The organism is Variovorax sp. LG9.2, from assembly GCF_035018885.1.
Classification (GTDB): domain Bacteria; phylum Pseudomonadota; class Gammaproteobacteria; order Burkholderiales; family Burkholderiaceae_C; genus Variovorax.
Genome location: NZ_JASJXB010000006.1, coordinates 170,176 through 257,191 on the forward strand (window position 1 = coordinate 170,176; position 87,016 = coordinate 257,191).

Genomic DNA, 87,016 nt, shown 5'->3' on the forward strand with positions numbered 1-87,016 from the left:
CTCGCTGTTCACGCCACCCTGTACCGCGATCATCACGAGACGGCCGTCTTCGGCCATGCACTCGATCTCGCGCGCGACGTAGCTGCCGGCGACCATGTCGAGCACGACATCGACGCCCTTACCGCCCGTGATCGTCTTCACCTCCGCCACGAAATCGGTGGTCTTGTAGTTGATGGCGTGATCCGCGCCCAGCTTCCGGCAGGCAGCACACTTTTCATCGCTGCCAGCCGTGACGATTACGGTTGCACCAAACGCCTTGGCAATTTGAATCGCCGTGACGCCAATGCCGCTCGAACCGCCCTGGATCAACAACGTTTCGCCCTTTTGCAGCCGCCCGCGGTCGAACACATTGCTCCACACGGTGAAGAAGGTTTCAGGCAAAGACGCAGCGTCTACTTCGCTCCAGCCCTTGGGCACCGGAAGGCATTGCGCTATCGGCGCCACACAATATTCAGCGTAGCCACCGCCCGCTACGAGTGCGCAAACGGCATCGCCGATAGCAAAGCCTGCCTCGGCCATCGCTTCGGGATCGCCTGAGAGGATGCGCCCCGCCAATTCGAGGCCCGGCAGATCGGACGCACCGGGCGGCACTGGATAGTGGCCCGTACGTTGCAACACGTCGGGCCGGTTGACGCCGCTCGCGACCACGCGAATCAGCAGTTCGCCCGCGCCGGCCACCGGCTCCGGACGTTCCACCACGCGCAGCACCTCGGGAGCACCGTACGAACTGATTTCAATGGCTTTCATGATCTTTCCAGGCTGCAGCGCCTGCCTCGTGGACAGGCGCGGGCTCCCGTGAGAAGGCAGCGGTAGTGGCTCCAAAGCCAACACAGCTGCGCCCTTCTCACTCTTGCGATTCGCGAGGTGCTTGCTCGGCGACAGGCGCCGGCTGGTCATTGCGCGAGTCGCTACGCGGCTCATTGCGCTGCTCGTTGTTGAAACGCGGCTGACGCTCACCACGGTCACCACCGCGGTCACCACGGTCTGAGCGCTCGCGGCGCTCGCCACCACGGTCTTCACGCGGCGCGCGTTCCTGGAACTCCATGCCAGCCGGACGCTCCGTCAGTGCCTTCATCGACAGCTTGACGCGACCCTTTTCGTCGGTCTCCAACACCCTGACCTTGACGATCTGGCCTTCGGTCAAGTAGTCCTGCACCCGCTCGACGCGTTCGTGCGCGATCTGGCTGATATGCAGCAAGCCATCCTTGCCCGGGAGCAGGTTGATGAGCGCGCCGAAGTCCAGAATTTTGGTGACTGGGCCTTCGTAGATCTTGCCGATTTCGACTTCGGCGGTGATCTGTTCGATGCGCTTCTTCGCTTCTTCGGCCTTGGCCGGATCGGTCGAAGCGATCGTGATGGTGCCGTCTTCGTCGATGCTGATCTGCGTGCCGGTTTCTTCCTGCAGGCCGCGGATGACAGCGCCGCCCTTGCCGATCACATCGCGGATTTTTTCCGGGTTGATCTTGAGGGTCATGAGACGCGGTGCAAAGCTAGAAATTTCGGTCTTGGCTTCGCCCATCGCTTCCTGCATCTTGCCCAGGATGTGCATGCGCGCTTCCTTGGCTTGCGCCAGCGCAACCTGCATGATTTCCTTGGTGATGCCCTGGATCTTGATGTCCATCTGCAACGCGGTAATGCCGTTGGTCGTGCCGGCCACCTTGAAGTCCATGTCGCCCAGATGATCTTCATCGCCCAGGATGTCGGTCAGCACCGCGAAGCGGTTGTCTTCCTTGATCAGGCCCATGGCGATGCCGGCGACGTGCGCCTTCATCGGCACGCCGGCATCCATCATCGACAGGCAGCCGCCGCAGACCGAGGCCATCGACGACGAACCGTTCGATTCCGTAATTTCCGAGACCACGCGAATGGTGTACGGAAATTCTTCCTTGGTCGGCAGCATCGCGGCGAGCGCACGCTTGGCCAAACGGCCGTGACCGATTTCGCGGCGCTTGGTCGAACCCATGCGGCCGGTTTCGCCGGTGGCAAAGGGAGGCATGTTGTAGTGGAACAGGAAGCGGTCTTCGTACTCGCCGGCCAGCGCGTCGATGCGCTGTGCATCGCGTTCGGTGCCCAGCGTCGTGATGACCAGCGCCTGCGTCTCACCACGGGTGAACAAGGCCGAGCCGTGCGTGCGCGGCAGCACTGAGTTACGAATTTCGATCGGGCGCACGGTGCGCGTGTCGCGACCGTCGATGCGGGGTTCACCCGACAGGATTTGGCTGCGAACGATCTTCGATTCGATAGAAAACAACAAGTCGTTGACCTTGCCGGCATCGAACGGTTCGCCGCTCGCCTTCAGCGATGCCATGACACTGGCGTTCGCTTCGCGCAGCGCTTGCGTACGCGCTTGCTTGCTGCGGATCTGATAGACCGCGCGTAGTTTTTCTTCGGCCAGACCCTTGACCTTCGAGACGAAGGCTTCGTCCTCGGCGGGTGCCGTCCAGTCCCACATCGGCTTACCGGCGTCACGCACCAGTTCGTGAATCGCATTGATTGCGATGTTGGCCTGCTCGTGCCCGAACACCACGCCACCGAGCATGATTTCCTCGGACAGTTGCTTGGCTTCCGACTCGACCATCAGCACAGCGGCTTCGGTGCCGGCGACGACCAGATCCATCAGCGAATCCTTGCGTGCTGTCTGACCCGGGTTCAGCACGTACTGGCCGTTGATGTAGCCGACACGTGCGGCGCCGATCGGTCCGCTGAAAGGAATACCGGAAATCGACAGCGCGGCGCTGACGCCGATCATGGCAGCGATATCGGCATCGACTTCGGGGTTGAGCGACAGCGTGTGGATCACCACGTGCACTTCGTTCAAGAAGCCTTCAGGGAACAGCGGACGGATCGGACGATCTATCAGGCGGCTGGTCAGCGTTTCGTGTTCGCTGGGCTTGGCTTCGCGTTTGAAGAAGCTGCCGGGGATCTTGCCCGCGGCATAGGTCTTCTCGATGTAGTCGACGGTCAGCGGGAAGAAGTCCTGGCCGGGCTTGGCCGACTTGGAAGCGACCACGGTGGCCAGGATGACGGTGCCTTCGATATCGACGATGACGGCGCCACCGGCCTGGCGGGCGATCTCACCGGTTTCCAGAATGACGTTCTTGCCGCCCCATTGGAACGACTTGGTGACTTTGTTGAAGAGGCTCATGTTTTGCTCCTGTTTTTGCTGACGAACCCACACGGGCCCGCCGGGAGGGAGCGCTTCTCAGAACACGATGCCATTCCAGTGAAGCTCGGATCGAACTTCAGTGGAATGACACAGCTTCGCTCTGTTTCGGCACTCCTGAATCGATTCGCGAAGTAAAAAACGCCTGAGCTAGCGGGCTAACTCAGGCGTTTTTGCATGCGACTCGGCTTATTTGCGCAGACCCAGCTTAGCGATCAGCGCGGTGTAACGTGCGGCATCCTTCGACTTCAAATAGTCAAGGAGCTTGCGGCGACGGCTCACCATGCGCAGAAGACCACGGCGACCATGATGGTCTTTGGCGTGCGTCTTGAAGTGGGGTGTGAGCTCGTTGATACGGGCGGTCAGGAGTGCGACTTGCACTTCTGGACTTCCGGTGTCGTTGGCGGCGCGGGCGTTGTCTTTGACGACTTCGGCCTTGATGGAGGCTGCGATCATTTGATATTTCCTTGTTCCGATTCCGACAAGCCCAAAGGCATGCCCGGAGTGTTTGACTTGCGGTGTGCGCTGGAACTGCACGCACCGTGCGCCTTGCGGCATGCAAAGCCGTGTGATTATAGCTCGCCCCCAGGGCGCGCTCACTCCGTGTATTGCTTCCACCCCCTGACCGGGGGCAACACCGGCGGCCTGGCGGAGCCAGTTCCGCGGTGTTTCACCAACGGGCGCCAGGCCTGCGGCCGGCGCCAGACGGCTGCTTCGATGCCTGCTCTACTTTTGGGCGGCCAGCCAGGTTTTTAGTCGGTCTACCCCTTGAACCAGGCGGGCGGGATCTTTGGACGCAAAGCACCAGCGGAGCCAGCCTTGGGCTTCGGGGGCAAAGGCGCTGCCGGGCGCCAGGCCCAGGCCGGCTTCTACGACGAGGCGCTTGGCGACTTGCAGGGAGTCGCCAAAGCCTTCGAGTTGGAAGAACGCGTACATGCCGCCCTTGGCCGCGGCGACGTTGACGCCGGGCACCGCCGCCAGCAACGGCACCAGCGTGTCGCGGCACAGCTTCAGGTGCGCCACCACCCGTGGCGTGATGTCGTTGCCGTGCTCGATGGCTGCGACGCCGGCGCGCTGGGTGAAGACACTGGCGCACGAAGTGTTGAATTCGATCAGCTTGCCCATGCCGTCCACCATTTCGGGCGGCATCACCAGCCAGCCAAGGCGCCAACCGGTCATGAGAAAGCTCTTGGAAAAACTGTGCGCCACCACGAGTCGGTCGTCGGGCACCGAGATGTCGAGAAAACTAGGGGCGCAGCCATTCGGCGTCGGTTCGTAGTAGAGGCGCTCGTACACCTCGTCGGCAAGGATCCATGTGCCTGTCTCGCGGCAACGATCGAGAACGGCCTGCTGCTCGGAACGGCTCATGGTCCAGCCGGTCGGGTTGTTGGGCGCATTGACAATCAGCAGCTTGGTCTTTGATGTGATGGCTGTGCGAAGCTTGTCGAGATCGAGCGTCCACTCGCCTTGCACCGGCACCAGCGGCACGCAGACAACGTTGGCGCCGAGGATGGCAGGCTGCGCCGTCAGATTCGGCCAGACCGGCGTCACTGCGACCACCTCATCGCCTGCATCGACGAGTGCCTGCACCGCCAGCATCAGCGCGTTGACGCCGCCGGACGTGATCGCGATGCGCGACACATCCACCGCGGGGTGCATCGCGCTGGTGTAGCGAGCAACCGCCGCGCGCAATTCGGGCAACCCGAGGTTGTGCGCATAAAACGTTTCACCGCCGTTGATTGAGTCGATCGCCGCCTGACGGATCACCTCCGGCGTGACTTCGTCGCTCTCGCCGAACCAGAAGGCCAGCACGTCGTCGCGGCCGAGTCCGGCGTTGGCGACTTCGCGGATCTTGGAGGCTTCGAGGTTCTGGATTGCTTTGCGCATGTGTTGATTCCTGCCCTGTGGAGATTCGTTGACTGCCGGTGATCGATCGCTTGATTTCAGCGTTCAGGCCGCTGCATTTTGCAGGTGGTCGGCAACTCGGCGCGCGCAGCGTCGATGTTCTTCACGACGCGAAAACCGTAGCCCGAGCCTTCGACATCGAACGGGACGCCCGGCGCGCCCAGACGGTCCATCATGCCGACGACCAGCGACTGCTGGAACTGATGGTCGCTCGCGCGCATGCGACCGCTGCGACCCGCAAGGCTGACGTTGGCCTGCTCCAGTTTCTGCGCGACCGGCATGGCCTCAACGCTCCCGGCCTGTTCGACGGCCTTGGCCAGCGCTTCGATCATCAGTTGCATCCGCATATGCACATAGTCATCGGTCGGATTCGGAAAGCGCTGCCTGAACGCACGGTAGAACGTTGCCGACTCCGGTGTCGGCACATTCGGCAGCCAGTCCGCAACGGCGAGCACGCGGCCGACGCCCGCATCCCCGATGGCGGCCGGCGCACCGAGTGCGTTGCCATAGAACGTGTAGAACTTGCCCTCGTAGCCGACCTCGCGCGCCGCCTTCACCAGCAAGGTGAGGTCATTTCCCCAATTGCCTGTAATCACCGCTTGTGCCCCACTCGACTTGATCTTCACCGCATAGGGCGCGAAGTCTTTCACGCGGCCCATCGGGTGCAGTTCATCGCCGACGATCTGCACATCGGGGCGCTGGACACCCAGTTGTCGCCGGCTCTCGCGCAACACGGCCTGGCCAAAGCTGTAGTCCTGCCCGATCAAGTAGACACGCTTGACGTCCTGATCGTCTTTCACCACGTCCATCAGGGCTGCAACGCGCATGTCGGCGTGCGCATCGAAACGAAAGTGCCAGAAGCTGCAGCGCTCGTTGGTCAGCACCGGATCGACCGCCGAATAGTTGAGGAACAGGACGCGTTTCGAAGGATCGCGCTCGTTGTTCTTGTCGATGGCATCGACCAGCGCTGCCGCAGTGGCAGACGAGTTGCCCTGCATCACAATGCGAGCGCCGTTGTCCATGGCCGCGCGCAACGCCGACAGTGCTTCTTCGTTCTGGCCCTTGCTGTCGTAGCGATCGAGTTGGAGCATTCGTGCACCGCCCGGCAGCGGGATGCCACCGCGTGCGTTAACGCGTTCGACAGCCCACAGCAGGTTGCGAGAGACGGCTTCGCCGGTGTTTGCGAACGGGCCGCTGAGGCTCTCGATCAATGCGATACGAATCGGTGCCGGAGACTGCGCGCGAACCAGCGAAACAGCCGACAGCAATGTCGACGCGCACAGCGCCAGCGTGCTGAATTTCAAGGCCTTGCGACGCCAAATAAAGCGGGAGTTCATTGTCTTGAAACGCGTGGCGCGGTGCCTGGATAAAGTGGCAAGCGGCACTCTTGAATTGAAAGGCCGCGCAGTGTACGGGACACACGTTTCTTGCCCCCGCCGTTCACACCACCCGTGGCTTTTCTCCCAGTGCGCCTGTCCAGCTGTGCCCGTCGCCCTGTCAACGTCGAATAAGACAAACTGGAAAATTGCGCCCTGCTTTTACAGCTCGGAAAATCGTTGCCTGTGAACAACGTCACAGAGCTTCAAATCAAGTGATCTCGGGGTCTTAGCCCCTCACTAAACGCGTCAGTGACTTTTTGTTTCCGACCTTTTTTGTTTCCGAACTCACAATTAGTGCGAAGAACATCACGAAAGTTGATGTTTTTACAGACTTTTCTCTTACATCGGCGCGAGCACGTTCAGCGGGCCTTCAGGTTTGCAACGGTTTGCGACTATCGGGATGACGATGGAAACGCACTTGAAATTGGTCAATGGCAATACGCCCTCAGACACCCTCCTGGTGTTCTTGCCGGGAGCTTTTTTGCAACCCGACGCGTTCGAGCGTGAGGGGTTTGTCAGCGCTGTCCAGGAACGCAATCTGGCGGCGGACGTTTTGTTGGTCGACGCCAACGTTTCGTACTACTACGACCAGACGTTCATCGAGCGCCTGCATACCGACGTGCTCGCGCCACAACGCGCTGCCGGATACAAATCGCTCTGGCTGGTCGGAATCTCGATCGGCGGTTTCGGCGCGTTGATTCATGAGCTGGCCCGCCCCGGTGCCGTCGAAGGCATCGTGGCGCTGGCGCCATACCTCGGCCGACGCCCGCTGGGTGCGGAGATTCATAAAGCCGGTGGTCTGCGCGCTTGGAAAGCCCCGACAGGCCCCGCGCCCGACGAGGAAGTCGACCGCCAACTCTGGCCTTGGCTGCAGCAATATGCCAGCGCGAAATCTGCCGAAAAGCTGCCGCCGCTCTACCTCGGCTTCGGCTTGGCGGACCGCTTCGCTTCAAACCACCGGCTGCTGGCCGATGCGCTGCCGCAAGACCGCGTGTTCACGACGGAAGGCGGACACGACTGGCCGCAATGGTCGCAACTCTGGCGCAAGGTGCTGGATGTGTTGCCGCTGCCTTCCAGCGTCGGTGCCGACGTCGGCGCTCGACCTGTACCCCGCGGCGTTCCGGCCCACGCTACGTGGTCAGCGACGCCATTGGCCATCGCGGCTTGACGTCGAAGGCGTAGCGCTCGCTCGCCTCTTCCAGCCCCGACTGCAGCCGCATGGCCGCAGCCATGGCAATCATCGCGCCGTTGTCCGTGCACAGATGCAACTCCGGGTAGTGCACCCGCACACCGCGCTTCGCGCACGCCGCATTCAGCTGCTCGCGCAATGCGTGGTTGGCACCTACGCCACCTGCCACCACCAGCCTGTCGAGTCCGCTTTGGTCCAGTGCAGCCATTGATTTCTTCAGCAGCACTTCGACGATCGCAGCCTGTGTCGACGCCGCGAGATCGGCCTTGCGCGCTTCCAGTTCGCCTCCCAGCTTTTTCGCTTGGGTCATTACGGCGGTCTTCAGCCCCGCGAAAGAGAAATCGAGGTCGCCACTGTGCAGCAGTGGCCGCGGCAGCTTGAACGCCATCGGATCGCCCTGCTCTGCCAGCTTGGCCAACCACGGGCCACCGGGATAGGGCAAACCCATCAGCTTGGCGCTCTTGTCGAACGCCTCGCCCGCCGCATCGTCGATGGTTTCGCCGAGCAGTTGGTAGCGACCCACTCCGTCGACCCGCATCAGTTGCGTGTGACCGCCCGACACGAGCAGTGCAACGAAAGGAAATTCGGGCGGATCGGCGCTCAGGAACGGTGAGAGCAAATGCCCCTCGAGGTGATGGACGCCGAGCACCGGCTTGCCCAGCGCCGCGCCCAACGCACAGGCCACGCCCGCTCCGACCAGCAGCGCGCCCGCCAGCCCCGGCCCCCGGGTGTAGGCGACGACATCGATCTCTGCGAGCGAGCGCCCGGCCTCGGCCATGACGCCCTGCGTCAGCGGCAGCACGCGCCGGATATGGTCACGACTCGCCAGCTCGGGGACCACGCCGCCGTAGGCCTGGTGCATGGCGATCTGGCTGTGCAACGCATGCGCCTGCAACATCGGCAGTGCCGTGCCCTGCGATTCGACCAGCGCCACGCCGGTTTCGTCGCATGATGATTCGATTCCCAATAAAAGCATCCAGCGAGTTTAGGGTGGTCCCCATATCGGGGCACGGATGTTGCTGGATGCCCGTCAGTTCCTATTGCCCCACACATGAATTCAGGATTGAGCTTTCTGGTCGCAGCCAGGCGATGCGAAATCGATGAGCTAGAGCAGCTGGCGCGTACCAGCGAACTGGTCAGCACCATCGGCCGGCTGGTTCACGCGCTGCAGCGCGAGCGCGGGCTTTCCAACGTGCTGCTCGCCTCGCAAGGACGTCGCTTCGCGGCGCAACGCAGCGCCCAGATCGGTGAATGCGGACGCTTCGAACGCGAGGTTCGGGTCGCGTTCGACTTCCTCGAGAGCGAAGGCCGGCGTGCGGGCAGTGGCACTCGCCTGTTCAGCCGCATCGCCTGGGTGCTGCCCGGGCTGGACGCCCTTCCCACGCTGCGTCGCCGCGTCGGTGCGCTGGAAACCAGTGCTGCAGAAGCGACAGCGGCCTTCGCGAAGCTGATTGCCGGCCTGCTGGCCGTGGTGTTCGAGGCGGCCGACGGCGCCACCGACCCAGAAATTTCGCGCCTGTTGGCGGCGATGTTCAACTTCATGCAGGGCAAGGAGTTCGCCGGCCAGGAGCGCGCCTGCGGTGCCGCGGCTTTTGCGACGGAACAGAACGATCCGCTGCGCCAGCAGCAGTGGCTTCAGCTCATCGCCGCGCAGGAGCGCTGCTTTCACGTGTTCGCCGACTTTGCCGGGCCGGCAATGAGCCAGCTCTGGCGCGAGCGCGAACCGGACGCCGAACTCGCCGAACTTGAACGTTTGCGCCGAATCGCATGCGCCGCGCCCGCCGGCGTGCCGCTCGACCCCGAACTCAGCGCGGTCTGGTTCGACTGCTGCTCACTGCGCATCGACGCCATGAAGGATGTCGAAGATCGGCTGGCCGCGGATTTGCGCGACCTGTGCTGCGACAAGACGCTGCAGGCACGCGGAGAAGCCGAGTCGTACGAGGTCCTGCTCGAGCAACTGGCCGGAGAGCCTGACACAGCAGCCACCGCTTTTTTCGACGAACCGGGCGCCGAGCCTGGCCCGCAAGTAGCCGGTGGCGGACTCACTTCCGCCGCAGCGCCGTACGGCCATCAGCTCGAACGCTCGATTCTCGAGATGATGCAGGAGCAGGCGCAACGCCTCCAGGCCATGAGCGACGAACTCGACGCCGTGCGTACCGCCCTGAACGAACGCAAGCTCGTCGAGCGCGCCAAAGGCTTGTTGATGGCGCATCGTCGACTGACTGAGCCCGAGGCGCACCAGATGCTTCGGCAAACCGCGATGAACCAGAACCGGCGGGTGGTCGATGTCGCCGAATCAGTGCTTTCGATGGCCGACTACCTGCCCATCGGCAGCTGAAATGGTGCATTGCACAAACGAAGTGCGAAATTGCAATTTCGGATGAAATCTTCTCCGAAACCAATCTCAGCCTAGCTTCAATGCTATCGATTGAGTAGCAATCACAGTGGCCGCAATGCTGGCACGCTGCTTGCACTCAGCTCTCGCATAGACCAACGACGGTCTTCAGGCAGGCGACATCCAATGGCGGGTGTCGCCGACCCAACGGACAAAGGCGTCCTTATCTGCATGCGCTCGCTTTCGAGCGGCACATGCGCGGTGAGGACGCCTTTTTTGTTTTTCGCTTTGCCGTTTGTCTTTGTCTTTTGGCCTTGTTCATCCTTTTCATTTTTTCGGAGTTCGCCCCTCAATGACCGATCTGCTTAAAACGAAGCTCAGTCGCCGCAAGATCTTGCAAGCCGCCGCCCTCGGCGCGGTCGGCCTCGACCCGGCTTTGCGTGCCGCCGTCTGGGCGCAAGGCTCCGACAAACCCGAGAAAGAAGAAGTCAAGATCGGCTTTATCCCGCTGACCGACTGCGCCAGCGTCGTGATGGCATCGGTGCTCGGCATCGACAAGAAGTACGGCGTGAAGATCGTGCCGAGCAAAGAGGCCAGCTGGGCCGGCGTGCGCGACAAGCTGGTCAATGGCGATCTGGACTTCGCCCACGTGCTCTACGGCCTGGTCTACGGCGTGCACCTGGGAATCGCCGGCCCCAAGAAGGACATGGCCGTGTTGATGACGCTCAACAACAACGGACAGGCCATCTCCCTGAGCAAGAAGCTGGCTGACAAGGGCGCGGTCGACGGCCCGTCGCTCGCCAAGATGATGGCCAGCGAAAAGCGCGAATACGTCTTCGCGCAAACCTTTCCAACGGGCACCCATGCGATGTGGCTCAACTACTGGCTAGCGGCCAACGGCATCAGCCCGATCCAGGACGTCAAGTCGATCGTCGTTCCGCCTCCGCAGATGGTGGCCAACATGCGCATCGGCAACATGGATGGCTTCTGCGTGGGCGAGCCCTGGAACCAGCGCGCCATCATGGACGGCATCGGCGTCACGGCCATCACGACGCAAGACATCTGGAAAGACCATCCGGAAAAGGTGCTCGGCACCACCGCCGAGTTCACCAAAAAATACCCCAACACCTGCCGCGCCGTAACGGCCGCGATTCTGGAAGCGGGCCGCTGGATCGACACCGGTCTGCAGAACAAAAACAAGATGGCCGAAACCATCGCCGAAAAGAGCTACGTCAACACCAGCGTCGACGCCATCAACCAGCGCATCCTCGGCCGCTACACCAACGGCATGGGCAAGAGCTGGGACGACCCGAACTACATGAAGTTCTACAACGACGGCGCGGTCAATTTTCCGTACCTGTCGGACGGCATGTGGTTCATGACACAGCACAAGCGCTGGGGTTTGTTGAAAGAGCATCCGGATTACCTCAAGGTCGCGACGGAGATCAACCGCATCGACCTCTACAAGCAGGCCGCCACGGCCAGCAAGACGCCGGTGCCCAAAGACACGATGCGCACCAGCAAGTTGATGGACGGCATCGTCTGGGATGGCAAAAACCCGAAGGCCTACGCCGACGGCTTCAAGGTTCACGCTTAAGGAGCACAGCATGGTCAGCGCCGTCTTTCACTCTCCGCTCGACGCTTCCGCCGCAGTCCCGCTGCCGGCGAATGCGGCCGTCGCAACAAGCCCGGTGCGTGCGCCCGCTGCGACCCCCAGTGGCTCGGCATCGGGCGTGCGCAAGCCGCTCGACCTGCGCAAGTTCTGGATGCGCGTGCTGCCGCCGCTCGCGGGCTTCGGCATCCTAGTGCTGATCTGGGAACTGATCGCCGTACGAAGTGCCGGCACCTTTCCCGCACCGTGGGAAACCTGGCTGCAAGCGGTCAAGGTTTTCAGCGATCCGTTCTACAGCAACGGACCCAACGACCAGGGCGTGGGCTGGAACGTTCTCGCATCGCTGCAACGTGTCGCGGTGGGCTTCGGCCTGGCGGCGGCGGTCGGCATTCCGGCGGGCTTCGCGATCGGCCGCTTCGAGTTCCTGGCGCGCATGTTCAACCCGCTGATCAGCCTGCTGCGGCCGGTGTCACCGCTGGCCTGGTTGCCGATCGGCCTGCTGGTGTTCAAGGGTGCCAATCCTGCGGCCATCTGGACCATCTTCATCTGCTCGATCTGGCCGATGGTGATCAACACCGCCGTCGGCGTGCAGCGCGTGCCGCAGGACTACATGAACGTCGCCAAGGTCTTGAACCTGAGCGAATGGAAGATCATCACCAAGATCCTGTTCCCCGCCGTGCTGCCCTACATGCTGACCGGCGTGCGCCTGGCCGTCGGCACCGCCTGGCTGGTGATCGTCGCCGCCGAGATGCTGACCGGCGGCGTCGGCATCGGCTTCTGGGTCTGGGACGAGTGGAACAACCTGAACGTGATGAACATCATCATCGCGATCTTCGTGATCGGCATCGTCGGCATGCTGCTCGAATACGCGCTCATCAAGATCGCGACCGCTTTCACGTTCGAAGAGGTGAAGTCATGAACGACGACAAGAAGTTCATCGATATCAGCGATGTCGAACAAACCTTCAAGACCGCCAAAGGCAGCTTCCAGGCGCTGCGTGACATCAACCTCACCGTGGCGAAGGGCGAATTCGTCGCACTCATCGGTCACTCGGGGTGCGGCAAGTCGACGCTGCTGAACCTGATCGCGGGTCTCACCATGCCGACGCACGGCACGCTGCTGTGCGCCAACCGGGAGATCGCCGGCCCCGGCCCCGAGCGCGCGGTGGTGTTCCAGAACCATTCGCTGCTGCCCTGGCTCACCTGCTACGAGAACATCTACCTCGGCGTCGAACGCGTGTTTGCGCCGACCGAAAATAAGGCGCAGTTGAAGGTCCGCACGGATGCGGCACTGGCGCTGGTTGGATTGACGCCGGCAACGAACAAGCGCCCTGGCGAAATCTCCGGCGGCATGAAGCAACGCGTCGGCATCGCCCGCGCGCTGGCGATGGAGCCCAAGGTGTTGCTGATGGACGAGCCCTTCGGCGCACTCGACGCGCTGACCCGCGCACGGCTCCAGGACGAACTGCTCTCCATCGTGCACAAGACGCAGAGCACCGTCGTCATGGTCACGCACGATGTGGACGAAGCGGTGCTGCTGTCGGACAAGATCGTCATGATGACCAACGGCCCTTCGGCCACGATCGGCGAGGTGCTCAAGGTCAATCTCGAACGGCCGCGCAATCGCGTCGAGCTGGCGGAAGACCGGCACTACGTGCAGTACCGCAAGGCTGTCATCGACTTCCTCTACACGCGGCAAGGCCACGTCGAAAAAGCGGCCTGATATGACATCCGCTCCAAACCTCGTGCCCAAGACCTTCATCCGCGTGATCGAGTATTGGGTGCCCAGCGAAGAAAGCGGCGTGCTCGAATTTGGCGGTGGATTGTTCGGTACGGCCACGCGCTTCGAAGCCGCCAGCCGCAACCTGTGTTTCGGCCGCGGCGAAGGCTTGCCGGGCCAGGCGTGGGAGGCCGGTCATCCGATCGTTTTGAAAGAGTTCGAAGGCTCGTACTTTCGTCGCGCCGTGCCCGCCAAGGCCGAAGGACTGACCTGCGGCATCGCGTTGCCGATCTTCAAGGGGCAGCAACTGAGTGCCGTGGTCGTGATCTTCTGCGGCGACGACGCAGAACATGCCGGCGCGATCGAACTCTGGGCCAACGATCCGGCAGAGTCGAAAGACATGGACCTGGTCGACGGTTACTACGGCACCACCGGCGACACCTTCGAATTCATTTCGCGCGCTACCAGCTTTCGTCGCGGAAACGGATTGCCCGGCATGGCGTGGGACAAACAAACGCCGGTGTTCCTGCCCGACCTGGGCAAAGCATCTGGATTTTTGCGGGCCGATGGCGCCATCAAGGTCGGCATCAACCGTGGCTTTGCGACGCCCTGCTCGACCATCGATGGCACCAATTACGTGATGGCCTTTTTGTCGGCGCTGGCCACGCCGATCGCACGGCGCGTCGAGATCTGGGAGCCGGACGTGACCGGCACGCAGCTGTTGCGGAGCTTCGGCTTCTCGGAAGCCGAAGGCATGCTCGGCGAATCCGAGATCGTGGCCGCCAGCGAAGAGGCGTCGAACGCGCTCGGCCGAGCCTTTGCGACAGGTGTGCCCGCGGTGGCCGCGCCGATGATCGCGATCCCGATTGCGCCCGAAGGCAACATCACCGCGGTGATGGCTCTGTATTTCTGATCACGACTCGACCCGGAGGGATGAACCCATGAAAAAGATGAATCTCGTGCTGGTCGGCAATGGCATGGCCGGCGTGCGCGCGGTCGAAGAGCTGATCAAGTTGGCACCCGATCTGTACGACATCACAGTGTTCGGCTCGGAGCCGCACCCCAACTACAACCGCATCCTGCTGTCTCCCGTGCTGGCCGGCGAACAGACGGTCGACCAGATCATCCTGAACTCGTGGGAGTGGTACACCGAGAACAACATCACGCTGCATGCCGGCAAGACAGTGACCGAGGTCGACCGCGTGAAGCGCATCGTGCGCGCGGTCGCTGCCGACGGCAGCGTGATCGAGGCGCCCTACGACCGGCTGCTGCTGTGCACCGGCTCCAATCCGTTCATCCTGCCGGTGCCGGGCAAGGACTTGAAGGGCGTGATCGCTTACCGCGACATCGCAGACACCAACACGATGATCGAGACGGCCAAGACGCATAAGCATGCGGTCGTCATCGGTGGCGGCTTGCTCGGCCTCGAAGCCGCCAACGGTCTGATGCTGCGCGGCATGAGCGTGACCGTGGTGCACGTCAATGCGTGGTTGATGGAGCGCCAATTGGACGACGTGGCGGGCGGGTTGCTGCGCAAGTCGCTGGAAGCGCGTGGCCTTCAATTTCGTTTAAGCGCGCAGACGCAGGAGTTGATCGGCGACGAGAACGAAGGAAAAGAAGGCCGCGTCAAGGCCGTCAAGTTCAAGGACGGCACCGAAGTACCGGCCGATCTGGTCGTCATGGCAGTCGGCATCCGCCCCAACACCGCATTGGCAGAATCGATGCGACTGCACTGCAACCGCGGCATCGTCGTCAACGACACGATGCAGACGGTGACCGATGCCCGTATCTATTCGGTCGGTGAATGTGCCGCGCACCGCGGCATCGCTTACGGACTGGTCGCGCCGCTGTTCGAGCAGGCCAAGGTCGCGGCCAACCATCTGGCGCAGTTCGGCATCGGCCGCTACATGGGCTCGCTGACCTCGACCAAGCTGAAGGTCACGGGCATCGACCTGTTCAGCGCCGGCTCGTTCATGGGTGGCGAAGGCACCGAAGAAATCGTGATGAGCGACCCGTTCGGCGGCGTCTACAAGAAGCTCGTCATCAAGGACGATAAGCTGGTGGGCGCTTGCCTTTACGGCGACACGGTCGATGGCAGCTGGTACTTCAAACTGCTGCGCGACGGCCGCAGCGTGAGCGACATCCGCGAGAAGCTGATGTTCGGTGAGTCGAACATCGGCGATACCGGCCACGAAGGCCACAGCAGCGCCGGGGCGATGCCCGACGAGGCCGAGGTCTGCGGCTGCAACGGCGTGAGCAAGGGCGCGATCTGCAAGGCGATCAAGGACAAGGGACTCTTCACGCTGGACGAGGTGAAGAAGCACACCAAGGCGAGCGCATCGTGCGGTTCGTGCACCGGACTGGTCGAACAGATCCTGATGTTCACCGCCGGGGGCGACTACTCGGCTGCACCCAAGAAAAAGGCGATGTGCGGTTGCACCGACACCAGCCATCAGGACGTGCGCGAGGCCATCCGCGCCCAAAAATATCTGTCGCATGTCGAGGTGTACGAAGGCCTCGGCTGGCGCACGCCCAACGGCTGCGCGAGCTGCCGGCCGGCCGTCAACTACTACCTGATCAGCAGCTGGCCGAAAGAAGCGAAGGACGATCCGCAAAGCCGCTTCATCAACGAGCGCAGCCACGCGAATATCCAGAAGGACGGAACCTATTCGGTGATCCCACGCATGTGGGGTGGCCACACGACGCCAGACGAGCTGCGTCGCATCGCCGACGCAGCCGACAAGTACAAGATCCCGACGGTCAAGGTCACGGGCGGCCAGCGCATCGATCTGCTCGGCGTAAAGAAAGAAGACCTGGCCGGCGTGTGGAAAGACATCGGCATGCCGAGCGGCTTTGCCTATGCGAAATCGCTGCGCACGGTGAAGACCTGCGTGGGCAGTGAATGGTGCCGCTTCGGCACGCAGGACTCGACGCAGATGGGCAAGGACATCGAGCACGCGCTGTGGGCAATGTATTCACCGCACAAGGTCAAGATCGCGGTGAGCGGCTGCCCGCGCAACTGCGCCGAAGCCGGCATCAAGGACGTCGGCGTGATCGGCGTCGACTCGGGCTGGGAGATCTATGTCGGCGGCAACGGCGGCATCAAGACCGAGGTCGCGCACTTCCTGGTCAAGGTCAAGACGAGCGAAGAAGTGATGGAGTTCACCGGCGCCTTCCTGCAGCTCTATCGCGAGGAAGGCTGGTACCTGGAGCGCACGGTGCACTACATCAGCCGCGTCGGGCTCGACCGCGTGAAAAAGCGGATTCTCGAAGACGTCGCCGGTCGCAAGGCGCTCTGGGAAAAGCTTCAGTTCGCGCTCGATGGCGAGCCCGATCCGTGGTTCGAGTCGAGCCGGGCGGCGGTCGACGTGCGGCAGTTCGTGCCGGTCGCCGGGGCGGATACGGCGCCGCCGGCGAGCGCTGCGGCACCTGTCGCGCAGCCCGCTTGATGTCCGACGCACCGAAGGAGAGCAACCCATGAGCGAATGGAAATTCATCTGCCGCGTCGACGAGATTCCTGTGCTGGGATCGCGTCGCGTGGTGCGGCCGGTCGGTGTGGCGGTCGCGGTCTTTCGCAACAGCCAGGACGAGGTCTTCGCGCTGCTCGACCGCTGTCCGCACAAGGGCGGTCCGCTGTCGCAAGGCATCGTGTTCGGCACCAGCGTGGCGTGTCCACTGCATAACTGGACGATCGGCCTGGACAATGGCTGTGCGCGTCAGCCCGACGAAGGATGCGTGCCGAAATTCGCGTGCAAGGTCGAAGGCGGGCAGGTGATGCTCGATGCGCAAGAGTTGGCGACGCATGCGCTGGATTTGACTGCGCCGCGTGCGGGCCCGGAGGCCGCAACGGCCGGCGCTATCGGTGACGGGACGTTCGATGTTCAGACGCCGCACAGCGCTTGAATGTTGCCTCGACACGCAAAGAGGCGGCAAGAGCCAGGAATGAAAGAAACAAGGTCAACCTGCCCCTACTGCGGCGTCGGCTGCGGCGTGATCATCGAGTCCGATGGCGCGCAGATCACGGGTGTGCGTGGCGATCCGGACCACCCCGCCAACTTCGGCCGGCTGTGCACCAAGGGCTCGACATTGCACCTTACTGCGACAGCGGAAGTGACGCGCCAGACCCGGTTGTTGCAGCCGATGCAACGCCTCGTGCGCGGGCAAGCTGCAACACCGATCACCTGGGAGGCGGCGCTCGACACCGCAGCCGACAAGTTCGCCCAGGTCATTCGCGACCAGGGTTCCGATGCGGTGGGCTTCTATGTCTCGGGCCAGTTGCTGACCGAGGACTACTACGTCTTCAACAAGCTGGCCAAGGGCCTGATCGGCACCAACAACATCGACACCAACTCGCGCCTTTGCATGAGCAGCGCGGTGGCCGGGTACAAACAGACGCTCGGCTCCGATGCGCCGCCCGCCTGCTACGACGACTTCAACGACGCGCAGTGTTTGTTCATCGTCGGCAGCAACACGGCATGGGCGCATCCCATCCTGTTCCGCCGCATCGAGGATGCCAAGCGCGCCAACCCGGCGATGAAGATCGTCGTGGTCGATCCGCGCCGTACCGACACCTGCGAGATCGCCGATCTGCACCTGGCGATCCAGCCGGGCACCGACGTCATGTTGTTCCACGGCATGCTGCACCTGATGTTGTGGGAAGGCTGGACAAAGCCCGACTACATCGCTGCGCACACCAACGGCTTCGACGCGCTCAAGGCCACCGCGCGCGACTGCACGCCCGACAAGGTGGCGCAAATTTGCGGCATCGACAAGACCGCCTTGCTCGAAGCGACGCGCCTCTTCGCGACCTCGACCGCGACCCTCAGCCTGTACTGCCAAGGGCTGAATCAATCGTCTTCAGGCACCGCGAAGAACGCGACGCTCATCAACCTGCACCTGGCTTCTGCGCAGATCGGCCGGCCCGGTGCCGGGCCGTTCTCGTTGACCGGACAACCCAATGCAATGGGCGGGCGCGAAGTCGGCGGCATGGCCAATCTGCTGAGCGGGCACCGCGATCTTGCTAACGCAGCACACCGGGCTGAAGTCACTGCGCTGTGGGGCCTGAGCGAGGGCAACGAAGTGCCCGCCAGGCCCGGCAAGACCGCCATTGAAATGTTCGAGGCCGCAGCCGATGGCGAGATCAAGGCGCTGTGGATCTCTTGTACCAACCCGGCCCAGTCGATGCCCGACCAGGCAACCGTCCGGCGTGCGCTCGAACGCGCCGAGTTCGTTGTCGTGCAGGAAGCCTTTGCGACCACCGCCACCTGCGCTTATGCCGACCTGCTGTTGCCTGCGACCACCTGGGGTGAGAAGACCGGCACGGTGACCAACAGCGAGCGCCGCATCTCTCGCGTGCGCGTCGCAGTGCCGGCGCCCGGCGAAGCGCGTCACGATTGGTCGGCGGTGGTCGACTTCGCGCAACGGCTCGAAGTGCGGCTGCCCAGGCGCTCCACCACCACGCTGTTCCCCTACCCGCTGCAGCACTCGCTGGCAGGCGACGATGCCGGCGCCGAAGCGATCTGGAACGAGCATCGCGAATCGACGCGCGGTCGCGACCTCGACATCACCGGCCTCGACTGGAAGATGCTCGATGCGCTAGGGCCGCAGCAATGGCCGTTGCCTGAAGGCCGATCGGTCGGTCGCGTGCGGCTGTACGAAGACGGCATCTATCCGACGCCCGACGGCAAGGCGCGCTTCGTCGACACGCCTTACAAGCCGGTAGCCGAACAACGCGAGGCGCGCTTTCCGTTCTCGCTGAACACCGGGCGGCTGCGCGATCAATGGCATGGCATGAGCCGCACCGGCACGCTCGGTCGACTTTTCGGCCACGTGCCGGAACCCGTGGTGCAGATGAACGCGCAAGACATGGCGCGGCGTCAGCTGAAGGACGGTGATCTGGTGCAGCTCACTTCGCGGCGCGGCGCGCTCGTGTTGCCGGCACAAGCCAGCGCCGAGGTCGGTCTGAGCCAGTCGTTCGTGGCGATGCATTGGGGCCAGGAATACCTTAGCGGTCGATCGCCAACCGGTGAGCGATTGGCCGGCATCAACGCGCTGACCAGCCCGGCCTATTGCCCCGACTCGAAGCAGCCTGAACTCAAGCACGCGGCCATCCGCATCGCCAAGGCCGAGCTGCCGTGGACACTGCTCGCGATCGCCTGGCTGCCCGACGATCGCGCGCTAGAGACCGAACGTGCGCTGCGCGACCTCATGGCGAGCTTTGCCTTTGCGAGCTGCGTGCCGTTCGGTGCCGGCGGTGCGTTGACGTCGGGTACGGCCGAGCGCACCGGGGTCCTGTTCCGCGCGGCCGACCTCGAAGCCGCACCCGATGCGGTGCTTGAGCAAATCGAAGACTTGCTCGCATTGCCGAGCCCCGACACCTTGCGCTACGCCGACGCCCGCCATGGCCAGCGCCGCACCGTGCGTCTGGTACGCACCGGAGCCAACAATGAAGACGCCAGGCTCGAAGGTTTCTTGCTGGCCGGCGACACCCGGGCCGAGGCATGGATCAAGACCTTGCTGCAAGACCAGTTGCCGGCGCAAGCCTTCGGTCGCCAGTTGCTGCGGCCGGGCTCGACCCCGCCGGTCGAAGTGGCGTCGCGTGGCAAGGTCGTCTGCAGCTGCTTCGGCGTGACCGAAACTGCCATTGGCGACAAGCTGCGGCATTGCGCGGGTACCGATGCCGAACGACTGGCGTCGCTGCAGGGGGCGCTGCAATGCGGCACCAACTGCGGCTCATGCCTGCCCGAGTTGAAGCGCATGGTGCGTGCCACCACGCCCGACACTGCAGAAGCCGTGCCGTGAGCCTGTCCATCGCTCAGTCCCTCAATAACCGCATAAACCCCTTCGAGTTTCGGCATAAGCCTTGCGGGACAATGGGCGCACCCATGGGAATCAGCCACTACATCAAGGAAATCGGCCGCGGCGCGCGAGGCGCCAAGCCACTCACGCGCGAGCAGGCGACCGATCTGTTCGGACAGGTGCTGGACGGCACCGTGACCGACCTCGAAGTCGGCGCCTTCTGCCTCGCGATGCGCATCAAAGGCGAGACGCCGGAAGAGATGGCCGGCTTTCTCGACGCCACGCATGCACGGCTCGATCTTTTCCCCGCGAGCGACCTGCCGCTCATCGTGCTGCCCAGCTACAACGGCGCGCGCAAGTTACCGGTGCTGACGCCGCTGCTCGCGCTGCTGCTGGCGCGCGAAGGTTTGCCGGTGCTGCTGCATGGTGCGGCCACCGAATCGACACGCGTGCTCACATCGAACGTGCTTGCGGCGCTGGGCACGAATCCGATCACGGTCGTAGGAAAGATCGGCGAGGGAGAGATTGCATTCGCACCGACCGAACTCCTGAGCACCGGCCTCAAACGACTGCTCGACGTGCGTCGCGTCGTCGGGTTGCGCAACCCGGCACACAGCGTCGTCAAGCTGATGCAGCCGACAGCGGGCTCGTGCATCGTGATCGCCAGCTACACCCATCCGGAATATGCGCAGTCGATGGCCTCGACCTTCGAGCTGACCGGCACGAGCGCCCTGCTGTCGCGCGGACTCGAAGGCGAAAGCGTGGCCGATCCGCGCCGCACTGCGCAGGTCGACGGCTTCATCAGGGGCCAGCGCATCGCAATGCAGGAGCAACAGGCTGGCACGCTGAGCGAGGTGGAAGGTCTGCCGAAGGAGATCGACATCGACACCACGGCGGACTACACGCGGCGTGTGTTGGCAGGCACGCTGCCTTTGCCCATGGCAATCGCCCGGCAGGTCGAACACATCAAGCAACTGGCTCAACAACTGGCGAACAGCCCATGAACTCACTTTCCCATTCGTATCGAGGCAGTTGCACCCTGGTCGGCGCCGGCCCGGGCGATCCCGATTTGCTCACGCTGAAAGCGGTCAAGGCGATCCACGCGGCGACGGTGTTGTTCGTCGATGACCTCGTCAACGACGCGATCCTGAGCTATGCGCGGCCCGGTGCCCGCATCGTCCATGTCGGCAAACGCGGCGGTTGCAAGAGCACGCCCCAAGCCTTCATCGAAAAGCTCATGATCACGGCGGTGCGCGAAGGCGAAGCCGTCGTGCGCCTGAAGGGTGGCGACCCGTTCATCTTCGGCCGGGGCGGTGAAGAGGTCCAGCACCTCCGTGAAGCGGGCATCGAATGCACGGTGGTCAACGGCATCACCGCCGGCCTCGCAGCTGCGACGTCGTTGGGCGTGCCGCTGACCCATCGCGATCACGCGCAAGGCGTGGTGTTCGTCACCGGCCATGCCAAGACCGGCGCCGGTGCTGCGGACGACCCGACCGACTGGCGGGCGCTGGCTGCGATGGCGCACAACGCGCGCCTCACGCTGGTGATCTACATGGGCGTGGCGGGCGCTGCGCACATCCAACGGCAATTGCTCGAAGGCCTGCCGGGCGAGACGCCCGTTGCGGTCGTTCAGCACGCCAGTTTGCCCCAGCAACGGCACATCGTGACGACGTTGAGCGGGCTGCACACAGGTATCGCCGACGCCGGCCTCGCGAGCCCGTCGGTTATCGTCGTCGGCAATGTATTGCAAGGCATCGCAGCGGCGGCAGTCGCTTTGCCGGAGCGCGACAAATTCGGCACCTGACCGCCTGAACTAGGCTGTTCGCAGGGTCGGTCCGGCGTCGAGACAGAAGTCGGCCAACTAAAATCCCGGCCACTCATACAACAATGCCAAGAGGGTAGGGATGCTCGAAAAACTGAACGAATTCACCGCAAGCCACGGGCAACTGCAGCGCGGCAGGGGCCTTGTTACAGGCACCGTTGCACTGAGCCTGGGCATCCTTTGCTTTCTGGGCGTGCTGGCTTTTCACTTCCCGCAGTACCTCACGACGCCCGAGCTTCGCAAAAGCTACAACGTCGACGTGATGCGCTTCATCCTGCTGGCGGCGATGGTCATCTCAGGTGGGATGGCGCTGGTGAACATCATCTTCAATCGCTCGCGCTGGCTGTCGTCGGGCGCCTTCTTGTTGATCGTCGCGGCCGCACTGCTGGGCGGCAACAAGGTGCCGGTCGACAGCAACTTTCCGGATCACACGCCCTACATCGGGCTCGACTGGTTCATCCTCGATTTGCTCGGCTCCTCCTTGATCTTCATTTTCATCGAGAAGTTATTCGCACATCGCAAGGACCAGCCGATCTTTCGTGAAGAGTGGCAGACCGACTTTCACCACTTCGTGGTGAACCATATGATCGTTGGCTTCGTGCTGCTCGCAACCAACCTGCTGGTGCACAAGCTGTTCGGCTGGGCTGCCAACGACGGCCTTCGCGGCTGGATCGCCAACCTGCCCTTCTGGGCTGGCGTGCTGCTGATCGTGCTGGTGGCCGACCTGGTCCAGTACTGGACGCACCGCAGCTATCACGAGGTGCCGCTGCTATGGCGTCTGCACGCGGTGCATCACAGCGTGAAGAGCATGGACTGGATGGCGGGCTCGCGGCAACACATCCTCGAGTTGTTGATCACACGCACGCTGGTGCTGGCACCGATCTACGTGCTGGGCTTCTCAAAAGAAGTGATCGACGCATACATCGTCATCGTCGGCTTCCAGGCGGTGTTCAACCATTGCAACGTGAGCGTGCGCCTGGGGCCACTGCGCTACCTCATCGTCACGCCCAATTTTCATCACTGGCATCACGCCCAGGACGATGAGGCCATCGACAAGAACTACGCGGCGCACTATGCGTTTCTCGACTACTTCTTCGGTACCGCCGTGAAGAGCACCAAGCTGTGGCCGGAGCAATATGGCGTGGTGGGCGACTACGTGCCGAACGGCTTCTTCAAGCAGCTGAAGTTCCCGTTCGTGTGGAAGGGATGATGGGCCCCGCTCGATGGATTGCGGTCGGTGCAGCCGCTCTTCTCCTTTCCGCCTGCGCGTCGCAGATCGACCTGCCCACCAAAGAAGCCGGCCTGCGCGTGCGCATGCAGAACTCGGCCATCGCGCCAGGCAACGGAGGCGAGCTGATCAAGGCGGATGCGCTGCAACCCGGCGACATCCTCCTGACCTCGGTTGCCACAGTCAATTCGTTCGGTATCCGGCTCGGCACCTTTTCGCCGGTGAGTCATGCGGTGCTGTATCTCGGTGACGGCGTCGTGGCCGAAGCTGTCGGCACGGGCGTACGAGAGCGCGGCCTCGACGCGCTGGTCGACGACGAGCAGATGGTTGTCGCCTTTCGCCTGCCAGGCGTCACCGGTGTGCACGTCGACAAGCTGCGCGCCTGGTCGCATTCGCAGGTCGGCACGCGCTACAACACTGTCGGCGTGATGCTCGACGCGCCTTTCGTGCTGAACCGCCGGGTGTGCGAGCTACCGTTGATTCCGGGTGCCGTTCGCAACTTCTGCGTCAGCGGTTTCGCGACGGTGCAACTCGGCGCCAGTCGCAACGACCAGTTCTTCTGTTCGCAGTTCGTGCTGGAAGCCTACAACCAGGCTGGCCTGCCGATCACGACGACAGACCCGCGTTGGGTCAGCCCGGCCGACTTGCTGCATATGCGCGAAGGGGACGTTCCCTCGGTGGCGTCGAGCAAGCCGTTGCGGTACATCGGTCACCTCAAATACAACCCGCCGCCGACGATCACCGCCGATGGGGCGACGACCCGTTGAGCGCATCGAGTTCGCCGAGCGCCTCGCGCTTCGACGTCGTCGTCATCGGCGCTGGCGCAGCCGGTCTTTTCTGTGCCGGCGTCGCAGGGCAACGCGGGCTCAAAGTCTTGCTGCTGGACCACAGCGAACGCGTGGCAGAAAAGATCCGCATCTCCGGTGGTGGCAGGGCCAATTTCACCAACCGCGATCTCGACGTACGTGCACCGCAGCGCCACTTCATCGGGGACAACCCCAACTTTTGTCGCTCGGCACTTTCACGCTATACGCCGCAGCAGTTCATCGATCTCGTGCAGCGGCATGGCATTGCATTCCACGAAAAGCATAAAGGGCAGTTGTTTTGCGACGGCTCCTCGCAGCAGATCATCGACATGCTGTTGGCTGAATGCGCTGCGGGTGGCGTCACGCGTTGGCAGCCTTGCAAGGTACAAGAAGTCGCCGAACGCAGCCAAGGCAGTGACGGCAGCGAGGGCATCGACGCAAACCGCTACCGCATCGAGACGGATCGCGGGCCCATCGACGCGGCCAGCGTGGTCGTTGCCACCGGTGGACTGTCGATCCCGCAAATCGGCGCCAGCGACTTCGGCTATCAACTCGCCACACAATTCGGCCTCCGCGTCGTCACACCGCGACCTGCGTTGGTGCCCCTGACCTTTGGCGGCGAAGCGTGGGCGCCGTACGCCGAACTTGCCGGGTTGGCATTGCCGGTGCGCATCGAAACCGGCACCAAGAAAGAACGCATCGCGTTTCTCGAAGATCTGCTCTTCACGCACCGCGGGCTATCAGGCCCCGCCGTGCTGCAAATTTCGAGCTACTGGAAGCCGGGCGCGCCACTCACGCTCGACTTCGCGCCGGGCGTCGACATCGCCGTAGCACTCGGCGATGCCAAGTTGCGCTCCAAACGTCGCACGGTGAACGAACTTGCATCGCTGGTGCCCTCGCGTCTGGCAGATGCGTGGGTGGGTCAGGAAGCCGCATTGCAACGGCCGATCAACGAGGCACCTGACCGGGCCATCGCAGAGCTTTCACAGCGAATCGCACGCTGGCAAATCACGCCAAGCGGAACCGAGGGATACAAGAAGGCCGAGGTCACTGCAGGCGGCGTCGACACACGCGATCTTTCTTCGCAAACCATGGAGTCGAAACAGCCCGGCCTCTATTTCATCGGTGAAGTGGTCGACGTCACTGGCTGGTTGGGCGGCTACAACTTTCAGTGGGCGTGGGCCAGCGCCCATGCATGCGCCCACGCGCTTTAGGGTTTGTCCGTTGCGGCCGGTGAGCGATGCGGCTGTTTTGCCGGCGCAACGACATCGACTTCGTTGATTGTCCAGTCGATCAATGCCGAAGCTACTCCGCCCTGCTCTTCCGCCACGCGCCACCAGTAATGACGGGGCGGCAGGTCCGAAAGCACGAGGCCATTGCCATTCACTCCCGCACGACGCGTCACGAGCGAGTTGAATTGTGGGTCGCGTGCCAGCTCGACCACATAGCGGCGGTCAGCCTGCCGCGGCTCCCACGCCAGGACTTGCCGCCCATCGGCTGCGACATCGACGCGGCTGGTCAACGTGCTGTCACGCGGCACGAAAGCCAATGTTTGCCCTGGTAGTCCCTCGAAGCCATCGACATCGAGCGCTGCCATGCGCAGGTGATAGAAGCCAGCCGGCAGATGCGGCAACGTGAACGTCGGGGCCAGCGACTGCAGTTCCCAAAGCAAGTGCTCGAAGCCATCGTCGCTAGCGACTTGAAGCTGGTATGCCGAAGCGTTGGATACCGGCTGCGCAGTCACGCGACGCGTGTCTCGCGCGACGAGTACGCCGTCGCGTTCTTCGAAAACGGGCGCCGCCAACAAGGCCCGCGTCTCCGCGGAGAAATCTGCCGTGAGCTTTGCACCAAAGCCGCCAAGCACTAGCGCGGGTTGCGCGGCAGGTGCTGTGGTCAATGCAGAAACAGCCCCTTGCATCACATCCAGGGTGATACGGTCGCCGTCATCGCAAACCACGAAATGCGTGCCGCGTACGCCGAGCACACCACGTCGCGTCTCGATCTCGTAGGCGCGCTGCGCAACCGGTGTCACGCGCGACTCGACGCGACCTGCAAGGAGTTTGAGTCGCATATGTCGACGCTGCGACACCAGAAGTTGCACCCGACTGTCAGACGGCACCAGCGCGCGACTTCCGTCTTCGAAACGCAGCATGGCGAAGGCACTGGCGCCGGTCGACAACACATCACCAGGAAGCATCTTCTCGCCGCCATTGACGCGGTCGATGCGACCTTCGTGCACGAGTTCGACGGAACCGACGACATTCGAAAGGATGCCGGCAGATGTCTTGTCTGCTGTCTTTGCAGATACCCTTTCAGACACCGAAGATTGTGCGACGGCGGAAGCTGCGCTGACAGCCATCAGCAGCGCGATCAGGGTGCCGCGATTCATAGAGCGGGCGTCCCAACGAAGTCGTCGACGTCGAGCCTATAGCCAATGCCGTAGACGGCCTGGATTCGCGTGTCGCTCTTCTGGTTGAGTGCCAGTTTCTGGCGAAGACGGTAGATACGGGTTTCGAGTGCGCGCAACCCGGAAAGATCATCCGCCAGTCCGCAGACTTCGAGAAGATAGTCACGCGATACCGCGCGTCCAGAGTGTCGAAACAGTGCAAGTGCCAGTTTCGATTCCGAAGGACGAAGTTCGATCGGTTCATCAGCACCCGCGTATTGCACACTCGCCGCTCCGACGTTGAAAGTCCATCGACCCCATTGCAGGCCTTCGTTTTCGCTGGTCCTGAAAGGCGCAAGCAGTCGATAGACCCGCGCACTCAATTCGTGTGGTCGAAAAGGCTTGACCACATAGTCGTCGGCGCCCTCGGCCAATGCCGCACTCACCTCCTGCTCGCGCCCGCGTGAGCTGAGCATGAGGATGGGCATCGTGAGGCCACCGGTACGCCGCACCAACCGCAACAGCGCCATGCCGTCTAGGTCTGGCACGGACCAGTCGAGCACCATGAGATCGAAGGTATCGGTGCGTGTGGCCTCAAGCAATGCACGACCGGACTGGAACATCACGCAGCGCACTGGAAGACCGCGCTCGCTCAACTGCATCTCCAGTGTGGTGGCGAGGTGAACCAACTGGGATGGGTCGTCTTCGAGAAGGGCAATGCGCATAAAAGTCATTTTTGCATCGGCAACTCAACGCAAAACGGAGATAAGTCACCGTTCACATAGCGGAAGTTCGTCGCAATTGTGAAATCACTCACCAGCACTCACCGAGGCCGCATTAGTTCACGCGCTGATTGATCGATACATCCAGACACTGCGACACCGCACAACGAATGCGTCGAACAACACACCGTGGCAAGCGCCACTCTCAGCGAGAACCACCATGCATATTTTTGGAACTTCATCCCTGCTGGCCTTGAGCCTGGCCGCGGCCTGCGCCGGGGGCGCACAAGCGCAAGCCGTCCCCGACAAAACGAAAGCAGCGGCCGAGTCTGCTGCATCGCAAGTTGCGCGCAAGGCACCCGTGCTGCGTGGCCTGCTGTTCGTGACGCAAGAACGTGCCGAGGTGAGCTCACCGACGGCAACTGCCGCAGCTGCACGCGCTCTGTGCCGGCCCAGCGCCGATGCGGTGCCAGCGGTCACCATGTCGACGCAATCCGCCGGAGAAGTGCAAGCGCTTCGTGCCCAGCTGGTTCAAGTTGCAACGACCGAAGCAGCTGCCGCTCGCGTGAAGAGCGCGGTGTCCACTGAACTCCTGCCAACGGATTTGCTGCGCGCCCGTGTAACTGACTTCATCGGGCGCCCGGTCGACGCCGCGCTCACGCAAGGCGTTGTAACCGAAGTGGTCAAGCTCATCAACGAGCAAGGCCGCTACCTTGCCGATGTGTTCTTCCCGGAACAAGTCACCAGCGATGGCATTCTTGTCGTCGTCGTACGGCCCGCGCTGCTAGGCAATGTGACGGCGATCGGCCAGAAACACCACGACGCCAATGACTTCTCTTGCCGCGTTCGCCTGCAAGCCGGTCAACCGGTCGACCTGAAGGTCATTGCAGACGACCTCGCACAGCTCAACAGCCAGAGCAGCTGGCACTACACCGCCGTACCGGAGTTCAAGCCCGGCACCGCAGCGGGCACCACCGATCTGGTGCTGAACACCGCAGACGACAAGCCGGTGCGCTACTTCGTCGGCGCCGACAACGGCGGCACGCGCGTCACCGGCCAGGGCCGCTACCACGCAGGCGTCAACGTCGGCAACTTTCTCGGCAAATTCGATCATGAGTTCGACTACACGCTAACGACCGCCGGCAACTACAGCGCATCCCACAACCACAGTCTGGCTTACCAGATACCGCTCGAGAACAGGCAACGCCTGACCGCGCGTCTGGACTTGTCGAAGAGCGATGTGCTGCTCGAACAAGGCGCCTTCCGCGCCAATGGCGACAACCAGATCGCGAGCCTCGAATGGCTGGTGCCGCAACTCACCGTGCCGGGCTGGCTCGACTGGGGCAAGAACATGGCGAGCGAGACATCGTTCGGCGCCGAATACAAGCGAATCGGCAACGCGTTGGCCTTCAACCAGGAGCAGGTCTCCAACGTCGCACCCAAGGTACTGCAGGGCTACGCCGCGTGGCGCGGTGCCTGGCAAGACAGCATGGGCGCGAGCCAGATCTACACGCGGCTGACGCTGTCGCCTGGTGGTGTGGTCGATCGCAATGACGATCGAACCTTCGACGCATCGCGCACCAATGCGAGCTCGAGCTACTGGCGCCTGAACGGCAACTACAACCGCAGCTTCGCATTACCGGGCGACTGGTCGATAGGCGCCACCCTCAATGGCCAACTGGCACGCAAGCCGCTTATCTCGAGCGAACGCATGACGCTCTCCGGCATGGGCGGCGTACGCGGCTACTACAACGACACGCTGACCGCCGACGCCGGCATCACCGGCTCACTGGAGCTTCAAAGCCCGCGCCAGAGCTTCACGCTCGGCAACCAAACCGCCTTCTGGTACGCGCTCGCATTCCTCGATGCCGGCCGTAGCTGGAACGCTACGCGGGAATACAACGCCGACCTGAACAAGACGGGCAGCCAGTTCAACCTGGTCTCGCATGGCGTGGGGTTCCGCGTCGAAACGTCGAAGCACTCGTTCTTGCGCTTCGACATCGCGCGCCGCCACTTCGGCATGGACAACGACCGCAAGTGGCTGTGGAACGGCTCTTTGCAGGTCGCCTTCTGAACACCCCCCAAATTTATTGAGACCAAGATCATGAACAAGCACATCCATCGCGTCATTTTCAGCAAGGCCCGCGGCCAGTTCGTCGCCGTCAGCGAAACCGCCACGTCGCACACCAAGGGCGCCAGTGGCAGCACCGAAGGCGGTGGCGGCATCGTTCGCATCGCCGCGATCGCATTGGCAGTCGGTCTTCTCTGCAGCGGTGCCATGGCGGCGCCCTTCGGCGGACAAGTCGTCAATGGCGGTGCCACCATCAACGGTGGCGGCAACCTCACCACCATCAACCAGACCACCAACCGCGCGATCATCAACTGGCAAGGTTTCGGCATCGGCAACGGCCAGACCGTTCAGATCAACCAACCGGGCGTCAACGCCGCGTTGCTCAATCGCGTGACCGGCAACCTGCCGACGCAGATCGACGGCAGCCTGCTTGCCAACGGCAAGGTATTTTTGATCAACCCGAACGGCATCGTCGTCGGCGCCAACGGGCTGGTCAACGTGAATGGCGGCTTCGTCGCCAGCACCCAGAACGTCGGCGACAGCGCCTTCATGGCGGGCGGTGCGCTCAACTTCAGTGGTGCGCAAGGCGGTGAGATCACCGTGCTCGGCCGCATCGAAAGCGCCAGCGGCCCGATCACGCTGATCGCGCCCAAGCTCACCGTGGCGGCAGGTTCGGCCCTGACGGCCGGCTCGTCCATCAACCTCGTCGCGGCAAGCGATGTGACGCTGTCGAACGGCACATTCAACGTGACGCCGCATGCTGGCGATGCAGGTGAACTGACCAGTGCCGGCGCGTTGCAGGCCGCACAAGTGCAGTTGGCCGCGGTCAACAACAACCTGGGCGCACTGGCCATCAACACCAGCGGCACGATTCGCGCCACGGGTGTGCAAAACAACGCCGACGGTTCGATTCGCATCGTGGCCATCGGCCAGGGCACGGTCGAACTGCACGACGCCGGCCTGACCGCGACCAACGCAAACGGTACGGGCGGCAAGATCGACGTGACCGGAACGTACACCGGCCTCTTCGGCAACACGACGCTCGACGCATCGGGCACCACGGCGGGCGGCAGCATCCGCGTCGGTGGCGGATTCCAGGGCAAGGAAAGCGACATCGCGAATGCGCAAGCCACCTACGTCGACCAGGGCGTCAAGCTCAACGCCGACGCGACGGCACAAGGCAACGGCGGCCGCGTCGTGGTGTGGGCCGACGGCACCACACGCTACAACGGCGACCTCAGCGCCAAGGGCGCGGGTACCGGCAACGGCGGTGACGCCGAAGTGTCGGGCAAGGGCACGCTGGCGTTCAATGGCACGGCCGACCTGCGCGGTGGCGAGGGCGCAAAGACCGGCACACTGCTTTTGGACCCGAGTGACATCACCATCAGCAATGCGGCGAACAGTACCGCCTTCGCCAACCCGTATGACCCGGCCACCAGTTCCAACCTGAATATCGGCACGCTGACGACTGCATTGCAAACCGCCAGCGTCACGGTCAAGACCAGCGGCGGCAGTGGCGGCGTGGGTGACATCACGATTGCCAATGCAATCGACTTGGCGAACTCGACAGCCAATACGACTTTGAATCTGCAGGCCGATCACGACATCAACGTGAATGCGGCAATTGCCAATTCCGGCACTGCCGCTCCCAGTGTTTTCTTCCTCGCGAACCGCGATGTGAACTTCAACGCCAACGTGTCGGCTGGAGCGGTACTCGCCGCCGCCGGCCGCGATATCAATGTCAACAGTGGCGTGCAGGCGGGACAGATCGTATTGGCCGCTGCGGCTGTCAATCCGTTGACTTCCTTTCTCTCGAACTCCATCGGCGATCTCTACGTCAGCAATTGGAAAAACGGCACGGGCGTGGTTCGGTTTGGCGGATCCGGCAACGTCAACTCAAGCGGACAGGTCGTTCTTCTCTCGGGCAAGGATCTTGGCGGTAACCGCACCAACTTGACCATGTCGACCAACGTCCCTGGCAATCCCAGCAATGTCAATATCGCCGGTTTCGACACCGTGAACCTCGACACAAACCGGGCTGGCAATGCCTTGGCAGTGGAGGCTCGCACGATCAATGTATCGGCCGCCAACCTCAGCGACACCCAAACCGTTCTGCATGCAGCTGACTATGACGCCAGCAACAACTATCTGAATGCGGACGGCTGGCAAAACCAGCAGGGCTTGATTAACCTCAATCCCAATGTGACCTTCGCAGGCCTCGGCCTACTTGACCTCGCCTCAGGTCTTGCGGGCGCGAATCGCAACGATCTGCTGGGCACTGTTCAGTTGGTGGGTGCGGGCGGTGTGCGCAGCGAACTCGATTTGAACGGCTTTCGCGACGTCACCTTGAGCCAGGCGATCGCGACCCACCAGACTGGCAATGAAAATCGCGGCATCACCGTGACCGGTCGCAATATCCAGGTCAACCAGAGTCTGTCGAGCGATGGCGCCCAGCTCAATTTGACGGCGGCGGCATACGATACCGGGGGCGTGGTCGCCAACAGTTATACCAGTAGCGGGTGGACCAGCCAGCCGGGCTTGTTGCGCTTCGACAGTCCCGCCACGACGACGCTGACAGGCGGAGGCAGTCTGTATTTGTACTCTGGCGTCGACTATGCGGGCAATCCGTTCAGCGCCAACCCAGGCGGGCCCGGCGTGGCTACCTCCGCTGGCATCGATGCACGTGTCGACCTGCCCAGCGGACTGACATTCGTCACACGCCCGGGGGACGCGACGATGCTGGGGAATGTCACTTTGGACGGCTTCCGCGATGTCACCCTGCCTTACCAGACCATTGGCGGCGTATACAACGTGAACGCTCGAAACGTCGCGGTTCCGATGGCGTTTACGGGAATCTATGCAGCATGGATTGCCATCAACGCCGGGGCATTCAGTGATCAGCCGGCCTCTCCCAACTTTCCCGGCAATCCCACATTGGTCAGCACGCAAACTGCCACCCGCGACGGCAGTGGCAATAACGAAGGAACTTTTAACCGCCCCGGCGGTGCAAACCTCGACCTCGGTGGCAGGTATATCTGGGTCAATTCGGGGGTTGGCGCTGGCGGAACTCGCGCCGACCTGAACTTGGGCGCTATTACCCCTGGCGGTGCCGCAGGCGCCGCAATGGGTGTCCACGGTTTTGGCGCTCTTACCACCGCTGCGAACTCCCCGATTTCCCGGATGGCATTCGACATCAGCTTCCCCGGCCTGGTGCAACTCAGCGCCTCGAAAATCGTGGTTCGCTCGGACATCACGTCATACAGCGTTCAATTGTCAGCGGGGGGCGTTAACAACACCACAGGTGCCGGCGATGGCAACAATGACGTCAACACGGGCACGCTCACTTTCGAAAATAATCCTGTATTGCGGGTTGGCATCAATCCACAGCTGGGCGGGGGTGCAGGCATCACTCTGGTCACGGGCGTCGACAGCGGCGCCATGAGTTCCACTGGCGCCGGCGGCGTGACCTTCGGCTACGCCGACCCCACAGCACCCACGATACCGACTTTCGGCATCAACGGCTTCAACGGCACAGAGGTGCTCATGGAGAACGGGCAATCGTTGAATGTCGTGCAAGCGGCCTCCTACTCCGCGATGGGCTACGCCCCACTCATCATCAGGCAACGGCCAAGCGCCACCAATGACGTGGTGCTGCTCAATGACGTGACGACCAACGGCAACACGATGCTCGGCCACAGCGACGGCGGCATCGATGCCGGTGGAGGAGGCATCCGAACCGGCAACCACACCATCACCTCACCCAACAGCCTCTACTTGCTCGCCGGGAAAGATAGCGCGGTCAATATGGACGCGAATGTCTTGTCCGTCGCTTCTACAGGGGCCGGAACAACGTTGGTGGTCAATGAGAGGGACAACCTGACAGTGCTCGATCGAGTTCCGTCCGGAGCCGGCAACATCGAGATCAACGCCCGCGGCGAGATCGATTTGCCAACCGACTGGACGCGCACCAACGGCGCCAGCCTCACTTTCCACGCAGACGCGCAATATGGCAAAACGCTCGCTCCAGGCGCAACGACCGCCGTTGTTGCAGACCTCAACTCGATCTACACCAACACCGGCGTGTACGGTGAAATCGGTGGAGACGGCCTAGGCGCCGTCACGCTGCGCAGCGCAGGTCCGATCCTGATCACGCCCGTGTTCCGGAGCGTGCTGGTGGTCGAAGCCAACACGGTGGCACCCGCCGGCCTGTTCGACCTGAACGGGGTTGCCATCCCTGTCGGTACGACGCTGACCCGCGGGCAGCAAGTCTCGTACGGCACGGCCGGCGCGTTGCCCAGCTTCGACTTCGATACCGTGACGGCCAGTGGCAACCCGATCCGCACCGCAACGCAAGCCTCGCTCGGCGGCTTTACCGTGCCGGCCGGTGCGGCGCTGCAGTACTACTACAGCAACGTCGACGCACTAGGCGCACCACTTCCGCTGGCGCAGCAGTACCAGCCCATTCCGGTCGGCACGTTCCTCCCTACTGCAACGCCCGTGCTGGTCAAGGAGGGCGCGCCGATTCCCACCCAACTTGCGGGCATCAATGCCGCGCCGTGGTCCGGTTCAGGGCTCCAGGACTATGTCGTCGGCGGGTACCAGACCGCCGCCGCCAGCACCGTCCCCAACTACACCTCGCTGGGTGCGGGCACGACCTCGGCGCACCAGACCATCGCGACCACCGGCACGGCAGGCGCGCTGGCGGGCGACACTCCCGTCAATGCCGCACTGGCTGCCGATTACTACGGCAACCCAGTTGCCGGCACCAACACGACGCTCAACTTGTCGGGCCAGTTCTACACGCTCAACGGGACGCAAACCGGACCGACGACCTTGAATCAGCTGGCAGCCGGCACGGGCAACAACTCGGCCAGCGGCAACGGCTGGGACATCGGCTACGGCACGGGCACGCTGTCGACCAACACCGGTGACCTGCGCATCTACTCGGGACCGGCCCACGCGACCGCAGGCCCGAGCTATGCGCAAGGCGATGCCGCCGACCTGAACATCTTCACAAACCCGGCAGCGACGACTTTCGGCAACGGCGCCCTGGTGCGCGATGGCGCAATCAAGGTCTCGACCGGCACTGGCAACCTCGTGGTGCTCGGCTACCGTGACGTCAACGTCGAACCGAACGGCACGCTAGCTTCGCAAGGCAACGTGACCATCGGAGCGTCACGCGACCTGAACATCAATGCGCCCGTGCCGGTCGACAACGCCGGCAAGCTGACGACGTTGATTGCCGGCAACATGATCACGGCCAGCCAGACCATCGGCACAGCCGGCACCGGCAACCTGATGCTCGTTGCAGGCGGCGGCGTGAACGTCAACACCAACGTCGCCGTCATTTCGGGCAGCCTGCAGGACAGCACACCGCGCACCGGCGTGCTGGCTGGCGGCCAGACGCCAACGGGCACATTCGCGGTTACCAACACCGGCGCGCTCATCGTCGGTGGTCCTCAGACCAACAACGAAGTGAACGACATCACTTTCGACGGCACTAGGGGCATCGTTTACAACGCGACCACGCCGCTAACGCGTGCCGGCATCGTGAGCAGTACGGCGGTCGGCAGCAAGGCGCCCGCCTTCGGCAACATCGCTGTGGCAACACGCTCGGGCAACCTGACGATCGATCAGCATCTCGACAGCACCACCACCGGCGGCACGATCAGCCTGACGGGTGCGCAAGACGTGGTGTTCAACGCGCTCAGCACCGACAGCACCAAGAGCACGCACGCACAGACCACCGGCACCGTGAACGTCACGGCCGTGGGCGGCAGCATCGTCAACGCGAGCGGTCTTGGCGGCGCGGGTCAGGAACAGGTGATCGGCAACGTGGCCAATCTGCAAGCAGGCACTGCAATCGGTGGCGGCATCATCGACAACACGGCGACCGGTTTCAACAACGTCAACGACCTGAACCTGAACGTGCTGACGCTTACGGCCAAGGCCAGCGCCGGCGACGCCGTGCTCTGGAACCGCGGCGCGGTGGATATGGCCGGCGCGAGCGGTGCATCGGGCTACTTCGGCATCAACGCCGGTGGCCTGATCCAGCAGAACGCAGCGGCGACCCTGACGGCCGCCAATGCCGAGTTCGACACCATGCGCGACACCACCATCGGTGTCGTCGATCTGCGCAATCGGACTGCGCTGAATATTGCAGGCACCAACCTATCCGGTGGCAACTACACCGCCACCAGCGAAAGCGCCGGCGTCGCGATGACGGCGGGCTCGACCCTCAACGCGAACGGCAACGTCACGCTGAACGGTGCGCCGATTGACACGTCGCTCGGTATCGTTCATGCGGCCGGTCTGGTCACGCTCAATGGCTCGGTCATCGGCACCCTGCCCGGCAATTCGTCGGCACTCGCGATCGTCGGCACCACGGCCACCGTGACCGCTTACGGCAGCGGCAAGGACTTCGATCTGCACTCGGTGCTGAGCCCTGCAGTGCTGGCACAGCTGACCACACTGGGCGTGACGGATGTCGTCGTGAACCTGGGCAACAAGTCGACCGGCTACTCGGTGGCGCAACTGACCGGCAACGCGATCCTGGTGAACAACACCGGCAATGTGGTGGCAGGAGGATGGACGGTTCGCACCGGCCCGGCGGCCATCACGACGCCTGCGACGGGTGTGCAGCAGTACAACCTGACGGACACCGGTGGCGCAGTGAACCTGGGCGCGATGAACGCCACGGTCAACGCAGCGTTGGGCACAGGTTATGCGACTGGCTCGCAAGCCAGCCCGATCGTCGCTGTGGTCAGCACGCTCAACACGGCATCCGGCTTCGACACGACCAAGGGCTCGAACGTGACGCTGTTGAACACCACGAGCAGCGGTGTCTACTCGGTGAAAGATGCCAACGACGTGACCATCGACAGCACGGCGAGCATCAACGCTGGCTACATTCGCGGCAACAACGATGTGGCGCTGATTGCAGGCAGCACGAACAATGGAAACCTGACGACTTCGGGCGCGTTGTATGCGGGCAGCGACCTGATCGGCGTGGCCGGCAACAGCGTCGTGCTCAATGGCGGCACCAGCATCACGGCAGCCAATGGCAACGTGACGCTCGTCGCGGACGAAACGGCTGGCAGGGCTGCAGGCACTGGTCAGTTCATCAACAACGTGCCGGGCCTGAACATCCATGCGAATAGCGGCAACGTGGCGATCTATGCAGTCGCAGGCGGCGCAGTGCCGGCAGGCTACACGCAGGTGCCGACCCAGGTCGCCTTCAATGGCCTGCAGGCCAACGGCGTGACGCTGTCCGAAGCGCAACCCTTCGAGCAATGGAACCAGAGCTATCAGGCGGACACCGGTGGTAGGAGCTACGTGCCGGGCACCGGCATCGGCAGCGCACCCCACGTCCGTTACAAGCAGGTGCTCGCCGTCGCGCCGCCGGCACCTCCTGCAACGCCTGGCGCGGCCTTCGAGTTTCCCCCGACATCGCTGCGTATTCCGCGGCCACTGCCTGCTGCGCCAAGCATCTTGCCGACGCTGCAAGCGGCCATGTGGGTGCAGACGCCTGAAGATGGCGGGTGTGCCTGGGCCGACCAGTACGGCAGGCGCTACATGCCAGGCGAATACGGACCAGAGTCCTACTTCGCCGTACCGACCTACCTGGCCAGCTCGCTCAACGGTCGCGAGATTGAAGGCGGATCGGCAGGTCCATGCAACGTCGTCGCCAAGCCCTACTTCCCCGTAGTGGCCAACCCGGAAATTACGCTGGAAGTCGTCGTGGCACGACCTGGTCCCGGCGCTATCGAAACGCATCGCGTGTCGATCGGTGCCGACGGCCTGTTCCGGTTCGATCGCTCGGACATGAAGGATTTGCTGCCTGAAGGTAAAGCCAAGATCGAACGGCTCGCGAATGAAATTCGCAGCGGTTTCGTCAGCATCGTCGGCATTAAAGTGATCGGTCATGCCGACCGTTTGGGCACCGCGGCGTACAACCTGCCGCTGTCGAAGAAGCGCGCAGACACCGTGCGCGCCTTGCTGATTCAAAACGGGCTGGATGGCAAGCTCATCACGACCGAAGGCCGAGGCGAGGCGGAGCCGGTGATGGTTTGCACCGGCTCCGAAGCAACGGCTGCGCTGACCAAGTGCCTGCAACCGAACCGTCGAGTGACCGTCGACCTGACCGCGCAAGCAGGTCGATAAGCGAGCGGGAGAAAGCAATGCGCTATGCGATCTACGGCGGACCGAACGGGCTGAATCGGCTGATCGCGCGCTCGCTCACGCGCATACCGGGGTGTGAGCCCCAGGTATTCGCAAGCGGGTTGTTGCTGCAGCAAGCACTGGCCGCCGGGCCGAAGATCGACTCGGTGCTGTTGACAGGCCCGGGCACCGATCTCGAAGTGCCCACGCTGGTTCAATGGCTGCAGACGCGACCAGCCGACCGCGTGCCACGGCTGGTCGCGTGGCAGCATGAGAATGCTGCGATCGACGAACAAGCAGCCGACGTTCAACTGAACAACGTCACGCTTTCCGAGTGGGCGCCGGCGGCACGCGAGAAGAAGGTCGGCAGGGCCCCCGTGCAGACCGAGCGCACACCGGCTGCAATATCGAGCACATCGGGCGAAGCGCCGCAACGGGTTTTCGGGCGCTATGTTTTTCGTGAAACGTCCGGCGGAATGCTGCTGGATTGTCAGTTCATTCCTCTACCCGGAAAGCTTTACAAGTTGGCGTGGTTCCTGTTCCAACACATGAACCAGGTAGTCAGCAGAGAAGACCTCTATCGGCAGATCTGGGGCGACGGCAGCAGCACGGCTTCGCGCTCGCTGGACACTCACATTGCCCGCCTCCGCACGAAACTGCAGCTCGGGCCTGGCAACCCCTACGTGCTGTCAGCGATGTATGGTCAAGGCTACGCCTTGAAAGAAGAAAAACCGGACTGAGCGAGACTGTCCGAAGATAAGGTTGACGTTGCCGGTCAGGCGATGTCGACCTTTTTTTTCTTCTGATCTTGCCCATCTCGATGGTCTTCCTCCTCGTCGTCGACGTCGACGGCAATGTCCGCGGTATCGGCAATCGGCAGGCCGAACCAGAACGTGCTGCCGAGGCCCGGTGCACTGTCGACCTCCAACCAGCCGCGATGCTGCCGTATCACCGCCTGCACGATCAGCAAGCCGATGCCCCTGCGCCGCACCATCCCCGGCGCAGCGGGAAGCACGCCCGCACTGGGCGAGGCGAGCGCTTCGTTCGCAAAAAGCGATCGACGTTGGCTTTCGTCCATCCCGTCGCCCTCGTCCACCACGGTACACACAGCCTCGCGCTTGTCGGCGTCGAACTCCAGGCACATCGTGACCGACTGGCCCTGCCGGCTGTGCCGGATCGCGTTGCCGAGCAGGTTGACCACGGCACGCGTCAGCAGGCTCCCGTCTGCCAGCACGAAGCATTGCCCTTCCCGAAACCGCTCCGTCAGCATGACGCCGCGCAGTTGCGCCTGCGCATAGACCTGATCCATCGCGTCGAGCAACAGGTTGCCCAATTCGACAGGGGAATACCGGTAGCGGCCCGACTGTGCGGTGGTGAGGTCGATGAGGTCGTCGGCCAGTCGAATCGTGCGCTCGGCTTCGGCGCGGATTCGGCTGCGCAGCGCGGGTGCGCTCGGGTCTATATCAACGTCGATGGCACAACGCGCTTCTTCCAGCGTGAGCATGCTGAGGATGGTGGTCTGCGGGCTGCGCAAATCGTGCGACAGAAAGCCGAGCCACTGGTCATGCTGTTCGCGACGGCGATACTCTTCGGTCAACTCGTGCAGCACCGCCAACCAGCCCTCTGCGCCGCTCGGCTGCGCGATGTCGACCGTCACGATGTCGAGCCGGAACACCCTGCCAGCAGGCGTCATCATCACGGCACCGCTGAGCGTCTCCGTCGGCTGCGTCATGTCCGGGCGTGTCATCCAGCCGCCGCCCAGCGGCACTGAATGCCCGGCGATGACAGACAGCAGCTTTCGTCCCACGAGCGCGGCGTCGGAGCCCAACGCATTGGTGCCCAGACCCAACAGCGACCTCGCAGCATGGTTGGCAAGGACGATGTCGCCATCGACGCGGCACACGAGCACGGCGACGTCCAGACGGGCGACGGTGTTTCGCAGCAGCCCTTCGAGCGTACGCAAGCGCACCATGATGTTGTCCAGCGCCTCGGCGCTCCGCAGCAACGCGGTCGGCGCGTCAGCGCTGCGGATATCGCCTGCTGCAATCAATTCAAGCGACAGCGCCGATGCGCGATCGACCTGCCGGAGCCGCTGCTCGAAGTAGCGCCAGAGCCCCGCCGATTCACGCCATGTCCATAGCAGGTAGGCGGCGAACAAAGCCAGCAGCGGCGCCACCGGCGGAAGCCACAGACGGCCTGCGGCGAACGCACTCACACACAAGATGACGACGGCACCGGCACTGCCCAGCAGCAGCAACGTGCTGTGCCGCGATCGCCCGAGCCACGCAAGAAGCGCCCAGCAGGGCAACGAAATCCAAGCCCATCGCCACGGTGCCGGCGCATCGTCGAGCAACAACGGACTTGCGCCCTGTCTGAGCGTGTCGAAAGCATTGGCGTGGATTTCCACGCCGGGCATTGCACCGGCAGCACCTGCGTTCGGCACAGGCATCTGGTCGCCTAACCCTGCGGCCGACGCGCCCACGAACACCGTCTTGCCGCGCCAGAAGTCTTGAGGGACTTTGCCGTTGACCACGTCGATGTACGAGAGGGTCCGATAACTGCCGGCAGCACCGGCAAATGAGAGCACCAAGGGGCCACGCAACTGCCAGCCGCTGCTCTTGCTTTTGGGGTCCAGCGCCGACAGCGATGTACCGTCGGCTTTGGGCACCCCCGGCAACAAGCCTACGAGATAAGGCTGCACTCCCGCAGCGGGTCCCTCCTGCAGAAAGAGCCGCCTGACCAAGCCGTCGGTGTCGGCACCGACGTCGACGTGACCCAGACCCGCGGATGCTTCCGCGAGCGCGGCAATCGGCCTTGCGAACATTGGGCTTGCTGATGGGGCGGCGCCCCCGTTTGCGTCGTAGCCCAAGCTGAAGAGCAGGGGCAGGTACACCGGCACTTTGTGCATGGCGCCGACCAGCGCGACATCGTCGGCCGGGTCGGCGGATGGCTCTGTCATAAAGACATCCATCAGTACGGCCTGCGGGTTACCGGCGGCAATCTTTTCCAGAAACGACGCATGTACAGCGCGCGACCAAGGCCAGCGGCCCAGCGTGGCCAGGCTCGCATCATCGATGGCGACGATGACGACATCACCACCGGGTGTAATTGGTCGCGCCTTGAGTGCCTGGTCGTAGACGATGGCGTCGACTGTCGCAAAGTTACCGTGATGAATCGCCAGATAGGCCAGTAAAGGCGCCAGCAGCGCGATGACGACCATCTCCGCAACCGATTTGACGCGCCCTCCCCAGGCAATCCTGGGGAGTTTTGGTCAAAGCTTCATCGAGGAATTTTGCAGCATGGCCGCCAGGCAAAGCTCACGCTATAATTGCGGGCTAACTTTCGGCCTCCCCTCAACGGCCACAAAGATTTTCGAGTTGAGGAACCCGGCCCGGGGCCTGATCTTCCCTGAGCCAAATTCAACAAACCTTTTAAATGACCACTATCCGCGTTAAAGAAAACGAGCCCTTCGACGTCGCACTGCGCCGCTTCAAGCGCACCATCGAAAAGCTCGGCCTGCTGACCGACCTGCGTGCCCGCGAGTTCTACGAAAAGCCGACCGCAGAGCGCAAGCGCAAGAAGGCTGCAGCCGTCAAGCGCCACTACAAGCGCGTTCGCAGCATGCAGCTTCCCAAGAAGCTGTTCTAAGCACTGCATTCGCTGGCCGCTCGCCGGCGAAACCAAGCCGCGCCAGGGAAACCTGCCGCGGCTTTTGTCTTTTCCGACGGCCTTTTCGAGGCCTTTAAACACCTTTCAACGACCTTCGCCAGGAGATGACCATGAGCCTTAAAGAACAAATCACCGAAGACATGAAGACCGCCATGCGCGCAAAGGACGCCGAGCGCCTGGGCACCATCCGCCTGCTGCTCGCCGCTTTGAAGCAAAAAGAAGTCGACGAGCGCATCGAACTCGACGACGTCATGGTGATTGCCATCGTCGACAAGCTGGTCAAGCAGCGCAAGGATTCGGTCACCGCTTTCACTGAAGGTGGGCGGCAGGATCTGGCCGACAAGGAAGCCTCCGAGATCAAGGTGCTCGAGGCCTACTTGCCGAAGCGAATGAGCGCCGAAGAAGTCGCGGTCGAGGTCAAGGCCATCGTCGTCGAACTCGGTGCCTCGGGGCCCGGCGACATGGGCAAGGTGATGGGCACCGTCAAGACGCGGCTCGCCGGCAAGGCCGACATGGGTCAGGTGTCCGCTGCGGTCAAGGCCGCCCTTTCCGGCGCAGCATGACGGTCATCCACAAGGCCTGCGCATGCCTTGTGGATGCGCAAAACCGCTTGCTGGTCTTTTTGCATCCGGGCGATGGCGGTATGCAGTTGCCCAAGGGCACGGTGGAACCGGGAGAGTCGCCTCAAGACGCAGTGCGTAGAGAACTGCTCGAAGAATCGGGCATCGCTTATTCCGGTGCGCTGCAAGAGCTTGGCACGATGGATCGGCACTGCAATGTCGGCATCGAGGGCAACACGCACGAACACCAGCAACTCTGGCATCTTTATCTGATGCGACAGATCGAACCGCTGCCGGAGTGCTTCGACCATATCGCCGTCGGCAGCCCAGAAGAAGAAGGCCTTGTCTTCTGCTTCCAGTGGCTGGCGAAGGACGCACCGATCGACGGCTTTACGCCGCCGTTTACGTCGCCATACGTCCGCGTGATCGAACGGGTGCGCGAAGCGCTTGCCAGTTAGCTCCCCGCCACCTTCATCTTGTTGACAAGGATCGAGCCAGTAGTCTTGGCGCCGTAGTTATAGGCATCGGCACCCACCGCCTGAATGCCCATCAACATATCTTTCAGGTTGCCGGCGATCGTGATCTCTTCCACCGGGAAAGCGATCTTGCCCTTCTCGACCCAGAAGCCGCTGGCACCGCGCGAGTAGTCGCCCGTCACGTAGTTAACTCCTTGGCCCATCAGTTCGATAACGAAGAGCCCGGTGCCGAGCTTGCGCAGCATCTCGTCGAGGTCGTCGCCCGGCTTGGTCAAGCGCGAAGTCAATGTCAGGTTGTGCGAGCCGCCCGCGTTGCCGGTGGTCTTCATGCCCAGTTTGCGAGCCGAGTAGGTCGACAAGAAGTAGCCTTCGAGCCGGCCCGCATCGACCACCTTCCGCGCTCTGGTCGTCACGCCTTCGTCGTCGAACGGCGAGCTTCCCTTGCCACGCTTCAAGTGAGGGTCTTCGACCAGGTCCATGTGCTTCGGCAGCACCGGCTTGCCGAGCGAATCGAGCAAAAAGGTGCTCTTGCGATACAACGCGCCGCCACTGGTGGCCTGCACCAGCCCGCCGAGCAGGCCCGCGGCCAATGGCGACTCGAACAGCACAGCGCATTGCGTCGTCTTGATCTTGCGCGACTTGAGGCGGCTCAGCGCACGTTCGGCGGCATAGCGGCCAACCAATTGAGGGCTCGCGAGTTCGTCGGCGGAACGCATCGAGCTGTACCACGCATCGCGCTGCATGTCGTTGCCCTTGCCCGCGATCGGCGCCACCGAAATCGAGTGCCGCGAGCTGGCGTAACCACCTCTGAAGCCATGCGTATGCGCGCTGAAAAAATGACTCTGCTGGGCCGAAACGCCAGCGCCTTCACTGTTGGTGATGCGCTTGTCGGTCGAGAGCGCGGCTTCTTCGCATTCGAGCGCCAGCTTGGCCGCCTCTTCGCTGGTGACAGCCCACGGGAAGAACAGGTCGAGTTCCGGCTGCTCCTTGACGATGTCGTCTTCGTCCGGCAGTCCGCTCACCGGGTCTTCGGCAGTAAAGCTGGCGATGTCGTAAGCCGCCTGCACCGTCCGCGCGATAGCCGCTTCGGAGAAGTCGGACGTGCTCGCATTGCCGCGCCGGTGCCCGACGTAGACCGTGATGCCGAGCGACTTGTCGCGGTTGCGCTCGACGTTTTCGAGCTCGCCCTTGCGCACCGAGACGCTCAGGCCGCAGCCTTCGGACGCCTCGGCACCGGCGTCGGTCGCGCCGAGCTTTTTGGCATGCGCCAAAGCCGTGTCGACCAAGTTTTCAAAGAAAGGGCGGGTGTAGGCGAAGCCGGAGTCGGGGCGCGAGGCCGGTTGCAAGCGGGATGTCTTCATGTGTTGGCTATGATACTTCTGCCCCCTGTTTCCGATGGTGCGGTCAAAGATTTAACCCATGTCCCGCAAACCCAAAAAAGGCTACTACGTCCGTGGCGAGTTCGTTGCTGAAGGCAGCGAGCTCGATCTGGAGCTCAAACGTGAGCTCAAAGGCACCGACGAAGCGAGCCGAACCGACCTCAAGCGTGAAAGCACCGAGCTGCAAAAGCTCGGCGAAGATTTGCTCACGCTGCGCGCCAGCCTGTTCGAAGCATTGCCCCTTGGCGAAAAGCTGTCGGACGCCGTGCTGGAAGCCAAGCGCATCACCAACTTCGAGGGCAAACGCCGGCAGATGCAGTTCATCGGCAAGCTGATGCGCAAGCTCGACGAGCCCACGCTCGACGCCGTGCGCTACGCGCTGGCAGAGCAGAACAGCACGCCTGCCGCCGAGACCGCCGCGCTGCACGAAGCCGAGCGTTGGCGTGATCGCCTGATCGCCGACGACGACGCGCTCGGCGGCTGGATCGAGACGCACGCCGGCACCGATGCGCAGCAACTGCGCGCGCTCGTGAGGCAAGCCCGCAAGGACATGAAGGTCGGCCCCGCAGGCGAGGCGCCGCGCCAGAGCAAGGCCTATCGCGATGTGTTCCAGCTGGTGCGCCAGCAATTGGCGGTGCATGGCAGTGGCGACCATGCTGCTGCGGCTGCCGCACAGGAGCTCGAGGACGACGCATGAGCGCAGCGCTGCCGCCGACGCCCGAACCGGTGCGCATCGGCATCGTCTCCGTGAGCGATCGCGCATCGAGCGGCGTTTACGAAGACAAAGGCTTGCCGGCACTCGAGGAGTGGCTGACGCGTGCGCTCAAAAACCCGATCGCCTTCGAGCCGCGCCTGATTCCCGATGAAGCCGAGCGGATCAGCGCCACGCTGATCGAGCTCGTCGACGCCGGCTGCACGCTGGTGCTGACCACCGGTGGCACCGGCCCTGCCCTGCGCGACGTCACGCCTGATGCGACGCTTGCCGTGGCGCACAAGGAAATGCCAGGCTTCGGCGAGCAGATGCGGCAGATCAGCCTGCGCTTCGTGCCCACTGCCATCCTGTCGCGGCAAGTCGCCGTGATTCGCGACAAGAGCCTGATCCTGAATTTGCCCGGCCAGCCCAAAGCCATCGCCGAGACGCTCGAAGGCTTGAAAAACGCCGATGGTTCGCAGGCCGTTCCCGGCATCTTCGCGGCGGTGCCCTATTGCATCGACCTCATCGGCGGTCCGTATCTGGAAACCGACGACTCGGTGTGCAAGGCGTTCCGACCCAAAACGGCCATTCGGACACGCGCCTGATCAGCGCTTGGGCTTGGGTTCGACCATCGCCTTCGCGATGCCGCGCAGGATGTGAATCTCTTCGGGCGTCGGCTGCGCCCGATTGAAAAGCTGCTGCAACCGCGGCATCAGCTTCTTCGGCGCTGCAGGATCGAGAAATCCGATGTCGACCAGCGAACGTTCCCAGTGGTCCAGCATGCCGGCGACGGCCTGTGCATCTGCCGCCGGCGATGACGACACGGCGTCTTTCACTTCGTAGCCACCCAGCGCCAATCGCCACTCGTACGCAATCACCTGGATCGCAGCGCCGAGGTTGAGCGAACCGAAGTTCGGGTCGGTCGGAATGCTGAGCGCAACGTTGCAGCGATACACGTCTTCGTTGCGCATACCGAAGCGTTCGGAACCGAACAAGAAGGCCACGCAACCGTCGACTGCAGATGTATCGAGCACCCCGAGATGCTCGCGCGGCGTGCGCGTCGGCGGTCCGAAATCACGCGGCACCATCGCAGTCGCACACAAATGCGTCACGCCGTCTAGCGCCTCGTCGAGCGTTTCCACGATGCGCGCGTTGTCCAGCACGTCGAGCGCGCCGCTGGCGCGTTGAATCGTCTCCTCGCGCCGCAGCACGTTGGGCCAGCGTGGAGCGACAAGCACGAGGTCAGTGAAGCCCATGGTCTTCATGGCGCGAGCGGCAGCGCCCACATTGCCGGCATGGCTGGTCTGTATCAGGATGAAGCGGGTGCGCATGGGAGGACGAAAAACGAGGGGTAACGGGCCGACCGCGGCCGGGTAAAATGCCCTGATTCTCGCTGCCCGCATCGCCGGGCTGCATCCTGCGGAGCCGCATCGCGCGGTGTCGCCGTTCTTCTCACAATCCAATGTCGTCCCCCAACCTGCATCCCATGCTCAACGTGGCCGTCAAGGCCGCACGCGCCGCCGGCGCCATCATCAACCGCGCGGCGCTCGATGTGGAGGCCGTGCGCATTTCGCAAAAGCAGGTCAACGACTTCGTCACCGAAGTCGACCATGCAAGCGAAAAAGTGATCATCGAGACACTGCTCGCCGCATACCCGGGGCACGGCATCCTGGCCGAAGAATCGGGCTCCGAATACGGCGCCAAAGACTCGGAATTCATCTGGATCATCGATCCGCTGGACGGCACCACCAACTTCATCCACGGTTTCCCCGTGTACTGCGTGTCGATCGCGTTGGCAGTGCGCGGCAAGGTCGAGCAGGCCTGCATCTACGACCCGAGCCGGAACGATCTGTTTACCGCCACCAAGGGTCGCGGCGCCTACATGAACGACCGCCGCCTGCGCGTTTCCAAGCGCACGCGGCTCAACGAATGCCTGCTTTCCACCGGCTTTCCGTTTCGCACCGGGGACAACTTCAAGCAGTACCTCGCGATCATGGCTGACCTGATGCCGCGCACGGCCGGCTTGCGCCGCCCCGGCGCTGCAGCGCTCGACCTCGCCTACGTGGCCGCCGGTTTCACCGATGGTTTTTTCGAAACCGGCCTCAGTCCGTGGGACGTTGCTGCGGGATCCTTGCTGGTCACCGAGGCCGGTGGCCTGGTCGGCAATCTCACCGGCGAGCCTGAATTTCTCGATCAGCGCGAATGCCTGGCCGCTGCGCCCCGCATCTACGGTCAACTCGTGCCGTTGCTCTCCAAGTATTCGAAGTTCGCAGGCGTGGACGACAAGATGCGCGCCAGCGACCGCGTGCGCGCCGTGTCCGCCGCGGCCAACCCGGATGTGGACGAATCGGTCGACTTGTACGCACGCTCTACCGTCGCCGATTTCGAAAGCTCCGGCAGCGATGGCGTCTCGGTCGAGCCCGCAGCCGTCGCGCCTGTTCCGCGCAAGCTCACACGCATCAAGCGCGACGTCGCAGCAGCGCCTTTTAACGACCCGGCCGATTCCACGGGCAAGTGATGCAGACGCTGAGCTCGGCCGGGGCCGCCGCGCGCCGAACCCGCGCCGCGTTGCGCATCGCCCTGAGCCACTACGTCGCCAACGGGCTGTCGGTGGCCTTCGGGCTGCTGCTTATTTCAGGCGGTCTGCATCTCTGGTTGGGAACCGTCGCAGGCGCTGCCGCGTCGGTGGGCGTCATCGTCGCTTCGCCGCCCGACCTCGCTGCGCCACGCCGCGGCAAGTTTTTCCAGATGCTGCCGGCGCCGCTGATCAGCATGCCGCTTTTCTTCGTCGTCCAGTGGTTGCACACCGCGCCGCTGCAACTCGGGCTGGTGCTGGTCCCCGCCACTTTCTTGTCTTTCACGCTGATGGCATGGGGCAAGCGCGGCATTCCGATTGCCATCGCGATCATGCTGGCGATGATTTTTTCGATGGCCACGCCGCCGCCGACCGATCTGCACGAGGCACTCGAACGCACGCTGCACTTCGGCATGGGTGCCGGGCTGTACGTCATCTACGCCACCTTGGCCAACCTGGCGCTCAACGCCCGCTACCGCGTGCAACTCATAGCCGACGTGCTGTTGGCGCTGGCGAACCTGATGCGCACCGAGGCGCGCCAGTTCAGTGCCAAAGACGAAACCGACGACGTGCGCGATTCGCCGGCGCCGATGCTCGGCCAGTTACTGACGCAGCAGGCCGCCCTCGCCGATCAGATTCAGGCGGCGCGGGACATCGTGCTCGAGTCGCCGCGCACGCCGCGCCGGCAACGGCTCGCCGGCATGCTGGTGATCGTGCTGGAGATGCGCGACCACCTGTTGGCCAGCGAACTCGACCTCGACGTATTGCGCACGCACTCCGACCATGCAGGCTCGCTCGGCGAGATGCGCGCGGTGCTCGAATTGATTGCGATCGACGTCACGCGTCTGGCAGATTCACTGCTGCTCGGCCGCAAACCCCAAGCGGGACAAGACCGCCGGCCCACCCTTTCGGCCATCGCCATTCCAACCTACACGGGCCGGCCCGACGGCCTGGCCGCACCCAACACGGCCGTGTTGGCGCGCGGACTGGCGAGCCGCATCGGCCACCTCAACGATGAAGTGATGCGACTCACCGCACTGGCACGCGGCGAGCGCGAGCCCGACCTGGCCGTGGTGCGCGCCAACTGGCAAATGTTCGTGAGCCCGACGGCGTGGTCGTGGCGCCCTTTCCTCACGCTCTTCAACTGGGACGCACCGCCGCTGCGCCACGCCATCCGCGCGGCACTGGCGATTGCCGCTGGCTACAGCATCGCGGTGTTGCTGCCGTGGGGCTCGCACGACTACTGGATTTTGCTGACCATCGTCGTCGTGCTGCGCGGCAGCCTCTCGCAAACGCTGGAGCGGCGCAATGCGCGCGTGGCCGGAACGATGCTGGGATGCGTGCTCGCTGTCGGCTTGTTGTCCACCCATCCGTCCGCGTTGGTGCTGCTGCTTTCGGTGACCTGCGCGCAGGCTGTGGCGCACGGCTTTGCGGTACGGCGTTACCTGATCACGGCCGTCGCAGCCACCGTGCTCGGTCTGGTGCAGGCACACCAGCTGTACGCCGGCGCCGCCCCGACCTTCGCGCTCGTCGAACGCATTGCCGACACCTTGATCGGTGCGGCCGTGGCGTGGGGCTTCTGCTACGTTCTGCCGTCGTGGGAGCGCAGCCAAATCCCCGCTCTGGTGGCGCGCACGCTGCTGGCGCAAGCGCGCCATGCCCGGCTGGCACTCGGCCTCGGGCAACTGCAGGCCGTCGACACCAGCCCCGAGCTCGAGTGGCGACTGGCGCGCAAGGAGGCGTTCGACAGCCTCTCCGCGCTGGTACAAGCCACCCAGCGATCGCTGTCCGAACCACGCGCAGTGCGGCCGCCCATCGAGCCGCTAGAGCGCCTGCAGGCCCACAGCTACCAGTTGCTGGCCCAGCTCAGCGCGGTCAAGTCGATGCTGGTGTTGCGGCGCGACCGGCTGACGCCCGCTGAAATCGAGGCGCCGCTGGCACGTGCGGCCGAGCAGATCCAGTCGGCGATCGGCAACCCGGCCGACGCGTCTGCCAAAGCTGCCAAGGCGGTGGAGGCCGCACAGTCTGGCGAGGCACCCGCAGAGACTACGTCTGCACCGCGCACACGGGTGGTTGGCCCGATCCCGCTGCCCGACCCTTTCGACAACGACATCAGTCCCTGGCTGCTGCGCCGACTCGATCTCGCAAGCGGCCTGGCACTGCAGCTGCACGACGACGCGGCGCGCATCTTGCAGGCCGAAGCGGAGGCCGAAACGATGGCTGGACTGTTGCCGAAGGAAGCTTGATGGAGTTGCATGCATTGCTTGGCCACCCGTGGTTCGGCACGTGGATCGCGGCGCTGATCGCCAGCGCATCGGGCCTGCTCGTCTACCGCGTGGGCGGCATGCTGTTGCTGCGCCTGACGCGTCATGCGGTCGTTCTGCATTCGACGATCTCGAAGGCACGCACGGCGGCGCGGTGGGTTCTGCCGCTCGTGGCGCTACAGATGGTGTGGCAGGCCGCGCTCGACGACCTTCGCTACATCGACAGCGTGCGGCACCTCAACGGATTGCTGCTCATCGCGTCATGCACCTGGCTGGCCGTGCGGTGCATCAACGGCTTCACCGAAGGCCTGCTCGCCAAGCATCCTCAAGACGTCGACGACAACCTGCAGGCGCGCCGCATCCACACGCAGGCCAAGGTGCTGGCACGCACCGCCAGCACGATGGTTCTGGTGGCCGGGGCGGCGCTCATCCTCATGACGTTTCCGGGTGCGCGGCAGGTCGGTGCCAGCCTGCTCGCCTCTGCCGGCGTTATCGGCATCGTGGCCGGTCTTGCTGCCAAGCCGGTGCTGAGCAACCTGATCGCCGGCCTGCAGATCGCCTTGGCGCAGCCGATACGCATCGACGATGTGCTCATCGCCGAGGGTGAGTGGGGCAAGGTCGAGGAGATCACGGGAACCTTCGTCGTGATGAAGCTGTGGGACGAACGCCGCCTCATCCTGCCGCTCAGCTATTTCATTGAGAAGCCGTTCCAGAACTGGACGCGACAGAGCGCGCAGTTGCTGGGTTCGACCTTCATCTACGTCGACTACACGATGCCGCTGGCGCCGCTGCGCGCGGAGATGGAGCGCATCGTGCGAGCGGCGCCGGAGTGGGATGGTCGCGTGTTCGTGCTTCAGGTGACCGACGCCACCGAGCGCACGATGCAGTTGCGCATCCTTGCCACTGCGGCCACCGCGCCGCTGGCGTTCGATCTGCGCTGCCGCATCCGCGAAGGGCTCATCGACTTCGTGCAGCGCGAGTATCCGGAATCGCTTCCCAAGCTGCGCATGCAGGACATGGGTGGGCCGTCCGCTTCAGCGGTCGCACAAGGCCCGGCGGCACCCGCGCCGACCGTGGCAGCAATGGGCACGGCCAATCCAGCCAACCTCATGCAGCCGTTGCCGCACCGCTGAGCTGCACGCTTGCGCGTCAGCGCCCGGCGCCCCACAACCTCCAGCACGGCGCCAATTCGTCGATGCTCGACCTCCCGCGTGACTTGACTTGTCTTTAATTTAGATATATCTTTTGTGTTTTAGATACACACAAGAAAGATCGACATGCAACATTTCAGATCATTCGAGCGATGCACACGCCGCGCCGAACACGGTGACGGTTCCGACGGCGGACGCGGCGGCCCTGGCCATCGACACGACCATGGCGACGGCTCGCGAGGCATGGGCGGTGGTGGTGGCCGAGGCGGTAGTGGCCGAGTCTTCGGCCATGGCGGCCTGCGCTTCGTGCTGCTGCAACTCATCGCTGACAAGCCGAGCCACGGCTACGAGCTGATCAAGGAGATCGAAGAACGCCTGGGCGGCAGCTACAGCCCGAGCCCCGGCATCGTCTACCCGACCCTGACGCTGCTCGAAGAGCTGGGCTACGTCAGCGTCAATGCTGCCGATGAAGGTGGCCGCAAGCGCTACAGCATCACTGCAGCAGGCACCGAGTTCCTGACCGCCAATCGCGACACAGCCGACGCGATGATGGCGCGTATGAACGGCGGAGTCGACGGTGCGGGGCCACGCGGCGGCCGTCCGCCGCAAGTCGTTCGTGCCCTCGAGAACCTGAAGCTGGCGATGCGCATGCGCCTGTCGTCGCGAGAACCGATGACCGATGCGCAGGCCCATGCCTTCGCTGCCGTGCTCGACAGCGCGGCGCAACAACTGGAGCGCATTTGATGAGCGACACGACAACCGCTTCGATCGCAGACGCCTTGCCGAAAAGCGCGCCTGATCGACTGCCGCGCCGCGTGCGCCACGCGCTTCGGTTCCGAAAGCTCAAAGTGCGCAGCGTGCAGCGCGTAACCCCGCATCTGATACGCATCACCGTCGACGGCGAGTCGCTCGCGGGCTTCACCAGTCCAGGCTTCGATGACCACGCGAAGCTCTTCTTTCCCGACGCGGCGACCGGCGAGTTGACCTTGCCGACCGCCGGCCCCGAAGGTCCGATCTGGCCCGAGGGCCGCAAGCCGACCATGCGCGACTACACGCCGGGCCGCTTCGACGCCGTCGCCGGCACGCTTGAGTTCGACTTCGCGCTGCATGACGCCGGCCCCGCGACGCAATGGGCCGAGCGCGCCAAGCCGGGCGATGTGCTCGGCGTCGGAGGACCACGTGGCTCTTTCATCGTTCCAACCGATTTCGACTGGCATTTGCTGATCGGCGACGACACCGCATTGCCGGCGATCGCACGGCGCCTTGCCGAGTTGCCACGCAACGCCCGCGCGATCGTGCTGGCGGAAGTCGACGGGCCGGACGATCAGATCGCTTTCGAGACGCATGCCGAGCTGACAGTCCAATGGGTGCATCGCGGCGGCGCCGCGCCGGGCACGTCGACGTTGCTACTCGACACGCTGCGCGGCCTTATGTTTCCGGCAGGCGACTTTCATGCGTGGGTGGCATGCGAATCTTCCGCAGCCAAAGCCTTGCGTGCGCTCCTCGTCGGCGAGCGTGGTGCCAACCCGAAATGGACGCGTGCGTCAGGCTATTGGCGCAAGGGCGCCGCGGCAACGCACGACACCCACGAAGAGTAAAAATCCAGCGGCTCACTACTACAACATGTCGCAAACCGTCTGCAATAGGCCGTTCGGCGATTGGCAACTGAATACCAAAGAACTAGGATCAAACCCTTGGGAGCGGGCAACAGAAGAGGAACAACAGCGAATCGGCGTCGTCGCGCTTTTCGCAACTGCAGAAAGGGAACCACATGGGATCCGATCTCGAAAAATGGCAATTCGTTGCGACGGTGATCGTGGGCGGTCTGGTGGTTCTCGGGCTGGTCGGCTTCGGCTGGAATCGCATCGCGGCCCGTCGCCGTTCCCAATACCTTATCGCCGCAGCGCGGGTGCGCTCCGGCTATGTTCCAGGTGGCTTGCCGACCGTGCGAGGCGGGCCTACAGGCTCCACCGGCATGGGAGAACTCGGCCCGGCGAGTGCGCCACAGCTGCTGGCCGCCAACGAAGGTGAATTCGAAGAAATGGTCGATGAGCAACCGCTCATTCGCATCCGCTATCTAGACGCGCTGTCCAGGAAGGTCAGTGCCGAGCTGCAGGTCGAGCATCTGGATATTCACAAGCGTCTAGTCGTCGGTTATTGCGACCATCCCGGCGACACGCGGCGCATTCCCCTGCGCAATATCGTCGGTGCGCGCATTGCCGAAACCGGCCAGCGCTTCGATGTCGACACGTGGGTCGACGCGGTGCGCGTCGCACGGCGTCGCCGCGGACAGGGCTGAGCCGACGACAACGGCGACGCTGCTCATACCCCGACCTCTTCGACGTTCGCCAGGTGCATTGAGTGCATCGCCGATGGTGAGTGCCGCATCCAGCGTCGTCTCGGCGCTGGCCACGTCGTTGACCAGGAAGCAGAAGCGGTGGGTGAAGTCTCGACAAAGACATGATCCAATCCTCGCTCCATGCCCGCCTCATCCCCTGCCCCGACCCCTGCCGCGACCCCTGCAGACTACTCAGCTCACACACCCATGATGGCGCAATATCTGCGCCTCAAATCGGACTTCCCGGAGACGCTTCTCTTCTACCGGATGGGCGATTTCTACGAGCTCTTCTACGCCGACGCAGAGAAGGCCGTGCGCCTGCTCGACATCACGCTGACGCAGCGCGGCAACTCTGCAGGTGCGCCGGTGGTCATGGCGGGCGTGCCGTTCCACGCGGTCGATACCTACCTGGCGCGACTCATCAGGCTGGGCGAATCGGTAGCGATCTGCGAGCAGATCGGCGAGGTCGGTGCGACCAAGGGGCCGGTCGAGCGCAAGGTGATGCGGGTGGTCACCCCCGGCACGTTGACCGATGCCGAGTTGCTCAACGACAAAAGCGAGTCGATGCTGCTCGCGGTGCACGCCGGTACGCGCAACGTGTGCGGGCTGGCCTGGCTCAGCGTGACGGGTGCCGAGTTGCGTCTTGCGGAGTGCGCGGCCGACGCGCTCGAAAGCTGGATCGCGCGCATCGCGCCGAGCGAGTTGATCTACAGCGCCGAAGTGACGACGACCTTTGAGCAGCGCCTCAAAGCCGCGCGCACGGCCACGCCATTCACGCTCTCCATCCGGCCTGCCTGGCAGTTCGATGGCGGACTCGGCGAGCGCAAGCTCAGCCAGCAGATGGGCAGCAACAGCCTCGCTGCGTGGAACGCCGAAGGTCTCCCCAACGCGCATGCTGCCGCGGCCGCACTGCTCGGCTATGCGGAACATACGCAAGGCCGCGCGCTGCCGCATGTGCAACGACTTTCGGTCGAGCGCGATGGCGAATTGATCGAGCTGCCGCCCACGACGCGCCGCAATCTCGAACTCGTGCAGACCTTGCGCGGGGAAGACTCGCCGACGCTGTTCTCGTTGCTCGACACCTGCATGACCGGCATGGGAAGCCGCCTGCTGAAGCGATGGCTGCTGTCGCCGCGCCGCGACCGCGATGAGGCGCAGGCGCGCCTCGAAACCATCGCCGCGCTGCAGACGAGTGCACCCGGCAGCACCGCTGCACCATGGCGCACGTTGCGGGAGCAACTGAAGAACATCAGCGATATAGAGCGCATCGCTGCCCGCATTGCGCTGCGCCAGGTGCGCCCTCGCGAGTTGGTCGCGCTGCGTCTTGCGCTGTCGAAGGCGGAGCAACTGGCGCCATCGTTGCCGGGCGTTGCGGTTCTGCTCAATCAGATCTCGGAGCATTGCAAGCCGCCCGAAGGCTGCGTCGATCTGCTGGCGCAAGCCATCAAGCCCGACCCGTCGGCGCTGGTGCGCGATGGCGGCATCATCGCCACCGGCCACGATGCCGAGCTCGACGAGCTGCGCGCCATCAGCGAGAACTGCGACGATTTTTTGCTGCAGCTCGAAGTGCGCGAACGAGAGCGCACCGGTATCACCAACTTGCGCGTGCAGTTCAACCGTGTGCACGGCTTCTACATCGAGGTGACGCAAAGCGCGCTCGGCAAGGTGCCTGACGACTACCGCCGTCGCCAGACGCTGAAGAACGCGGAGCGCTTCATCACGCCCGAACTCAAGGCCTTCGAAGACAAGGCGCTGTCGGCACAAGATCGTTCCCTGGCGCGCGAGAAGTACCTCTACGAACAGCTGCTCGATGCGCTGCAGCCATCGATCGCACCTTTGACACGGCTTGCCACTGCCATCGCGACGCTAGACGCGCTGTGCGCGCTGGCCGAGCGCTCGTACAGCCTGCATTGGCGCGCGCCGAGTTTCGTATCGCATCCGTGCATCGAGATCGAAAAGGGCCGGCATCCTGTGGTGGAGGCTCGGCTGGCCGAGAAGTCGTCGGGCGCCTTCATCGCCAACGATACGCAGCTCGGGCCGCAGCAGCGCATGCAGGTCATCACGGGGCCGAACATGGGTGGCAAGTCGACCTACATGCGGCAGGTCGCGATCATCGTGTTGCTCGCTTCGATCGGCTCGCACGTCCCGGCCGCGGCTTGTCGGCTCGGACCGATCGATGCGATCCACACGCGCATCGGTGCCGCCGACGACCTGGCCAACGCGCAGTCGACCTTCATGCTCGAGATGACGGAAGCCGCGCAAATCCTGCACAGCGCCAGCGCCCAATCGCTCGTGCTGATGGACGAGATCGGCCGCGGCACGAGCACCTTCGACGGCCTCGCGCTGGCCGCCGGTATCGCGGCGCAGTTGCACGACCGGACGCGGGCCTTCACGCTCTTCGCCACGCATTACTTCGAGCTCACCGAGTTTCCGGCAACGCACCATGCCGCGGTCAACATGCACGTGAGCGCCACCGAGAGCACGAAGAACGGGGGCCGCGACATCGTCTTTTTGCACGAGATGCAACCCGGCCCGGCCAGCAAGAGCTACGGCATCCAGGTCGCACGGCTGGCGGGCATGCCGGCCGCAGTGGTCAACCATGCGCGTCAGGCGCTCGATGCGCTGGAGGCGCAACAGACGCAAAGCCGGGCACAAGTCGACCTGTTCGCGGCGCCGCCAGCCACCGCTGCGCCCGAGGTGAGCGCCGTAGAATCCGCGCTGGCGGCGCTCGACCCCGACGCGATGAGCCCACGCGAGGCGCTCGATGCGCTCTACACACTTCAAAAATTGAACACGCGCGAACGCGGGGCCGCATGAGCTGGCCCGGTTCGTGCGGCAAGACTCCATGACTTATTGCGTAGGCATCAAACTCAACGCCGGACTGGTGTTTCTCTCCGACTCCCGCACCAATGCGGGCGTGGATCACATCAGTACCTTCCGCAAAATGATCGTCTACGAGCAGCCGGGCGATCGCGTCATGGTGCTGCTGTCGGCAGGCAACCTGAGCATTTCGCAGTCGGTCCGCGAGATCCTGCAAATCGAGGAGCTGCGCGAGATCGGCGAAAACGGTCAACCCGGACCGCCCATCACCATCTGGAACGCCAAAAGCATGTTCGATGCCGCGCGGGTGTTGGGCTCGGCGGTACGCCATGTGTACGACCGCGATGCCGAAGCGCTCAAGCACGCAGGCCTCGACTTCAACGTGTCGTTCATCTTCGGCGGCCAGGTGCGCGGCGAAGGCATGCGGTTGTTCCTGGTCTACGCCGCCGGCAACTTCATCGAAGCGACAACCGAGACGCCCTACTTCCAGGTCGGCGAGTCGAAGTACGGCAAGCCCGTGCTCGACCGCGTTCTCACACCCGAAACGCCGCTGGACGAAGCCGCCAAGTGCGCGCTGGTGTCGATGGACTCGACCATGAAGTCGAACCTGTCGGTCGGCCTGCCGCTCGACCTCGTCGTCTACGAAGCCAACAAGCTAGAAACCGATCGCGTGATCTGCATCGATGCCGAAAATCCGTACTACCGGATGATGCACAACAGCTGGGGCCAGAAGCTGCGCGAAGTGTTCGACAGCATCGAAGACCCGGTGTGGGACGACGCAGCCAGCGCGCACCCGCTGAAGATGCCAGCGGCCCGGCACAGCGCGCTGCGCAAGATCTCGACGCCGGAAGAAAAGCTGATCTGAACACGACGTTGGCGCCGGGCTTGCCATCGGTCGTTTTCTCGCACGGCAACAGCTTTCCGGCAAGTACCTACCGGGTGATGCTCGACAGCCTGCGCAGCCGCGGCTTCGCGGTCGATGCCGTCGAAAAGTTCGGGCACGACCCGGCGTATCCGGTCACCGACAACTGGCCGCATCTGGTCGAACAACTCGCCGACTTCGCGCGACGCCAGGTCGACACATCAGGCGGTCCGGTGTTTCTGGTCGGCCATTCGCTCGGCGGCTTTTTGAGCCTGATGTGCGCTGCACGTCATCCCGAGTTAGCCAAAGGCGTCGTGCTGCTCGATTCGCCGTTGATCGGTGGATGGCGCGCGAACACACTCAATCTCGTCAAGCGAACGCCGCTCCTCAAAAGCATGTCGCCCAGCGTCGTGAGCCGCAAGCGGAAGAACAGCTGGCAAGACCGCGACGCGGTCTTCGAACACTTCAAGAGCAAGAAGGTGTTCGCGAAGTGGGACGAACAGGTACTGCGCGACTACATCGACCACGGCACGCTCGAAACCGCGGCCGAAACTGATGCCGCACGCACCCTGAGCTTCGACCGCGATGTCGAGACGGCCATCTACGACACGCTGCCGCACAACTTGAGCACGTTGCTGCGCGGCCATCCGCTCCAATGCAAAGTCGCATTCGTGGGCGGGCGTCAATCGGTCGAGATGAGACGCGCCGGCATGGCGATGACCGAGAAAGTCACCAAGGGCCGACTGACCCTGCTCGACGGCACGCACCTCTTCCCAATGGAAAAGCCGATAGCAACTGCAGCGGCTGTCGAGGCCTCGTTGCGTAATCTTTTGGGCTGAGCTGCCGACTCCGACTTCAGGTCGGCCTGAGCTTGCGCCTTGCAGAGGCGAAGTTATTCCGCCCAGACCACCATCCCGCTCCATGCGGTCGCCAGCACCACGATGCCGAAGGCGATGCGATACCAGGCGAACGGCACGAAGTTGTGCGTGCTGATGTACTTCAGCAGCCAGCGCACACAGAGCCATGCGCTGATGAACGCGAACACGAGGCCGACCAAAAAGAGCGGAATGTCAGCTACGGACAGCAGCGCGCGTTCTTTGTAGAGGCTGTACACGCTCGCACCGATCAAGGTCGGGATCGCCAGAAAGAACGAATAGTCGGTCGCCGCTTGCCGGCTGAGCCCGAGCAACATGCCGCCGATGATGGTCGATCCGCTGCGACTGGTGCCCGGAATCATCGCGAAACATTGCACCAGCCCGACCTTGAGCGCATCCCACGGCGTCATGTCGTCGACGTGCTCGACGCGCACAGTGCCCGGCGGCCGCTTCTCGGCCCACAGAATGATGAAGCCGCCGATGATGAAGGTGCTGGCCACCACGATAGGGATGAACAGGTGCGCCTTGATCGCCTTGCCGAACAAGAGCCCCAACACCACCGCTGGCAAAAATCCGATGAGCACGTTGAGCGCCAGCCGGCGAGCCTTGGGCTGCCGCGGCAACGCCACGATGGTCGACTGGATCTTCTGCCAATACACGAGGACGACCGCGAAGATGGCGCCGGTCTGGATCGCGATGTCGAAGACCTTGGCCTTGTCGTCGTCGAAGCCGAGAAGTGAGCCCGCCAATATGAGGTGGCCGGTCGAAGAGATCGGCAAAAATTCGGTCAGACCCTCGACGATGCCCATGACCACGGCCTTCACCAGCAAAACGATATCCACAAGCACTCCTTGAAAGTGTGCCGATTATCGCGAGCCGCGCGTTCAGGTTCTGCTCAGCCGACCCGAAGCGTCGCCCCCGGCATTCACATCGGCGAACGACAACGCGCTCGCCAGGTAGTCGATGAAGAGCTTGGTCTTGGGCGATACGAGGCGCGACGGCAGCAGCGCATACACAGGGACGCTCGCCATTTGCCAATCGGCCAGCACGCGTACGCCAGTGCGTGCAGCCTCCGAAAATGCCCCCGGATACACCGGCAGAGCCGCGATGCCGTGGCCCTGGTTGACCAGTTGATGCGCCATCTGCACCTGGTTGGTAGACAGTCGGCCAGCGACTCTCACATCGACCTTTTGATCGCCTTTGCTGAAGGTCCAGGTGGTACCGCCCGGAGGCTTTTCCAGGAGGATGCAGGCGTGGGCCTCGAGGTCCTGGGGGCGGTTCAGCGCCGGCGCGCCGGCAAGATAGTCGGGCGCCGCGAAAACGTGTTGCGCAATCGCACCCAGCGGCCGTGCAATCAGAAATTGCTCATGCACGGGGCCGACCCGTATCGCCACATCCACTCGCATGACAGACGGATCGACGGCCTCCGGACACAGGTCGATTTCGAGTTCTATGGCCGGATGCGCGCGGATGAAGTCACCTAGAAGCGGTGAGATCCAGCTATTTCCAAAATCGGGCGGCATGGACACGACGAGCCGTCCCTGCGTACTGGCGGCCGCCGCAACGGTTTCTGCGTAGACCGAATGCACGGCGGCCACCAGCGGCTTGGCGCGTGCGAAATAGATTTGCCCATCAGCCGTAAGCTGGATTGATCGGCCACCCCGCATCGTCAGCTTGGTGCCCGTCCATCGTTCGAGGGCACTGAGGCGTTTCGAGACCATCACGACCGGAATACCCAACTGCGCACCCGCGCGTGCAAGGCTGCCCAGTTCGCCGACGGCCACGAACGCGGCAATATCCTGGAGTTGATCGAGCGAATCCATCAGACCGTGGCGCTTCGACGCAACCTTGATTCGAGCCATTCGACAAACACACGGCCTTTGCGCAGTGACGACTTTTCGCTGACTACTGCGCTGAGCGCCATGGGCGGCAGCTCCCAATCGCACAGCACGGGGACCAATGCGCCAGCAGCCGGCGGGCCCGCCGCCATGTGAGCCGGCAGTGCGGCAATTCCGAAATCTTCGCTGGCAAAACGCGCACGCAAAGAAACACTGTTGGTCGCGAGGGTGCCCCTTACCTGGACGGAAGCGCGCAAATCGTTGTGTTGCAGTTGCCAAACGTTCAGGCCGGGATCACGTCCCTCGACGATGCAGTTGTGAGCGCAGAGGTCGGTTGGCACCAGCAGCGGTGCTGACTTTGCCAAGTAGCGCTCCGACGCATAGAGCCGCCATTGCACCGTGCCAACGGCTCGCACGAGCGCGCCTGTGGGAGGCGTGGCGTCGACGGGACCCAACTGCAGAGCGACGTCATGGCGACTCGGCTCGTCCGTGGCATGCCGCGCCGAAAGATTCAATTCGAGCTCCAGCTTGGGATGGCGTTGAATAAACTCGGAAATGATCCCGGTCAAAAATCCGAGCCCGCATTCTGCCGGGGTTGCAACTACCAATCGACCCGACAGCTGCTGCTCGACCGCCCTGAAGGCGTCGTGCAACCGCAACGCGTCGAGCGTCAAGGCCTCGCTGCGAGCGAAGTAATCGGCACCTGCCTCGGTCAATTGGATGCGACGCGTCGAGCGCTGCAACAGGCGAACACCCATCGCGGATTCGATGGCTGTGAGGCGCCTTGATAGCGTTGAGGGCGCCACGCACAGCGTCTTGCCCGCCTCTGTGAGACTGCGCGCGCGCGCGACTTCGACGAAGACGGCCATATCCTGAATTGTTCCGAGTGCGCCCAAATCGAAGTCTCCCTGCAGGTGCTATTTAAAAGTGCCCACCCGGGCCTTTTTGAACACTTCGATGCGTCGGATGACGTGATCAAGCGTTCGGTTAGTTACCACGGGAGCAGACTGAAACTTTATTCGATCATTGTTAACTCACCAATAAAAATCGGCAGCCGAGTCGGCATTTAGCGTCAAATCGCCAACTTATTCCGCAACTGAAGAATTGTAAATAATTTCATTACAATTTAATTGCAACTGATTAACTATTGATTGCCAACCTTTCGTATCTTCAAATACGTTCATTCAATTTCCGTTCCAGTCGATCAAGCCCGAACCGCTCCAGTGCCCGAACGAAGTGATGTCGAACTTGGGTCGGGTCACGCGGCGCCAGATACCGACCATGTTCATCACGCGGATATCGTCGAAAAAAACGATCGGATCACGTCGAAGAGAGAGCGTTGCCAGATTGGCCAGGATGTTCGCTTCGGTCACCCCGTCTTTGGGTCCATCGATAAAAATGAAGTCGGCCGCCTCGAAGAGCTCCCGGTAGGGCTCGATGCCTCCCGGCGCGGAAACATCGGCGAGCACCTGCGACATCCGCCGCTCGCTAAAGTCTTTTTCTTGCAACCACGTCTGCTCGAAGCTGTCCCACGGAACGAGGTCAAAAGTGACAACGCGCCCGTCAGGCCGCAGTCCCTCCAATATCGCCACCGTACCCATGCCGGTGAACGTACCGATCTCGATGACCGTGCTGGCATGGAGTGTCTTGACGATTGCAGCGAGCAGTCGGTAGTGCTCGCCGGGCCACGTTTCGAACCAGCGTGGTTCAGCCGACATTCGCCCTTCAAAGATGGGCAGTCTCGTCTTGCACGTTTGGGGCAGGACATCGACGACGAGGTCGAGCAAACGCTGACTGGGCTTTGCCGGATCGTCATCCATGCTGGCAATTACCGAAAGCTCTTTGTGACGCGCTGGCATGTCGACAAATTGCCGCGCTAAAAGATCTGGAACAACCATGATGAGTCCTTGAGGAATGGGCGCATGTGCGTGTAAAAATTGATCTTCGAAAATTCAGGGAGACGGCATTGAATCAAGGCACTCACGCTTACGCATTCACGAACGATTGGTTCGATGTGGTGAAGCCCGTCTGGGAAGGCCTTATTCCTCAGATCAAGCCGCAACGCATTCTTGAAATCGGCTCTTACGAGGGCGCCAGCGCCTGCTATCTCATCGACAGGCTGACGCCCGATCATGCGATCGAAATCCATTGTGTGGACACATGGACGGGCGGTGTCGAGCATCTGGACGGCATCACCAACATGAGTGAGGTCGAGGCAAAATTCCATGCCAACACGGCACTCGCCATTCGCAATGCGCCTAGTGCGGTTAACTTGGTGGTGCACAAGGGACTCTCCGACGTTTGTCTCGCTCAGCTCGTCGCCCAGGGTCACGCCGAGACATTCGACTTCATCTACGTCGACGGCTCGCACCAAGCCCCCGACGTGCTGGCAGACGCGGTGCTGGGCTTCAAGTTGCTGCGGGTCGGTGGCGTCATGATCTTCGACGACTACCTCTGGGCCGAAGAGCTTCCTCTTGGCCGAGATCCGCTGCGATGCCCAAAAATTGCAGTCGACGCGTTCGTCAATTGCTACTTCAGGAAGCTGCAAATACTGCGGGCGCCGCTGTATCAGCTGTACGTGCAAAAGACGTCCGTCTGACGCTGGCGCAGCAATGCGAGTGACCGCTTCCGTTCCGCACACTCTTTTGTCCGTTCTTCTATCTGCTCTTCTCACGGCGCCAGAAACAAGTGCTGGAGACCGGGTTGATCGGCCATCCAGCGCGGTGCCTCGGCCGGGCTGACAACCTTCCAGACATAACCGGGCCTTCCGTACAGATCCAGCCCCGATGCCGTGAGAGCGCCAATGTCGACAGTCGCGAGAATATCGGGCGTGTTGTATTCCTGGTGCGCGAAAGTCGATATCTTGCGGCGCACGTCTTCGTCGCTCATTCCCATGTACGACAGATGCCAGCCCGCGTCGCCTATCAACATCGCGGGCTGCACGCCGTTGCGCACTTCCATCCGCAATCGGTCCGGCGTGGTCGTATCCAGTCGGACGCGTGTTGCAGCGACGGTCCAGATGCTCGCTACTTCGGGGCCTTCGACGTTGCGATAGTTCGCATAGAAATAGTAGAACGCCAGACTCAGGCCGAAGACATCGTGCGCAACCTCGTCGCGCATCATGCAAACCACGTCTGCGCGCGGTATTTCGTCGACATCCGAAATCATGACAAGGTCGTTGGGGTCCGCGTCGGCAAGACCTCGCATCACCTGATTGCGCTGAAATTTTTCGCGAACCCAATGCCCCGTTTGCGGCTTGTCGAGAAGCCAGTCTTTCTGCGAAGACTGCACCGTGCCAGAGACCGCCGCTGCTTCATCCTCGGGCATATCGTGAACCACGATGTAGCGGAGCCGCGCAGCGAACGGTGCAAAGCGCACATCGCACGCATCGAAGGTCAAGGACTTCGGCTCTCCGTTGAATGTGCAATCGGCCTCGACGATGACGAAGAAATCGACGACGGCAGACAGTTCGTTCAGACGCGCCGCAAGAATGTCGTCTTCGCCGTTGTACGTAAAGCAATCAAACACCTTTCGCGTGTGCAAGGGTAGCCCGCCGGGAGCGCGCAGCACAGGCGAAGTTTCTGCAGCGAACTCGATGCGATAGCCATTGCGCTCGAACATCATGAGAATGTCTCGCTCGCCGTACCAGTTGTCGAGTTGCGACAACGGAATGCCGCAACCGACAGTGAGCGGTGCGACGCTGGTGAGTCGACGCACCTTGGCATGGTGACCGAACAGCTGCATGGCGTCGTAACCATGATGAAGTGACGGCCCGGCGTGCTCTATGGAAAAACTGCGTGCTGTATCTATCGATGCGAAGCGCATACCGATTTTCTCGAGAGCCGGTCGCAACACGCCACTCAACTGCACGTCTTCGAGCAACGCGTTGTTGTGCCATCGCATCCGCAGCGGATCGCCATCGACGGCATCCGGCGGCGGTATCTCAACGCGAATATGCCGGTGGTCCACCAACGCCCGCATGAAGCGCTGGCTCCGCAGGCTGAACCCCCCGTTTTGCACTGGGGTCACGCTATGCCCGGGTTCCTTGCTCTCGTGTGTCCACTCGAAACTGTTCTTCCAGTAACTGCCTTTCGGCGTAACGATATGCGCCAGATGAATCGGCGCACCGATGTAGTCACAGTCCAGGAAGTCTTCGCGCCAGTTGGCGGCGTTGACGACCCAGCCGTCTTCCTGCACGACCAGCGCGAATTCGGTGTCGATCACCCGCCAGAGGGCGAACATCATGAACCAGCTGTACTCGTGGTAGTTCATGGATGCCACCGTCAAGTGACGAATGCCCTTCGCAAGGTCCGGAGGACGGACCGGGCTGCACAAGAGCGCTCGGCATCCATGCATTTGAGCCAGGCTGTGCTGCAAGGCAAGCGCTGCGCCGGTCGCGTCCGCCAGGCCATTGACCGAGACGAGTGTGATCTGGCGAAAGGCTTGGGTCATGACGTGGCTCCAATAGTCCGCTTCAGCGACGCGCCGGAACGGCCGATGGGTCTTTCCAATTGAACTCGACATAGCGTCGAATCACCAGACAGCCGGGCGGTGAGTCGATCAGCGACACCGACGATGTCGGATCCTTGCCATCGGTGTAGACGGCAAAGTTGGGAAGCAGTTGCGTTCGACGGTAGCCGACCAGTTCTTGCTGCGCAACGCTCTGGCAAGTAAAGGGCGCGACGGAGATCCGTTCCGCCTGCACCGAGCAGGCACCATCGGCTTCAGGGATGGCCGTGATCGACATGGCAGCGCCGCCGTTGGCGTACTCCATGCCGATCATCGCGAAGGTGGCGCTGTCGTTGGTGCGCTTGCGATCCCAATCGAGCAGCACGTCGTTCGCCTTTGCGCCCTGCACTGCCGCCGACGACAGGCGTTGCAACGCGGGCAGGCAGCGCTTCAAGCCGACGTTGGCAGCCGCAGCCGCAAGCGCGTTCACGGGTGCTGCAGCCTGTGGCGGTGGCACCAGGACTCCTTGCGCCACTGCGGACACAACGCCCGCGAGAAGCAGTACGCCCAGCGTAAGCCTGCGGAGAAAAACCGGCCGAAGTGTCATCGCTCAAACCTCCTTGTAAAGCGCGTCGATGGCCGCCGTGTATGTCCGCACGTTGACCTCGCTTTCAGGGTCGAGCTTGCGCAAGAACTGTTGTGCCCGAAGCCGGTGAAGCTCGATGTCGCGGTCGTGCTCGGCAAATGCGCGCTGCAATGCGACTCCACCCTCCTCGCAGTCGAAACCGTCGTAGTAATAGCCGCAGTCGTCGACCAATTTCGAGTTATGAATCAAGGGATACGCGCTGGTTCACAACGCACACCTGTGCGCCGACCTTGGCTACTACTACACCGGCAACGATGTCGAAGCCGGCAGCGCACGCCTGCTCGAAGCCATCGACATGCACGATGTGCACGCCGATGCCTATCGCGACACCCAACGCACACGCATCGCGCGCTACCTTCCGGGCAACGCCGATATCACGGCAACCTACAGCAAGCTGCTCAATGAAGTCGTTCAGCGGCCAAGCAGATGAGCCCCACTTTTTTTGATGTACCGGACTCCAACATGGCCGCAGCCGCAGATCTCAAAGACATCTATCCCATCGTCGTCACGCCGAGCCACGACGGCAAGTTCTTCCAGAACTACGTGCTGTCGCTGCTCAACTTCACCGTGCAGGCGCATGTTCGAGGCATGCGCCTGCAAGTGATGCTGCACCAGGGCGAAAGCCTGGTGACCAGGGCGCGCAACAACTGCGTGGCGTCGTTCCTCGCCAACCCGGAATGGACGCACCTGTTCTGGATCGATTCGGACATCGGATTTTCTGCAGACGCGGCTTTCAGAGTGCTGCAATCCGGCTACGACATCGCTGCAGGCGTGTACCCGCTCAAGCGTGATAACTGGCCGGTCGAGGGAGTTTCTGCCGGCACTACGCAGCAGCAATTCGAAGCCGGCTTCACGCGCTATACGGTCAACACCAAAGCACCGGAAGGCAGCGAACAACTCGATATCGTGGTGCAGCCCGATGGCTTTATCAAACTGTCCGAGGCACCAACGGGATTCATGGTCATCAAGCGCAGCGTGTTCGAGCGTCTGATCACCGCATACCCCGAGTTCAACTATGTGCCCGACAGCATCGGCGTGCCGGACCAGGGCTTGCACTATCGATTTTTCGATGTGATGGTCGATCCCAAGACACGTCGCTACTTGTCTGAAGACTACGGCTTCTGTCGCCTGTGGGAGGCACTGGGCGAGTCGATCTATGTCGATGCGAACTCCAACCTGACGCATCAGGGCGCAAAGCTCTACAAAGGCGACTTTGCGAGCTCGCTGCTGACCTCGCTGCCGCACGCGGTGGGCGCACCTCTGGGAACCACGATGCATTTGAAGGGTGCGGAGTATCTGAAGTCGAACATGTCAGCGCCATGAGTCACATGAATTTGAAGCGCTTGGAGCGCGGGCAGACGCACGCTACAGGCGGCGCGGCCAGAAACCCATTCATGCGCATAGCGATTTTCGAAGAAGAACTGCCCCAGATGCAGCTGCTGGTTGCAACGCTGGCGCAGCAGATCAGCACTGACGCGGGAGTCATCTCTTGCACGCAATTCAGAGATGCCAAAGCGCTGCAACTGGCTCTGTCCGAGGGCTGTTTATTCGACCTGTTAATCCTCGACTACAACTATGAAGAGTTCGGTGGCCTTGCACTGTTGCGCTGGTTGCGTACGCATCAGAAGTCGACGGTCCCGGTCATCATGTTGAGTCAGCGCAACTCCGAGCGCGACATCGCCGACTCACTGTCTGCAGGGGCCGACGATTTCATGGCCAAGCCGTTCAGACCAATCGATCTCATGGCGAGAATCGAGCGCTTTCTAACGATCATGGAGGTGGCACGCGGCCGGGACGCACACCCGTCGTGCCATCGCCGTCAAGACGGATCACGCGCGGTCGTGCAGCGCTAATGTCGTCGAGCGCGACCCGCGCTCGAGCGGTCTGCGCCTCCCAGTCCTGAGCGGTACGGATCAGCGTGGGTTTGATCAGGACCACGACTTCCTTTTTTCGTCCCGTCCGCATGCGGTTCCCCAGCAAGGTTCCAAGTACCGGCAAGTCGCCAGTGCCCGGCAGACCCGACGCCCCACTGCTCGACTCCATGTGCATCAAGCCACCGATCGCGACGATGCTGCCATCCCTGATCCGCACCAGCGTATCGCTTTCATTGACACTGCTGGAGGCTAGCGGCAAGCGATAGCTGCCAATGCTTCCCAGATCGATCTGGGTCGTTTTCTGGATCACGGTGGTGACCGATGGATGAACGTGCAGCGTGATGTTGGCGCCCTCGTCGATCTGCGGCGTGACATCCAGCGATATGCCCGAGAAAAACGGTGTCAGCGTCAGGGATGGCAGCGTAGTGCCCCCGCTCGACCCGAACAGCGAACTCGAAGCCACCGTGCCCCCGGCGACGTTCGTCACGAAGAAGTCTTCCGATCCGACTTTCAGAATCGCCTTCTGGTTATTCAGCGTGGCGATGCGCGGGCTCGACAGGATCTGCACATCACCCTGCGTTTCGAGAAAGCCCAGCACGGCCTGAAAGCCGGTACCCGCCAACGCCAGACCGAACAACCCAGTGCCGGCGGCTGGCAGCGAGACACCCCCGGGCAGCGCCGACGCCACCCCGGCTGCAAAGCCCGGTAATACGGTGCTCGACCCGCTGATCAATCCGTTGCCGGCAGCACCGCTGAGCGTACCGAACGCACCGGTGACGTTCCCGCTTTTTCTGAGTGCCGACCAGTCGATGCCGCTCTGATAGCCCTCACTCAACTCGACCTCGACGATCTTCGCCTCGAGCATGACCTGGCGCTCGACGGCGACCTGCGCGGCCTTGAGGAATTTATCTACCTGTTGCAACTCGTCCGGCATGGCGCGCACGGCCATGATCCCAGCCTGCGGGCTGGCGATGACGTTGCGTCCGACGCCCTCTCCGATGAGCCCCCGCACGGCGATGGAGAGTTCGGTCCAGAAGTCGGTTTTGGAGGTGGTCGTGACGCGACTGCCTTCGTTTTGCTGTGTACCGCTCGCGCCTCCGCCTGCCCCGCTGCCCGCCGCCGTGCGACCCGCCGCAGCGGCCTGTAGCGCACTGCATGGTGACAACCGCAGATCGGTGCTGCCGACACGCTGCGACTGCGGATAGTTGACGGTAAAAATTCGGGTTTGCAACGTCGGCGCATAGATCGTGATGCGACGGCCTTCGATCTTGAAGTCATAGCCATAGACATCGCGAATGGATTCCAGCGCTTCGGACAGCGTGACGCCACGCAACGTCACCGAGAGCGTGCCGACGACATCGGGATGCATCAGCATGCTGTATCGCGTGTCGGCCACGAGAGCCAGAAAGACCTCGCGTGCCGGAGCATTGTTCACCAGTAAATCCAGCACGGGTTCGCGTTCCACGGGGGCGGCCGGTGCCGCGGGCGCAGGCTCGCTGGCAGGCAGCACGGCCAGCGCAGGCGGCGCGCCCGGCAGTGCGGCCGGCGGCAAGCCAGCGCGCGCTGCATCCAGCACGTCTGCACCCAGCACGGCGGGCCGCATGGCGCAGCCGGAGAGTGCGGCGATGCAGAGGCCTGCTGCCAAGGCGCAGAGCGACCGTGGGAACCTGGGGCGTGCGCCGCATTCAGTCTTGGAAAGTTGAATGAGAGATGTCATCTTGTGGGGTGTGAAGTCTTGGGCCCAACTTCGGCTGGGACGGGGGCACAGGGAACGCCGGGCAATCCCTTGGCTGATGGGGCTGAGGCAGTGCAGGCCGGGGCCGAAAATTCCGTGGCGACCGGCATGGCGAGCCGGCGCTGCACATTGGGAAATCTCGACATCTTGTACAGCGCCACACCATCCCGGAACCACACTTCGGTCTCCCGAATACGCTCGATGCGTATCGCGCCAAAGCTCTGTCCTTCGGCATACAGGTGTGCATCGAGCACGACATAGAGCCGCCCCTGGCGTTCGACGAGGGCGAGCGGACCGTTCACCAGCGCCAGGGTTTTGAGGACGCGGGCATTGGGTGCAGATGCGCCGCCGTCCGTGGCAAACCCCGCAGGCGGCAAAGTTGGTACAGGCGGCCGAGTGGGATCGCGCAGACCTTGTGCAACCGCAATATGGCTCCACAGAAAAAAGCACAGCGCCGCGCCGAGCGACCAACGTCGGACGACACCGGCATGCATGGCTGATGGGTCTCGCTTCATGGCACCCTCGTCTCGACCACATACAACTGCAGCGTCAGTTCGGGCGGTCCCTTATCGCTGCGCAACCACATGGTGCCCCATCGCACTTGTGGCAGTGCCTGCTCCAGCGTTCCGACGTATCTCACCAGCTCGGCATAGGGGCCCGTCACCGTCAATTCGACCCCGCGCCGCACCACGCCATCGGGCAGCGACTCGACCGGGCCGGCACGCGCCGCTGCCGGAGAAGCTGCCGCGTTCATGGTGTTGGTGTGGAGCAATGTGAGACCGTCGTGGCGGTGCAGCAAATGGACCAGCAATTGCGTCAGTGGTGTTGTCGGTGTGCCCTGTGTGGCCGCAGGAGACGACAACCCCCGCAGGGTTTCGCGCCCGCTCGCCAACCGCGCGTCGACCTCGGCAAGCTCGCCGCGCACGGCGGCTTGGGTGGCCACCGGCCGGGCCACGGCGGCAAGGTCGGCACGCGCCTTCTGCAGTTCCATTCCTTGTCGGTCGAGGTTGTCCAGCAGCCGCCGATGCGCGTCTTGCGCGGGCGCGAGCCAAGCCCAGTTTGCCAACGCACCGACACAGGCCAGCGTCGTGACGAACAACAGAATTCGCTCGCGCAAACTGATGGCATCGATGCGTGCGGCTCGCGGGGTCCACCACTGCATGAACCCGGGACTCATCTCGATTCTCCCTCCGCGCTGGATGGCGGATCGAGGCTCTTGACCATGCTGAACGACCAGACCGGATGCAACGCGTCGGCTGGCGCGCCGGGGGCGGCGACGACCTTGGCCACGTTGATTGCCGCAAGTTGCTGGCCCACCAACAAGGGACTCGCTGCGAGCTGGTCGATCCACGCGTTGAGCGCGGCCGGATCAAAGGTAAAGCCACTGATTTCGAGGCGTTCCGCATCGGCCTTGACCAAGGTCACCCAAGCCGAGGGCGGGATGCTGCGCGCAACCAGCGCGAGCCTTGAGGCATGGCCCTCGCCCGGGCGAAAAACGCCTTCATGCAGCGCGTCCAGAGTGTCCTCCAACTGGCTCAATTCACCGCGCCGCACTTTAAGTTGTTGCTGCAGCGCTATTTCTGCAGGCATCGCCGCAGCCTGTCTTTGTCGCACGGTCAGGCGCACACCTTCGAGCACCTGCGTACCTGTCCGAAGCGCTTGGCTCGCTGCCTCGTTCTGACGGTGAAGACTTGTCACCTCGTAAAGGCAGAACGCTGCGCCCACGAGCGTCAGCGCGCCCAAGGCCTGCAACATGAAGAGGGCCGAAAAAGGGCGCCTCTGAGTCGACAGGACGGCCGTTTGGAGATTGATTTGCTGCGGCATGGATGGGAATGCGGTGTGTGCTCAGTTCGTCGTGAGTTGATGCATTTCGCCTATAAGGACGACTTGCCTTCAGTTCGCAACATCAACCCCAGTAACGGCAGGCAAAGCGCTTCGTCAGAGACCGGCTCAGCTTTGAACTCCGGGAATTCAGCCGCGATATCCATCGGCTGCACCGTCTGCCCGAGCTGCTGCGTCAGCCAGCTCGCCAGCGCTTCACTGCGAGTCCCGGCGTAGAGCCAGATTCGATCGAGGGGCAGGCTGACCCACATGCGGTCCCACAAGTCCAGTGAACGCTGCACCTCCAATAAAAACCGATCGGCACTGTCGTCCTCGTTGACCTCCCAAGCGCTTGCCAGGAAGTCTTTGGGAAGATCGAAGCGCCGCGCATAGAACAACTCGCCATCGGCACAGATCGTCAGCACCGCATGAAAAGAATCCAGTAATACCAGGGCAGCGTTGGCTCTGCCCGAGAGGCCTCGACCCCCGCGTAGCGCCAAGGCACTTTGCAGATTGCGCTGGGCCATTTCCTGGATGTCGATCACGGCAACGGTCCATTGCATAGCCTTCGACAAATCGACGATGCTCGCAATGACCGTTCGCTTTGCGGCCACGACAAACAGGTGCCCGGCAAGATGGCCGGCGCCGCGAGAACGGCCATCTCCCACCCGCATCACATCGACAGTGACGTCGTCTACCGGGGTGTCGAGCATTTTGACGACCTGATAACGGGCCGCCGCTCGCAACTCGTCGGGCGGCACTGCCGGCGTACGAATGCGCAGCAACTGATACTGCTCGGGACGCAGCATCACGCTGGCTTGAAAGCCATCCAGCTTCATTGTCTTCAACTTGCGGACCAGGGCGTCCAGACCTGAATTCGGTGCACCCGGCCCCTGGTCCTCGGCTACCCGCTCGACACCGGACCTGAGCACTTGGTGCCCATTGATGCCGCCGCGGCGCGCCAGTACATAAGCCAGGGCATGACCCGACCAGGACACCACGAGATGGTCGTTCGAAGCGGGGCGTTTGCGAAGCCAGCGAATCATGTCGGGCTCTCAGTAGTTTTCACGTCTGTAGACCAGTGGCGACTTGAAGATGCCGAACGTGGCACGCGCTACCGGACTGTTGCCGAACCACGGAACGCGTGCTGCGGTGGCAGGCGACGCCGCGCTGCTCACGCAGGTGTTTCCGTAGGCGACGGTCGTCACGTTGACCTGGAGGTCCACGCTGCCTGCATTGCCGATGCCCGGCCGGCTCAGTATCAAACCGCCGCCCGGCATTGCGCCAGACTGCAAGGTGAGGCTGCCGGTTGGGGACAGTCGTGTCGCGCAGGCGGACAACTGCTTGACGTAGTTGCCCATCACCACACTGGCCGCCGGAATTACCGTGCAACTGTCATCCACGTTGGTGACGTAATAGCCGCCCGTCGCCCAGTACTGTGCTTCGAGCGGCACGGGCAATGGCAGCAATTCAGAACCATAGGCATTCTTCATTTGCAGCCGTCCGTAGCGCAAGCGAGCGCCGTTACCCACCACCGTATTGCCGCTGACGCCAGCTTCACCATCGGAGGGCGCTGCATTGACCGTGATGACGGTTTCTGCAGCAGGTGCATCGGGCCGACCGACCTGATGCCGGGCCGACACCCGGGCGACGCCCTGGCCCCAGGTACCGACGGGCGCCGCGGCGCCACTGGTCAGTGTCGACCCTGCGGGCAGCGGCGTCGCACTGAAGCCGTAGTGGGCGTAGCGGGTCAGATCGAGCTTGGCAAAAACGCCCGAATAGTTTTGCGTCGTGCTGCCGGCCGAGTTCCTGGCCGTGACTGTGAACGCCGTGGCAAAGCCGTCTTGTCCGAAGTAGCTGAAGGCGGTGTTGGCCGTACACGCCGCGGTCAGCGCCGGCAAGCCCACCTCGAAATGATCCGGAGAAAACCGGCCGACCGACAACACCGCCTGGTTGGCCACGCTGCATCCGTATCTGCCATTGACCAGGGTGTCCGCCAGATTCTGATCATCGGCCGTGCTGGCGATGCAGTCCCCGTTGCCACTGTCGACCAGGGTGAACAGATCGTCGCGGTAGGCGCCTCCCGCCAGATAGAGGTAGCCCACTTCGCTATAAGTTGCGTTGGCGGCGGGCGCGTTGGCGACCAGCGTGGATGGCGCGAGAACGCCGACCACGCCTCCGCCCTGAACGCTCGCGTCCTGCGCGGGGTTCTGCGCGGTCAATTTGCTCGTATCGAGTGTCAACGTGCCCGCATAGCCGTTTGCACCTGGCGTGCTGGCGGAGAGGCCGAAGGCGGCTCCAGCCTTGATCGTCGGCAACGCAGCGGCAGACGGCGCGTTGGCAGTCGGTGTCGCCAGCAACGCGATGGCCGGAGGCCGCACTGCGAAGTTGTCGCCCGAGCAGCCCACGATGCTGGGTGACTGCGTGGCGTCGGTAACGCGGCAGCGCAAATTTCCATAGGCGCGGCCAAGGGTCACGGAGGCCGTTTTACGCCCCGAATCGGTCGCGCCGAAAGTCAGCGTCTGGGACACGCCCGGGCTCAGCGCGGCGCGACTGCTGCAAGCGGTCGTCCCGGTGCCGTCGACCAGTTCCAGCGTGACGGCCTTGCTGGGCCCGGCGGCGTAGCCTGTCGCGCGCGTGCCATCCGATTTGATTGCCGCAACATCGAACGTGAAGGCCGTGCCAGCCAGCTTGGTGTAGAGCGGATTTCGAAGTCCGGAATTGGCGACGGTGTTGTTGTAGGTCGCGCCCGTTTCCAGGCAGTCGAAACTGGCCACGGTAGAGGGCGCGGCAGGACAAATCAACGGCCCGGGAGTGACGCCCGAATTGTCTGTAAGGCAACTGGCGTCCTTGCCATTGCAGCAAATCGCATAGACCAGGCCGCCACCGCCCAGCGTGATGGCCCCGGCCCCGTTCATTGCAATGAGCCCGTCGACCCGGCCGTCGGCACCGACTGTGGTCGCACCGATTTGCGTCGTCACGTTGCCGCTGACGTGACTGTTCGCACCCAATGTGACGCCCCCCGTGTCTCCGACGGAGACCGAGCCACCCACGGTACTGTTGGCACCCAGGGTGACGGCATCGCTGACCGTGCTGATGCTGCCGCCCGTCGCAGCCGAGTCACCCAGGGTGACGTAGCCTCCGCCGGCAACCGTGATGGGTCCGCCCACTCGCGCCGACGCTCCGAGCACGACATACCCTTGATCGCGCGTGCTGACAGACCCCGATACCGCCGCTGAAACTCCCAGCGTCACATAGCCCGTCAGCGTGCTGATGTTGCCGCCCATCCGGGTCGATGCACCCAGCGTCACGTAGCCAGTTTGCGTACCGATGTTGCCGCTGAGGTTGCTGCCCTCGCCGACGGCGACCGCTCCGGCACCGAGCGTTTGCACGGTCGCGTTCATCGTGGAGCCGGCGCCCAGCGTCAAGGCACCATTCACCACCAGCGTCAGGTTGGACGCTGCCGAACCCGCGTTCAACAACACGCCGGCGCCGCCACCGAATGCACCGCTGAAGGTGATCGTTGCGGGCGTTGGTGCGGCAATGGTGACGGTGTCGCCCGCTGCCAGTGCCAACGCACCACATGCGTAACTGCCACCCGAGTTGTCGACGCAGCCTATCGGCAGATTTCCGGGAAAGACATAGTCCAGCGCGTACGCAGGAAGCGCGCACACCATCAGCACCGCCGCGCCGACCAGACGCCACGGCAAAAACCTGCGCGCGACTGAACGTGTCTTCATCGCTCGAACGACGCCGACACGCTGCGCTCGACAAAGCCGACATCGCCGACCGCGGCGCCGACAGGGGATGCAACGGAGGTCATCTGAAATATGCGGATGCTTGCACCTGCCTCGCTGTACGTCTGTGCGGTGCAGGTGACAACCAGCGAGAACCCGTCCAGCTGTGCGGGCGCCGCAGTTGTCGGGCAGGTGGGTGCCGGCGTCGTTGCAGGCGCCACCGGTGCTGTCGCGTTGACGGCCGCGACCACCCATTCCAGCCCCGCCCTCGAGGCCCAGTAAGCGCGCGAGCCCTGAATGTCCTGTGCCGAGGTGAGCTGCGCCGTATTGGAAATCGTCACCATGAAGCCGCCGAGCGCGGCCAGCGCGACGATCAGGAACAGCGCGGCGACAACGGCAAAGCCGCGCTGCGAGCGTGTTGCGGTCCTCATGGCGTATTGCTGACGTGGATGTCGTCGATCAGGCTCACGGTCTCTCCATGGTCCGTGAACTCGATGACCACTCGCGCCAGCGCGTTGCGCTCCTGATCCGAGCCACTGTAGAAGAACTGGCAGGCGCTGACATGGCGCGCGAGGATGGCGCCGGTCGTCGGGCAACTGCTGGAAAAAGTCGCGCTGGCCGTCCGGTAGACATTGCCGTCCCGGCACACATAGGCCACTACTTTCTCCGCTGCGGGGATCACCTGAAAGCGCTTGCTGGCGGACTCCAGTGGAAACTGTTTCGCGGAAATTGCGATGCCGGTTTCGACGGGTGCCGCGGACTCGCCTGTCACTGCGGTCACCATGGCCGTGTTGCTCTCCTGGTAGGCATCGGCGCCTGCAATGCCGAGGTTGTAAACGGCGATGACATCGCCCGCAACGATCCGTTGATCGACCGGTAGCGCAACGTTGCTGCCGAGCATGTTGAAGCTGGTGTCCGGAGTGGAAAAGTCCAATTTGTCACCATTCCCTGCAGCATCGGTATCGGCCCGATACCGCCCCCCCGTCTTGGTCGGAATGAATTCCAGGCATTGACCGGCTGGCGTCGTCGAAGGCGTGCGAATGCTGTTCGGCAGCGCGTTGTGCAGATCTCGGCCCATGCGGCGCAGCGTCGTATCGGCCACATCGGTGAGTGCCGCGCGCCGGGCGCTGGCGAAGTAGGCGTCGATCGGGCCCTTCACGAAAACAGCCACGGTCGCACCGATGACCCCCATCAAGACGATGACCATCGTCAACTCGATGAGCGTGAAGCCGCCTCCATGGCGCGCGCGAGAACTCATGGGCAATGACCTTTTCTAGTAATTGCTGCGGTAGCCGGACAAGCTCACTGCGCCCCCCGGACCGGTGACCGACACAGTGATCTTTTTGGCGGCTACACCGTTGAGGTCGGAAATGGACTCCACCGTGGTGGCAGGCGCTACGTTGTAGTTGGTCAAACCTGCCATCGGGACACCCGCCTGGTCCACGATGCCCGCGCTGGTGCCGTAGCCGGCGTAGTCATCGACGTCATCGAACTCGGCTCGCGAAGTCCCGGAATACCCTTCCGGTGGATTGCTGTAACTCTTGAGGAGGATTTCTTCCAGCAGCGATTCCGCGATAGCCATCGTCTGCTTGCGCACCATCGGGTCTGCGCTGGACTTTACGACCGTGTTCATGACCGAAAGGATGCCGGCGAGGCCCGCACTCACGATCACGATGAAGATGACGAGTTCGACCAGCGTGAAGCCGTGTTGCGACCCCGCCCGCACCGGGCTATTCATGCACATAGCCGGTCGAAGCCTCGACTGTGATGACGCCGTCCATGCTGCTGATCTGCAGCACTTGGCTTGCCAATGGCGCACCCGAGGCATCTACCGGCTGGCCCAGACCGTTGAAATTAAAATCGAACGGAATTGCGCTGTACGAAGCGCCCCCTTTGCCACTGACCGTGCCAGGTACGTCACCAGAAGGCCCGCGCAATGGCGTATCGCAGGTGCTGTGCGCAGGCAAGGCGCTGATGCGCAACGAGGCTGAATCGATCGTGAATGCAACGCACACGACGCGACGCTGGGCAATGGCCGTTTTTTGCGCGTACCGAAAAAGGGCCAATGTTTCGTCCTGCAGACCCCGTGCGTTGAAGGCAGAAGTATTGAACATGCGTGGTGCGATGAACATTGACAATGCGCTCACCAGCACCACGACCGTCACCAATTCAATCAGCGTAAAGCCCTGCTGCTGTCGGAAGCGACGTGAACTGCATCCCACGGCTTCGGCAATAACAAAAAGCTTGCCGCTGATCGCGAATTACAACTAATTGCTCATCGACCAGTCGACAGCTGGCGTAGAGTTGCCGTCCGTATTAGTGACGGTGCAGGCAGGGGCCGTTCCGCCCACGCCAAAATTCGTCGGCAGCGTATTTGTCAACAGCGCTGGCACACCCAAGCAGGTTGTCACTAGAGCCGTTGCTGAATTAGCCCGGTTGGCAGCGTAGTTGATGGCCGAAGCCGAGGCCAACGCTCCAGCAACGCCCTTGGACGCCGCAGTGGCAGCGTCAGTCTTGAATTCGATATATTTTGGAATGGCGACAGCGGACAGAATTCCGATCAGCACCACGACGATGACAAGCTCGATCAGGGTGAAGCCGCTCTGGCGACCCAGTTGTGTTTTATTCATAAATTGGCAGTTCTTAAAAGGGGATATTGCTTCCGACGACGGTGCGGCAGATATGCATCTATAGCAACGAATTTTAAGTAACAACTATATTTAGATTGTTAACTTTACATGTTGTTTCATAAATTGTCGTAATCCGAGTTAATTGACTACTTATGACTACAATTTCTTATTTTTGTTAAGAACAAAGTCTGATATTTATTTGTTGTTTATTGCCTTATTGAAAGATTTGAAAAGAAATATTTTCAAATAATTCATGTCTTTTGTATTGCCGGTCACAACTATCTAAGGAGATTTAGCAGCTAAGACTTATGCTGCATCTGAAATGGACCATCAAAAGCTGACCCATGAGCAAAATAGACGCTCCCTTCGCGCCGAGTGGCCCCACCGTGCTGCGACGCATCGAGAAAGCGCGGCTGGGTGAACTGCTGCTCGCGCAGGGCCTGATCTCGAACGAGCAACTTCAACAGGTGCTCGGGCAGCAAAGACAGACCGGCAAGAAGTTGGGCCGGCTGCTGATCGACACCGGCATCCTGACCGAAGAACTCTTGGCTCAGGGGTTGGCCCGACAGTTGGGCATCGCGTTCGTCGACCTGAAAACGTTCGCTTTTCGTTCGACTGTCGTGCATCTTTTGCCGGAGTCTGCCGCCCGTCGTTTTCGCGCTCTGGTGCTGGACGATCAACGCGGCACTTTGCTGGTCGGTTTGGGCGATCCACTCGACCTTTCTGCATTCGACGAACTCAGCCGGATTCTCCAGCGCCCGATTACCGTGGCCGCAGTCGCCGAAGGGCAACTGGCGTTGTCAATCGATCGCCTCTACCGGCGCACCGAAGAGATCAGCACCTTCGCGCGGGAACTCGAACAGGACACCGACGAGGTGGTGGTGGACTTCGGCCAGCTGACGGTCGCGGTCGGTACGCAGGGTGCGCCGGTGGTGCGGCTTTTACAGTCCCTCTTCGAAGATGCCATTCATGTCGGCGCCTCGGACGTGCATATCGAACCGCGGGAAACGGAGCTGATGATCCGGCTCCGGGTAGACGGCACGCTGCAAACGCAAATGCAGGCCGACAAACGCATTGCCAGCCCTGTGGTTCAGCGACTCAAGCTCATGGCCGGCCTCGATATTTCCGAAAAGCGCCTGCCGCAGGACGGGCGCTTCAGCGTCCGGCTGAAAGAGCACACCATCGATGTGCGCCTGTCGACTTTGCCCACGACGTATGGTGAAGCGGTGGTCATGCGGCTGCTCGATCAGCGTGCCGGCATGCGTCGGCTGGACCGCATCGGCATGCCGAAAGACATGCTCGAACAGTTTCGAGAAGTGCTGGGGCGCAGCGCGGGCATGGTGCTGGTGACCGGGCCAACGGGCTCCGGAAAAACGACTACGCTCTATGCGGCGCTCACAGAAATCGACGTGACCCAACTGAAGGTCATCACTGTCGAAGATCCTGTCGAATATCGACTGCCCGGCATCACCCAAGTACAGGTCAACGACAAGATCGATTTCACGTTTTCGAGGGTCTTGCGCGCCGCATTGCGGCAAGACCCCGATGTGATTCTTGTCGGCGAAATGCGCGACCCCGAGACCGCCGAGATCGGTCTTCGGGCCGCCATCACCGGACATCTGGTTTTGTCCACCCTCCACACGCGAGACGCAGCCAGCACGCCGTTTCGTTTGCTGGACATGGGCGTGCCACCTTTCATGGTGGCCACCTCGCTTCAAGCGGTCATCGCACAGCGACTGGTGCGGCTCAACTGTATGGACTGCACGCAGCCACAGACTCCCACGCCACAGGAACAATCGTGGCTCAGCGCCATGGGTGCGGCGGACGAGGGAATTTCGGCCCGACGCGGTACCGGATGCTCGGCCTGCCATGCAACTGGATATGCAGGACGGATGGGCGTCTACGAGCTATTGGTGATGGACCCGGTATTGACCGAAGCCATCCTGCGCTCCGACCCCGTCGCATTCACCAAAGCCGCCCGCGAGCGAATGCTGGGCAAGACCGTGGCGCATCAGACTCTGGCGTTGGTGCGCCAGGGCCGCACTTCATTGGCAGAGGCGTTGCGCGTCGGCTTCGACACCGGCGAGGAAGAGAACTCCTAGTGGCAATGTACGCATGGCGTGGGCGCAATGCCCGCGGGGAAACGGTCCAGGGGCAAATGGAAGCGCTGACGGAAGGTGGTGTCGCCGATGAACTCATGGCCATCGGCGTCGCTCCGGTCCAAATTGCCGCAGTTGCCAAGGTCGTGACCGACAGCACCAGCTGGCTGGCGCGCTTCAACCAGAAACCGATCGTGGTGGAAGACATCCTCGTGTTTTCGCGTCAGATGCACACGCTCAGCAAAGCGGGCGTTCCCATCTTCAGGGCCTTCGCAGGACTGGAGGCTTCGGCAAGCAAACCGACCATGCTCGCGATGCTGCAGGACATTCGCTCGAGCCTTGACCAGGGCCGCGAACTTTCGGCCGCCATGGCGCGACATCCGAAAGCGTTCAGTGCTTTTTATGTCTCGATGGTGCAGGTCGGCGAAATGACCGGGCGCCTGCCCGAAGTGTTCTTAAACCTGCACGAGCAGCTGGAATTCGATCGGGATGTGCGTGAGCGCGTCAAACAGGCCATGCGTTACCCGATGTTCGTCATGGTGGCGATGGCGGTCGCAGTTGTGATCCTCACGGTATTTGTCATCCCGGTCTTCGCCCAGGTTTTCGAAGGTTTTCATGCGCAGTTGCCGCTGCTTACGCGCGCGCTGCTGGGGTTTTCCGGCTGGATGGTCTCGTGGTGGCCGCTGCTGGTGCTCGCTGGAATGGCGAGCAGCCTCGCGATCAAAAGCTATCTGCGCACTCCGGTCGGACGTTACCGCTGGGACGCACTCAAACTACGTTTGCCCATCGTCGGGGACATTCTGCTCAAAGGTGCCCTGGCTCGTTTTGCCCGAAGCTTTGCCCTGGCGATTCAAAGCAGCGTGCCGCTGGTGCCGGCTTTGAATGTGGTGGCGGTGACGGTCGACAACGACTTCATCAGCAGCCGCATCAAGCAGATGCGCGATGGCATCGAGCACGGCAGCAGCATCTCAAGCTGCGCAGCCGGTACGGGCGTTTTCACGCCATTGGTTCTGCAGATGATGGCCGTCGGCGAGGAAACCGGAGAACTCGACTCCTTGATGTTCGAAATAGCCCGTATGTATGAGCAGCAAACCGACTACAGCGTCAAAGGCTTGGCCGCGGCCATCGAACCGATCTTGCTGGTTGTCATTGCCGTGCTTGTGCTGCTGCTCGCACTGGGAGTTTTTCTACCGCTGTGGAGTCTCGGACAGGCGGCCACCGGCCGAGGCTGACCACGCGTGCGCAACAGGCGCGTGCCATGCAGAGCGAATCAGCATCCCCTTCCACCGTTGCTCGGCGCGCGTTAGAAATCAGTGGGCTTTCAACTGGTTGCACGATGTCTGCTCAAACAAACGTTCCATTCGCTCAGACAAACGACGACTGCCGCGGCGATCTCAACAATGGCAAATGTCTCGCAATTTCTCTCTGCTTCCAGTAGCGCTTCATCGATTTCACCGGAGCAGACGATGCGCGTAGCCCTCCTGGAAGACGAACCGATCCAGATGCAACTGATGGTTGCGACCCTCGAGACTTTTGGTGCGACTGACGACGACGCCATCAACTGCTCTCAATTCACTGACGGTGAATCGCTTCGCAATGCGCTCCTCACCGACCCGTTCGACCTGCTGATACTCGACTGGAACTTCAATTCCACGAACGGCCTCGACCTGGTGCGCTGGATGCGTGAAAAAGGAAGCGGCAGCGAGAACGAAAAAGCCCTTGCCGAACTGCCCGTTATCGTCGTGAGCGCACGCAGCACGGCAGGCGATTCAGCGAAAGCGCTGGCCGGTGGCGCCGACGACTACATCGCCAAGCCGTTCCGGCGCGGAGAGCTGCTGGGACGCGTGCAACAACTCATGAACTTGGTGCCTCGAAAGCAAAGCCGATCCCATACACCGACCTGATCCAGTCGTGCTCCGGTGCCGCTACCGACAGCTTGCGCCGCAGGTTCTTGATGTGGCTGTCGACCGCGCGCTCGGTCACATCGGCGGTGTCGTCATAAGCCAGTTCGAGTAAGCGGGCGCGCGAGAAAATGCGGCCCGGATGACGCGCCAGCGCCTGCAACAGGCCGAACTCCCGGCGCGTCAGATTCAGCGGTATCCCATGCAGCGATGCGCGCCAGTGCACGTCATCGAGCAACAGGGCGCGACCACGCTCCGTGGTACCAGCAGCCCCACGGCCTTCTGCGCTTTCGATGGCTGTTCGACGCAGCACCGCACGCACTCGTGCCACCACTTCGCGCGGAGAGAACGGCTTGCACACGTAGTCGTCGGCACCCGCTTCCAGCCCCACCAGCCGGTCTATTTCTTCGATGCGCGCGGTCAGCATGATGATCGGATGCAGCGTGTGCGCGCGCGCCTGTTTCAGCACCTGCAGGCCATCGAGCCGAGGCAGCATGACGTCGAGCAGGGTGAGGTCGGGAGGCGCAGCGAGCATGCGCTCCAGCGCGGTCTGGCCATCGGCGACGTGCTCCGTTTCGTAGCCCGCATGGTGCAGATAGTCTTGCAGCACCGACGCGATGTCGGGCTCGTCTTCGACGATGAGAATGCGGGTCATGTTGCACTCATGTTGCAGCGACCACGGGCAACGACACGGTGATACGGAGCCCGCCCTGCGGCGATGCAGAAGCGTCGATGGTGCCGCCATGCGCTTCGACCGTCGCGCGGCAAATCGACAGACCGAGACCCGAACCACCCGTCGCGCGACTGCGCGAGGTTTCGCCGCGGAACAGGCGCTCGAACAATCGCGGCAGTTCGGCCTCCGACACGCCAGGTGCGCTGTCGTCGAAGTGCAGCACCAGCCGGTCGGTCGCCTCGGTGGCTGCGGTAGCGGCCGATGAATGGACAAGCGCCCCGATGCGCAGCTCGCCCGGTGCATCGGTGTACGCCAGCGTGTTGTCGAGCAGATTCATAAAGACAAGATGCAAGCGCCGCGCATCGCCCTCCATTACCGGTTGGGCAGAGGCGGCCAGCGCGTCCAGCGCCCGCGTGTCGACACGAATGCGCGACCGTGCGAAGCGGTCTGCCGACAGCGTGACCGCCTCTTTCAACAACGCCAGCGGAAACAGCGGGGCGACCGTCAGCGGCTCGCCTTGCGGGTCGCGCATGCTGCTGCGCAGATCGTCTACCAGTTGGCCCAGGCGCATGACCTGCCGATGCAACCGCAACGCGGTGCGGTCGTCGAACGTGCGCACGCCGTCTTGCAGCGCTTCGATCTCCGCACGCATGGCTGCCAGGGGCGTACGCAGCTCGTGCGCGACATCGGCGAGCCACGCGCGGCGCGATGCCTCGCTGGTGTCGAGGCGCTCGGCCATGTCGTTGAAGGTGCGGCCGAGCAGCGCGAGCTCGTCGCTGCCCGGCACCAGCACGCGCGTACCCGAGCGGCCGCGCGCGATGTCCTGCGCACCCTGCGTGAGCGCGTCGATCGGGCCGAGCCAGCGCCGCCCGAGCAGCCACGACAGGCCGAGCGCGAAGATCAAGCCAGCGATCGCCGTCAGCGCGACCACGCTCGACTGCCGCGCGATGAAAGCGCGATCGGCTTCGCTGTCCAGGCCCTCGACCGGCGCGAGCACCAGGTAGCCGACCACGTCGTTGCCGCGCTTGATCTTCAGTCGCGCGGCCGATGCGTTGTCCACGGTCGCCCCGACCACACGAACGCCCGCAGCATCGACCACGCCGAGCCGTTGGTAGATCGAATCGGCGGCTTCGCGTGGATCCGGGTAGAGCCAGGGTGGCGGGGGTGGTGCATAGCGCCGCGGCAGCAAGTCGAGCTGCGGCGACGGCATCGGCGGGCCACCCTCGCCGTCATAGGAGCCATCGCCATTGTTCGCACCATTGTTCTCACCGCTGCTCGCGCCGTCCCCACCGTGCGGCCACTGGCGACGCGCATACCAGGGCGGCAGTCGGCTGTCTTCCTTGACGCCGGTGCTGCTGCGCGACTCGCTCGAAAGGCCCAGTTGCAACCGATGCCACGCTTCGTCTTCGTTGCGCAGCTTGTTCCAGTTGCCATTGACGACATAGTGCTTCTGCAGCAACTGCGCGAGCCAGTCCATGCGGCGGATTTCAATTTCCGCCACGTACGGCCCCATGCCACTTTGCAAACCGAAGATCGAGAAGCCCGAAAAAATAAGCAGCAACATCACCAGCAATGCGGCGAGGGCGAAAAATATCTTTCTGGAGAGCGTCAGGCGGGTCATCGCTTCATTCGGTGCATGGCCCATTTTGCTGAATGCACAGGTCGCGACCGGCCCTGCTTGTCTGCTGGTTGCCGTATGGGTTGCCAGAGCGTTTGGCATAGCCTCCGACGGTGCGGCCACTGTTCATGATCGGCGCCAGCGTCGACAGCCTGGAGTTGCCGCTGCGCGCCCGCTTGGCATCGCTGCCGCCGCCATCGTCGCCGTCGCATTCGCCACACCCGATCACGGCGCAGAACACCACGGTGCCCAGCACGCCGACCGCGCAACGCCGCACGGAAATCTGCGATTGCATCGTCATTGCCATGCCGCAGACAGCTAGGGCCGCAGCGGCAACCGCAGCGTGAGTCCGAGACTGCCCAGCGACGAAGGCGCCGCATAGATGCGCCCGCCATGCCGATGCACGATGTACTCGCAGGCCCGCACGCAGCCTGCAGTGCGCTCGTCGGGCTTGCCGAAGAGTTGCGCCAGTCCGGTGGTGCAGGCATCGCGCCCCACGTCCATGAAGTGCACCACCGCACGCGAACCCTCGGAGCGCGCCAGCAGTTGCAGCGTACCGCCGCCCTGCATCGCGAGGCAGGCGATGCGGGAGACGTTGGACAGCAGCAGCTCCCACTCATGATCGCCCACGTCGACGGGCAAGGGCTCGTCAGGCAGGCGCTGGTCGAGCGCGATGCCGTTGGCCTGCAACAGCGTCACGCAGGCCGGCGGCACGTCGCGCAGCATCTGGCAGAGGTCCATCCGGGTCGATGGCGGTGGTGGATGTGTTTGCATCTCGCGCTCCTTGTCCGTTCGATTCGTTGCGATTTAGAACGAGTGGCGAATGCCGAAGTCGTACCCCGTCGACGAACGCGGCAAGCTGGTAAAGCCGACTGCGCTGCTGCCGCCCGCGGTGATCGCGGAGCTCACGCTGCCGCTGTAGAGCGCATCGTTGCGGTTGTTGACGCGTGCCACCGTGGCGTAGAGCGCGGTGCGCTTCGACAGGTTGTGCACGTAACCCAACGCGAGCTTCTGAACATGCGGATCGCTGCCCGTCAGACCGCTAGCGCCCTCGTCATAGCGCACCGCGGAATACGAAGCGCGGATCAGGCCCGGCCCGACCGGCACGCTGGCGCCGAGCAGATAGCCGTTGTAGCTGTCGCGCGATGTGGCGAGTGCAGTTTCGAAGCGGTTGCGCACGCTCGACAGTTCGCCGAAGAGCTTGACCGGGCCAAAGTCGTACGAAGCGCCGAGGTTGGCGGTCTCCACCTTGCGCGTCAGTGCGTTGGTGTCGATGACGGTGTTCTCGCCGAGCGACATGGCGACGTCGAGCGGGCCGTTGGCATAGCCGAAGCGGCCGCCGACGTAACGGCCGGCGTTGCTGTTGGTCGATGCGACCAGTGCGGACGTGCTGTTGTCGGTGTTTTCGTGCAGGCTGTACTGCACCTGGCCATAGAAGCCACCCAGGTTCGGCGGCAAGAAGTAGCCGACCATGTTGCTGGCGCGAATGTAGTTGGGGTTGGCGAGGTTGGCGCTCCCGCTCACCGACGAGATCACGCTGGTGCCGGAGCCGGTGGTGCCGAACGGATCGAACACGGTGTCGTTCCAGTAGGTGGCGGTGTAGTCGCGGCCCAGGCGCAGTTCGCCGAAGCCGTTGGCAAGGCTCACCGTGGAGCGTCGGTTGAAGGCGCCGATGCCGGTCGATCCGTCGTCGTTGCTGATGGCCGACTCGAGCCAGAAACTGGCAGACAAGCCGCCGCCCAGATCTTCCGTGCCACGAAAGCCGAGGCGGCTCGCGTTGTAGCCGGAATTGGCCAGGCTCCACTGGCTTTGCCTGGAGGTGGCACCGGTCACCGCATCGCGCGATGTGGCCGATTGGTAGCTGACGGCCGCATCCACCACGCCGAACAGCGTGACGGACGACTGCGCCGATGCCAAACCAGTGACGGCCAGCGCGGCGAGCGCCGTAAGGGACTTTTTCATTCAGTTCTCCGAATCAAGAGAGGTGCTTCAGGCGCAGCCGGTTGGCATTGCCCTGGCAACCGCTGCGATGCAACGGCAACTGAATGGTGGAATCCAAATGGGGAGGTAATTGGGAGGCTCCGCCACCGCCTTTGGTTTTTACTGCGGAGCGGCCGTTGCGGGTGGCACGGTCAGCCAGCTGGCTTCCCACCCGCCACCGAGGTTCTGGATCAGCGCCACCGCTGCGTTCTGTCGATTGACCTGCAACTGCACCAGCGTGCGGCGTGCGTTCAACGCAGCGGCCTGCGCGGTGACGACATCGGTGTAGCTCACTTGGGCAGCGCGATAGCGGTTGAGCAACTGTTGCTCGGTCTTGTCGGCAGCGAGCGAGGCCTGCAGGCGCAAGCCCTCCTGTTGGCCCAGCGTAGCGGCCGCGGTCAACTGGTCTTCCACCGACTGAAAGGCGGTCAGCACGGTTTGCCTGTAACGCGCGACGCTGGCGTCGTAGCTGCCCTTGGCCTCGTCGACGCGCGCGCTGATCGCACCGCCATCGAACACCACCTGCGCGACCGACAACCCGAGCGACCACAGCGTGTTCGATGCGCTGAACAAATCGCCAACGCGGCTGGCCGAGCTGCCGACCGAACCGCTCAGGCCGAAGCTGGGAAAGTAAGCGGTTCGCGCGATGCCGATCTGCGCGTTGGCCGAGGCGACTGCGCGCTCCGCAGCGGCGATATCGGGCCGGCGTTGCAGCAATGTCGACGGCACGCCGGTGGGCACGCCGGGCACCGTCGGCGTCCACTTGGAAGCCGGCAGGCTGAAGTCGTTGGGCGCGGAGCCCACCAGCACCGCGATCGCGTGTTCGTACGTCGCGCGATTGCGCGTCAACGACACGCGATCGGCGCGCGTGCTGAGCAATTGCGTCTGCGCCTGCAGCACGTCGGTCTGCGCGGAGATGCCGGCCTGATAGCGGTTGTTGGTGATCTGGTAGGCGCGCTCGTAGCCGGCGATCGTTTCGTCGAGCAGCACGATCTCCGCGTCGGTCTCGCGCAGCGAAAAGTAGTTGGTCGCCAGGTTGCCGATGGCCGACAGCCGCGCCAAAGCAAGGTCGGCCTCGCTGGCCTGCGCGCCGGCTTGGGCGCTCGTCACTGATTGCCGCAGGCGGCCCCACACGTCGGGTGCCCAGTCGACACCCAGCGTCGCCGAGAACGCGTTGGTCGGCGTCGTTCCGGAACTGCCCGAACGCAGCGCACCGCTTCGGCGCCCACTGCCATCGACGCTCACCTGCGGAAACAGCGCGGCGCGTTGCTCGCGCACCAGCGCTTGTGCCTGCGCGTAGTTGCCGACGGCGGCAGCGATGTTCTGGTTCGATACCTGCACGCGGGCGGCAAGTTCGTCGAGGTTGCCATCGTTGAAGAGCTTCCACCACTCGCCACGATCGAGTGCGTCGGCCGGCGCGGCTGGCAACCAGCCGGCGGCTGCAGCTGCCTCTTTGAAGGCGCCGGGGTTGGTGGCAGTGGGCGTTTCGTAGCGCGGGCCGATCGCGCAACCGGAGAGCGACAACACCAGCACGCCCACGGCGCCCAAAGAGAAAGGAAAGGATGGCATCGAGGCAGTCATACGGGTTTGGGTTCGGCGTCGATCGCACGGCCAAGTTCATGCTCGTGCGCGCCGCGGCGGCGCAGCTTGTCGAGCACCAGGTACACCACTGGCGTGGTCAGCAGAGTGAGGAGCTGGCTGGCGATAAGCCCGCCGATGATCGCGACGCCCAGCGGCCGGCGCAACTCCGCGCCCTCGCCGAAGCCGATGGCGAGCGGCAGCGCACCGAGCGCAGCGGCCATGGTCGTCATCAAAATCGGCCGGAAGCGCAGCAGGCACGCCTCGCGCACGGCTTCGAGCGGCGTGAGCCCGCGCGAGCGTTCGGCCTCCAGCGCGAAGTCGATGATGAGAATGGCGTTCTTTTTCACGATGCCGATCAGCAGGAACACGCCGATCAACGCGATGATCGAAAACTCCATCTTGAAGAGCAACAGCGCCAGCACCGCGCCGACTCCTGCCGATGGCAAGGTCGACAGCACCGTGATCGGATGCACCAGGCTCTCGTACAGGATGCCGAGCACGATGTAGATGACGACCAGCGCCGCCAGGATCAGCATCGTCTGCTGGCCCTGCGATTGCTGCGCGCTCAACGCGGTGCCAGCGAAGGCGCCGCGCACGTTGGTCGGCATCGCGATGTTGGCCTCGGCTTTAGCAACCGCCTCGCGGGCATCGCCGAGGTTGGCGCCTTCGGCCAGGTTGAACGAGATGGTCGTCGCCAGCTCGCCATCCTCGTGGCTCACCGACGTCGCGACCGAGTTCTCCATGAACTGCGCCACCGACGAAAGCGGCACCAGGCTCGTTGCAGTGTTGCTGAGCACGTTGCCTGTGGAAGCGTTGCGCGAGCCGGGGTTGGCGGACACCGGGACGGCGCCAGTGCTCGAACCCGCCGCAGTGGAAGCTGCGGCCCCGCTCGTGGTTTTGGTCGCGCCGCCGGTCGAGGTGGTGTCCGCTGCTTCGGTGGTCACCGTCTGGCCCGCGATGACAGCCGTACGCGTGGCTGGCACGTACACGTCCTTCAGCGCGTTCGGGCTCTGCGCATAGCGCGGCGCCCACTCCATCACGACGTGGTACTGGTTCAGCTCGGTGTAGATGGTCGCGACCTGACGCTGCCCGAAGGCGTTGTACAGAGCGTTGTCGATGGCCGTGGACGTGACGCCCAGACGCCGTGCGGTGTCGCGATCGACCTTGGCGACAGTTTCGACGCCGTTCTGGTCCTGGTCGGTGTCGACGTCGGTCAGCACCGGCTGCAGCTTGAGCTCGTCGGACAGCTTGACAGCCCACGTCCGCAGGTCGGCCAGGCTGTCGCTCTTGAGCGTGTACTGGTAGGCCGAATTGCTGGCGCGGCCGCCCGAGCGCACGTCTTGCACCGTGCCCAGAAAAACGCGCAGACCGGTGACCTGGTTCAGCTGCGGTCGCAGCCGCGCGATGACCGTCAGGCCGCTGTCCTTGCGCTGGTTGGCCGGCTTCAGGTTGACGAACATGAAGCCCCCCCCAGCC

At 63.0% G+C, this 87,016-nt stretch carries 74 protein-coding genes (1 of these 74 cut by a window edge); 38 read left to right on the forward strand and 36 right to left on the reverse strand.

Annotation, left to right across the window (positions count from 1 at the left end; all coding sequences use genetic code 11):
- From QN413_RS08675 to QN413_RS08695, 5 genes are all read right to left on the reverse strand, one after another.
- Positions 1–747, reverse strand: partial view of an NAD(P)H-quinone oxidoreductase gene (locus QN413_RS08675; RefSeq protein ID WP_323496210.1) — the 5' portion only. Its footprint begins 252 nt before the window's first position; 747 of the gene's 999 nt are visible here — the first part of the coding sequence; its start codon is at positions 745–747; its stop codon lies off the left edge, out of view.
- Positions 748–844: 97 nt separating this feature from the next.
- Positions 845–3,145: a polyribonucleotide nucleotidyltransferase gene (gene pnp, locus QN413_RS08680; protein WP_323496211.1), complete on the reverse strand. Its 2,301-nt coding sequence runs from the start codon at positions 3,143–3,145 to the stop codon at positions 845–847.
- A 207-nt stretch (positions 3,146–3,352) separates the two neighbouring features.
- Positions 3,353–3,619 carry a 30S ribosomal protein S15 gene (gene rpsO, locus QN413_RS08685; protein ID WP_187051337.1) on the reverse strand — a complete coding sequence of 89 codons (267 nt, stop codon included), beginning with the start codon at positions 3,617–3,619 and terminating at the stop codon, positions 3,353–3,355.
- A gap of 270 nt (positions 3,620–3,889) precedes the next feature.
- Complete coding sequence (locus QN413_RS08690; RefSeq protein WP_323496289.1) at positions 3,890–5,110, reverse strand: pyridoxal phosphate-dependent aminotransferase; 1,221 nt, start codon at positions 5,108–5,110, stop codon at positions 3,890–3,892.
- Positions 5,107–6,405, reverse strand: a complete 1,299-nt coding sequence (locus QN413_RS08695; RefSeq protein WP_323496212.1) for a branched-chain amino acid ABC transporter substrate-binding protein — start codon at positions 6,403–6,405, stop codon at positions 5,107–5,109. Before QN413_RS08695 ends, QN413_RS08690 begins: the two co-directional genes overlap by 4 nt.
- Positions 6,406–6,853: 448 nt before the next feature.
- Between QN413_RS08695 and QN413_RS08700 the strand changes: the two genes are divergently transcribed.
- Positions 6,854–7,615 (forward strand): alpha/beta hydrolase, encoded by a 762-nt coding sequence (locus QN413_RS08700; RefSeq protein WP_323496213.1) that lies wholly within the window; start codon positions 6,854–6,856, stop codon positions 7,613–7,615.
- On the opposite strand, the gene tsaD is transcribed toward QN413_RS08700, so the two are convergent.
- A complete protein-coding gene (tsaD, locus tag QN413_RS08705; RefSeq protein ID WP_323496214.1) occupies positions 7,578–8,612 on the reverse strand; it encodes a tRNA (adenosine(37)-N6)-threonylcarbamoyltransferase complex transferase subunit TsaD in 1,035 nt (344 codons plus the stop codon). The genes QN413_RS08700 and tsaD overlap by 38 nt on opposite strands.
- 75 nt (positions 8,613–8,687) lie before the next feature.
- On the opposite strand from tsaD, the gene QN413_RS08710 reads away from it, so the two are divergent.
- The 13 genes from QN413_RS08710 (at position 8,688) to QN413_RS08770 (ending at position 25,170) form a co-directional block, all read left to right on the forward strand.
- Positions 8,688–9,974, forward strand: coding sequence for a nitrate- and nitrite sensing domain-containing protein (locus tag QN413_RS08710; protein ID WP_323496215.1), 1,287 nt, complete (start codon positions 8,688–8,690; stop codon positions 9,972–9,974).
- 349 nt (positions 9,975–10,323) lie between these two features.
- Entirely contained in the window at positions 10,324–11,568 is a 1,245-nt protein-coding gene (locus QN413_RS08715; protein WP_323496216.1) for a CmpA/NrtA family ABC transporter substrate-binding protein, read from the forward strand.
- Between the two features lie 10 nt (positions 11,569–11,578).
- Complete coding sequence (gene ntrB, locus QN413_RS08720; protein ID WP_323496217.1) at positions 11,579–12,502, forward strand: nitrate ABC transporter permease; 924 nt, start codon at positions 11,579–11,581, stop codon at positions 12,500–12,502.
- Positions 12,499–13,305 carry an ABC transporter ATP-binding protein gene (locus QN413_RS08725; RefSeq protein ID WP_323496218.1) on the forward strand — a complete coding sequence of 269 codons (807 nt, stop codon included), beginning with the start codon at positions 12,499–12,501 and terminating at the stop codon, positions 13,303–13,305. The genes ntrB and QN413_RS08725 overlap by 4 nt, the downstream gene beginning before the upstream one ends.
- A gap of 1 nt (position 13,306) precedes the next feature.
- The gene (locus tag QN413_RS08730; RefSeq protein WP_323496219.1) at positions 13,307–14,215 is read left to right on the forward strand and encodes a GAF domain-containing protein; all 909 of its coding nucleotides are present in this window, start codon (positions 13,307–13,309) and stop codon (positions 14,213–14,215) included.
- 28 nt (positions 14,216–14,243) lie between these two features.
- Positions 14,244–16,751: a nitrite reductase large subunit NirB gene (gene nirB, locus QN413_RS08735; protein ID WP_323496220.1), complete on the forward strand. Its 2,508-nt coding sequence runs from the start codon at positions 14,244–14,246 to the stop codon at positions 16,749–16,751.
- A 28-nt stretch (positions 16,752–16,779) separates the two neighbouring features.
- A complete protein-coding gene (gene nirD, locus QN413_RS08740) occupies positions 16,780–17,205 on the forward strand; it encodes a nitrite reductase small subunit NirD (RefSeq protein ID WP_323496221.1) in 426 nt (141 codons plus the stop codon).
- A gap of 39 nt (positions 17,206–17,244) precedes the next feature.
- Positions 17,245–20,103, forward strand: coding sequence for a molybdopterin-dependent oxidoreductase (locus QN413_RS08745; RefSeq protein ID WP_323496222.1), 2,859 nt, complete (start codon positions 17,245–17,247; stop codon positions 20,101–20,103).
- An 83-nt stretch (positions 20,104–20,186) separates the two neighbouring features.
- Complete coding sequence (gene ybiB / locus QN413_RS08750; protein ID WP_323496223.1) at positions 20,187–21,104, forward strand: DNA-binding protein YbiB; 918 nt, start codon at positions 20,187–20,189, stop codon at positions 21,102–21,104.
- Positions 21,101–21,904 carry a uroporphyrinogen-III C-methyltransferase gene (cobA, locus tag QN413_RS08755; RefSeq protein WP_323496224.1) on the forward strand — a complete coding sequence of 268 codons (804 nt, stop codon included), beginning with the start codon at positions 21,101–21,103 and terminating at the stop codon, positions 21,902–21,904. Before ybiB ends, cobA begins: the two co-directional genes overlap by 4 nt.
- A gap of 100 nt (positions 21,905–22,004) precedes the next feature.
- Positions 22,005–23,132: a sterol desaturase family protein gene (locus tag QN413_RS08760; protein WP_187051324.1), complete on the forward strand. Its 1,128-nt coding sequence runs from the start codon at positions 22,005–22,007 to the stop codon at positions 23,130–23,132.
- Positions 23,132–23,917 carry a YaeF family permuted papain-like enzyme gene (locus tag QN413_RS08765; protein ID WP_323496225.1) on the forward strand — a complete coding sequence of 262 codons (786 nt, stop codon included), beginning with the start codon at positions 23,132–23,134 and terminating at the stop codon, positions 23,915–23,917. Before QN413_RS08760 ends, QN413_RS08765 begins: the two co-directional genes overlap by 1 nt.
- Positions 23,914–25,170 (forward strand): NAD(P)/FAD-dependent oxidoreductase, encoded by a 1,257-nt coding sequence (locus QN413_RS08770; RefSeq protein WP_323496226.1) that lies wholly within the window; start codon positions 23,914–23,916, stop codon positions 25,168–25,170. Before QN413_RS08765 ends, QN413_RS08770 begins: the two co-directional genes overlap by 4 nt.
- Here the strand turns inward: QN413_RS08770 and QN413_RS08775 are convergent.
- A complete protein-coding gene (locus QN413_RS08775) occupies positions 25,167–26,345 on the reverse strand; it encodes a FecR family protein (RefSeq protein ID WP_323496227.1) in 1,179 nt (392 codons plus the stop codon). The two genes, QN413_RS08770 and QN413_RS08775, sit on opposite strands and share 4 nt — an antisense overlap.
- Positions 26,342–27,067 carry a response regulator transcription factor gene (locus QN413_RS08780; protein WP_323496228.1) on the reverse strand — a complete coding sequence of 242 codons (726 nt, stop codon included), beginning with the start codon at positions 27,065–27,067 and terminating at the stop codon, positions 26,342–26,344. The genes QN413_RS08775 and QN413_RS08780 overlap by 4 nt, the downstream gene beginning before the upstream one ends.
- 217 nt (positions 27,068–27,284) lie before the next feature.
- On the opposite strand from QN413_RS08780, the gene QN413_RS08785 reads away from it, so the two are divergent.
- From QN413_RS08785 to QN413_RS08795, 3 genes are read left to right on the forward strand one after another with little or no spacing between them, the layout of a single operon-like run.
- Entirely contained in the window at positions 27,285–29,138 is a 1,854-nt protein-coding gene (locus QN413_RS08785; protein ID WP_323496229.1) for a ShlB/FhaC/HecB family hemolysin secretion/activation protein, read from the forward strand.
- 30 nt (positions 29,139–29,168) lie between these two features.
- Positions 29,169–37,298, forward strand: coding sequence for a filamentous hemagglutinin N-terminal domain-containing protein (locus QN413_RS08790; RefSeq protein WP_323496230.1), 8,130 nt, complete (start codon positions 29,169–29,171; stop codon positions 37,296–37,298).
- Positions 37,299–37,315: 17 nt separating this feature from the next.
- Positions 37,316–38,035 (forward strand): helix-turn-helix domain-containing protein, encoded by a 720-nt coding sequence (locus QN413_RS08795; protein ID WP_323496231.1) that lies wholly within the window; start codon positions 37,316–37,318, stop codon positions 38,033–38,035.
- 35 nt (positions 38,036–38,070) lie between these two features.
- On the opposite strand, the gene QN413_RS08800 is transcribed toward QN413_RS08795, so the two are convergent.
- Positions 38,071–40,515: a CHASE2 domain-containing protein gene (locus QN413_RS08800; protein ID WP_323496232.1), complete on the reverse strand. Its 2,445-nt coding sequence runs from the start codon at positions 40,513–40,515 to the stop codon at positions 38,071–38,073.
- A 215-nt stretch (positions 40,516–40,730) separates the two neighbouring features.
- Here QN413_RS08800 and rpsU point away from each other — a divergent pair, with 215 nt between their 5' ends.
- The 3 genes from rpsU (at position 40,731) to QN413_RS08815 (ending at position 41,982) form a co-directional block, all read left to right on the forward strand.
- The gene (gene rpsU / locus QN413_RS08805) at positions 40,731–40,943 is read left to right on the forward strand and encodes a 30S ribosomal protein S21 (protein ID WP_068628364.1); all 213 of its coding nucleotides are present in this window, start codon (positions 40,731–40,733) and stop codon (positions 40,941–40,943) included.
- A gap of 131 nt (positions 40,944–41,074) precedes the next feature.
- Complete coding sequence (locus tag QN413_RS08810) at positions 41,075–41,527, forward strand: GatB/YqeY domain-containing protein (RefSeq protein ID WP_323496233.1); 453 nt, start codon at positions 41,075–41,077, stop codon at positions 41,525–41,527.
- Positions 41,524–41,982 carry an NUDIX domain-containing protein gene (locus QN413_RS08815; protein ID WP_323496234.1) on the forward strand — a complete coding sequence of 153 codons (459 nt, stop codon included), beginning with the start codon at positions 41,524–41,526 and terminating at the stop codon, positions 41,980–41,982. Before QN413_RS08810 ends, QN413_RS08815 begins: the two co-directional genes overlap by 4 nt.
- On the opposite strand, the gene pmbA is transcribed toward QN413_RS08815, so the two are convergent.
- Positions 41,979–43,361, reverse strand: a complete 1,383-nt coding sequence (gene pmbA / locus QN413_RS08820; protein ID WP_323496235.1) for a metalloprotease PmbA — start codon at positions 43,359–43,361, stop codon at positions 41,979–41,981. The two genes, QN413_RS08815 and pmbA, sit on opposite strands and share 4 nt — an antisense overlap.
- 58 nt (positions 43,362–43,419) lie before the next feature.
- Between pmbA and yjgA the strand changes: the two genes are divergently transcribed.
- Positions 43,420–44,076, forward strand: coding sequence for a ribosome biogenesis factor YjgA (yjgA, locus tag QN413_RS08825; RefSeq protein ID WP_323496236.1), 657 nt, complete (start codon positions 43,420–43,422; stop codon positions 44,074–44,076).
- Positions 44,073–44,678 carry a molybdopterin adenylyltransferase gene (gene mog, locus QN413_RS08830; RefSeq protein ID WP_323496237.1) on the forward strand — a complete coding sequence of 202 codons (606 nt, stop codon included), beginning with the start codon at positions 44,073–44,075 and terminating at the stop codon, positions 44,676–44,678. The genes yjgA and mog overlap by 4 nt, the downstream gene beginning before the upstream one ends.
- On the opposite strand, the gene QN413_RS08835 is transcribed toward mog, so the two are convergent.
- Positions 44,679–45,404: an RNA methyltransferase gene (locus QN413_RS08835; RefSeq protein WP_323496238.1), complete on the reverse strand. Its 726-nt coding sequence runs from the start codon at positions 45,402–45,404 to the stop codon at positions 44,679–44,681. It lies immediately after the preceding gene.
- 131 nt (positions 45,405–45,535) lie between these two features.
- Between QN413_RS08835 and QN413_RS08840 the strand changes: the two genes are divergently transcribed.
- The 9 genes from QN413_RS08840 (at position 45,536) to QN413_RS08880 (ending at position 56,922) form a co-directional block, all read left to right on the forward strand.
- Positions 45,536–46,591, forward strand: a complete 1,056-nt coding sequence (locus QN413_RS08840; RefSeq protein WP_323496239.1) for an inositol monophosphatase family protein — start codon at positions 45,536–45,538, stop codon at positions 46,589–46,591.
- On the forward strand, positions 46,591–48,894 hold the full coding sequence (locus QN413_RS08845) for an FUSC family protein (RefSeq protein WP_323496240.1): 2,304 nt from the start codon (positions 46,591–46,593) through the stop codon (positions 48,892–48,894). The genes QN413_RS08840 and QN413_RS08845 overlap by 1 nt, the downstream gene beginning before the upstream one ends.
- Positions 48,894–50,045 (forward strand): mechanosensitive ion channel family protein, encoded by a 1,152-nt coding sequence (locus QN413_RS08850; RefSeq protein WP_323496241.1) that lies wholly within the window; start codon positions 48,894–48,896, stop codon positions 50,043–50,045. The genes QN413_RS08845 and QN413_RS08850 overlap by 1 nt, the downstream gene beginning before the upstream one ends.
- 144 nt (positions 50,046–50,189) lie before the next feature.
- The gene (locus tag QN413_RS08855) at positions 50,190–50,807 is read left to right on the forward strand and encodes a PadR family transcriptional regulator (protein ID WP_323496242.1); all 618 of its coding nucleotides are present in this window, start codon (positions 50,190–50,192) and stop codon (positions 50,805–50,807) included.
- Positions 50,807–51,661 (forward strand): siderophore-interacting protein, encoded by an 855-nt coding sequence (locus tag QN413_RS08860; protein ID WP_323496243.1) that lies wholly within the window; start codon positions 50,807–50,809, stop codon positions 51,659–51,661. Before QN413_RS08855 ends, QN413_RS08860 begins: the two co-directional genes overlap by 1 nt.
- 173 nt (positions 51,662–51,834) lie before the next feature.
- Positions 51,835–52,362 carry a hypothetical protein gene (locus QN413_RS08865; protein ID WP_323496245.1) on the forward strand — a complete coding sequence of 176 codons (528 nt, stop codon included), beginning with the start codon at positions 51,835–51,837 and terminating at the stop codon, positions 52,360–52,362.
- Positions 52,363–52,608: 246 nt separating this feature from the next.
- A complete protein-coding gene (mutS, locus tag QN413_RS08870) occupies positions 52,609–55,218 on the forward strand; it encodes a DNA mismatch repair protein MutS (protein ID WP_416352158.1) in 2,610 nt (869 codons plus the stop codon).
- Between the two features lie 28 nt (positions 55,219–55,246).
- Positions 55,247–56,086 (forward strand): proteasome-type protease, encoded by an 840-nt coding sequence (locus tag QN413_RS08875; protein WP_323496247.1) that lies wholly within the window; start codon positions 55,247–55,249, stop codon positions 56,084–56,086.
- 20 nt (positions 56,087–56,106) lie between these two features.
- Positions 56,107–56,922 (forward strand): alpha/beta hydrolase, encoded by an 816-nt coding sequence (locus QN413_RS08880; RefSeq protein ID WP_323496290.1) that lies wholly within the window; start codon positions 56,107–56,109, stop codon positions 56,920–56,922.
- Between the two features lie 53 nt (positions 56,923–56,975).
- Here the strand turns inward: QN413_RS08880 and QN413_RS08885 are convergent, their stop codons facing one another.
- From QN413_RS08885 to QN413_RS08900, 4 genes are all read right to left on the reverse strand, one after another.
- A complete protein-coding gene (locus tag QN413_RS08885) occupies positions 56,976–57,800 on the reverse strand; it encodes an undecaprenyl-diphosphate phosphatase (RefSeq protein WP_323496248.1) in 825 nt (274 codons plus the stop codon).
- 42 nt (positions 57,801–57,842) lie between these two features.
- Positions 57,843–58,781: a LysR family transcriptional regulator gene (locus QN413_RS08890; protein WP_323496249.1), complete on the reverse strand. Its 939-nt coding sequence runs from the start codon at positions 58,779–58,781 to the stop codon at positions 57,843–57,845.
- Positions 58,781–59,665 (reverse strand): LysR family transcriptional regulator, encoded by an 885-nt coding sequence (locus tag QN413_RS08895; protein ID WP_323496250.1) that lies wholly within the window; start codon positions 59,663–59,665, stop codon positions 58,781–58,783. Before QN413_RS08895 ends, QN413_RS08890 begins: the two co-directional genes overlap by 1 nt.
- A 315-nt stretch (positions 59,666–59,980) precedes the next feature.
- Positions 59,981–60,694 (reverse strand): O-methyltransferase, encoded by a 714-nt coding sequence (locus QN413_RS08900; RefSeq protein ID WP_323496251.1) that lies wholly within the window; start codon positions 60,692–60,694, stop codon positions 59,981–59,983.
- A 68-nt stretch (positions 60,695–60,762) separates the two neighbouring features.
- On the opposite strand from QN413_RS08900, the gene QN413_RS08905 reads away from it, so the two are divergent.
- Positions 60,763–61,395 (forward strand): class I SAM-dependent methyltransferase, encoded by a 633-nt coding sequence (locus QN413_RS08905; RefSeq protein WP_323496252.1) that lies wholly within the window; start codon positions 60,763–60,765, stop codon positions 61,393–61,395.
- Positions 61,396–61,466: 71 nt separating this feature from the next.
- Here the strand turns inward: QN413_RS08905 and QN413_RS08910 are convergent, their stop codons facing one another.
- From QN413_RS08910 to QN413_RS08920, 3 genes are read right to left on the reverse strand one after another with little or no spacing between them, the layout of a single operon-like run.
- On the reverse strand, positions 61,467–63,248 hold the full coding sequence (locus QN413_RS08910; RefSeq protein WP_323496253.1) for a DUF5672 family protein: 1,782 nt from the start codon (positions 63,246–63,248) through the stop codon (positions 61,467–61,469).
- Between the two features lie 22 nt (positions 63,249–63,270).
- Positions 63,271–63,852, reverse strand: coding sequence for a hypothetical protein (locus QN413_RS08915; RefSeq protein WP_323496254.1), 582 nt, complete (start codon positions 63,850–63,852; stop codon positions 63,271–63,273).
- 3 nt (positions 63,853–63,855) lie between these two features.
- A complete protein-coding gene (locus tag QN413_RS08920; RefSeq protein WP_323496255.1) occupies positions 63,856–64,080 on the reverse strand; it encodes a DUF2827 family protein in 225 nt (74 codons plus the stop codon).
- Between the two features lie 28 nt (positions 64,081–64,108).
- Between QN413_RS08920 and QN413_RS08925 the strand changes: the two genes are divergently transcribed.
- The 3 genes from QN413_RS08925 (at position 64,109) to QN413_RS08935 (ending at position 65,744) form a co-directional block, all read left to right on the forward strand.
- Positions 64,109–64,321, forward strand: coding sequence for a DUF2827 family protein (locus tag QN413_RS08925; RefSeq protein WP_323496291.1), 213 nt, complete (start codon positions 64,109–64,111; stop codon positions 64,319–64,321).
- Between the two features lie 32 nt (positions 64,322–64,353).
- Entirely contained in the window at positions 64,354–65,214 is an 861-nt protein-coding gene (locus QN413_RS08930; RefSeq protein WP_323496256.1) for a hypothetical protein, read from the forward strand.
- 107 nt (positions 65,215–65,321) lie between these two features.
- Complete coding sequence (locus tag QN413_RS08935; protein WP_323496257.1) at positions 65,322–65,744, forward strand: response regulator transcription factor; 423 nt, start codon at positions 65,322–65,324, stop codon at positions 65,742–65,744.
- On the opposite strand, the gene QN413_RS08940 is transcribed toward QN413_RS08935, so the two are convergent.
- From QN413_RS08940 to QN413_RS08990, 11 genes are all read right to left on the reverse strand, one after another.
- Entirely contained in the window at positions 65,662–67,482 is a 1,821-nt protein-coding gene (locus QN413_RS08940) for a secretin N-terminal domain-containing protein (RefSeq protein WP_323496258.1), read from the reverse strand. The genes QN413_RS08935 and QN413_RS08940 overlap by 83 nt on opposite strands.
- Complete coding sequence (locus QN413_RS08945) at positions 67,479–68,015, reverse strand: hypothetical protein (protein ID WP_323496259.1); 537 nt, start codon at positions 68,013–68,015, stop codon at positions 67,479–67,481. Before QN413_RS08945 ends, QN413_RS08940 begins: the two co-directional genes overlap by 4 nt.
- Complete coding sequence (locus QN413_RS08950; RefSeq protein ID WP_323496260.1) at positions 68,012–68,677, reverse strand: hypothetical protein; 666 nt, start codon at positions 68,675–68,677, stop codon at positions 68,012–68,014. The genes QN413_RS08945 and QN413_RS08950 overlap by 4 nt, the downstream gene beginning before the upstream one ends.
- The gene (locus QN413_RS08955; RefSeq protein ID WP_323496261.1) at positions 68,674–69,243 is read right to left on the reverse strand and encodes a PilN domain-containing protein; all 570 of its coding nucleotides are present in this window, start codon (positions 69,241–69,243) and stop codon (positions 68,674–68,676) included. The genes QN413_RS08950 and QN413_RS08955 overlap by 4 nt, the downstream gene beginning before the upstream one ends.
- A gap of 131 nt (positions 69,244–69,374) precedes the next feature.
- The gene (locus tag QN413_RS08960) at positions 69,375–70,367 is read right to left on the reverse strand and encodes a hypothetical protein (RefSeq protein ID WP_323496262.1); all 993 of its coding nucleotides are present in this window, start codon (positions 70,365–70,367) and stop codon (positions 69,375–69,377) included.
- Positions 70,368–70,376: 9 nt separating this feature from the next.
- A complete protein-coding gene (locus QN413_RS08965; RefSeq protein WP_323496263.1) occupies positions 70,377–73,061 on the reverse strand; it encodes a DUF6701 domain-containing protein in 2,685 nt (894 codons plus the stop codon).
- A complete protein-coding gene (locus tag QN413_RS08970; protein ID WP_323496264.1) occupies positions 73,058–73,489 on the reverse strand; it encodes a hypothetical protein in 432 nt (143 codons plus the stop codon). The genes QN413_RS08965 and QN413_RS08970 overlap by 4 nt, the downstream gene beginning before the upstream one ends.
- On the reverse strand, positions 73,486–74,316 hold the full coding sequence (locus tag QN413_RS08975) for a type II secretion system protein (protein ID WP_323496265.1): 831 nt from the start codon (positions 74,314–74,316) through the stop codon (positions 73,486–73,488). The genes QN413_RS08970 and QN413_RS08975 overlap by 4 nt, the downstream gene beginning before the upstream one ends.
- Positions 74,317–74,331: 15 nt before the next feature.
- The gene (locus tag QN413_RS08980) at positions 74,332–74,796 is read right to left on the reverse strand and encodes a type II secretion system protein (protein ID WP_323496266.1); all 465 of its coding nucleotides are present in this window, start codon (positions 74,794–74,796) and stop codon (positions 74,332–74,334) included.
- Entirely contained in the window at positions 74,789–75,280 is a 492-nt protein-coding gene (locus tag QN413_RS08985) for a pilus assembly FimT family protein (protein ID WP_416352159.1), read from the reverse strand. The genes QN413_RS08980 and QN413_RS08985 overlap by 8 nt, the downstream gene beginning before the upstream one ends.
- Before the next feature lie 45 nt (positions 75,281–75,325).
- Complete coding sequence (locus QN413_RS08990) at positions 75,326–75,688, reverse strand: type II secretion system protein (protein WP_323496268.1); 363 nt, start codon at positions 75,686–75,688, stop codon at positions 75,326–75,328.
- Between the two features lie 344 nt (positions 75,689–76,032).
- On the opposite strand from QN413_RS08990, the gene QN413_RS08995 reads away from it, so the two are divergent.
- The 3 genes from QN413_RS08995 to QN413_RS09005 all read left to right on the forward strand — a co-directional run bounded on the left by QN413_RS08995 (position 76,033) and on the right by QN413_RS09005 (position 79,691).
- A complete protein-coding gene (locus QN413_RS08995) occupies positions 76,033–77,790 on the forward strand; it encodes a GspE/PulE family protein (RefSeq protein WP_323496269.1) in 1,758 nt (585 codons plus the stop codon).
- 224 nt (positions 77,791–78,014) lie between these two features.
- Positions 78,015–79,019, forward strand: a complete 1,005-nt coding sequence (locus QN413_RS09000) for a type II secretion system F family protein (RefSeq protein WP_323496292.1) — start codon at positions 78,015–78,017, stop codon at positions 79,017–79,019.
- Between the two features lie 81 nt (positions 79,020–79,100).
- Positions 79,101–79,691, forward strand: a complete 591-nt coding sequence (locus tag QN413_RS09005; protein WP_323496270.1) for a response regulator transcription factor — start codon at positions 79,101–79,103, stop codon at positions 79,689–79,691.
- On the opposite strand, the gene QN413_RS09010 is transcribed toward QN413_RS09005, so the two are convergent.
- The 7 genes from QN413_RS09010 to QN413_RS09040 form a co-directional block, all read right to left on the reverse strand.
- Complete coding sequence (locus QN413_RS09010) at positions 79,642–80,343, reverse strand: response regulator (RefSeq protein ID WP_323496271.1); 702 nt, start codon at positions 80,341–80,343, stop codon at positions 79,642–79,644. The genes QN413_RS09005 and QN413_RS09010 overlap by 50 nt on opposite strands.
- A 7-nt stretch (positions 80,344–80,350) precedes the next feature.
- On the reverse strand, positions 80,351–81,982 hold the full coding sequence (locus QN413_RS09015; protein ID WP_323496272.1) for an ATP-binding protein: 1,632 nt from the start codon (positions 81,980–81,982) through the stop codon (positions 80,351–80,353).
- A 4-nt stretch (positions 81,983–81,986) separates the two neighbouring features.
- Positions 81,987–82,280: a hypothetical protein gene (locus QN413_RS09020; protein WP_323496273.1), complete on the reverse strand. Its 294-nt coding sequence runs from the start codon at positions 82,278–82,280 to the stop codon at positions 81,987–81,989.
- A gap of 17 nt (positions 82,281–82,297) precedes the next feature.
- A complete protein-coding gene (locus tag QN413_RS09025; RefSeq protein ID WP_323496274.1) occupies positions 82,298–82,753 on the reverse strand; it encodes a hypothetical protein in 456 nt (151 codons plus the stop codon).
- A gap of 33 nt (positions 82,754–82,786) precedes the next feature.
- Positions 82,787–83,941, reverse strand: a complete 1,155-nt coding sequence (locus QN413_RS09030; protein WP_323496275.1) for a porin — start codon at positions 83,939–83,941, stop codon at positions 82,787–82,789.
- 138 nt (positions 83,942–84,079) lie between these two features.
- Complete coding sequence (locus QN413_RS09035) at positions 84,080–85,528, reverse strand: efflux transporter outer membrane subunit (RefSeq protein ID WP_323496276.1); 1,449 nt, start codon at positions 85,526–85,528, stop codon at positions 84,080–84,082.
- Positions 85,529–85,536: 8 nt separating this feature from the next.
- The coding region (locus QN413_RS09040; RefSeq protein ID WP_323496277.1) for an efflux RND transporter permease subunit at positions 85,537–87,016 on the reverse strand (1,480 nt) is incomplete at its 5' end.

Coding starts and splice junctions, on each gene's coding strand:
- ybiB (WP_323496223.1), top strand. CDS start 20,187: ATGGGAATCAGCCACTACATCAAGGAAATCGGCCGCGGCGCGCGAGGC.
- QN413_RS09015 (WP_323496272.1), bottom strand. CDS start 81,982: ATGACCCGCCTGACGCTCTCCAGAAAGATATTTTTCGCCCTCGCCGCA.
- mutS (WP_416352158.1), top strand. CDS start 52,609: ATGATGGCGCAATATCTGCGCCTCAAATCGGACTTCCCGGAGACGCTT.
- mog (WP_323496237.1), top strand. CDS start 44,073: ATGAGCGCAGCGCTGCCGCCGACGCCCGAACCGGTGCGCATCGGCATC.
- QN413_RS08785 (WP_323496229.1), top strand. CDS start 27,285: ATGCATATTTTTGGAACTTCATCCCTGCTGGCCTTGAGCCTGGCCGCG.
- QN413_RS08960 (WP_323496262.1), bottom strand. CDS start 70,367: ATGATTCGCTGGCTTCGCAAACGCCCCGCTTCGAACGACCATCTCGTG.
- QN413_RS08930 (WP_323496256.1), top strand. CDS start 64,354: ATGGCCGCAGCCGCAGATCTCAAAGACATCTATCCCATCGTCGTCACG.
- QN413_RS09035 (WP_323496276.1), bottom strand. CDS start 85,528: ATGCCATCCTTTCCTTTCTCTTTGGGCGCCGTGGGCGTGCTGGTGTTG.
- QN413_RS09000 (WP_323496292.1), top strand. CDS start 78,015: ATGCACACGCTCAGCAAAGCGGGCGTTCCCATCTTCAGGGCCTTCGCA.
- QN413_RS08760 (WP_187051324.1), top strand. CDS start 22,005: ATGCTCGAAAAACTGAACGAATTCACCGCAAGCCACGGGCAACTGCAG.
- QN413_RS08765 (WP_323496225.1), top strand. CDS start 23,132: ATGGGCCCCGCTCGATGGATTGCGGTCGGTGCAGCCGCTCTTCTCCTT.
- QN413_RS08730 (WP_323496219.1), top strand. CDS start 13,307: ATGACATCCGCTCCAAACCTCGTGCCCAAGACCTTCATCCGCGTGATC.
- nirD (WP_323496221.1), top strand. CDS start 16,780: ATGAGCGAATGGAAATTCATCTGCCGCGTCGACGAGATTCCTGTGCTG.
- QN413_RS08945 (WP_323496259.1), bottom strand. CDS start 68,015: ATGAAGCGAGACCCATCAGCCATGCATGCCGGTGTCGTCCGACGTTGG.
- ntrB (WP_323496217.1), top strand. CDS start 11,579: ATGGTCAGCGCCGTCTTTCACTCTCCGCTCGACGCTTCCGCCGCAGTC.
- rpsU (WP_068628364.1), top strand. CDS start 40,731: ATGACCACTATCCGCGTTAAAGAAAACGAGCCCTTCGACGTCGCACTG.
- QN413_RS08965 (WP_323496263.1), bottom strand. CDS start 73,061: ATGAAGACACGTTCAGTCGCGCGCAGGTTTTTGCCGTGGCGTCTGGTC.
- pnp (WP_323496211.1), bottom strand. CDS start 3,145: ATGAGCCTCTTCAACAAAGTCACCAAGTCGTTCCAATGGGGCGGCAAG.
- QN413_RS08845 (WP_323496240.1), top strand. CDS start 46,591: ATGCAGACGCTGAGCTCGGCCGGGGCCGCCGCGCGCCGAACCCGCGCC.
- QN413_RS08915 (WP_323496254.1), bottom strand. CDS start 63,852: ATGACACTTCGGCCGGTTTTTCTCCGCAGGCTTACGCTGGGCGTACTG.
- QN413_RS08910 (WP_323496253.1), bottom strand. CDS start 63,248: ATGACCCAAGCCTTTCGCCAGATCACACTCGTCTCGGTCAATGGCCTG.
- QN413_RS08790 (WP_323496230.1), top strand. CDS start 29,169: ATGAACAAGCACATCCATCGCGTCATTTTCAGCAAGGCCCGCGGCCAG.
- QN413_RS08715 (WP_323496216.1), top strand. CDS start 10,324: ATGACCGATCTGCTTAAAACGAAGCTCAGTCGCCGCAAGATCTTGCAA.
- QN413_RS08855 (WP_323496242.1), top strand. CDS start 50,190: ATGCAACATTTCAGATCATTCGAGCGATGCACACGCCGCGCCGAACAC.
- QN413_RS08745 (WP_323496222.1), top strand. CDS start 17,245: ATGAAAGAAACAAGGTCAACCTGCCCCTACTGCGGCGTCGGCTGCGGC.
- QN413_RS08975 (WP_323496265.1), bottom strand. CDS start 74,316: ATGAGTTCTCGCGCGCGCCATGGAGGCGGCTTCACGCTCATCGAGTTG.
- QN413_RS08990 (WP_323496268.1), bottom strand. CDS start 75,688: ATGAATAAAACACAACTGGGTCGCCAGAGCGGCTTCACCCTGATCGAG.
- QN413_RS08865 (WP_323496245.1), top strand. CDS start 51,835: ATGGGATCCGATCTCGAAAAATGGCAATTCGTTGCGACGGTGATCGTG.
- QN413_RS08815 (WP_323496234.1), top strand. CDS start 41,524: ATGACGGTCATCCACAAGGCCTGCGCATGCCTTGTGGATGCGCAAAAC.
- QN413_RS08970 (WP_323496264.1), bottom strand. CDS start 73,489: ATGAGGACCGCAACACGCTCGCAGCGCGGCTTTGCCGTTGTCGCCGCG.
- QN413_RS08890 (WP_323496249.1), bottom strand. CDS start 58,781: ATGGATTCGCTCGATCAACTCCAGGATATTGCCGCGTTCGTGGCCGTC.
- cobA (WP_323496224.1), top strand. CDS start 21,101: ATGAACTCACTTTCCCATTCGTATCGAGGCAGTTGCACCCTGGTCGGC.
- QN413_RS08810 (WP_323496233.1), top strand. CDS start 41,075: ATGAGCCTTAAAGAACAAATCACCGAAGACATGAAGACCGCCATGCGC.
- QN413_RS08840 (WP_323496239.1), top strand. CDS start 45,536: ATGTCGTCCCCCAACCTGCATCCCATGCTCAACGTGGCCGTCAAGGCC.
- QN413_RS08900 (WP_323496251.1), bottom strand. CDS start 60,694: ATGGTTGTTCCAGATCTTTTAGCGCGGCAATTTGTCGACATGCCAGCG.
- QN413_RS08800 (WP_323496232.1), bottom strand. CDS start 40,515: ATGGTCGTCATCGCGCTGCTGGCGCCTTTACTGGCCTATCTGGCGATT.
- QN413_RS08775 (WP_323496227.1), bottom strand. CDS start 26,345: ATGAATCGCGGCACCCTGATCGCGCTGCTGATGGCTGTCAGCGCAGCT.
- QN413_RS09020 (WP_323496273.1), bottom strand. CDS start 82,280: ATGACGATGCAATCGCAGATTTCCGTGCGGCGTTGCGCGGTCGGCGTG.
- tsaD (WP_323496214.1), bottom strand. CDS start 8,612: ATGCTTTTATTGGGAATCGAATCATCATGCGACGAAACCGGCGTGGCG.
- QN413_RS08700 (WP_323496213.1), top strand. CDS start 6,854: ATGGAAACGCACTTGAAATTGGTCAATGGCAATACGCCCTCAGACACC.
- QN413_RS08895 (WP_323496250.1), bottom strand. CDS start 59,665: ATGGCCGTCTTCGTCGAAGTCGCGCGCGCGCGCAGTCTCACAGAGGCG.
- QN413_RS08695 (WP_323496212.1), bottom strand. CDS start 6,405: ATGAACTCCCGCTTTATTTGGCGTCGCAAGGCCTTGAAATTCAGCACG.
- QN413_RS08850 (WP_323496241.1), top strand. CDS start 48,894: ATGGAGTTGCATGCATTGCTTGGCCACCCGTGGTTCGGCACGTGGATC.
- QN413_RS08710 (WP_323496215.1), top strand. CDS start 8,688: ATGAATTCAGGATTGAGCTTTCTGGTCGCAGCCAGGCGATGCGAAATC.
- QN413_RS08940 (WP_323496258.1), bottom strand. CDS start 67,482: ATGACATCTCTCATTCAACTTTCCAAGACTGAATGCGGCGCACGCCCC.
- QN413_RS09025 (WP_323496274.1), bottom strand. CDS start 82,753: ATGCAAACACATCCACCACCGCCATCGACCCGGATGGACCTCTGCCAG.
- rpsO (WP_187051337.1), bottom strand. CDS start 3,619: ATGATCGCAGCCTCCATCAAGGCCGAAGTCGTCAAAGACAACGCCCGC.
- QN413_RS09030 (WP_323496275.1), bottom strand. CDS start 83,941: ATGAAAAAGTCCCTTACGGCGCTCGCCGCGCTGGCCGTCACTGGTTTG.
- QN413_RS08725 (WP_323496218.1), top strand. CDS start 12,499: ATGAACGACGACAAGAAGTTCATCGATATCAGCGATGTCGAACAAACC.
- QN413_RS08795 (WP_323496231.1), top strand. CDS start 37,316: ATGCGCTATGCGATCTACGGCGGACCGAACGGGCTGAATCGGCTGATC.
- QN413_RS08860 (WP_323496243.1), top strand. CDS start 50,807: ATGAGCGACACGACAACCGCTTCGATCGCAGACGCCTTGCCGAAAAGC.
- pmbA (WP_323496235.1), bottom strand. CDS start 43,361: ATGAAGACATCCCGCTTGCAACCGGCCTCGCGCCCCGACTCCGGCTTC.
- QN413_RS08950 (WP_323496260.1), bottom strand. CDS start 68,677: ATGAGTCCCGGGTTCATGCAGTGGTGGACCCCGCGAGCCGCACGCATC.
- QN413_RS08995 (WP_323496269.1), top strand. CDS start 76,033: ATGAGCAAAATAGACGCTCCCTTCGCGCCGAGTGGCCCCACCGTGCTG.
- QN413_RS08780 (WP_323496228.1), bottom strand. CDS start 27,067: ATGCGCATTGCCCTTCTCGAAGACGACCCATCCCAGTTGGTTCACCTC.
- QN413_RS08875 (WP_323496247.1), top strand. CDS start 55,247: ATGACTTATTGCGTAGGCATCAAACTCAACGCCGGACTGGTGTTTCTC.
- yjgA (WP_323496236.1), top strand. CDS start 43,420: ATGTCCCGCAAACCCAAAAAAGGCTACTACGTCCGTGGCGAGTTCGTT.
- QN413_RS08980 (WP_323496266.1), bottom strand. CDS start 74,796: ATGAATAGCCCGGTGCGGGCGGGGTCGCAACACGGCTTCACGCTGGTC.
- QN413_RS08835 (WP_323496238.1), bottom strand. CDS start 45,404: ATGCGCACCCGCTTCATCCTGATACAGACCAGCCATGCCGGCAATGTG.
- QN413_RS08935 (WP_323496257.1), top strand. CDS start 65,322: ATGCAGCTGCTGGTTGCAACGCTGGCGCAGCAGATCAGCACTGACGCG.
- nirB (WP_323496220.1), top strand. CDS start 14,244: ATGAAAAAGATGAATCTCGTGCTGGTCGGCAATGGCATGGCCGGCGTG.
- QN413_RS09010 (WP_323496271.1), bottom strand. CDS start 80,343: ATGACCCGCATTCTCATCGTCGAAGACGAGCCCGACATCGCGTCGGTG.